The 115,343-nt window shown below is 38.0% G+C and carries 107 protein-coding genes, 4 tRNA genes and 2 pseudogenes (2 of these 113 running past the window's edge); 50 read left to right on the top strand and 63 right to left on the bottom strand.

Annotated features, from left to right (window positions below; all coding sequences use genetic code 11):
• Positions 1 to 1,389, top strand: the 3' portion of a protein-coding gene (gene metE, locus AA637_RS04700; protein ID WP_446684104.1) for a 5-methyltetrahydropteroyltriglutamate--homocysteine S-methyltransferase. The gene continues 867 nt to the left of window position 1, outside the view; 1,389 of the gene's 2,256 nt are visible here — the last part of the coding sequence; the start codon falls outside the window, past its left edge; the stop codon is at positions 1,387 to 1,389.
• Positions 1,390 to 1,475: 86 nt separating this feature from the next.
• Positions 1,476 to 2,825 carry a DUF697 domain-containing protein gene (locus tag AA637_RS04705; RefSeq protein ID WP_446684105.1) on the top strand — a complete coding sequence of 450 codons (1,350 nt, stop codon included), beginning with the start codon at positions 1,476 to 1,478 and terminating at the stop codon, positions 2,823 to 2,825.
• 109 nt (positions 2,826 to 2,934) lie between these two features.
• Here the strand turns inward: AA637_RS04705 and AA637_RS04710 are convergent, their stop codons facing one another.
• The 3 genes from AA637_RS04710 to egtD form a co-directional block, all read right to left on the bottom strand.
• A complete protein-coding gene (locus AA637_RS04710) occupies positions 2,935 to 3,030 on the bottom strand; it encodes a photosystem II reaction center protein T (protein ID WP_069790288.1) in 96 nt (31 codons plus the stop codon).
• 89 nt (positions 3,031 to 3,119) lie between these two features.
• The gene (gene psbB / locus AA637_RS04715; RefSeq protein WP_446684106.1) at positions 3,120 to 4,655 is read right to left on the bottom strand and encodes a photosystem II chlorophyll-binding protein CP47; all 1,536 of its coding nucleotides are present in this window, start codon (positions 4,653 to 4,655) and stop codon (positions 3,120 to 3,122) included.
• 389 nt (positions 4,656 to 5,044) lie between these two features.
• Positions 5,045 to 6,058 (bottom strand): L-histidine N(alpha)-methyltransferase, encoded by a 1,014-nt coding sequence (gene egtD / locus AA637_RS04720; RefSeq protein WP_446684107.1) that lies wholly within the window; start codon positions 6,056 to 6,058, stop codon positions 5,045 to 5,047.
• Positions 6,059 to 6,460: 402 nt separating this feature from the next.
• Between egtD and AA637_RS04725 the strand changes: the two genes are divergently transcribed.
• Complete coding sequence (locus AA637_RS04725; protein ID WP_446684108.1) at positions 6,461 to 8,296, top strand: DUF262 domain-containing protein; 1,836 nt, start codon at positions 6,461 to 6,463, stop codon at positions 8,294 to 8,296.
• Positions 8,297 to 8,551: 255 nt separating this feature from the next.
• On the opposite strand, the gene AA637_RS04730 is transcribed toward AA637_RS04725, so the two are convergent.
• Entirely contained in the window at positions 8,552 to 9,391 is an 840-nt protein-coding gene (locus AA637_RS04730; protein ID WP_446684109.1) for a prohibitin family protein, read from the bottom strand.
• Positions 9,392 to 9,524: 133 nt separating this feature from the next.
• A complete protein-coding gene (locus AA637_RS04735; RefSeq protein WP_418936000.1) occupies positions 9,525 to 10,586 on the bottom strand; it encodes an IS4 family transposase in 1,062 nt (353 codons plus the stop codon).
• Between the two features lie 92 nt (positions 10,587 to 10,678).
• Between AA637_RS04735 and AA637_RS04740 the strand changes: the two are divergent.
• From AA637_RS04740 to AA637_RS04750, 3 genes and pseudogenes are all read left to right on the top strand, one after another.
• A pseudogene (locus AA637_RS04740) lies at positions 10,679 to 10,948 on the top strand (transposase); the annotation flags it as partial.
• An 87-nt stretch (positions 10,949 to 11,035) separates the two neighbouring features.
• On the top strand, positions 11,036 to 11,521 hold the full coding sequence (locus tag AA637_RS04745) for a hypothetical protein (RefSeq protein WP_446684110.1): 486 nt from the start codon (positions 11,036 to 11,038) through the stop codon (positions 11,519 to 11,521).
• A 226-nt stretch (positions 11,522 to 11,747) separates the two neighbouring features.
• On the top strand, positions 11,748 to 11,870 hold the full coding sequence (locus AA637_RS04750; RefSeq protein ID WP_446684111.1) for a hypothetical protein: 123 nt from the start codon (positions 11,748 to 11,750) through the stop codon (positions 11,868 to 11,870).
• A 22-nt stretch (positions 11,871 to 11,892) separates the two neighbouring features.
• Here AA637_RS04750 and AA637_RS04755 read toward each other — a convergent pair.
• From AA637_RS04755 to AA637_RS04790, 8 genes are all read right to left on the bottom strand, one after another.
• A tRNA-Pro gene (locus AA637_RS04755) sits at positions 11,893 to 11,966 on the bottom strand.
• A 29-nt stretch (positions 11,967 to 11,995) separates the two neighbouring features.
• On the bottom strand, positions 11,996 to 12,397 hold the full coding sequence (locus AA637_RS04760; RefSeq protein WP_446684112.1) for a DUF948 domain-containing protein: 402 nt from the start codon (positions 12,395 to 12,397) through the stop codon (positions 11,996 to 11,998).
• 6 nt (positions 12,398 to 12,403) lie between these two features.
• Positions 12,404 to 12,724, bottom strand: a complete 321-nt coding sequence (locus AA637_RS04765) for a YtxH domain-containing protein (protein WP_069791579.1) — start codon at positions 12,722 to 12,724, stop codon at positions 12,404 to 12,406.
• 130 nt (positions 12,725 to 12,854) lie between these two features.
• Complete coding sequence (gene fba / locus AA637_RS04770) at positions 12,855 to 13,934, bottom strand: class II fructose-bisphosphate aldolase (protein WP_069791578.1); 1,080 nt, start codon at positions 13,932 to 13,934, stop codon at positions 12,855 to 12,857.
• Between the two features lie 245 nt (positions 13,935 to 14,179).
• The gene (locus AA637_RS04775) at positions 14,180 to 14,485 is read right to left on the bottom strand and encodes a DUF2499 domain-containing protein (RefSeq protein WP_069791583.1); all 306 of its coding nucleotides are present in this window, start codon (positions 14,483 to 14,485) and stop codon (positions 14,180 to 14,182) included.
• A 39-nt stretch (positions 14,486 to 14,524) separates the two neighbouring features.
• Positions 14,525 to 15,145 carry a serine O-acetyltransferase gene (locus tag AA637_RS04780; protein WP_446684113.1) on the bottom strand — a complete coding sequence of 207 codons (621 nt, stop codon included), beginning with the start codon at positions 15,143 to 15,145 and terminating at the stop codon, positions 14,525 to 14,527.
• Between the two features lie 127 nt (positions 15,146 to 15,272).
• Positions 15,273 to 16,889, bottom strand: a complete 1,617-nt coding sequence (locus tag AA637_RS04785) for a glucose-6-phosphate isomerase (protein ID WP_446684533.1) — start codon at positions 16,887 to 16,889, stop codon at positions 15,273 to 15,275.
• A 130-nt stretch (positions 16,890 to 17,019) separates the two neighbouring features.
• Positions 17,020 to 17,175, bottom strand: a complete 156-nt coding sequence (locus tag AA637_RS04790) for a protochlorophyllide oxidoreductase (RefSeq protein WP_446684114.1) — start codon at positions 17,173 to 17,175, stop codon at positions 17,020 to 17,022.
• Between the two features lie 407 nt (positions 17,176 to 17,582).
• Here AA637_RS04790 and AA637_RS04795 point away from each other — a divergent pair, with 407 nt between their 5' ends.
• Complete coding sequence (locus tag AA637_RS04795; protein WP_446684115.1) at positions 17,583 to 18,449, top strand: pentapeptide repeat-containing protein; 867 nt, start codon at positions 17,583 to 17,585, stop codon at positions 18,447 to 18,449.
• 84 nt (positions 18,450 to 18,533) lie between these two features.
• On the opposite strand, the gene AA637_RS04800 is transcribed toward AA637_RS04795, so the two are convergent.
• Complete coding sequence (locus AA637_RS04800; RefSeq protein ID WP_446684116.1) at positions 18,534 to 19,211, bottom strand: potassium channel family protein; 678 nt, start codon at positions 19,209 to 19,211, stop codon at positions 18,534 to 18,536.
• 109 nt (positions 19,212 to 19,320) lie between these two features.
• Here AA637_RS04800 and AA637_RS04805 point away from each other — a divergent pair, with 109 nt between their 5' ends.
• Positions 19,321 to 19,740, top strand: coding sequence for a DUF2267 domain-containing protein (locus AA637_RS04805; RefSeq protein WP_446684117.1), 420 nt, complete (start codon positions 19,321 to 19,323; stop codon positions 19,738 to 19,740).
• Positions 19,741 to 19,863: 123 nt separating this feature from the next.
• Here the strand turns inward: AA637_RS04805 and pntB are convergent, their stop codons facing one another.
• A complete protein-coding gene (gene pntB, locus AA637_RS04810; protein ID WP_446684118.1) occupies positions 19,864 to 21,291 on the bottom strand; it encodes a Re/Si-specific NAD(P)(+) transhydrogenase subunit beta in 1,428 nt (475 codons plus the stop codon).
• Positions 21,292 to 21,345: 54 nt separating this feature from the next.
• Here pntB and AA637_RS04815 point away from each other — a divergent pair, with 54 nt between their 5' ends.
• Positions 21,346 to 21,699 (top strand): four helix bundle protein, encoded by a 354-nt coding sequence (locus AA637_RS04815; protein ID WP_446684119.1) that lies wholly within the window; start codon positions 21,346 to 21,348, stop codon positions 21,697 to 21,699.
• A gap of 37 nt (positions 21,700 to 21,736) precedes the next feature.
• Here the strand turns inward: AA637_RS04815 and pntA are convergent, their stop codons facing one another.
• Positions 21,737 to 23,332: a Re/Si-specific NAD(P)(+) transhydrogenase subunit alpha gene (pntA, locus tag AA637_RS04820; protein ID WP_446684120.1), complete on the bottom strand. Its 1,596-nt coding sequence runs from the start codon at positions 23,330 to 23,332 to the stop codon at positions 21,737 to 21,739.
• A gap of 175 nt (positions 23,333 to 23,507) precedes the next feature.
• On the opposite strand from pntA, the gene AA637_RS04825 reads away from it, so the two are divergent.
• The 3 genes and pseudogenes from AA637_RS04825 to AA637_RS04835 all read left to right on the top strand — a co-directional run bounded on the left by AA637_RS04825 (position 23,508) and on the right by AA637_RS04835 (position 24,868).
• A complete protein-coding gene (locus AA637_RS04825) occupies positions 23,508 to 23,744 on the top strand; it encodes a DUF433 domain-containing protein (protein ID WP_446684121.1) in 237 nt (78 codons plus the stop codon).
• Complete coding sequence (locus AA637_RS04830) at positions 23,744 to 24,031, top strand: DUF5615 family PIN-like protein (RefSeq protein WP_446684122.1); 288 nt, start codon at positions 23,744 to 23,746, stop codon at positions 24,029 to 24,031. Before AA637_RS04825 ends, AA637_RS04830 begins: the two co-directional genes overlap by 1 nt.
• Positions 24,021 to 24,868: pseudogene (locus tag AA637_RS04835) on the top strand (IS630 family transposase). The gene AA637_RS04830 and the pseudogene AA637_RS04835 overlap by 11 nt, the downstream one beginning before the upstream one ends.
• Before the next feature lie 217 nt (positions 24,869 to 25,085).
• On the opposite strand, the gene AA637_RS04840 reads toward AA637_RS04835, so the two are convergent.
• From AA637_RS04840 to AA637_RS04910, 15 genes are all read right to left on the bottom strand, one after another.
• Complete coding sequence (locus AA637_RS04840) at positions 25,086 to 25,934, bottom strand: carbohydrate ABC transporter permease (protein WP_446684123.1); 849 nt, start codon at positions 25,932 to 25,934, stop codon at positions 25,086 to 25,088.
• 125 nt (positions 25,935 to 26,059) lie between these two features.
• Positions 26,060 to 27,031 carry a carbohydrate ABC transporter permease gene (locus AA637_RS04845; RefSeq protein WP_446684124.1) on the bottom strand — a complete coding sequence of 324 codons (972 nt, stop codon included), beginning with the start codon at positions 27,029 to 27,031 and terminating at the stop codon, positions 26,060 to 26,062.
• 416 nt (positions 27,032 to 27,447) lie between these two features.
• Positions 27,448 to 28,722 (bottom strand): ABC transporter substrate-binding protein, encoded by a 1,275-nt coding sequence (locus tag AA637_RS04850; protein WP_446684125.1) that lies wholly within the window; start codon positions 28,720 to 28,722, stop codon positions 27,448 to 27,450.
• Between the two features lie 155 nt (positions 28,723 to 28,877).
• On the bottom strand, positions 28,878 to 29,984 hold the full coding sequence (locus AA637_RS04855) for an ABC transporter ATP-binding protein (RefSeq protein WP_446684126.1): 1,107 nt from the start codon (positions 29,982 to 29,984) through the stop codon (positions 28,878 to 28,880).
• A 107-nt stretch (positions 29,985 to 30,091) separates the two neighbouring features.
• Complete coding sequence (locus tag AA637_RS04860; RefSeq protein WP_446684127.1) at positions 30,092 to 31,096, bottom strand: permease; 1,005 nt, start codon at positions 31,094 to 31,096, stop codon at positions 30,092 to 30,094.
• 187 nt (positions 31,097 to 31,283) lie between these two features.
• Complete coding sequence (locus tag AA637_RS04865; protein WP_446684128.1) at positions 31,284 to 31,517, bottom strand: thioredoxin family protein; 234 nt, start codon at positions 31,515 to 31,517, stop codon at positions 31,284 to 31,286.
• A gap of 12 nt (positions 31,518 to 31,529) precedes the next feature.
• On the bottom strand, positions 31,530 to 31,946 hold the full coding sequence (locus AA637_RS04870; protein WP_446684129.1) for a hypothetical protein: 417 nt from the start codon (positions 31,944 to 31,946) through the stop codon (positions 31,530 to 31,532).
• A gap of 102 nt (positions 31,947 to 32,048) precedes the next feature.
• Positions 32,049 to 32,438 carry a MerR family DNA-binding protein gene (locus AA637_RS04875; RefSeq protein WP_446684130.1) on the bottom strand — a complete coding sequence of 130 codons (390 nt, stop codon included), beginning with the start codon at positions 32,436 to 32,438 and terminating at the stop codon, positions 32,049 to 32,051.
• Between the two features lie 116 nt (positions 32,439 to 32,554).
• Positions 32,555 to 33,337, bottom strand: a complete 783-nt coding sequence (locus AA637_RS04880; RefSeq protein ID WP_446684131.1) for an HAD-IA family hydrolase — start codon at positions 33,335 to 33,337, stop codon at positions 32,555 to 32,557.
• A gap of 150 nt (positions 33,338 to 33,487) precedes the next feature.
• A complete protein-coding gene (glyS, locus tag AA637_RS04885) occupies positions 33,488 to 35,620 on the bottom strand; it encodes a glycine--tRNA ligase subunit beta (RefSeq protein ID WP_446684132.1) in 2,133 nt (710 codons plus the stop codon).
• Between the two features lie 300 nt (positions 35,621 to 35,920).
• The gene (locus AA637_RS04890; protein WP_446684133.1) at positions 35,921 to 36,409 is read right to left on the bottom strand and encodes a hypothetical protein; all 489 of its coding nucleotides are present in this window, start codon (positions 36,407 to 36,409) and stop codon (positions 35,921 to 35,923) included.
• A 21-nt stretch (positions 36,410 to 36,430) separates the two neighbouring features.
• Positions 36,431 to 36,748, bottom strand: a complete 318-nt coding sequence (locus AA637_RS04895) for a hypothetical protein (protein ID WP_446684134.1) — start codon at positions 36,746 to 36,748, stop codon at positions 36,431 to 36,433.
• Complete coding sequence (locus AA637_RS04900) at positions 36,745 to 37,209, bottom strand: hypothetical protein (protein WP_446684135.1); 465 nt, start codon at positions 37,207 to 37,209, stop codon at positions 36,745 to 36,747. The genes AA637_RS04895 and AA637_RS04900 overlap by 4 nt, the downstream gene beginning before the upstream one ends.
• Before the next feature lie 175 nt (positions 37,210 to 37,384).
• Entirely contained in the window at positions 37,385 to 37,834 is a 450-nt protein-coding gene (gene ndk, locus AA637_RS04905; protein WP_069791381.1) for a nucleoside-diphosphate kinase, read from the bottom strand.
• 75 nt (positions 37,835 to 37,909) lie between these two features.
• Complete coding sequence (locus tag AA637_RS04910; RefSeq protein ID WP_446684136.1) at positions 37,910 to 38,407, bottom strand: CYTH domain-containing protein; 498 nt, start codon at positions 38,405 to 38,407, stop codon at positions 37,910 to 37,912.
• Between the two features lie 57 nt (positions 38,408 to 38,464).
• Between AA637_RS04910 and AA637_RS04915 the strand changes: the two genes are divergently transcribed.
• The 3 genes from AA637_RS04915 to coaE all read left to right on the top strand — a co-directional run bounded on the left by AA637_RS04915 (position 38,465) and on the right by coaE (position 41,908).
• Positions 38,465 to 38,536: transfer RNA gene (locus AA637_RS04915), tRNA-Cys, on the top strand.
• Positions 38,537 to 38,779: 243 nt separating this feature from the next.
• Positions 38,780 to 41,188, top strand: coding sequence for an HD family phosphohydrolase (locus tag AA637_RS04920; protein ID WP_446684137.1), 2,409 nt, complete (start codon positions 38,780 to 38,782; stop codon positions 41,186 to 41,188).
• A 129-nt stretch (positions 41,189 to 41,317) separates the two neighbouring features.
• Positions 41,318 to 41,908: a dephospho-CoA kinase gene (coaE, locus tag AA637_RS04925; protein ID WP_446684534.1), complete on the top strand. Its 591-nt coding sequence runs from the start codon at positions 41,318 to 41,320 to the stop codon at positions 41,906 to 41,908.
• Here the strand turns inward: coaE and eno are convergent.
• Both eno and aroA read right to left on the bottom strand, forming a co-directional pair.
• Positions 41,894 to 43,183, bottom strand: coding sequence for a phosphopyruvate hydratase (gene eno / locus AA637_RS04930; protein ID WP_446684138.1), 1,290 nt, complete (start codon positions 43,181 to 43,183; stop codon positions 41,894 to 41,896). The two genes, coaE and eno, sit on opposite strands and share 15 nt — an antisense overlap.
• 129 nt (positions 43,184 to 43,312) lie before the next feature.
• Positions 43,313 to 44,668 (bottom strand): 3-phosphoshikimate 1-carboxyvinyltransferase, encoded by a 1,356-nt coding sequence (gene aroA, locus AA637_RS04935; protein WP_446684139.1) that lies wholly within the window; start codon positions 44,666 to 44,668, stop codon positions 43,313 to 43,315.
• Positions 44,669 to 44,839: 171 nt separating this feature from the next.
• Between aroA and gnd the strand changes: the two genes are divergently transcribed.
• Both gnd and AA637_RS04945 read left to right on the top strand, forming a co-directional pair.
• Entirely contained in the window at positions 44,840 to 46,261 is a 1,422-nt protein-coding gene (gene gnd / locus AA637_RS04940; protein WP_446684140.1) for a decarboxylating NADP(+)-dependent phosphogluconate dehydrogenase, read from the top strand.
• Positions 46,262 to 46,439: 178 nt separating this feature from the next.
• Positions 46,440 to 46,513: transfer RNA gene (locus tag AA637_RS04945), tRNA-Met, on the top strand.
• Positions 46,514 to 46,784: 271 nt separating this feature from the next.
• Here the strand turns inward: AA637_RS04945 and AA637_RS04950 are convergent.
• Both AA637_RS04950 and AA637_RS04955 read right to left on the bottom strand, forming a co-directional pair.
• Entirely contained in the window at positions 46,785 to 46,937 is a 153-nt protein-coding gene (locus tag AA637_RS04950; protein ID WP_446684535.1) for a transposase family protein, read from the bottom strand.
• Positions 46,938 to 47,057: 120 nt separating this feature from the next.
• On the bottom strand, positions 47,058 to 47,342 hold the full coding sequence (locus AA637_RS04955) for a helix-turn-helix domain-containing protein (protein ID WP_446684141.1): 285 nt from the start codon (positions 47,340 to 47,342) through the stop codon (positions 47,058 to 47,060).
• 537 nt (positions 47,343 to 47,879) lie between these two features.
• On the opposite strand from AA637_RS04955, the gene psbD reads away from it, so the two are divergent.
• Together psbD and psbC are read left to right on the top strand one after the other, a co-directional pair.
• On the top strand, positions 47,880 to 48,938 hold the full coding sequence (gene psbD / locus AA637_RS04960) for a photosystem II D2 protein (photosystem q(a) protein) (protein ID WP_069791406.1): 1,059 nt from the start codon (positions 47,880 to 47,882) through the stop codon (positions 48,936 to 48,938).
• The gene (psbC, locus tag AA637_RS04965) at positions 48,922 to 50,301 is read left to right on the top strand and encodes a photosystem II reaction center protein CP43 (protein WP_069791407.1); all 1,380 of its coding nucleotides are present in this window, start codon (positions 48,922 to 48,924) and stop codon (positions 50,299 to 50,301) included. Before psbD ends, psbC begins: the two co-directional genes overlap by 17 nt.
• Positions 50,302 to 50,376: 75 nt before the next feature.
• Here psbC and AA637_RS04970 read toward each other — a convergent pair.
• Positions 50,377 to 50,450 (bottom strand) — tRNA-Arg (locus AA637_RS04970).
• 169 nt (positions 50,451 to 50,619) lie between these two features.
• On the opposite strand from AA637_RS04970, the gene ispF reads away from it, so the two are divergent.
• Complete coding sequence (gene ispF / locus AA637_RS04975; protein WP_446684142.1) at positions 50,620 to 51,102, top strand: 2-C-methyl-D-erythritol 2,4-cyclodiphosphate synthase; 483 nt, start codon at positions 50,620 to 50,622, stop codon at positions 51,100 to 51,102.
• Entirely contained in the window at positions 51,095 to 51,739 is a 645-nt protein-coding gene (ruvA, locus tag AA637_RS04980; protein WP_446684143.1) for a Holliday junction branch migration protein RuvA, read from the top strand. Before ispF ends, ruvA begins: the two co-directional genes overlap by 8 nt.
• A 48-nt stretch (positions 51,740 to 51,787) precedes the next feature.
• Here the strand turns inward: ruvA and AA637_RS04985 are convergent, their stop codons facing one another.
• The 6 genes from AA637_RS04985 to AA637_RS05010 form a co-directional block, all read right to left on the bottom strand.
• Complete coding sequence (locus AA637_RS04985) at positions 51,788 to 53,362, bottom strand: S8 family serine peptidase (RefSeq protein WP_446684144.1); 1,575 nt, start codon at positions 53,360 to 53,362, stop codon at positions 51,788 to 51,790.
• A 181-nt stretch (positions 53,363 to 53,543) separates the two neighbouring features.
• Entirely contained in the window at positions 53,544 to 54,158 is a 615-nt protein-coding gene (gene clpP, locus AA637_RS04990) for an ATP-dependent Clp endopeptidase proteolytic subunit ClpP (RefSeq protein WP_255365556.1), read from the bottom strand.
• 70 nt (positions 54,159 to 54,228) lie between these two features.
• Positions 54,229 to 55,743: a bifunctional pantoate--beta-alanine ligase/(d)CMP kinase gene (locus AA637_RS04995; RefSeq protein WP_446684145.1), complete on the bottom strand. Its 1,515-nt coding sequence runs from the start codon at positions 55,741 to 55,743 to the stop codon at positions 54,229 to 54,231.
• Between the two features lie 175 nt (positions 55,744 to 55,918).
• A complete protein-coding gene (locus AA637_RS05000; protein WP_446684146.1) occupies positions 55,919 to 56,833 on the bottom strand; it encodes an Npun_R2821/Npun_R2822 family protein in 915 nt (304 codons plus the stop codon).
• 285 nt (positions 56,834 to 57,118) lie between these two features.
• A complete protein-coding gene (locus tag AA637_RS05005) occupies positions 57,119 to 57,385 on the bottom strand; it encodes a TM2 domain-containing protein (RefSeq protein ID WP_446684147.1) in 267 nt (88 codons plus the stop codon).
• A gap of 28 nt (positions 57,386 to 57,413) precedes the next feature.
• On the bottom strand, positions 57,414 to 57,899 hold the full coding sequence (locus AA637_RS05010) for a DUF2752 domain-containing protein (protein ID WP_446684148.1): 486 nt from the start codon (positions 57,897 to 57,899) through the stop codon (positions 57,414 to 57,416).
• Positions 57,900 to 58,342: 443 nt separating this feature from the next.
• On the opposite strand from AA637_RS05010, the gene AA637_RS05015 reads away from it, so the two are divergent.
• The 7 genes from AA637_RS05015 (at position 58,343) to AA637_RS05045 (ending at position 63,795) form a co-directional block, all read left to right on the top strand.
• Entirely contained in the window at positions 58,343 to 58,939 is a 597-nt protein-coding gene (locus AA637_RS05015; RefSeq protein WP_446684149.1) for a hypothetical protein, read from the top strand.
• Between the two features lie 188 nt (positions 58,940 to 59,127).
• Positions 59,128 to 59,514 (top strand): hypothetical protein, encoded by a 387-nt coding sequence (locus AA637_RS05020; RefSeq protein ID WP_069791417.1) that lies wholly within the window; start codon positions 59,128 to 59,130, stop codon positions 59,512 to 59,514.
• A gap of 183 nt (positions 59,515 to 59,697) precedes the next feature.
• On the top strand, positions 59,698 to 60,879 hold the full coding sequence (locus AA637_RS05025) for a response regulator (protein WP_446684150.1): 1,182 nt from the start codon (positions 59,698 to 59,700) through the stop codon (positions 60,877 to 60,879).
• Positions 60,880 to 60,982: 103 nt separating this feature from the next.
• Positions 60,983 to 61,345, top strand: coding sequence for a response regulator transcription factor (locus AA637_RS05030; RefSeq protein ID WP_069791419.1), 363 nt, complete (start codon positions 60,983 to 60,985; stop codon positions 61,343 to 61,345).
• Between the two features lie 70 nt (positions 61,346 to 61,415).
• Entirely contained in the window at positions 61,416 to 61,955 is a 540-nt protein-coding gene (locus AA637_RS05035; RefSeq protein WP_446684151.1) for a chemotaxis protein CheW, read from the top strand.
• The gene (locus AA637_RS05040) at positions 61,956 to 62,801 is read left to right on the top strand and encodes a prephenate/arogenate dehydrogenase (RefSeq protein WP_446684152.1); all 846 of its coding nucleotides are present in this window, start codon (positions 61,956 to 61,958) and stop codon (positions 62,799 to 62,801) included.
• Positions 62,802 to 63,037: 236 nt separating this feature from the next.
• Positions 63,038 to 63,795, top strand: a protein-coding gene (locus AA637_RS05045) for an IS5 family transposase (RefSeq protein ID WP_446684519.1) whose coding sequence is annotated in 2 segments (ribosomal slippage) — positions 63,038 to 63,377 and positions 63,377 to 63,795 — 759 coding nt in all. Because the reading frame shifts where the segments join, the coding sequence is not laid out codon by codon here.
• Between the two features lie 28 nt (positions 63,796 to 63,823).
• Here the strand turns inward: AA637_RS05045 and AA637_RS05050 are convergent.
• Positions 63,824 to 64,942, bottom strand: coding sequence for an ABC transporter permease (locus AA637_RS05050; RefSeq protein WP_446684153.1), 1,119 nt, complete (start codon positions 64,940 to 64,942; stop codon positions 63,824 to 63,826).
• 279 nt (positions 64,943 to 65,221) lie between these two features.
• Here AA637_RS05050 and mscL point away from each other — a divergent pair, with 279 nt between their 5' ends.
• On the top strand, positions 65,222 to 65,692 hold the full coding sequence (gene mscL, locus AA637_RS05055; protein WP_446684154.1) for a large conductance mechanosensitive channel protein MscL: 471 nt from the start codon (positions 65,222 to 65,224) through the stop codon (positions 65,690 to 65,692).
• Positions 65,693 to 65,797: 105 nt separating this feature from the next.
• Here mscL and dxs read toward each other — a convergent pair whose 3' ends face one another.
• From dxs to AA637_RS05075, 4 genes are all read right to left on the bottom strand, one after another.
• Positions 65,798 to 67,717 carry a 1-deoxy-D-xylulose-5-phosphate synthase gene (gene dxs / locus AA637_RS05060; RefSeq protein ID WP_446684155.1) on the bottom strand — a complete coding sequence of 640 codons (1,920 nt, stop codon included), beginning with the start codon at positions 67,715 to 67,717 and terminating at the stop codon, positions 65,798 to 65,800.
• A 255-nt stretch (positions 67,718 to 67,972) separates the two neighbouring features.
• Positions 67,973 to 69,691, bottom strand: a complete 1,719-nt coding sequence (locus tag AA637_RS05065; RefSeq protein WP_446684156.1) for an ABC transporter permease — start codon at positions 69,689 to 69,691, stop codon at positions 67,973 to 67,975.
• A gap of 213 nt (positions 69,692 to 69,904) precedes the next feature.
• Positions 69,905 to 70,105 carry a hypothetical protein gene (locus tag AA637_RS05070; RefSeq protein ID WP_069791811.1) on the bottom strand — a complete coding sequence of 67 codons (201 nt, stop codon included), beginning with the start codon at positions 70,103 to 70,105 and terminating at the stop codon, positions 69,905 to 69,907.
• Between the two features lie 303 nt (positions 70,106 to 70,408).
• The gene (locus AA637_RS05075; RefSeq protein ID WP_069791810.1) at positions 70,409 to 70,972 is read right to left on the bottom strand and encodes a hypothetical protein; all 564 of its coding nucleotides are present in this window, start codon (positions 70,970 to 70,972) and stop codon (positions 70,409 to 70,411) included.
• Positions 70,973 to 71,193: 221 nt separating this feature from the next.
• On the opposite strand from AA637_RS05075, the gene AA637_RS05080 reads away from it, so the two are divergent.
• Positions 71,194 to 71,951, top strand: a protein-coding gene (locus tag AA637_RS05080) for an IS5 family transposase (protein ID WP_446684519.1) whose coding sequence is annotated in 2 segments (ribosomal slippage) — positions 71,194 to 71,533 and positions 71,533 to 71,951 — 759 coding nt in all. Because the reading frame shifts where the segments join, the coding sequence is not laid out codon by codon here.
• Positions 71,952 to 72,282: 331 nt separating this feature from the next.
• Here AA637_RS05080 and AA637_RS05085 read toward each other — a convergent pair.
• Positions 72,283 to 73,647: a hemolysin family protein gene (locus AA637_RS05085; RefSeq protein ID WP_446684157.1), complete on the bottom strand. Its 1,365-nt coding sequence runs from the start codon at positions 73,645 to 73,647 to the stop codon at positions 72,283 to 72,285.
• Between the two features lie 329 nt (positions 73,648 to 73,976).
• On the opposite strand from AA637_RS05085, the gene uvrA reads away from it, so the two are divergent.
• From uvrA to ruvX, 3 genes are all read left to right on the top strand, one after another.
• Positions 73,977 to 76,760, top strand: a complete 2,784-nt coding sequence (uvrA, locus tag AA637_RS05090) for an excinuclease ABC subunit UvrA (protein ID WP_446684158.1) — start codon at positions 73,977 to 73,979, stop codon at positions 76,758 to 76,760.
• Between the two features lie 110 nt (positions 76,761 to 76,870).
• The gene (locus AA637_RS05095; RefSeq protein ID WP_446684159.1) at positions 76,871 to 81,340 is read left to right on the top strand and encodes a PAS domain S-box protein; all 4,470 of its coding nucleotides are present in this window, start codon (positions 76,871 to 76,873) and stop codon (positions 81,338 to 81,340) included.
• 88 nt (positions 81,341 to 81,428) lie between these two features.
• Positions 81,429 to 81,848 (top strand): Holliday junction resolvase RuvX, encoded by a 420-nt coding sequence (ruvX, locus tag AA637_RS05100; RefSeq protein ID WP_069791785.1) that lies wholly within the window; start codon positions 81,429 to 81,431, stop codon positions 81,846 to 81,848.
• A gap of 110 nt (positions 81,849 to 81,958) precedes the next feature.
• On the opposite strand, the gene AA637_RS05105 is transcribed toward ruvX, so the two are convergent.
• The 4 genes from AA637_RS05105 to AA637_RS05120 form a co-directional block, all read right to left on the bottom strand.
• Positions 81,959 to 82,510, bottom strand: a complete 552-nt coding sequence (locus AA637_RS05105; RefSeq protein WP_446684160.1) for a thylakoid membrane photosystem I accumulation factor — start codon at positions 82,508 to 82,510, stop codon at positions 81,959 to 81,961.
• 139 nt (positions 82,511 to 82,649) lie between these two features.
• Positions 82,650 to 85,283 (bottom strand): ATP-dependent chaperone ClpB, encoded by a 2,634-nt coding sequence (gene clpB, locus AA637_RS05110; RefSeq protein WP_446684161.1) that lies wholly within the window; start codon positions 85,281 to 85,283, stop codon positions 82,650 to 82,652.
• 175 nt (positions 85,284 to 85,458) lie between these two features.
• Positions 85,459 to 85,668, bottom strand: coding sequence for a DUF7219 family protein (locus tag AA637_RS05115; RefSeq protein WP_069791824.1), 210 nt, complete (start codon positions 85,666 to 85,668; stop codon positions 85,459 to 85,461).
• A gap of 192 nt (positions 85,669 to 85,860) precedes the next feature.
• On the bottom strand, positions 85,861 to 86,325 hold the full coding sequence (locus AA637_RS05120; protein WP_446684162.1) for a hypothetical protein: 465 nt from the start codon (positions 86,323 to 86,325) through the stop codon (positions 85,861 to 85,863).
• Positions 86,326 to 86,423: 98 nt separating this feature from the next.
• Between AA637_RS05120 and rsmH the strand changes: the two genes are divergently transcribed.
• Positions 86,424 to 87,299: a 16S rRNA (cytosine(1402)-N(4))-methyltransferase RsmH gene (gene rsmH, locus AA637_RS05125; protein WP_446684163.1), complete on the top strand. Its 876-nt coding sequence runs from the start codon at positions 86,424 to 86,426 to the stop codon at positions 87,297 to 87,299.
• A gap of 1 nt (position 87,300) precedes the next feature.
• Here rsmH and gloA read toward each other — a convergent pair whose 3' ends face one another.
• Entirely contained in the window at positions 87,301 to 87,690 is a 390-nt protein-coding gene (gene gloA, locus AA637_RS05130; RefSeq protein ID WP_446684164.1) for a lactoylglutathione lyase, read from the bottom strand.
• 524 nt (positions 87,691 to 88,214) lie between these two features.
• Between gloA and AA637_RS05135 the strand changes: the two genes are divergently transcribed.
• The 7 genes from AA637_RS05135 (at position 88,215) to AA637_RS05165 (ending at position 97,021) form a co-directional block, all read left to right on the top strand.
• Positions 88,215 to 89,813 (top strand): CTP synthase, encoded by a 1,599-nt coding sequence (locus tag AA637_RS05135; protein ID WP_446684165.1) that lies wholly within the window; start codon positions 88,215 to 88,217, stop codon positions 89,811 to 89,813.
• Between the two features lie 259 nt (positions 89,814 to 90,072).
• On the top strand, positions 90,073 to 91,017 hold the full coding sequence (locus tag AA637_RS05140) for a DMT family transporter (RefSeq protein ID WP_446684166.1): 945 nt from the start codon (positions 90,073 to 90,075) through the stop codon (positions 91,015 to 91,017).
• A gap of 141 nt (positions 91,018 to 91,158) precedes the next feature.
• The gene (locus tag AA637_RS05145; protein WP_069791791.1) at positions 91,159 to 91,506 is read left to right on the top strand and encodes a phage holin family protein; all 348 of its coding nucleotides are present in this window, start codon (positions 91,159 to 91,161) and stop codon (positions 91,504 to 91,506) included.
• 221 nt (positions 91,507 to 91,727) lie between these two features.
• Positions 91,728 to 93,428, top strand: a complete 1,701-nt coding sequence (locus AA637_RS05150) for an ABC1 kinase family protein (RefSeq protein WP_446684167.1) — start codon at positions 91,728 to 91,730, stop codon at positions 93,426 to 93,428.
• Between the two features lie 200 nt (positions 93,429 to 93,628).
• Complete coding sequence (locus AA637_RS05155) at positions 93,629 to 94,774, top strand: CO2 hydration protein (RefSeq protein WP_446684168.1); 1,146 nt, start codon at positions 93,629 to 93,631, stop codon at positions 94,772 to 94,774.
• A gap of 111 nt (positions 94,775 to 94,885) precedes the next feature.
• Positions 94,886 to 95,416, top strand: coding sequence for a 5-(carboxyamino)imidazole ribonucleotide mutase (purE, locus tag AA637_RS05160; RefSeq protein WP_446684169.1), 531 nt, complete (start codon positions 94,886 to 94,888; stop codon positions 95,414 to 95,416).
• Positions 95,417 to 95,557: 141 nt separating this feature from the next.
• Complete coding sequence (locus AA637_RS05165) at positions 95,558 to 97,021, top strand: BCD family MFS transporter (protein WP_446684170.1); 1,464 nt, start codon at positions 95,558 to 95,560, stop codon at positions 97,019 to 97,021.
• Between the two features lie 180 nt (positions 97,022 to 97,201).
• Here the strand turns inward: AA637_RS05165 and AA637_RS05170 are convergent, their stop codons facing one another.
• The 6 genes from AA637_RS05170 to AA637_RS05195 form a co-directional block, all read right to left on the bottom strand.
• The gene (locus AA637_RS05170) at positions 97,202 to 97,648 is read right to left on the bottom strand and encodes a cupredoxin domain-containing protein (protein WP_446684171.1); all 447 of its coding nucleotides are present in this window, start codon (positions 97,646 to 97,648) and stop codon (positions 97,202 to 97,204) included.
• 115 nt (positions 97,649 to 97,763) lie between these two features.
• Entirely contained in the window at positions 97,764 to 98,501 is a 738-nt protein-coding gene (locus tag AA637_RS05175; RefSeq protein WP_446684172.1) for a M56 family metallopeptidase, read from the bottom strand.
• A 138-nt stretch (positions 98,502 to 98,639) separates the two neighbouring features.
• The gene (locus tag AA637_RS05180) at positions 98,640 to 99,062 is read right to left on the bottom strand and encodes a BlaI/MecI/CopY family transcriptional regulator (protein WP_069791798.1); all 423 of its coding nucleotides are present in this window, start codon (positions 99,060 to 99,062) and stop codon (positions 98,640 to 98,642) included.
• Positions 99,063 to 99,244: 182 nt separating this feature from the next.
• Positions 99,245 to 99,937 carry a COP23 domain-containing protein gene (locus tag AA637_RS05185; protein WP_446684173.1) on the bottom strand — a complete coding sequence of 231 codons (693 nt, stop codon included), beginning with the start codon at positions 99,935 to 99,937 and terminating at the stop codon, positions 99,245 to 99,247.
• A gap of 68 nt (positions 99,938 to 100,005) precedes the next feature.
• The gene (locus AA637_RS05190) at positions 100,006 to 100,728 is read right to left on the bottom strand and encodes an FHA domain-containing protein (protein ID WP_446684174.1); all 723 of its coding nucleotides are present in this window, start codon (positions 100,726 to 100,728) and stop codon (positions 100,006 to 100,008) included.
• Positions 100,729 to 100,788: 60 nt separating this feature from the next.
• Complete coding sequence (locus AA637_RS05195) at positions 100,789 to 101,997, bottom strand: ATP-grasp domain-containing protein (RefSeq protein ID WP_446684175.1); 1,209 nt, start codon at positions 101,995 to 101,997, stop codon at positions 100,789 to 100,791.
• A 106-nt stretch (positions 101,998 to 102,103) separates the two neighbouring features.
• Between AA637_RS05195 and mazG the strand changes: the two genes are divergently transcribed.
• The 5 genes from mazG (at position 102,104) to AA637_RS05220 (ending at position 106,184) form a co-directional block, all read left to right on the top strand.
• The gene (mazG, locus tag AA637_RS05200) at positions 102,104 to 102,910 is read left to right on the top strand and encodes a nucleoside triphosphate pyrophosphohydrolase (protein ID WP_446684176.1); all 807 of its coding nucleotides are present in this window, start codon (positions 102,104 to 102,106) and stop codon (positions 102,908 to 102,910) included.
• A gap of 40 nt (positions 102,911 to 102,950) precedes the next feature.
• A complete protein-coding gene (gene rseP / locus AA637_RS05205; protein ID WP_446684177.1) occupies positions 102,951 to 104,030 on the top strand; it encodes an RIP metalloprotease RseP in 1,080 nt (359 codons plus the stop codon).
• A 107-nt stretch (positions 104,031 to 104,137) separates the two neighbouring features.
• The gene (locus tag AA637_RS05210; RefSeq protein WP_446684178.1) at positions 104,138 to 104,437 is read left to right on the top strand and encodes a hypothetical protein; all 300 of its coding nucleotides are present in this window, start codon (positions 104,138 to 104,140) and stop codon (positions 104,435 to 104,437) included.
• On the top strand, positions 104,427 to 104,858 hold the full coding sequence (locus tag AA637_RS05215) for a MerR family DNA-binding protein (RefSeq protein WP_446684179.1): 432 nt from the start codon (positions 104,427 to 104,429) through the stop codon (positions 104,856 to 104,858). Before AA637_RS05210 ends, AA637_RS05215 begins: the two co-directional genes overlap by 11 nt.
• Before the next feature lie 96 nt (positions 104,859 to 104,954).
• On the top strand, positions 104,955 to 106,184 hold the full coding sequence (locus AA637_RS05220) for a MarR family transcriptional regulator (RefSeq protein ID WP_446684180.1): 1,230 nt from the start codon (positions 104,955 to 104,957) through the stop codon (positions 106,182 to 106,184).
• Positions 106,185 to 106,213: 29 nt separating this feature from the next.
• Here the strand turns inward: AA637_RS05220 and AA637_RS05225 are convergent, their stop codons facing one another.
• A complete protein-coding gene (locus AA637_RS05225; protein WP_069791807.1) occupies positions 106,214 to 107,407 on the bottom strand; it encodes a M20 metallopeptidase family protein in 1,194 nt (397 codons plus the stop codon).
• A 301-nt stretch (positions 107,408 to 107,708) separates the two neighbouring features.
• Positions 107,709 to 109,331, bottom strand: coding sequence for an ABC transporter substrate-binding protein (locus AA637_RS05230; RefSeq protein WP_446684181.1), 1,623 nt, complete (start codon positions 109,329 to 109,331; stop codon positions 107,709 to 107,711).
• Positions 109,332 to 109,575: 244 nt separating this feature from the next.
• Between AA637_RS05230 and ahcY the strand changes: the two genes are divergently transcribed.
• Positions 109,576 to 110,853, top strand: a complete 1,278-nt coding sequence (gene ahcY, locus AA637_RS05235) for an adenosylhomocysteinase (RefSeq protein WP_446684182.1) — start codon at positions 109,576 to 109,578, stop codon at positions 110,851 to 110,853.
• A gap of 161 nt (positions 110,854 to 111,014) precedes the next feature.
• Complete coding sequence (locus tag AA637_RS05240) at positions 111,015 to 111,536, top strand: pentapeptide repeat-containing protein (RefSeq protein WP_446684183.1); 522 nt, start codon at positions 111,015 to 111,017, stop codon at positions 111,534 to 111,536.
• Between the two features lie 56 nt (positions 111,537 to 111,592).
• Here the strand turns inward: AA637_RS05240 and AA637_RS05245 are convergent, their stop codons facing one another.
• A complete protein-coding gene (locus AA637_RS05245; protein WP_446684184.1) occupies positions 111,593 to 112,957 on the bottom strand; it encodes a DUF3370 domain-containing protein in 1,365 nt (454 codons plus the stop codon).
• A 133-nt stretch (positions 112,958 to 113,090) separates the two neighbouring features.
• A protein-coding gene (locus AA637_RS05250) for an IS5 family transposase (protein ID WP_446684519.1) occupies positions 113,091 to 113,848 on the bottom strand; the annotation gives its coding sequence in 2 pieces (ribosomal slippage) (positions 113,091 to 113,509 and positions 113,509 to 113,848; 759 coding nt in all).
• A 69-nt stretch (positions 113,849 to 113,917) separates the two neighbouring features.
• On the opposite strand from AA637_RS05250, the gene AA637_RS05255 reads away from it, so the two are divergent.
• Complete coding sequence (locus tag AA637_RS05255) at positions 113,918 to 114,703, top strand: type IIL restriction-modification enzyme MmeI (RefSeq protein WP_446684185.1); 786 nt, start codon at positions 113,918 to 113,920, stop codon at positions 114,701 to 114,703.
• Positions 114,704 to 114,809: 106 nt separating this feature from the next.
• Positions 114,810 to 115,343 carry the 5' portion of a tRNA uridine-5-carboxymethylaminomethyl(34) synthesis enzyme MnmG gene (gene mnmG, locus AA637_RS05260; protein ID WP_446684186.1) on the top strand. Its footprint extends 1,371 nt past the window's final position, so 534 of the gene's 1,905 nt are visible here — the first part of the coding sequence; the start codon lies at positions 114,810 to 114,812; its stop codon lies off the right edge, out of view.

Genomic DNA, 115,343 nt, shown 5'->3' on the forward strand with positions numbered 1-115,343 from the left:
GCGCGTAATGTATGGCAGGTTAATTATGCACAGGTGCAGGATGTTTTAAAAGCAGTTAAAGCAGTTACCACTAATATTAGTATTCAACCTTCGGCTTCCTTGCAGTTTGTACCTTTGGATGTGGAAAGAGAGGTTAATTTACCAGCGCCCCTTAGAAATGTCCTTAGTTTTGCTCAACAAAAATTAATTGAGCTAAAAATGCTTTCTGGGGAAGGAAATGAACAGTTTTGGCAACAAAAGGATGAAAGGTGGACATCGTTTAAGGCTTTTGCCCCCCATCGCCCTTTGGTGCAAGAGAAGGTTGATGGTTTAACCAATAAAGATTTCGATCGCACTTTATCATATCAAGAAAGAATCAAGGAACAAATACAGTTACCGATTTTCCCCACTACTACCATTGGCTCTTTTCCTCAAACTAAGGAAGTGAGAAGGTTACGACTCAATTATAAGAAGGGAGAATTAAGTTTACAAGAATATCAAGAGGCTATTGACAAGGAAATAGCTGAGTGTATCAAGTTACAAGAGGATATTGGCTTGGATGTGTTGGTACATGGAGAATTTGAACGTACTGACATGGTAGAATTTTTTGGACAAAAGCTGTCTGGTTTTGCTTTCACTGAGTCGGGCTGGGTACAAAGTTATGGTAGTCGTTATGTACGTCCCCCCATTATTTTTGGAGATGTGGAAAGAAGTGAAGCCATGACGGTAAGAGAGTTTAAGGTGGCTCAATCCCTGACAGATAAACCCGTTAAAGGTATGTTAACCGGCCCTGTAACCATGTTAAATTGGTCTTTCCCTCGCTCAGATATTTCCCGTAAACATCAGGCTTTACAAATCGGTTTGGCACTGCAAAAAGAAGTGGCTGATTTACAAGAAGCTGGGGCGTTAATTATTCAAATGGACGAACCTGCTTTTCGAGAAGGATTACCCCTCAAAACCGCTCTTTGGGCTGATTATTTGACTTGGGCAGTGGATGCTTTTCGGTTAGCCAGTGCGATCGCCCTTCCTGTAACACAAATACATACTCATATGTGTTATTCTGAATTTGGAGACATTATCAAAGACATCGAAAAAATGGATGCCGACGTTATCTCCATCGAAAATAGCCGTAGCAATAATCGCACCCTAGAGGAAGTAACCACCGCAGGATATAACCACCAAATCGGCAATGGAGTTTATGATATTCATAGCCCCGTAGTACCTTCCACCGCACAAATGGTAAAACAGTTGGAAGAAGGGTTAAAAAATCTACCGTTACAACAAATTTGGGTAAATCCCGATTGTGGACTAAAAACCCGTCACTGGGATGAAGTTATTCCCGCCCTGAGTAATATGGTAGAAGCTACTAAAATTATTCGCCAAAAAGCTGAGGAGTTAGCTTCTAAATAAGAGATTTTAGGTTGTAGGGGACGTAGCATGTTACGTCCCTTGGGGTAGGATAAAATGATATTGGAGTAATATTTCCCCCAAATAATATGACATCGAAAACAACCCCTTCTGTATCATCAGTTATTGGTTTAGCCCGTGCCAGTTTACAACAGTCCCTTTCTTGGTATGCTAGTAGTCGCCGTCATTGGAATTATCCTCCTGATGCCAAGTTACAGGGTGCTGTCAAGGATGATTTGCGTAACCTCAAAGGGGCATTGGAAAAATTAGAGCAACAGGTAATTAAGGTATCAGCTTTTGGGTTGGTGAGTCGTGGTAAATCCACCGTAATCAATGCTCTTTTGGGGGAAGATGTTTTGGCTACGGGGGCGATAAATGGGGTGACAAAGTGGCCTAAGTCTATCCGTTGGCAACCTCCTACGGGGAAGGTGGAAATTGAGTTTATTGATACCCCGGGGTTAGATGAGATTGATGGGGAAAGCAGGGCGCAAATGGCGAGGGAAGTTAGTCGTCAGTCAGATTTAATTTTGTTTGTGGTAGCGGGGGATATTACTAGAACAGAATATTTGGCTTTGTTGGAGTTGCGTCGTTGTCAAAAGCCTTTGTTGTTGGTGTTTAATAAGGTGGATTTATACCCTGATACGGATATTAAGAGTATTTATCAGCAGTTACAGCAGTTGAGTAATGAAACTAATCAGCCGTTGCTTACCCCTGATGAGGTGGTGATGGTGGCGGCACAGCCACAGCCCATTAAGGTAAGGGTGGAATTGCCTGATGGTACTTTAAGGGAGGAGTGGGAGCATTTATCGTCTCAGGTGGATAGTTTGAAGGAAAAAATTTTGCTAATTCTTAATCGGGAGGGTAAGGCTTTGTTGGCTTTGAGTGCCCTTCATCAAGCTAGGGTTGCGCAGGAAAATATTGCCCATAAAACGGTAATGTTGCGAGAGAAGGAGGCGGAAAAGATTATCTGGCAATACGCAAAATATAAGGCTTTGATTGTGGCGGTTAATCCCATTGCCCTTGTGGATTTGGTGGTAGGGGCGATCGCCGATTTGACCATGATTAGAGCTTTGGCAAGGTTATATGGTTTACCCATTACCAGTTATGAGGCGGGGAAGTTGTGGCAAACCATTGTTAAAAGTTTACTTAGTTTGATGGTGGCAGAAGTGGTAACGATGGTAATGTTAGGTTTTGCAAAAACAGGTACGGCGATAAATAGTTTGTGGGAAAACCCTGCTAATTTTACGGCTTTTGCAGGGGCTGGGTTAGCCCAAGGTAGTATTGCGGGATATGGCTCTTATGTGGTGGGTAAAGCGGCTCAGGTGTATTTAGAAAATGGTTGCACTTGGGGAAGTTTTGGCACTTCTTCGGTGATTAAAGAAATTATTGCCCAAGTACCTGCGGAATCTATTATTGCTCGTCTAAGAATTGAAAATTAATCTTTTCCACCGTTACGAATCAACTTTTTTTTAAAATAAAAAACATCCCTAAAAACAATTTTAGAGATGCTTTAATGATGACTATTCAAAATTAGTTAAACTTCTGAACCTATTTTTGAATTTTGGGAGGTTCACGAAAAGCAACGGCAAAGAATAAGACTGAAATCATCATTGCTAATACAAGAATATATGCAACACTTTCCATAACTTTTTTTCCTCAGTTGATTAGAAAATTTACTAAAAATGAAATCAGGGAAGTATTGAATAAATAAGACCCTGACTCCATGTTAACAATTAAGCAGACTCACTGCGGGTACGAGTAGATTTGTCTCCTAATTTTTGGAATAGACCCCATTCTACCTGTTCTGGATCTAAGTCTGGGTCGATACCAGCGAATACATCACGGAATAAGGTACGGGCACCGTGCCAAATGTGACCAAAGAAGAATAATAAGGCGAAACAAGCATGACCGAAGGCAAACCAACCACGGGTGCTAGTACGGAATACACCATCGGAGTTGAGGGTTTCGGTGTCAAACTCGAAAGGTTCACCTAATTGAGCTTTACGGGCATAACGTTTTACATCTAGGGGATCTGAGAAGGTTTGACCATCTAAGTCACCACCTAAGAAGGAAACGGTAACACCAGTTTGTTCTACACTAAGGGCAGATTCTGCACGACGGAAAGGAATATCCGCACGAACTACGCCATCAGAGTCGCTTAAGACGACGGGGAAGGTTTCAAAGAAGTTGGGAAGACGACGAACGGTTAATTCTCTGCCATCTTTATCTTTGAATACAGGGTGTCCCAACCAACCTTGGGCGATACCATCACCTTTATCCATAGGACCAGTACGGAATAAACCACCTTTGGCGGGGCTGTTTCCTACATAGTCGTAGAAGGCTAATTTTTCAGGCACAGCTTCCCAAGCCTCGGAAGGAGTTGAACCCTGTGCGATCGCACTCTGTACACGACGCTGAATTTCTTGTTGGTAATAATCTTGGTCCCACTGATAACGGGTAGGTCCAAATAGTTCCACGGGGGTAGTGGCGCTACCATACCACATAGTTCCAGCTACGATGAAAGCAGCGAAGAATACGGCGGCGATACTGCTAGAAAGTACGGTTTCAATGTTACCCATACGAAGAGCTTTATAAAGTTTTTCGGGGGGACGAACACTGAGGTGGAACAATCCGGCAATAATACCTACAATACCTGCGGCGATATGGTGAGCAACTACACCACCAGGGTTAAAGGGGTTAAACCCGGCAGGTCCCCACTCTGGGGCCACAGGTTGCACATGACCAGTTAAGCCATAGGCATCGGATACCCACATTCCAGGACCCCATAAACCAGTAAGGTGGAATGCACCAAAACCGAAACATAAGATTCCTGATAAGAATAGGTGGATACCGAACATTTTAGGTAAATCCAATGCAGGTTCACCAGTACGAGAATCGGTAAATAGTTCTAAATCCCAATATACCCAGTGCCATACGGCCGCTAGGAATAATAAACCAGAGAGGACGATATGGGCGATCGCAACTCCTTCAAAAGACCAAAATCCGGGGTTAACACCAGTTTCTCCAGTGACACTCCAGCCACCCCAAGAACCAGTTACACCTAAACGAGCCATGAAAGGTAATACAAACATACCTTGTCTCCACATGGGGTTTAAAACGGCATCGCTAGGATCAAAAACTGCCAACTCATAAAGAGCCATGGATCCAGCCCAACCTGCCACCAATGCGGTGTGCATTAAGTGAACAGAGATTAGGCGACCTGGATCGTTAATTACTACTGTATGTACTCTATACCAAGGTAGTCCCATTGACTACGCGCCTCCTATTGTGTTAATCGTTTTTTTGCTTGGATATTATTAGTTTACTATATCCGTTATATTGTTTTCGGGTCTTGAATCGTTATTTTTAACAATTTTCTACCCTTATATCTTTGATTTTATTTTTAGTTACTATGGGCTAATAACTACTATTAGGAGAAATTATACCATAGGGGGTTATTAATTCTGTGGGCTTTGATGAAAAAGTGTTGGGGTTAATGGATAATGGATAATGATAAGTGTTAGGTATTTTTTGATACTCATGCTATGGTCAAACCTTTCATCATTAAAACTTTATGAGTCATCTAGCAGAGTCTAATTTACCAAATCCTTCTTAGATCAATCAAATACCTATTCGTTAACTTAAATCAACTTATCAATTATAAACTGTTCCCCATTGCCTTCCTGACTTGGGCAAGAATCAAACCAAACCATTGTTTTTCGTCTGTCCAACATTTGATGGTATTTAAACCATGGGATTTTAAAAACCCTTCCATCTTTTGTAAATCAAATTTACGAGAAATTTCTGTCAAAATAAAGTCATTATCTGCAAAATCTACGGTTAAATCCAGATTTTTTAAAGATACTTGATGCCTTTGATGACAATGTAAATACATCTCTATTTGATGTAAATGTTGGTTATAAATCGCCTTATGATGCCAGTTATTTGGGTTAAAATCACCCTCAAAAAGTTGGTTAAGGTGGGATAGCATATTTAGGTTAAATTGGGCTGTGACTCCCTGAGCATCGTTATAGGCAGCCTCTAGCACTGACACAGGTTTTTGTAAATCAATACCCAAAAGAAAATAGTCTCCTTCTTCTAGTACATCTCTTACTTCGTTGAAAAGGCGATCGCACTCTATCGTGGTAAAGTTACCTAGGGTACTACCCAAAAAAACAATCATCCTTGAGGGTAATTCCTTGGGTGGTAAATGAAACAAAGCCTGTTCATAAGTACCCACTAAACCAAAAATGGAGAGATGAGAATATTCTTTTTCTAGCTGTAAAGAGCTATTTTTGAGCATATCTCCGCTGACATCGATGGGGATATAACGCCAAGGTTTGCGCATGTTTTCATAGGCAGATAATAATAATCTTGTTTTGGTTGAACTACCGCTACCCAATTCTACTAATTCGCTAATACCCGTTAAATTCGCTATTTCTGGGGAGGCGGTTTTTAAAATTTGTGTTTCGGTGCGGGTAGGATAATATTCTGGCAAATTGCATATTTTCTCGAATAATAATGACCCAGTGCGATCGTAAAAATACTTCGGTGGTAATACTTTAGGATTACTACTTAATCCTTTAACAACATCTTCGCCATTTTCTTCGTTTCCAGAGATATTTGGTAAATATTTTATCTCTACTTTTTTCTCTTGATTAGTAAATAACATTAATACAATAATTTATAAATAATGGCTATGGCAATTTTAGCCCAAAGTAACCTCAACCTATAACTACTATTTCGAGAAAACTAATGAGCATGAAATTGCTGGAGTCTATGGCAATGATAGTACAACCTTCGTCTCTGATTATTGATACTCTGAGATAATTTTTGAAGAATGTATTAAAGTGCGATCGGCCTAAGTGTCTGCAAATTAATAGTCATAAAAGAATAGGCAAAAAGTTTTTTTTTCTCTCAATGGATTCTATTGTTACTATGGCTACCATGTCTGTACCTGAAGATAGATAACCTAAATGTTTCGTGAAAGGGGCATGGAGGTTGAACATATGATATTCACCCCCTGCGGTGTATAATTTAGATTTGATATTAAGCAAGTATAAACGTTGTAGGAATGAAAGCCAACGAAACAAAAATAATTCAATTTTTAGAGCAGTATAAAACTCAATTTGTTATCCCCGTTTATCAACGAAATTATGATTGGTCTATTCCTCAATGTGAGCAACTTTTAAATGACATCCTAGACATAGGAAATAATGACAATATTACTACCCATTTTATTGGGGGAATTGTTTTTATTCATGATGATTTACATACTGTTGCTACTGTCAGAGAGTTAACTATAATTGATGGGCAACAACGTTTAACGACTATTACTTTGGTTTATTTAGCTATTTATCATTTAGCTAAAAAGTTAGGTATTGAAGAAACGGCAAATGAGATTCTTAATACTTACATTGTTAATCAATATGTTAAACAAGATGAGCAAAAAGTAAAGTTAAAATTAACTTCAGATAATGACCGAGCTTTAAAATATTTGATTCGAGGGGATCGCACGGAAGAATTTAAAAAATATTCGAGAGTAATTGATAACTTTAACTACTTTGAAAAAAATGTTAATGAAGATAATTATAAAGTAATTTTGAAAGGTTTAGAAAAACTAATATTTGTAGAAATATCTTTGGAAAGGGGAAAAGATGATCCTCAAAGAATCTTTGAAAGCCTCAATTCTACAGGATTAGATTTGTCTCAAGCTGATTTAATTAGAAATTATATTCTAATGGATTTAAACCTTGATGAGCAACAAAGAGTTTATCAAGATTATTGGCTAATTATTGAAAACTTAGCTAGGGATGAGGTAAAAAATATTAGTAAAGTATCTGATTTTATTCGAGATTATTTAACCTTAATCCATAAAAATATTCCCAATAAGTCAAAAGTTTATGAGGAATTTAAAAATAAATATCCAGATAAAGTTAATTTAGAAGAAGTTTTAAAAACCATCAAAAGGTTTGCTAAATACTATAATAAATTAATCAACCCTAAAAATGAAAAAGATACAGACATCAGAAAAGACTTAGAGTATATAAATCGCCTTGAAATAAATGTAGCTTATCCTTTTCTAATGCAGGTTTATTTTGATTTTGAAGAAGCAATAATAGACAAACATACTTTTATTCAGATTCTTCTTGTGGTTCAATCTTTTGTGTGGAGAAGATTTATCATCGGCTTAAGTACCAATAGCTTAAATAAAATTTTTATGAATCTGTATGAAAAAATAGATACAAATAATTATTTATTTTCTCTACAAAAAGCCCTATTACAAAAAAAAGGAAGTCAAAGATTTCCCAACAACAAAGAGGTTTTAGACGCTCTCAAATTTAAAGATGTTTATAATATAAAATCTAAAAATAGGACTTATTTATTAGAAAAATTAGAATATTACCAAAACTTTGAACCCGTAATATTAGATAATAAAATTACTATAGAACATATTTTTCCTCAAAATCCAGATCCACAATGGTTAAAAGATTTAGGTAAAGAGGAATTTGATGATATTAAAAATAATTATTTACATACATTAGCAAATTTAACCTTATCTGGGGTAAATGCTCAGTTAAAAAATAAGTCTTTTCTTGAAAAAAGAGATTTAAAAGACTATGGATATAAATACAGCAATTTAAACCTTAATAAGTATTTAGAGGATCTTGATAAATGGGATAAAAGTGAGATTAAGAAACGTTTTAATGATTTGGCTAAAAACTTTTTAAAAATCTGGTGTTATCCTGATATTGATATTAACGATAAAGAAACAGAGGAAGTTAATATTTTTGATGCCGATGAGCCAAAGGGTAAAAAACTTGAGTATGCAATTTTTTGTGATGAGAAATTACAAATCAAAGAAGTAGCTAAACTATATGCAGAAGTATTTAAAAAATTATTTGAGTAAAATTCAGAAATTTTTTTTAATTCCGATTTAGGGCCAAAAATTATTTTAAAAGATGAAAAAAACAAAAATAGTTTAAGACAAAGTGTATCTATTAGTAATAACTTTTATATAGAGGGAAATTTAGATAGTAATAGTAAATTTGAAAAAATTAAATATGCCTTAAAACTGTTTGATCTCGAAGAAGAATTAATTATTAAATACACCAAATAATGTGTAGGGTGGGCAATGCCCACCTTTTTTTATCTATATATCAGATTAATTAGCTACATCATTGAGATTGAATAAGAAAGGAACACTACCTTTAGAATCCCCTCCCATAACCAATACTTTAGGCATCTGAGAACCACCGTTGCGCCACGCTTCGATAGCCTCTTTCTGTAGTACCAACTCGCCCCCTTGTGCCTTGAGGGTTTCCGCTAATAGTCTTTGAGCTTCTGCTCTACCTTTAGCTCTATTAATGTCTGCTTGAGCCTCTTGTTCGGCTTCTTTAGCTACGTAAACAGCCCTTTGAGAACGTTGTTCAGCGATTTGTTTTTCTTCTACCGCCTTAGCAAATTCTGGAGAAAAAGCAAGATCTACTACGCTAGTATCTAGCACAATAATGCCATATTTGTCAAGACGAGAAGTCAAAGCATTATCAAAGTCTTCCTTCAACTCACTCCGTTTAGTGATTGCTTCTTCTACAGTGCGTCTAGCGGCTGCAATTTTAAAAGATTCTTGGGTTTGAGGAGCAATAATTTTAGCTACAATATTTTGTAATGTACCCTGAGTTCTTCTGATGTCAACTACTTTGACTGGATCAAGACGGAAGTTGATAGCAAAACTAGCCGATAAATCTTGTAAGTCTTTGGTGGAACTTTGGGCAGGTACTTCAAATTTTTGTACTGTCACATCATAAATATCAACGGCGGAAACGATAGGAGGTTTAAAATGGATACCTTCTAATAATGGTTGATCTTGGGCTTTACCGAGGATGCTTAATACTCCTGTTTGCCCGGGGTTGATGATGATGAAAGAATTAAGTCCAATAAATACAATAAAAGCGGTTACAATGGCTGCTATTAATGAGGATATATTGGTTGATTGACGATTCAAAACTCGTTTACTCCTATTGTTTTTTTCTTATCTATACTTTTCATTGTATAGCACCAATAAGTAAACCATGGTAGTTTGGTAATTATTTATTAATTAGAAAATGAAATAATAATTGATAATGAATATTTAATTGCTAAGTACAGGACAAAAAATTTAAACATCTTATAAATTCATTCTGTTTTAGATCGATGTCAAGAAAGATCATTCTTAGATGGTCGAGTCCATAACGAAAAATACTTTTTACTCGCCGACCATGTTTTTTGATTTTTAATGGTATCTGTTCATGTAACCATTCTCCTATTAAAATTGCCCAACACAGAGCTAAACTCATTAATGTGAACAATTTACTTAGTCTTTCTGGCTGATTAAAATGAGTAGATTCTAAATGAAATCCTCTGGTTTTAAACATCCCGAATAGTGTTTCAATGCCCCATCGATGAGCGTAATCAGCAATTGCACTCTTCCCAGAGTCATTGCTAATTACAATTAGTAACTCCCCATCTTCTAAACGTAAAGCAGACACATAAACTTGTCTTCCCCAAACCCAACGTTTACCTGAAAGAGTTTGAGATTCCCCCATTCGAAGATGAGCAAAAAGAATTGATGAGGCCAGACTTTTTTGCCCATCACCAATCTTATGATCTGCTTTAATCCTCAAACGAAAAGGAATTTGAGGTTCAATCATTAGATAAGTCAACCATTCCTTACCGATAAACTCTCTATCACCACAAATATAGGATACTTGAGCTGTGGGAAAAATCTCCCAGAATTGATCCAATAAATCCATTCTTTCACAACTGTTAGAATTACCTTTCTTTTCTAACATTGTCCAAGTGATGGGAAAAGCAACACCCTTATGAACAATACCCAAAACAAAAATATTAAAACAAGTAGAGCCAAAACACCATTGTGTTCGGTCAATACTTAAAACCCATGGTTGAGGTATATTCATCAAGGAAACTATGGTTTTAGCAATCAGACTCAAATCAAGGTTAAAATTAGCAAAAAATCGTTGAAGTCTCTTATAGCTCGATTCTGGTTTAGCACAGGTACGAAAAGCTAAGGAAAGACTTGTTAAATCAACGGTTCGCACACGAATCAATGCCATCAAAAATAATGCTAGAAAATTTAGTCTTGCACCGTGCCATGGTAAATGTTTTTTCAAACTATCACGAAGTAAGTTAACCTGATTCATAGGAGGATTTGTTTGATTTTTTGTTAATTTCTATCAAACCTCCTACCTTCTAATATTGCAACCCCTCTTTTTATTTTTTTGTCCTGTACTGAGAATATTTACACTTAGGATTAATTTCTGATATTAAAAGAAAATCTCTTCCTGAAATTTCTCGCATCGTTAATGTTTCTTCTCAAAGTTTACATCATTTTCTCACTTGTGCTGATTGGAATTTATGGGAATTAGAAAAAACTCGTTTGCACTCAATCTTAAATGTTTTTATTAATATTCCTATTACAATTATTATTGATGAAACAGGAGACCGTAAAAAGCGGTGCGACCCCGCGTCGGCGAAAGACGCAAGGGAACGCGCACCAAGATAAGGAAATACTACGGATTATATATCTCGACAATATCATGGTCAAAGAAAAGAAATAACTTATTGGGAACTGACGACAGACCCAGAAACGATGCCAAAAAATAGTACAAGTTTTGTGATGACAAATATTAAAGGAAGTAGAAATGAACAAAAAAAAACTATAGGAAATTTATATGGTGAGCGTACATGGGTGGAGTATGGATTTCGCCAGTGTAAACAAGAACTAGGTTGGACAGATTATCGTTTAACGAAAGGAAAAGACATTTTAAAATGGTGGGAAATAATTAATAGTGTTTATTGGATGATTAGCGTAAAAACTAAGCCAGTTAAACAATTAATAAATCAGAAAAACAGAGAGGGGAACAAGGAAGAAAAAAGAATAAATAATCAAGACTGGCGTAATTTTAATAGTTGGAAAAATACATTAGTAAATTACAGAATCATGGTTCAACCAATATTAATATTTGGAGCAGTATTGCCATGGTTAAGAATGATGAAAAATGATGTCATTTGGATAGGTTTTAATAATTTGCTCGAGTATAGTAATAATTGTATGAATTATTTTTTGAGCGGATAAATTTATCCTTTTAAGATTCATTATCTCGGAAAGTGACAAAAGAGGGATAAGTAGAAAAACTTAGGTCCATAAAATTAAAAACAGTGGGGTTTAAAAGTAAGGAATCTATCTCGTCGTCCTCCTCTTTAAACAAAGAATCAAATACGATATAATCATGTAAGGATAGATTGAAAGGCGCACTTCGTTCGGGATAATGTTAAATATTGCAACTAATGATATTAATAGAATGAATATTGATTTCCAGAAGAAAGACGACAATAATTTGTCACTGGCAGTTCAACGACAAGAATTAGTCATCACTACACCTAATGTGGCATCACGACAAGAATCTGTCACCGATGACAAATAATTTGGCACTGTGCACATCAACATCGGGATGACAGGATTTGAACCTGCGGCCCCTTCGTCCCGAACGAAGTGCGCTACCAAGCTGCGCCACATCCCGTTAACCATAAGATATGATAACATTTTTCGTTATTCTTGGCTAGAGTCTTGGTCTTGGGGTAAGGAGGAATAATTTTTCCATGTGTTAAATCCGACTTTTAACCCTGTCCAAAAACTTCGGCTTTTGAGTTGTACATTTTTAGCTTGTTTTTTTGCTTGGGTAAGATTATTATCTATTTGCTTTGTGACGGATGAAACACTTTTTACCCCTTGTTTTACTTCCCCTGTTAATTCTGTGATTTCGTAGTTGGTAGCTTTAAGGGATTCGAGGGTATCGGGAAATTCTTTGTTGATGGTATCTAGCAGTTTTTCAGCACTACGGGCGGTATTACTTAATTGTTGAGCGAGGGGAATAAGGGCAACCAAAACGCCACAGAGGCTAATGGCTACTAGGGCAAAGGATAATCCTAACCAGATGATGGGATTATTCATAGATGTTTATTTTTCTTCTTCTTTTTCTGTTTCGTTGGGATTAGTTTCTTCCTCACTGGCTTCTAGTCCTGCGGCGATCGCAACTTTTAACCGAGTGAGAGTATTTTCCCAACCATCGAGGGCAGAGGCAGACAGACGACTACTATTAATTTTGAGGGTAGAGGATAAATCTTCGGCCATTTCGGGTAGGGCTTGGGCAGTTTTTTTTAAAATTTGACGATTTTCTTTACCACTTCTAGGAGCTAAAAAAATAGATGCGATCGCACCTATACTTCCCCCCAATAACAAACCACCAATAAAAGCCGTCTTATTCTTCTCTTCACTCATTACGTAATTAATAAATAACAATAAACCTCTATCTTTTAGTTTAACTGAGATCGTCAAGTGTCAAACAGTGAAACACAAAAAAAAGGAGCGAAATGAATCGCTCCCCATAGACTATACTACAGAGTTAAAACTATACAGCTACGGTTTTCTTGGTAGTAGCACTTAATTCACCCTTGGCATATTTAGCAGCAAACTCATCTAAGCCAATTTGCTTGATTTTACTTGCATTACCAGCAGTCCAGAATTGCTCATAACGATCCAAACATACTTGTTTCATGTACTTCATAGAAGGTTTCAAGAAGTGACGAGGATCGAAGTTAGAAGGATCTTTAGCCGCAGCCTCACGGATAGCAGCAGTAATAGCTAAACGGTTGTCAGTGTCAATATTTACCTTACGAACACCACTCTTAATACCTTTTTGGATTTCCTCTACAGGTACACCATAGGTTTCAGGAATTTTACCACCGTATTCGTTAATCATATCTAACCACTCTTGGGGTACAGAAGAAGAACCGTGCATTACTAAGTGGGTGTTAGGTAACTTAGCGTGGATTTCTTCAATACGGCTGATAGCTAGGATTTCACCAGTAGGCTTACGGGTAAATTTGTAAGCACCGTGGCTGGTACCAATGGCAACTGCTAAAGCGTCAACCTGGGTGCGCTCTACGAATTCCACAGCCTCTTCAGGATCGGTTAGTAATTGAGAATGATCTAATTTTCCTTCAAAACCATGACCATCTTCTGCTTCACCCATACCAGTTTCGAGAGAACCTAAACAACCTAATTCTCCTTCTACACTAGCACCTACAGAGTGAGCAACTTTTACAACTTCTGCAGTTACATTAACGTTATACTCAAAAGTCGCAGGGCTTTTAGCATCTTCTTGTAAAGAACCGTCCATCATAACGCTGGTAAACCCATTACGGATAGCAGAATAACAAGTTGCAGGGCTGTTACCATGGTCTTGGTGCATAGCAACAGGAATATGAGGGTAGGTTTCTACCGCTGCTAAAATTAGGTGACGAAGGAAGTTTTCTCCAGCGTATTTACGAGCGCCACGGGAAGCCTGTAAAATTACAGGACTATCAGCTTCATGAGCTGCTTCCATGATAGAAAGAATTTGCTCTAGGTTGTTAACGTTGAATGCGGGGATGCCGTAGCCATTTTCTGCTGCATGGTCGAGCAGAAGTCTCATAGGAACTAAAGCCATAAATTGCCTCCGTTAAAATTTTTTTATAGTAATTTAAGATTTTCTATGTTAAGGATCTTAACTCATTATGGTTGGATCTTCAGATATTTTTCAGATTTTTCTGTGATCTCTGTTATTATTTTGTCTAAGTTATCGATTGCTCTTTCGAGGCTATTTTTTTACAGGAAATCTCAAAATAGAAAATGTAATGGTCTGATTTGTTTTAAGGGGCGCTGGGGTCAACAAATTTCTGCACAGATTGTCTATTATTCCTCGGTAGTACGGGCGAAACTCCAAATTTTCCAAGCACCTAAGCAAAGGGTACAGTTGCCGATAACGGTGGTTAAGGCTTGAATAGTAACCAACCATTCTAAACTAGGAAGATTGTCGTAAAAATGCCAAGTACAAGCACACATGGCGCTAATTAATGCGGGTAACATACCCCATGCCAACCAACGCCAACTATCTTCCCCTGTCACTTCGGCATAACGCCAGATAAACCAAATAGCGACAATCCATTCAATGACACTGGAAACATGGACTATCCAAGTGGGAATTGATAATGCGTGCATAATTTCTGTTTCAAAATAGTTACTCATGGCTGATTATTTTTATACTAACTCTTGTCTTACTCTTTCCCCATCTTTTTTGATAATATAAGCTGGTATTCCTACCACTACACAGTTAGGGGGTACATTTTTAGTCACTACGGCATTGGCACCGATTACTACGTTATCACCGATGTCGATATTACCGAATACTTTTGCCCCAGCGGTAATTCTGACGTTATTACCAATATTTGGTCGGCCTGTTTTATCTTTGTAGCCGATGGTTACTTGTTGGTTTATCCAGCAGTTTTCTCCTATGTCTGCCATGATAATGGTACTAAATCCATGTTGAATGAATAATCCCCCACCAATATTACAGGATTGGTCTAGGAAAAAATAGCCACAGGGGCGATAAATTATCTTCAAAATATACATAGATATTTTGGCGGATAAGTTCCCTTTTGATAAACGAAAGTAATATAAGTTACGATATTCTGGAGAGTTTTGAAGTATGTGGATTAGTTGAATATTTGAGCTATTTGCTTCTATGGATAAGCATTCAATCCACTTTGTTATATCCTTTTTTATTAATTCTTTTTCTGTGGTCAAATAATAAGGAATTAATAGGGGAGAAAAAATGATAAATTTAATATAAAACCATATTGTTTTGATGATATTTTTCATCTATTTTTTTACATAAATAATTTATTTCTAGTTTATTTATTTTTCGATATTAGATCCCATTATAAAAAACTTGAACAACAAATTTCCCTCGTCAAGTCCCCATAATAGGGAACTTTAATGGTTATATTTACTGATGATAATTTACTGTTAATTGGCTAGGTATAGTGAGTCCTGCGGAGCCGCTCCCTTTGCGATCGCCCTTAAGAATTATTCCTCTATTATTAGCTTCTAAATGGCGTAAAATTTTATAAATAGCTTCTACTTCTTGAGGATCAACTTTATTAGCGATATCAGCAATTTTCAAAGAATTATTAGAGCTTTTAACTACTTCTAAAACTCTCCTTTGTAAATCTAAAATAGAAGCAGCCGCCTTTTTACCAGCCTCAACCCCAGGTTGATGATAGGCATTCACATTAATTAGATAAGCGTAAATACTTACAGCCCTTTCATAGAGTGCAATTAAAGCACCTACCATTTTTGGCGTAACTTCATTAATAGTCACAGTAATGGAGTCTCTACCATTGTCATAGAGAGCTTTTCTAGTACCCTGTAACAAGCCCGAAAGATAATCACCACTGGTGATGTTAGGCTCTAATTCCAAGGAATTTTCAGCCCTATCTTTTAATACCTCAATAAAAGTAACAAAGAAATTAGCAACCCCTTCCCTCAACTGTTGTACGTAAGCGTGTTGATCCGTTGAACCTTTGTTACCATATACAGCAATACCCTGATAAACTTTATTGCCGTCCAAGTCTTCTTCTTTACCCAAAGACTCCATTACCAACTGTTGTAGATAACGGCTAAACAACAATAAACTATCCTTGTAGGGTAAGATTACCATGTCTTTCTCCCCTTTACCATTCCCTGCATAATACCAACCAAGGGCAAGGAGGGCCGCAGGATTCTTTTTCACATCAGGGATGCGGGTAGCCATATCCATTTCCCTCGCCCCGTCTAGCATGGCTTGAATATCTATGCCTTCAAGGGCAGCAGGTAATAATCCTACGGCGGATAATTCTGAGGTACGCCCCCCTACCCAATCAAACATGGCGAAACAATTAAGCCATTTTTCTTCTTGAACAACTTTATATAGTTTACTGCTATCATCCATCATGGTAATGGCTACGGCATAGTCAGGGAAATTTAAGTCCTTATTTTCATAGGCTTTTTTGGCTTCCAACATTCCGTTACGGGTTTCGGGAGTGCCTCCTGATTTACTAATTACTAGCACAAGGGTAGTTTTTAGCTTGTCTCCGATTTGGGCTAAGGTGCGATCGATTCCTGCGGGATCTGTGTTATCAATGAAATGAATCTTTAAAGGAGGATGGGTGTCTGTCAGGGCAGAAGATACAAATTGAGGACCTAAAGCTGAACCTCCAATACCAATAGATAGTAAATCAGTAAATTTTTCTCCGTTAGGGGTGGTAATCTTGCCTGAGTGAATATCTGTGGTAAATGCTTTTATTTTTGCTAAACTATCGTTAATTTCTTTTTTGATTTCTTGATTAGGTGCTATGTCTGCATTGCGTAACCAATAATGCCCTACCATTCTTTTTTCGTCGGGATTGGCGATCGCCCCTTGTTCTAATTTTTCTACCGCATCAAAGGCATCAACAAATTTGGGTTGCAGATTGTTGTAAAAATCATCATCAAAACCCATGCGACTTATATCAACATAAAGCTCTAAACCTTCATGATAATAAAGCCAGTCTTGATAACGTTGCCACAATTGTAAATTATCCATCATCTTTTATTTAATCTGATTCTGTCCATATTATGATCGACAATCAATAAAAAACAACCCCGTTGTGGATTTCTATGTATCGAGAATTGATTGTTATTAATTTACGACCATACCAACCCTTAATCACAGCCTAATTAAACTTAGCTTTTGCCCGTTGATAAACTTCTACCGTAATAGTTGCTTCTCCGTTTTCTTGGGCAAACTTTTCAATTTTTTTCCTCGCTGCAGGGCGCACAAAAAAAGGTATTTCTTTCAACTTTGCTTCAGCTTCTGAGGTCCATTCCATAAGATTTCTTTTTATTACTGATTACTTTTGTAAGGCAATTGTACCTTGAAAAATATACAACATGAAAGTTATGGTTGTTACTTTTTTCTGTTTTACTTGTAAAACTATTATTTAATTGTAGTAATTTTAAATGATTTATCAAAAAATAATCTTCCACAATGGAAATGTAATAGATTCATTTTATTTATTTAAAAATAGACCTATTTTTTTATTACTGTTTATTTTTTTATGAAACTGATGCACATACTTTTACAATACATATTACGTAGTATTTGTACTAACCTCGCACTTTTATTGTATTACATCAAAGTTATTTTATAATTTTTTCCTAAAATGTATTGACTATTACAACAAAACCAATAAATATCTTTTAATATGTAGCTAAATCTTAAGAAAATATTAAAAGTATGAATACTCCAACAAGTCTAATCCTTTCTAACAGTATCTTTGAATGGAATCAATGGAGAAAAGAAAATCCCGATGTTATCCCAAATTTAAGCGGAGTTGATCTAACAAAACAAGATTTAAGGAATATTAATTTGAGTTCGACAATTTTATTACGAGCAAATTTAACTGGTGTTAATTTGAGTAATGCTAATTGTCGTAATGCTAATTTTGAAGGGGCAAATTTAACAGAAGCAATTGTTGATGATAGTAATTTTAGTAAGGCTAATATGGCTGGTATAAATTTAGCAAAAAGTCATATTAATAATACAGATTTTAGCGGTGTGGATTTAAGCCATAGTAATCTCACGAAGGCTGAGTTGATAGAATGTTATTTGATTAAGGCAAATTTAAAATTAGCGATTTTGCAGGAAACTAACTTAAATAACTCTTATCTCACTCAGGCTAATTTAATGGATGCAAAGTTAGTCCAGAGTAATTTAACTAATGTAGATTTAAGTAATGCTAATGTTGTGGGTGCAAATTTTGCAAAAGCAGATTTAACGGGAGTAACTATTGAGGATTGGATGATTGATAGAACAACAAAACTTGATCAAGTTTATTGTAATTATTTTTATTGTCAATCAAGACAGAAAATAATTAACGATAACGGTAACTTGGTTAATTTTGAAGTCTTAATCAGTAAGGTAAATCAAGAGAATGTAATACAAGTAGAGAATAATGTACCTGATTATAGGTATACCCCCGCCCTACTTAATAAAAACATTCCTTATAACCAGAAAAATAATAAGCAGTTTAACCCAAAAAAAGAATATCTTGACTCATCTATTCAAAGACTACAAAGTAGATGGAAAAATCATCAAAATTAGTCTTTTGCTTAAACAATGAATAATCTTACACAAGGGATTTTTACCCCTTATTTTTTCTTGTATTTTTGTCACAAAAGACGAATATTAAGCACACATTGAGATAAAGTCAATTACTTTTCTGACTAAGTCTGGTTTTGTTACCGCAAGGATAGTTGATCCTTTTTCAAGAATAGTATTACCATTCGGTATCATTAAATCTTCGTGGGGATGAGCTTGATAACCGATAATGAGAGTACCTGCTGGAAAACGAGGGTCCTGCGCTAGTTCGGCAAGACTACGACCTACAATATAACACTGATCTGGAATAGAAAGTTTTACAACCTCTACTTGTCCTTGTTCAAAATGCATCATGGCATCTACTTGAGGATATTCGATCGCATTTATCATTCGATTAATAGCCAATTGGGTGGTGCTAATGATATGGGTAGCACCTGCTAAAAGGTAAGGCTCATAAAAATCACTATCATTCATCCTCACTACAATTTGGGGTACTCCATAATGTTTAGAGAGAGTTACCATGGCTAAATTTAAGGCATCTTCCCGCAGGGCAGCAATGACAGAAGTTGCTTTACTGATACCTGCTTCCATTAGTAGGGTGGTATTTACGGCACTACCTTCAAAAGCCATTACCCCAATTTTTTCTCTGGCATATTGACAAGCAAGAGGATCAGCGTCTATAACTGCTACAGTATGATTTATGGCTAGTAGGGCTTTTGCCAATTCTAAGCCCGTCATTCCTGCACCACCAATTAAAATGTACATTATTTCCTCTTTTTCTCGACACTGTCAGTTATGATAGCTTATGTTTTTACCGTAAATGAGAGAATATTATTGGTGAGTTTAAAAATTGTTGAGTTAAGTTAAACGTAATATGCCTGTACCAGCAGAATATCAACGAGCTTCTGACCAATTTTACGACTATCTTGTGGATGCACGGGATACGGCAGGTTTTTGGAGTACCCATGTAACATATACTATGACTCAGGGGGTTTTTCAAGTATTTCGTCGTCGGCTTTCCACGAAAGATGCGATCGCATTTGCCAATATTTTACCCATTTGTCTAAGGGCTTTATTTGTGAGTGATTGGGATGTCGATGAGGAAAAGAAGCTATTTACCAGTCTTGAGGAAATGACAGAGGAAGTAAAGTTGCTGCGAAAAGATCATAATTTTTCTACGGAAACAGCAATTAAAGATGTTGCCAAAGCATTGAGAAGACAGGTAGATGAGGAAGCCTTTGATAATTTACTAGCACAATTACCTGAAGGGGCGATGGAATTTTGGCAATCATGATTGAGACAGGAGGAGCTAAATAAGAAGCTGGAAGTATTGAGGGTGAGGGTTATGGATGATTGAAAATAGATAACCTACCTTCTACCTCTTGCCCCCCTCACTAAAAAACTTTTTTATTAATCCCTATCTAGAGACTAAAACCTTACCTTTTCTAGCAGTTTTTTCCCGTAGGGCAACCAAAAGAGAATCGACGTTAACTTTAGCATCCCCAAAGAGCATTTTAGTATTTTCTTTATAGAATAAAGGATTATCTACCCCCGCATAACCTGTGGCTAAACTCCGTTTCATGACTACGCAATTTTGAGCTTTCCATACTTCTAAGACGGGCATACCTGAGATCGCACTTTGAGGGTCTTCTAATGCGCTAGGATTAACAGTATCATTAGCCCCAATCACTAACACCAAATCAGTTTCAGGGAAATCCTCATTAATTTCATCCATTTCCAAAACGATGTCATAGGATACATTCGCCTCCGCTAATAATACATTCATATGCCCCGGTAAACGTCCTGCCACGGGATGAATACCAAAACGCACATTTACCTTACGACTTTTAAGAATTTTAGTAATTTCCGAAACCCCATGCTGGGCTTGGGCTACTGCCATGCCATAACCAGGGGTAATAATTACGCTTTTGGCTTCTACTAACATATCTGCCACCTCATCGATGTTAGTTGCCACCGCTTCTCCTACCTCTTGTTTTTCCCCAGAGGCAGTTTTTTTGTTACCTTCCCCAAAACCACCCAGAATCACACTGATAAACGAACGATTCATGGCTTTACACATAATGAAACTAAGGATGGCACCACTACTACCTACCAAAGCCCCTGTGATAATTAATAAGTCATTATTGAGCATAAAACCTGCGGCGGCGGCGGCCCATCCAGAATAACTGTTGAGCATGGAAATAACTACGGGCATATCAGCGCCCCCAATTCCTGCCACAAGATGAATACCCAATAAACAAGCAATCCCTGTCATGATGAGGAGGGGTTGTAATCCTGTTTCGGTATTCAGGAAATTATAACCAAGGTAAATCGTAGCCCCTAACATACCCAAATTGAGAAAGTGTCGGGCTGGTAACATGAGAGGTTTTGAGCTAATGATAGCGCGTAATTTTCCAAAGGCGATAATTGAGCCTGTGAAGGTGACGGCACCGATAAATACCCCTACATAAATTTCGATTTGATGGATAAATTCTTCGGCAGGGAGTAACCCTGTTTCTGGTTGTAGATAGTTACCCACTCCCACTAATACGGCAGCTAAACCCACAAAACTATGGAGGATAGCTACTAATTCGGGCATGGATGTCATGGCTACCCGTGAGGCAAGGATTGCACCAATAATGACGGCGGGGATAATCGCCCCTATTAATAAGCTATAGTTGCCTACTTGAGAACTAAATGCGGTGGCTATAAATGCGATCGCCATTCCTGCGATGCCATATATATTAGCTTTTCTAGCGGTTTCTTGTTGGGATAATCCTGCTAGGCTGAGGATAAATAAGGCGCTGGCGCCAATATAGGCGACGGTGATTAAATTGGAGTTCATATTGTTAATAATTGATAATTGATAGTTGATAATGATTGATTTCAGATTACAACCATGAAAAGTAATGCAATTCAAGAAAAGTCATTTAAGTTTGCGATTAGAGCCGTAAATTTTTATAAATATCTCACTTTGGAAAAAAAAGAGTATGTTTTATCAAAGCAAGTATTGAGAAGCGGTACTGCTATTGGTGCATTAGTTAGAGAAGCTCAACAAGGGGAAAGTAGGGCTGATTTTATTCATAAAATGGCGATCGCACTGAAAGAAGCTAAAGAAACTGAATATTGGATTCTTTTACTTAATGAAACCGACTATATGGACAAAATAGCATTTAATTCCATGTTTAAAGATATAGAAGAATTAATTAAACTACTTACAAGTATTATTAATACTGCAAAAAAGAATAGATAACAAGTAACAAAAAATGAAACTAATTATCCATTATCAATTATCCATTATCAGTTCTTCTAAACATTTTGAGCATTCTTTGAGTTACTAAAAATCCCCCACAGATATTAATCGTACCCACCAAAATTGCGATCGCCCCTAGAATAGTAGTAGGGGAAGAAATATCTCCAGAAATCTGTAACATACCACCAATGATAATGATGCCACTAATGGCATTTGTAACACTCATCAAAGGAGTATGCAAAGCAGGGGCAACATTCCAAATCACCTGCCAACCAACAAAACAAGCCAAAATAAACACCGTGAAATGGGATAGGAAAGACGTTGGCGCCCCGATACCAATACCCACTAAAGCCAAGATTGCTAAAATCGCCCATAACAAACCACCTTTACCAGACTTACTTGTTTTATCTTCTGAGGTGACAATTTTTGCCTCAGATTTAACTGGAGTGGCAGGGGAAGGTTGAGCAATTTTGGGTGGTGGAAAAGTAACATCCCCTTGATGGGCAACTAACGCACCTCGAATTACTTCATCCTCAAGGTTGACGGTAAATTTATCATTGCCCCCCATATCCTTAAGCAGATGCCATAAATTAGTACCATACAACTGACTAGATTGACTCGCCATGCGACTGGGTAAATCCGTTAAACCGACAATGGTTACCCCATGATATTGATAGATTTCATTAGGTTTTGTCACCTCACAATTTCCCCCCTGCCCGGCTGCCAAATCCACAATTACCGAACCTTGGCGCATGGTTTTCACCATTTCCTCGGTAATCAACTTGGGAGCAGGTTTTCCCGGGATAAGGGCAGTGGTGATAATTATATCTACTTCCTCCGCTTGTTCAGCAAATAAAGCCATTTCGGCATCAATAAATTCTTTGCTCATGGTTTTGGCATAACCCCCTTCCCCAGAGCCATCTTCCGCAAATTCTAATTCTAAAAATTCACCCCCAAGGCTCTCGATTTGCTCTTTTACCACTAAACGAGTATCAAAAGCCCTAACTATCGCCCCAAGGCTTTTGGCAGCCCCAATGGCGGCTAATCCTGCTACCCCTGCCCCAATTACCAAGACTTTGGCGGGGGGGACTTTTCCTGCGGCGGTAATTTGCCCAGTGAAAAATCTACCAAAATTGTTAGCGGCTTCGATGACGGCACGATAACCAGCGATGTTTGCCATACTAGAAAGAGCGTCTAATTTTTGAGCCCTACTAATACGAGGCACTGCATCCATGGCGAATACCGTGGCTTTTTTTTCGGCTAGTTGTGCCAATAAGTCAGGATTTTGAGCCGGATATATAAAGCTGATAAGGGTTTTATCTTCTGTTAATAATTCTATTTCTTCTGGTTCGGGAGGACGTACTTTGAGAATTATGTTTCCTTCTTGCCACAATTTTTCTCTATTTTCAACTATTTTACATCCTGCGGAGGTATAAAGGCGATCGTCAAAATTTGCTCTTTCCCCTGCCCCTGTTTCTACTAACACTTCAAAACCGAGTTTTTGCAATTTTTGGACGGTGTCGGGGGTGGCAGAAACTCGACATTCATTCGGATAAATTTCTCTGAGAATTGCTATTTTTAAAGATGTTTTTTTCGCATCAACTTCTTGATCATCTATTAATGTTGCTGTCATGTTTGCTCCCAAATAAGTCGTTAATTTGCATCTTATGGCAGTTTTTTGATTTTGGGGGCGAATTTAAACTTATCTTAGGAATCGAGGGTGATTAGGTTAAGTTTTTTGAAGTTTTATTATTAAAGTCTGATTGGTAAAATGGAAACATAAAATCATACCCTATAAATAAAACGATATGACTTTATACCAACTATTAGAAAGTCAAAAAATTATACATTCAGATCCTGAAATCATGAGTGGTACAACAGTTTTTATTGGTACTCGTGTACCTTTGCAAACATTATTTGACTATATGCAAGAGGAGGGGGAATTAATAGAATTCCTAGATGATTTTCCATACTTAAAAACTCAAACCATGAAAGTTTTGGAATGTATCACTAGGTTAATGATTGAAAAAGAACTTTGTTTTTAATGATTATACAATTGGACGAAAATCTTTTAAGTAAAAAATTAAAGCATCTATTTCTGAATCAAGGTTATGAAGTTTATAACGTCAATGATATGGGATGGCGTGGCTTAAAAGATAAGGAGATCATTGATTTAGCAGAAAATCACCCTTTCGATGTTTTTATCACCGCTGATAAAAATTTACCGTATCAGCAAAATTTAAGTATAGTCACTTTACTTAAGTATGAACCAATCAAGGGTAAAATAATGGATGAAGTAATTATTTTTATATTTAAGTATAATGCCCCATGATATAGAATTAAGACAAAAAGTAATTGACTATGTAGAAAATAGAGGTAACGTAACAAAAGCATCGAGAATATTTGGAATATCAAGAGCATCAATATATAGATGGTTGAATAGAAAAGATTTAAGACCAACAGTGGTCAAAACTCGTCAAAGAAAATTAGATAAATCAGCACTATATGAAGATGTAGTGAAAAATCCAGATGATAAATTAATAGATAGAGCGAAAAAATTTGGAGTAACAATGTCAGCAATATCTCATGCATTCAAAAAAATGAACATAACAAGAAAAAAAAACAGTTACGTTATAGAGAAAGAAATAGAAAACAAAGAATAGAATACTTACAAAAATTAAGAGAATTAGTCAAAAAATACGGAAGTAAGAGTATGGTATTTATTGATGAGTCAGGATTTGAGGAAATAAGTACTTGCATTTATGGGTGGTCAAAAAAAGGAAAAAAAATTTATGATGAGAAACAAGGAAAACGAGGAAAAAGAGAAAATTTAGTAGCAGGAAGAAGAAAGAAAGAAAAAGATTTTATTGCTCCAATGATCTTTACAGGAAGTTTAAATGCAGAAAGTGTTGAATCATGGCTAAAAATGTATTTATTACCATCACTAAAACAATTTTCAATACTAATAATGGATAATGCACCAATGCACCGAAAAAATATGATAAAAGAATTAGTAGAAGAAGCAGGTCATCTAGTAATGTTTTTACCAACTTATTCACCAGATTTAAATGATATTGAACACGATTTTAGTGCTTTAAAAAGAGCAAAAATGTATAGCGATAGTACAATAACTTTAGATGAAATAATTTATAATTATTGTACTAGCTAAATGTCTCAGTCTTATTTTGATTGACTATAATAGCTCTTTGAAAGTGATTGTTTTAAACACAGGTAGCACTAACCCTAACTATATATTACCTCTAATACAAAAAGTTAGTGGATTAATTAATGATCTTCCTTTGGAAGTAGTTTTGATTGATGATACAGGAAATATAACTAAATTTTAATTTCAGTAGGGGGAAAAGTACCTCACAATAAAATACTATTTACGATTTGACTGAACCTGCTAACAAACCTCTAACAAAGTATTTTTGTAGGGCAAAGAATACCAGTAAAGGAATAATCATACTGATAAATGCCCCAGCGGTGAGAATGTGCCAATCTTGACCACGAGAACCTATCATATTGCTTAGTTGAATGGTAACGGGGGCGACATCAGGAGTACCTCCTAGATAGACAAGGGCGACTAATAAATCATTCCATACCCAGAGAAATTGGAATACGGCAAAAGAAGCGATCGCAGGGGTTGAAAGGGGTACAATAATCTTGGTAAAGATTTTAAGATGGGATGCACCATCTACTGCCGCCGCTTCGATTAAATCTTTGGGTAATGCTCCAATATAGTTGCGTAAAAGATAAATACCCAAGGGCATTCCATAGGCTGTGTGGGCTAACCATACCCCTAGGAATGAGCCTGAAATTCCCAACACTCGATAGCCGTTAAGAATAGGAATTAGAGTCATTTGTAAGGGTACAACCAACAGGGCAACCACGATGATAAATAGTAATTGTCGCCCAGGAAATTTCATCCAGGCAAAGGCGTAGGCGGCAAAACAGGCGATCGCAATGGGGATGATAGTAGCAGGGATAGAGATAGTTAAACTATTTAAAAAAGCGTCTCCCATACCCTCGGCGGTTAATACGGTGATATAGTTACCCAAATGATATTGAGTAAAATCGAAGGGATGTTGGAATACTGTCCACCAACCAGTCCTCAATAGGTCATCTTGATAGCGAAAAGAGCTAATTAATAAACCAATACTAGGTAATGTCCAAATGAGGGAAATTATTACAAGGGTAATATGAACGGGAGTTTTTTCCCAAAATTTTTGCATTTTACTTTTTTTCTTTCTTCTTTTCATAATAGCTAATATTTAGGTGTTCTTAGGGAAGGCAATAGGGAATAGGCAATGGGCAATGGTGTTTCATTATCAATTATCAATTATCAATTTTCTATTAATTACCTGAGCCTTTCTTGTTCTTTAAATCGTTTAATATTCGTTACCATCACGGGAATAATGGCGAGTAAAAGGATAACGGCGATCGCACTGCCAACCCCTATATTTCGATAGTTATAGGTTTCCTTGATCATCCGACTAGCGATTACCTCCGTGCCTTGGTTGCCCCCGGTCATCACAAAAACGATGTCGAACACCTTCAGAACCAAAATCACCACCGTAGTAGCCACCACCGTAATAGTAGAACTAATCATTGGTACAGTTATTTTCCAAAAAATCTGCCACTCATTAGCCCCATCCATACGGGCAGCTTCGATGACATCATTGGGAATACCTTTCACTGCCGCCGATAAGATTACTAAGGCAAACCCCGTTTGTAACCAAATCATAATGGCAATCAGGGCAAAATTATTAACACTTTGTTCCACTAGCCACCCCACAGGCTCAAATCCTAGGGAGGTAATGATGGCATTCAATAAACCAATTTGAGGCTCATCAGCAGGACGATAGGCATAGATAAAACGCCAAATCACACTCGCACCCACAAAGGAAATTGCCATGGGTAAAAAGATTAAAGCCTTAGTCCATTTTTCATACTTGACTTTGTCCATTAATACCGCCAACACCAAGCCTAAACCAACACTAACCCCTGTTACCAATACCAACCAAAGAATATTATTGCGAAAGGCAATTAACATTGTTCTATCAGTAAAGGAAAAGATGTAGTTATCTAAGAAGACGAAATTTTCTGACCTTCTATCGAAAAAACTGAGGTAAAGAGTGTTGATGGTCGGTATAACTAAAAAACCTCCCAATACGAAAATAGCAGGGGCTAAATAGACCCATGGCAGTACGGGCGGTCGCCACTTTTGCGGTAGTAAATTGACCGCATAATTAAGGGCATAGAATATGGCAATAACCCCCCCACAACCGAGGAGGATTGCAACAATAACAGTGAATAATCGTTGTAACATAGGTAGTTAAAATGAATAAAATTTTTAGTAAAGGTTGGGAATAGGGAATTTATGGTGTCAGAATATGATCCCCCCTAACCCCCCTTAATAAGGGGGGAAAAGTATATAAAAAGCTCTAACTATGACATAGAAATAATTTATAAAAGTAATTAAACCAATTTAGATTTACTGTAACCATAAGACTTTTTATAATGTAAATGCGATTGTTTACAAGAGAAACTTTTAATAATTAAAATTGCATTATTTTCTTTTTGTAAAATTACTAATTTTATTGCTTAACCTGAGTTGGGATTAGTCTTTTTTGATTAAGGAGGGTAACAATTGACAATTATGATCTCTTGCCTCTTGCCTTTGGATCCGAAACTGAGATTACTTACTAAATTTCTCCCCCCTTATTAAGGGGGGCAGGGGGGGATCTAAATCTCTGGAAAACTATTCTCGATGTAGTCCAACACCTCCTCTAAATCAGCACCGCCGAGATAGTCCACCATACCAGTCCAAAAAGTACCAGTACCCACCGCCCCCGGCATCATGTCAGAACCATCAAAACGCACCACATCAGCAGATTGCAAAATCTCCGCCACCTGACGGGTAAGCTCATCAGGATAGACATCCAAGCTCACCTCTTGATGAGGACTAATAAAACCCCCTAAACTCGCCCACACCTCATGGGGAACTTTAGATGCTAAATATTCCATCAACTGCCTAGCTTCGGGGGTATCATTGAACATGGCAAAAGCATCCCCTGCTACAAGAATGGGTTGCCCCTGTTCGGGATTAATGGGGGGTAAAGGAAAGATTGCCACGTCTTCCCCTAATGTCACATCACTAGGGAAAAAGGAAGCGATAAAGTTTGCCTGACGGTGAAGATAACAACGGGGTGGGTCTTCAAACATAGGGTTAACGGAATCACCAAAGGGGGTACTTAATACCCCAACTCTACCCCCTCTCACATACTCATCATGGAGGGCTATTTCGCTGAATTTTTCAAAGGCTTCTTTTACCCTAGCATCATTAAATGGTATTTCGTTATCTACCCATTGATCATACTTTTCGGCACCGATACTGCGTAATAAAATGTCTTCTACCCAATCAGTGCCAACCCAGCCTGTAGCATCACCGCTTTCAATACCTAAACACCATGGTCTTTTTCCCTCGGCAACAATTTGATCGGAGAGGGCGATCATTTCATCCCATGTTTCGGGGATGGAGTAACCATGTTCGGCGAAACTAGCGGGGGGATACCATACCAAACTTTTCACCGAAGCACGATACCACAAACCATATACATTACCATCAACTTCCCCCAAACTCACCCAATCTTCCCCATAGGCTTCGATTAAATTATCTAAGGACATGAAAGTTTGAAGGGGTATCAATTCTCCTTCTCTGGCAAAGTCCCTCATTAAACCGGGTTGGGGAAACATGGCTATATCAGGGGGATTACCACCATCTACACGGATGGGAAGGAGGGTTGCAAAGGCATCGGTACCTTCATAGACTACGTTAATACCTGTTTCCTGCTCAAAGGGTTCGAGGGCTTTTTGTAGTCGTTCTTGTTGTTCACCGATGATTACTCCCATTAGTCGTACCTCTGGGGGTCGATCATCTCCGTTGATTGTACAGGCAACGGTTAGGCAGATTAAACTTAGAAAAATGATTATTTTCTGAGTTATTTTCGAGATTTTCATAACATTTTTTTGTCATTGTATAGTGTTTAGATCCCCCCTAGCCCCCCCTTAATAAGGGGGGAAATTAGTTTAGAGTTTTTATAAAATAATTTTTGAAAGAATATATTACGGATTGTGTAATATCGACTGTTCTCCGTTCCCCATTCCCCGTTCCCTCAAAGGGTAATATTAACCTCAGTTTCGATGTCAAATAAATGAATATGAGTCATATCAAAAGTGAGATTAACTTTGTCTCCTGCTTTTAGGAGCGATCGCGGATCAACCCTTGCCACAAATTCTTCACCGCCTATGGTATTGACATAGAGAATAATTTCATTACCCATCATTTCCCTTAGTGTAACCTCAGCTTGGACGGGAATGGGCATAATGTCGGCCACTTCATATTGAGGATCGTGGATACTTTCGGGACGAATTCCAAAAATATATTCTTTTTGGGGAAACTGCTCATATTTTGCCGTTAAAGACTCGGGAATAGGCAGGAAAAAATCTTCATTTTCTAAAAATAATTGAGCCTCTTTTCTAATCAAATTTACCCTAAAAAAATTCATTGCTGGACTACCAATAAATCCAGCGACAAATACATTTTGAGGATGATTATAAAGATTTTCTGGGCTATCAATTTGTTGAAGAATACCATGATTCATCACCGCAATTCTCGTTCCCATGGTCATGGCTTCCACCTGATCGTGGGTTACATAAACAAAGGTTGTTTGCAGTTTTGCATGGAGTTTACAGATTTCTGTCCTTGCTTGAACTCTCAATTTTGCGTCAAGGTTCGATAGGGGTTCATCCATTAAAAATACCGATGGCTCACGGACGATGGCCCTTCCCACTGCTACCCTCTGCCTTTGTCCGCCAGAAAGCTCTTTGGGCTTACGTTCTAGCAAATGGGCAATCCCTAATTGATCGGCGGCCGTTTCTACCCTTCTTTGAATGGCGCTTTTACTTTTTCCCTGCAGTTGCAGACTAAAAGCCATGTTTTCATATACACTCAGGTGAGGATAGAGGGCGTAGGATTGAAACACCATGGCGATGTTACGCTCTTTTGGTGGTAATTTGTTTACGATGCGATCGTCTAAATATAGATGACCTGATGTAATGGTTTCTAACCCTGCCAAAAGGCGCAGGGATGTTGTTTTCCCACACCCAGAAGGACCCACAAAGACCAAAAATTCACCGTCATCGATGCTTAAATTTAAGTTTTTAACCGCAGTAAAATCATCAAATTGTTTACTGACATTTTCAAAAGTTATACTGGCCATTTTGATTGTAGATTACTACTTGCTATTTCTACCATAGCTTGATTTTCTATTCTATGCAAATGTTTAATTAATCCGTAATATCTTTTTTTTCTCGTTTTAGTTAATGGTTAAACTACTAAAAAGCTGTTGAATAAATAACCCACTAAAATGATTCCGAGGGTAGTTATACCAATAAAAATACCTAATAATTTTGGGCGTAAAACTTTCCTTAAAATAATCATTTGAGGTAAGGAAAGCGCTGTTACTGCCATGGTAAAAGCCAACACTGTACCAATGGGCATCCCTTTATCCACTAACACGGAAGCGATGGGTAACACCCCTGCCACGTTGGTATAAAGAGGTACACCGAATATCACCGCCAAAAGTACCGCAAAAGGATTATTTTCCCCAATCCATTGGCTAATAAATTCTGTGGGTAAATAACCGTGAATGGCTGCTCCAATGCCAATACCCACCACTACATACAGCCACACTGATTTAATGATTTCACTAGCTTGAAACCAACCTATTTTGGTGCGATCGCCCCAGGTCATGTTACTATCATTATCATGGCTCACATCATCCATAGAATCATCATTTTCATGGGACTTTTGTAAATCCCAAATGAAAGATTCTACCCATTTTTCCAACTTCAAAGCACCGATAATATAACCAGCAATAATAGCTAAAGTAATTCCAAAAATTACATAAACTAAAGTTACCCTTAAACCAAATAATGCCAACAACAAGAATACCGCCACCGCATCCACCATGGGAGCAGAAATTAGATAAGAAAAAGTAATGCCCAAAGGAATTCCAGCCTTTAAAAAACCGATAAACAAAGGCACCGCAGAACAGGAACAAAAAGGAGTAACAGCCCCCAACATCGCCGCCAAAATGTTACCACTTAACTTTCTTTTTCCTTCTAAATATTCCCTAACTTTTTCTGCTTCTAAAAAACTTTGTAAAGTACCAACTACAAAGCTAATTACTAATAATAAAGTTAATACTTTAGGAACATCATAAAAGAAAAAATGAAGGCTAGAACCAAGGGGAGAATCAACAGACAAACCAAATAATTTAGTAACTATTTGAGTTGATAACCAATCAAAAGGATAAAATAAATCAAACATTTAAAATTCTCTTTTTATATTTTAATAGTTATTAAATATATTGTTTTTTATAACAGATTTAACAAAATAAAAGCTATACAGTTAACTGTAGCAATTTGCTTTTAAAAAAAAATTAGATAGGGGCTTAAAATCCCCTATTATTCATTAGATAAGATCAATTAGTTAAGACTAAATAAGCAAAAATAATTTATAAAAATTTCTCCACCTCCTGCGCACTCAATACCTTACCTTTACTAACAATTTTTCCATTAACAGCCAAAGCAGGAGTCGTTATCACTCCGTGGGTAGCAATCTCAACACTATCTGTGATGTGGCAAATTTCTGCCTCAAGGTTTAATTTATTAATGGCTGTTTTAACATTGGCTTCTAATTGGTGACATTTTTTGCAACCAGTACCAAGTATTTCTAATTTTAAAGACATAGTTTTTTCTCCTTATTTTTGAAAGTAATTATGGGCAAAATCCATAATGATTTGTTTTTTGGGTAAGTCTAATTTTGCAAACTCTTCCAAATATTTTTCCTCTGTCCAATTCTCTTTATTTGCTAAAGTTAAAAGAGTAAAAACTCCTGCCCTTAATCCTGATGCACAACGAATATAACTAGGTTGAGGTAAATTATCTAATTTTTCCATAAAAAAATTAAGGGTATCTTGATTTAAGGTTTGAGGGGTAACGGGGATATTTGCATGATGAAAGCCAATGTCGGTGATTGTTTGACTATCTAATTGATTTCCTTCCCCCGATGAGCATAAATCAATGACGGTGTTATACCCCTGCTGTTTTACTTCTTGTAGTTGTTCAGTTTCTGTAATCGAACCAATAGCAAGGTTTTCAGTAATTTTATTGAACATATTTTCCTAAGTTTGACTTATATTTTGCTTTAACTATCTTTAGCTTAAAGTCTATACCTAGGTATAATGTCAAGGGGTAATTAATTGATAATTGATAATTGTTTACAGGACTTCACACTGATGATTAGGGTTAGTGGTATCAATTTTGGTTTGGCATTCCTGTAATAAGGGGATTAATTCTTGTTTGATGGACTCTAATTGATTAATCTTTTTGTTAATTGTGTCTATTTTCTGTTTTAAATGATTATATACTGCTTGGCAGGTGAGCGATCGCCCTTGTTTTAGTTCTAATAATTGTTTAATTTCTTCTAAGGTTAAACCAAGGGATTTTACTTTAAGAATAAACTTTAATATTTCTATATCTTCGGAGTGGAAAACACGATAACCTGATTGATTTCTTTGTAAACTAGGTATTAAACCAATACGCTCATAATAGTAAATAGTTTGACTATTAATATTTAATTGTTTACAAACTTCTCCTACTAGAAGCATATTTTTTATCTTGTAGTAAAATAATATATTTATTTTTTATATAATTAAGATTATTTTTTATGAAATAAAAAACAAAATTTGTACAATTTATTCTCCACAAAAAGCCACATTAGCAACTACCTTGATAATATATCATCAATCAAATCAATAGTTAAACATTTTTTATCTAATTGAGGAATTAAAGACGATATTTCATCTTGATATTGAATAACATTACAAGGATTTTTTTCATCTCCTAAACTATTCAAAACTACCATGGCAGAGTCAAAATTTTCATCTTTGGTATAGTCATTAATAGTAATAATTGCTTTTATATTTGCTTTGGTGGCTGCTACTAAGCCTTGGTTAGTATCTTCGATGGTTACACATTCATGGGGAGAAAGATTTAGTTTTTTGAGGGCTAATTGGTATATATCGGGGGCGGGTTTTTTGTTTTCTACCATATCCCCTGCCGCAATTACTTCTATCCACGAAATCATTTTTGGATCACAGGTACCATCTAATAAGGCTTTTACGTTTTTAACTGCTGAGGTAGAGGCGATCGCAAGGCGCACATTTTTTTCATGGGCTTCCGTCATCAATCTTGCGACTCCCGTACGCAATTTAATGGTTTTATCTTGCACTAATTGGGCGTAATATTGATTCTTTATTTTATGAACATTTAAGACAAATTCATCGAGAGAAGCAGGTAATTTAAAATCCTGTTGATAATTATTTACATAGTAGGTAAAACGTTCTTTTCCTCCTCCAATTTTGAGTAATTTGCCATAAAAATCTACATCCCATTGCCAAGGCAAATTAAGTTCATCAAAGGCAAGATTAAATGCTACTCTATGACCATCTCTTTCGGTTTCGGCAACGGTGCCATCGACATCGAATATAAGTGCTTTAAGCTTCATTTTTTCTTGCATTGGTAAATTTAACTATGATTTTTAGTTTAGTTAGGAAATAGGAAATGGACAATAGTGAAAATATTCTTAGGAGGTTCAATGATTGAAAATTAAGTTAAACTTCCCCCTTATTAAGGGGAGTTAGGGGGGATCATATAATTATTTAACGATCGCGCCGAAATCAGCTAAAATACGACTGTGGTTGCGTAATAAACCTAAAAGATTGAGACGATTTTCTTTAACACTCTCATCTTCTGCCATTACCAAAACACTGTTATCCCCATCAAAAAAGTTACTGATAGTAGGAGCAATTTCCACTAAAGCATTGGTTAACAAATGATAATCACTATTAGCTTTTGCTTTTTGGGAAATAGGTAATAATTTTTCAAGAGCTTTATATAATTCTTCCTCGGAATTAGACTCAAATAATATGGAATTAACTACATTTTCGGGAACTAATTCTGTAGTATTTAAACCTCCTTTTTTAGACAACTTTGTAGAACGATTTACAGTTTCGTAAATATTGCCCAAAGTACCATTATTCCTAATTTCTTGTAAAAATAAAGCGCGATTACGTACATCTAAAACACTGCTTAAAGCCCTTTGTTTATATTCTTCGTCCCCTTCTCCCAAAACTGCATTAACTAAATCATAGTCAATATTTAACTCATCTTGGAGTAAAGTTTGAATCCGTTGTAAGAAAAAGTCGGTGACAGTTTGTAGAGGAGATTCTTGATTATGTCCTGCTAAGAAATCGTTACAGGCTTGTTCTATTAATTGAGTTAAATTAATGGGTAAATTACCGTGCCATGCAATATTAATAATACCATTTGCTGATCTTCTGAGGGCAAATGGATCACTAGAGCCCGATGGTATCATACCCAATCCAATTATACTAACAATGGTGTCGAGGCGATCGCTAATACCCACTACTTGACCATTGAGGGTATGGGGCATAATATCATCAGCATTACGGGGTAAATAATGTTCAAAAATTCCCTTGGCTACCGCCGCCGACTCTCCACTGACGAGCGCATATTTTTCCCCCATCACCCCTTGCAATTCGGGAAACTCATATACCATCTGGGTAACTAAATCGGCTTTACAAAGAGAAGCAGTGCTTTCAATTTCCGCTTTTTGAATCTCATCGAGGTTTAATTGTTCGCTAATTTGTTGGCTAATGGCAAGGATGCGGTTAACCTTGTCATACATGGTGCCTAAATCTTCTTGGAAAGTTACGTTTTCAAGTTGGGGTAAATAAGTTTCTAAATGCTCATCACAATCAGCTTGGTAGAAAAATTGAGCATCGGCAAGTCTTGCCCTAATTACTTTGGCGTTACCTGTGGCGATGATGTCAGACTTTTGGGGATCTCCATTACCGATGGTGATAAAGTAGGGTAATAATGCTCCTTTTTCATCTTTGATGGGGAAGTAACGTTGGTGTGTCACCATGACGGTGGTGATTACTTCGGGGGGAAGTTGCAAAAATTCCGCCTCAAAACTACCTAGAATGGCGGTGGGATATTCCACAAGGTTAGTTACCTCGGCGAGTAAGTCGGGATAAATTTCTGCTTTACCTCCTACTTTTTGGGCAATTTCTTGGATTTGTTTTTTGATAGATTCATGTCTTTCATTGACATCTACTTGTACAAAGGCTTTTTCTAAAGATGTTTTATAGTCTTTGGCATTCTCTATGGTTATTTCTTCGGGATGTAAAATTCTGTGTCCAGTAGAAAAGCGATCGCCCTTCATGGTTGTGTTACCGTTAGGTAATTGGAGGGGTAATATATCCTTATCCCAAAGTGCCACTAAATGACGAATGGGGCGAGGAAAACGCAAATCCCCATCAGCCCAACGCATAAATCTTCTTCCCTCTAATCCCGTTATCCACTGAGGGATTAATTGTTGTAATATTTCTGGAGTATTTTGACCAACAAACTTTTTATTAACAAAGATAAAGTCTCCTTTGGGGGTAGTTTTTACCTCCACCTCATCCATACTTACCCCTTGTTTGCGGGTAAAACCTTCTAGGGCTTTGGTGGGTTGCCCATCCTTGTAGGCGGCACTAACAGGGGGACCTTTTATTTCTTCTTCTCTGTCGGGTTGTTTATCGGCGATGCCCTCTATTAGTACGGCTAAACGTCTAGGAGTGCCATATATATTGATTTTTTCGGGTTGTAGATATTCTGATTTTAAATGATTTTTTATTTTTTCTTGCCACTGTGAGATCGCGCTATCCACAAAACTAGCGGGTAATTCTTCTGTTCCAATTTCTAAGAGAAAATCAGGCATCTTATAACAATTTACTCATAATATTATCGATTATCTAATTATATAGGGAATGGGGAATGAGCCATAGGGAATGAAGAATGAGTGATAGATAATGGGTAATAGGTAATTAATTATTAATTAAATATATTATTTGATGAGGGTTTTAAATTTCTACAATAAATGATATAGCGTTTTTTATAATTATGAGATACATTTATGATTTTCAAGTCCCCCTTATCAAGGGGGATTTAGGGGGATCATTTTGTATCCCGTAACCATGATAATTGCTATATATAGATTAACCAACACCATATTTTAAGTTTATAAATATTTACTTTTAATATCCTGTAACCTATTAGATAACATCTCCAATCTTTGCACCCCCTCATGCAAAAAATCATCACCTTTTTTTTGGTTATTTTCTCGGTTCATGGGCTTCCAATTGGTACAATCAAAAGTTAATGCAGGAAACCATTTTTTCGGTAATTGATGATCAATTGTCATGTCTGTATGCTTATATTTCCAGTGTTTATAGGTGGGGTATTCTATATCACTAATTTCCAGATAACCACAGGCATATAAAGAATACAATACCGAAGCCCTGCCATAGTCAGTGCCACTATTATTATCATCATCAATAAAATTATCTAAATCTTGCTTTCTAGCAAAACTCATTTGATGAATTTTATAACGTTTTTGCTTTTGCCCTTTAAAGTTTAAGCCATATTCCACGAATTCAAAGTCAAAACAAAATAATTCCGATAATTCCTGCAATATTACTTCGTAACTTTCATACAAATCAATAAGCATAGGTTTTCAGATAAATATTATTTATTGATACTTCATTTTTAAAGCACTAATTACTTTTTTTCCTGATTTTAAGACTTCTATCAAATCATCACCTTCATTTGCTTTTTCATAATTTTCTTCAGCTTTTTGAATAGCAAAATCAACAAAGTCAATGGGTTTATTTACCATGTTGACTTGTAATAATTTCCAAGATTTAATAACATTTTCCCAACCCACATTATGATAACCTTTTTCTCTTACTATTTTTTGTTCAGATTTTTGAAGGTTATTAAAATGCTCGGAGTTTCTTTTTTGAGCTTGTCTATAGTTTAAATTATCGAAGCTATTTTGTTTTTTCATGCAATATCTTTGTTTCTTGAATCTCCGTATTTTTTTCTATATGCTTCCGCAATTTTGAGAGCATCATCAACAACTTTTTCAGCTTTTTCTAAATCTTCTTTTACTGTTTCTGTGGATACTGCACCAATTTCTTTGAGAAGGGTATCATCTTCCTTTTTAACCTTTCCAAAAATATTTTTAAATTGTAAGACAATCTCACTTTTTGACCAATCAGTCATATTTTTAGTAATAGATTTAACCTTTGCCCTTAGCCCAAAGTTATCATTATTGAGTTTTTTATTTATATCTGCTCTCTCATTTCTTTCTGCTAAAATTCTTAGTAAACTTTCCCTAGAAATAATAAATTGATCATTTTCTAAAAAGTTTTTAAGCTCTTGTTTTTTGAGATTTTTTAAATTAATTAATCGAAGTTCATTATGTCTTTCAAGAATCTGAGCCTCTAATTCTTCTCTTTTAATCATTTTTCTCGTGAATCAACTTGATTTAATATTTTACTAAATTTTCACTAAATTAATAAACTATGCTGATATTTTGACAGCAAACTTTACTAATCAATATAGTTTCATATATATTTATTCTTCCCAAAAAATAAAAAATCCCCTCACCTTTAAGTAAAGAGAGAGGGAAAATGATATATTATTCAGAAAGCCAAGGTTTCATGGTGTTTTGCCAAGAGCAAAGTTCTTCTTCTTTAAACCAAAGGCTGATTTCTCTTTGGGCAGTTTCAATGGCATCTGAGCCATGGATGAGGTTTCTACCGATATTAACGCCATAATCTCCTCTAATGGTACCTGGTTCAGCACTTAAAGGATCAGTGGCACCGATAATTTTACGGGCAGAAGCCACTACTCCTTCTCCTTCCCATACCATGGCAACCACGGGGGAAGAAATGATAAATTCGACTAAACTACCAAAGAAGGGGCGCTCTTTATGGACATCGTAATGTTTTTCGGCTAATTCTTGAGATACGGCCATTAGTTTTAAGCCAACCAGGGTAAATCCTTTATTTTCTAAACGTTTGATTACTTCTCCTACGAGGTTGCGTTGTACTCCGTCGGGTTTAATCATTAAAAAAGTGCGTTCCATGGTATTCTCCTAACAATAATTTATTTTTATTTCCCTAAAAAAGATTACCTTAGATGTTGCACCTTTTCACAAGTTTTACGGATTATTTTGCTCGGGGTGTGTAGTCCATTGACCGTTGCTGTAAGGATTTTTGACAAGGTTAGAATTATAGTAGCGTAAATCCTCGGTTACTTCCTTATCTATCCATGGGGGTAAGGAGATGGTTTGATTTTCTGAGGTTAGTTCTACTTCTGCTAATAGTAAGCCTTGATTATCACCAAAAAATTCGTCTATTTCCCAGATTAGTTCTTCGATTTTGATTTTATAACGTTTTTTTTGTATTAAAGGGCGATCGCACATAATTTGTAACATTTCCTGGGCATCAACCAAGGGAATAGGGTATTCAAACTCAGGGCGAGTCATTCCTTTTGTTTTACCCTTGAGGGTAAGAAAACCAAGATTACCAGCAATGCGCACCCTCACGGTGCTACCATTTTGGGTATAAATATAACCCTGTTGATAAACCACCCCATCATCAGGGGGTTGCCAAAGCTCTTTATTAACTAAAAACTTCCGTTCAATTTCCATAGACATAATTTTTCCTTGCACATTATACTTATTTTAAGTTAATATAATGAATGGCTAAAAAATGGCGGCATAGCCAAGTGGTAAGGCAAGGGTCTGCAAAACCTTCATCCCCCAGTTCGAATCTGGGTGCCGCCTTAATAAGTTTTTAAAATTAGTTGAAAATTAAACTCTATCATGGGGGATATTCCTACCTCTGTTGATGGGGTTTTTTATTAATAATCAATTATGATTAAATATATTCATTTCAAAAGTAAATTCAAGCATAAATCCTTTTCGATAAGATAGGAAAAATAATTCACTAAAATAGATAAAGAAAAAAAACTAAAGAATCAAAGGATAATTGCCTTCATCTTCTTAGCCTTTCACAAACTTTTATATATGAAAACTTTACAGTCTATTAGCCAGACTTTGAAAAGATGGCAACAAACTTATAATAATCAAAGCCATCAGGAGTACCCCCAACAATCATACTCTGATACCGATCAAAATATGGGTACTAAGCCAAAATGGTTCAAATTTATCTGTAAAGTTCACCCCCCCGTCATGATTCTCCTTTCCGTCACTACCATTACAGGAGTAATCAGTTATCGTTATTATAATCAGCCAGAATTAGCCGCAGGTACCATTGCCCCTAATACCATCATCGCACCCGAAGATGGCTCTTTTATAGACTATCAAACCACAGAAGAACTTCGCCGCAATACAAGAAATGGTTTATTACCCACCCTCAAACAAGATTCAAGCAGTACAGATGCCATTAAAGGTGTCATTAGGGAGAGACTAGAAAAAATCCAACAGGCAAGGGAGATTTTATTAGCAAATCCTGAGATTGATAGTGGTATTCTTTCCTTAGAAATTCAACAGTATTTAAGGGCAACCAATGAAACACAGTGGCGCAATATTGTTGAAAACACAGATAATTTGGCTACTTTATCAGAGGCAAATTCTTTGTTTGGACAAGCCATAGAGCAGTTAATCGCTTATCAACAAGGGGTTGATGAAGGACAGTTTGATAATTTAATTAACCAAATAGCTATCCACAGAAGTAATTATCAGGTTGCCCAAAGTTTACTGACGGATTTTTCGGAGATAACAGATACTAATAAACGTGAATTTCTCGATTTGAGTGAGCAACAATGGAGGGAAGTTCGAGATTTAGTCAATAGAGTTACTAATCGTATTCTTACCCAAGGAATTCCCATCGGTTTGCCCGAGGCTATACGCATTGAAGCGGTACAAACTCATTTATCTAATCGTAGTCTTTCCCCATCCCTAGAAGAGGCATTGGTAAGTTTGATTAGCTCTAATTTGCGTACTAATTTAATTACCGATGAGGAAGCCACAAGGGTTAGGGCGGAAAGGGCAGCAGAAGAAATTGAGACCATTGTTGTAACTATTCAAGCCAATGAAACCATTGTTAATGAGGGACAACAAATTACCCAAGCTGATTTTGTTTTATTAGACAATTTCGGGCTGAGTCGCCGTAGTGTTAATTGGGGAGGAGTGTTGACATCTGGGGCTTTGACAGGGGGGGCTTTGGTGGTATTTATGGCGATCGCCACTAAGCGCACCCAAAGAAGATTAAGAAGAAGAGACCAATTTTTATGGTGGTTACTAAGCATATCTGTCCCCGTAATCAGTTTATTTGATGTGGGGTACAACTCCTTACCCGCCGTAGGCTTCTTGATGAGCAGTTTTTATGGCCCCGTGGTGGCCGTTGCCCATGTCAGTCTCACCGCTGGATTAACCCTATTTCAAACAGGCACTTTGGGATGGCAATATCTAGCCTCCTCCTACGCTTCCTCTATCTTAGCCGCCATCATCGCCTCCCGTTTACGCTCTCGGGAAGAATTAGCCTTTTTGGGGGGTGGGGTAGGTTTCACCCAAGGGACTGTGTATTTTGTCGTTACCGTCGCCTCCAATGCCGCCATCGGTAGTCTTTGGTATGCCATCATACCAGGAACCCTTTGGCATGGTGCTGTGGGCTTAACCTATGGAGTAATTGCCCTTGGTATTTCCCCTTACCTAGAGAGATTTTTCGATCTTATTACCCCCATTCGTCTTGCGGAATTATCTAACCCCAATCGCCCCCTTTTAAAACGATTGGCTACCGAAGCCCCTGGCACTTTCCAACATACGATGTTTGTATCATCCCTTGCGGAGGCGGCGGCACGGAAATTGAATTGTAATGTGGAGTTAGTAAGGGCTGGTACTTTATATCATGATATTGGCAAAATGCACGATCCCCTCGGATTTATTGAGAATCAGATGGGTGGCAAAAATAAACATGATCAAATAAATGATCCTTGGGAAAGTGCTGACATTATCAAAAAACACGTTAGCGAAGGGATTTTGATGGCAAAAAGACATGGTTTACCCCAAGCCATTCGTAACTTTATCCCCGAACATCAAGGCACTTTATTAATCTCCTATTTCTATTACCAAGCCAAAACCCAAGCCGAAGACAATCCAGACATCGCTATTGACGAGACTAATTTTCGTTATGATGGCCCTATTCCTCAATCCCGTGAGACGGGTATTGTAATGTTAGCAGATGGTTGTGAGGCGGCATTGCGATCGCTCAATGATGCGACTCCAGAACAAGCAATGGCAATGGTTAACAAGATTTTTAAAGCTCGTTGGCGAGATCATCAATTGGATGATTGTGGTTTGCGTTATGATGAGTTACCCATCATTGCGGAGGTGTTTATTAATGTGTGGCAACAGTTTAACCATAAACGTATTGTTTATCCCAAGGGTGCTTTGGAAATGAAAACTTCAAAGTAGATGAAATAAAGCTATTTGCAATTCATAAAAAATTACTATGAGGAGAAAACTATTGAAATATAGGACTTTTAACCATTCCCTATTGCCCATTGCCTATTCCCTACCTCAACCAAAGCACTTTTTTGGCAAATTCTAATGATGATTATTGGTTTGACGGGGGGTATTGCCACGGGCAAAAGTACGGTATCAGATTATTTACAAAATAAGTACCAAATCCCTGTAGTGGATGCAGATATTTTGGCTAGGGAGGCGGTGAAGGTTTATTCTCCTATCTATAAAAGGATTGTGAAGCGATATGGTAGTGAAATATTGTTGGCTGATGTGAGTATCAATCGGGCTAGGTTAGGGGAGATTATTTTTAATGATGAGTCGGAAAAGTTGTGGCTAGAAGGGCAAATTCATCCTTACGTTAGGCAAGAAATGGAGAGAGAAGTTAAAGAGTCTCAAGCACCAATAATGGTGTTGTCTATTCCTCTTTTGTTTGAAGCACAAATGACTGATTTAGTGGATGAAGTCTGGGTAGTCTATGCGGATTTTGATACCCAAGTGGCTCGGTTACAAAGGCGTAATGGTTTATCAAAAGAAAGTGCGATCGCCCGTATTACCAGTCAAATGCCCCTAAGAGAAAAACTCAAAAGGGCAGATGTAGTTATTGATAACTCTGGAAATATAAAAGACCTATATCAGATCACAGATCAAGAAATCCTAACAAGGACCTAAGCCAATTTTAGGAGCATATACTGCCCTATCTCCTAACTGATGCTCGATGCGTAATAAACGATTATACTTCGCAACCCTTTCACTACGACAAAGAGAACCAGTTTTAATTTGCCCCGCACGGGTAGCTACCGCCAAATCAGCAATGGTAGTATCTTCGGTTTCCCCAGAGCGGTGACTGATTACAGAACGATAACCCTTACGAGTAGCCAAATGAATGGTTTCTAAGGTTTCGCTGAGAGTACCAATTTGATTTAACTTGATCAAAATTGCATTGGCAATACCCAAATCAATACCCTTTTGTAAACGGGTGGCATTGGTTACAAATAAATCATCCCCTACCAACTGAATTTTAGAACCCAATCTATCAGTCAAAACTTTCCAAGTATCCCAGTCATCTTCCTGTAGGGCATCCTCGATGGAAATAATTGGATATTTACCTACCAAATCCTCTAAATAATCGATAAACTCTTCGGAGGAATGCGCAGAGCCATCATAAACATATTGACCGTCTTTGTAAAACTCACTAGCTGCCACATCCATCGCCAAAGCAACCTGTTGCCCCGGTTTATAACCTGCTACCTCGATCGCCTGTAGAAGCAAGTCCAGAGCCTCTTGGTTGGAGCCTAAATTGGGAGCGTATCCCCCCTCATCACCTACCCCAGAGAGCAACCCTTTTTCCTTTAAGACCTTGCTCAAGGAAGCAAAAATTTCTGCACCCCAACGCAGAGCCTCGGAGAAAGTTTCCGCACCCACGGGCATAATCATAAACTCTTGGAAGTCCACATTATTATCGGCATGGGAACCACCATTTAAAACATTCATCATGGGTACAGGCAAAACATTGGCCAAGGGGCCACCCAAGTAACGGTATAGAGGTATTTGTAACTCAAGGGCGGCAGCTTTCGCATTGGCAAGAGAGACAGCGAGGATGGCATTAGCACCCAAATTTTTCTTGTTGGGGGAACCATCACGGTTAATCATAGCCGTATCGATGCCCACTTGATCAAAAGCATCAATATCAAGTAATTCAGGGGCAATTTTTTCTCTGATGTTGCGTACGGCTTTTAAAACCCCATTACCACCGTAGCGATTAGGATCTCCATCTCTCAATTCGTGGGCTTCAAAGCTACCAGTAGAGGCTCCACTAGGCACTTGCGCCATACCGACGACACCACTTTCTAAACGTACTTCCGCTTCAACGGTGGGGCGCCCACGGGAGTCTAATATCTCCCTAGCTTCGATTTCTTCAATCAACATGGAATCTTGTTCTAGCATTTATTTATATACCTTCTCGATGACCTTGTCTATTATTAAATAAAACTAACTTTTACGATAGTCAGTTAGGTAAAAATTATCTAACTTAGTCTTAATGTAATTCATATATTTGATCGTGATGAACAAAATTTATTTTGTTGTTAACTCCAATAAGGTATCTACAAAGGTAGGGTAAGAGATAGAAGCGGCTTCGGCTCGATGGATGGTGGTTTGTCCTTTTGCCATCAAAGCGGCGATCGCCAAGCTCATAGCGATACGATGATCGGTAAAACTATCTACGTCGGCACCATTGAGGGGGTTTCCCCCTGTGATTTCTAAACCGTCAGGAAATTCAGTAATTTTTGCCCCCATCTTGCCTAATTCTAACGCCATTACCGCAAGGCGATCGCTCTCTTTTACCCTCAATTCCTCTGCATCTTTAATTTTTGTCGTTCCTTCTGCAAAACAGGCCGCCACGGCTAAAATAGGTACTTCATCAATGAGACGGGGAATTATAGCTCCCTCGATGGTACAACCCTTTAACTGACTAGACTTCACCCGTAAATCTGCCACGGGTTCCCCCGCTGCTTCCCTTTGGTTTTCTAGGGTAATATCCGCCCCCATCATCTGTAAAGCCTCCAAGATGCCCACACGGGTAGGGTTTACCCCCACATTTTCGATCAATAAATCTGAATTAGGTGCGATCGCCCCTGCCACCAACCAAAAGGCCGCCGAGCTTATATCCCCCGGTACGATTACCTTTTGCCCCATAAGGGGGGTTTTACCTTCAATGGTAACGCTGTTAGTATCTGGATCGATGTCCAATTTTGCCCCAAAAGCCCGTAACATCCTTTCGCTATGATCCCGTGATAGAGCAGGTTCGGTAACGGTTGTTTTCCCTTCACTCATCAACCCTGCCAACAAAATACAGGATTTTACTTGTGCGCTGGCAATGGGGGAATGGTAATGGATGGGTTTTAAATTTTGTCCGATTACCGCTAGGGGGGCGTTTTGATTATCTTTTCTACCGTAGATTAATGCTCCCATCTGTTGTAAAGGTTTTACTACCCGAGACATAGGGCGAGAGCGTAAAGAGTTATCCCCTGTGACGGTGAAAAATTTGCCTGGTTGAGATGCCAATAAACCTAACATTAGGCGCATGGTAGTGCCTGAATTACCTGCATCCAAGATGTCTATGGGTTCTTGTAATCCTTTATCGCCAATGCCTTCGACGATTACTTTTTCTGTGTTTAAATCTGATATGGTTGCCCCCATGGCCTGAAAACATTTTGCCGTACTACGGGGATCTTCCCCTAACAATAACCCTTCGATGGTAGTTTGTCCAGAGGCGATCGCCCCTAACATCAAAGCACGGTGGGAAATGGACTTATCCCCCGGGATAGAAATATTACCCCTCAAACCATCACTATTATGCTCAATTACCAATTGGTCTTCTTGGGGGGTTTTAATCAGTTTAATCACAGTAAAATCAACATCTCCGAACATTAACTAAGATTCAAATTTTACCAGAATCGGTGAGCTATGGCTTAGGAATTATCCATTATTAACTATCCACTCTTAATTCCGTGAAAACTAATTTTAACAATATCTTCGGAAACAAAACCAAAATATCAAGCTAACCTAAAAGTGTAATAAGTACAAAACATAAACATTTTTATGACTAAAAGAACCTTTGGAGTCATTGGACTAGCTGTAATGGGCGAAAACCTAGCTCTTAACGTAGAAAGTAGGGGCTTTCCTATCGCCGTTTATAACCGTAGCCCTGACAAAACAGAAAACTTTATGGCCACTAGGGCAAAAGATAAAGACGTAAAAGCGGCCTATTCCTTAGAAGAATTCGTAAAAACCCTCAAACGTCCTCGCAAAATCTTGGTAATGGTAAAAGCAGGAGGCCCCGTAGATGCCGTCATTCAACAGCTAAAACCCCTCCTCGAAGAAGGAGATATGATTATTGATGGTGGTAACTCCCTCTATGAAGACACCGAAAGACGTACCAAAGAATTAGAAGCCACAGGGTTAGGCTTTATGGGTATGGGTGTAAGTGGTGGTGAAGAAGGCGCCCTTAATGGCCCTTCTCTCATGCCTGGGGGTACCGAATCCGCCTATCAAGATTTAGAGCCTATCCTTACCAAAATTGCTGCCCAAGTGGATGATGGCCCTTGTGTTACTTATATTGGGCCTGGAGGCGCTGGGCATTATGTGAAAATGGTACATAATGGCATCGAATATGGCGATATGCAGTTGATTGCTGAAGCCTATGATTTACTTAAAAATGGCTTAGGTTTGAGGAATGAAAGACTCCATGAAGTATTTAGTGAATGGAATAAAACCGAGGAATTAGATTCTTTCTTGATTGATATTACCGCCAATATTTTCCCGAAAAAAGATCCCGAAACTGGCAAACATCTCATTGATTTAATCATGGATGCAGCGGGGCAAAAGGGTACGGGGCGCTGGACTGTGGTAAGCTCTTTGGAGTTGGCTGTACCTATTCCCACCATCTATGCAGCGGTCAATGCTAGGGTAATTTCAGGTTTTAAAGATGAACGAGTCAAAGCCTCTCAAGAATTGAAAGGAGTTACTTCTGAGTTTACAGGGGATGTAGAGAGTTTTATTCCCAAGGTTAGGGATGCTCTGTATTGTTCCAAAATGTGTTCCTATGCCCAGGGTATGGCTTTGATTGCTAAGGCTTCCGAGGAATTTGGTTTTAATATTAATTTGCCCGAAGTTGCCCGAATTTGGAAGGGTGGTTGTATCATCAAGGCTGGATTTTTAGGTAAAATTAATAAGGCTTTTTCTGATAACCCTGATTTACCTAATTTACTCCTTGCCCCTGAGTTTAAACATAGTATGTTAGACCGTCAACAGGCATGGCGAGATGTGTTGATGATGGCTACTTCCATGGGTATTCCAGCCCCTGCGTTTAATGCTTCCCTCGATTATTTTGATAGTTATCGCAGTGAAAGATTACCTCAGAATTTGACCCAAGCCCAAAGGGATTATTTTGGAGCCCATACCTACGAGCGCACCGATAAACCCCGTGGAGAATTTTTCCACACAGAATGGATGGATGGTTAATATATAGGGTGTTGGGTATTAGGTGTTAGGTTGAGGTTTTTTTGATTTAAAAGTTTAACTATGTTATTAATTTAGTAGTATTTTTATTCAAGATTTACCTTCAATGGGAAAAATATTTTTTATTTTTCCTTGAACTATCTATGACAGTTCGTTATAATAGTTAACCGTTATAAGATAAGGCTCGGTAGCTCAGTAGGTTAGAGCAGGGGACTCATAAGCCCAAGGTCGGCAGTTCAAATCTGCCTCGAGCCATCCTCAAGGGGTCATTTAATCCCATTCTCAGGGTTGGTTAATTCTCTTTAAAAGACAATAAATCAATAGATTGACTGTTATTTGTTTTCAAATTGTTATCAGTCAATCCTCAACGATTTTATAGGTGTTTCAAAATAGGGCGTTGCTGATTTTAGGTATGAAAAAGACTAAAAGTACATCTTGCTAAGGGACAAAAAGGTATTAGAGTTGTTGCGAAATAGTAGGGGATAGCTTTAATGTTGAATATTAAATAAAGTTAATGGGATCTTTCTTAACAGGTGGGTGTTAACTGTAATATCTTTTTTTCTGGGCTTACTACCGCTAGATTTTTACGGGTGTGTCTTTTCTTTTTTCCTGAGTAATTTTCTCTTTGTTTTTCCTTGTCTTGTAGTCGATTAATCGGTCTTTCCACCCCGTCAATCATCACTCTTTCCACATCTGAAAAATATTCCCTGAACCCTTGAATTATGCTAATTTTCCTTTTTGGCAATACCTTTTTTTCACTTAATGTTTTTTCTAAAACCTCTTGTAGTTTATGACTCCATCAATAGGCTTGACTTCGGTCACAATCAAAGAGAATAGCGGCTAAATCAAATGTTGGATAACATTTTAAATAAAATAGAATATAGAAAAGTTTCTGTTCAATTGTTTTGAGATGAGATTTTCGACCCCCGCCAAAGCGTTTTTGACGAGGAGAGTCACTTTTTTGTGATAGTGAAAGATAAACCGACTCAAAACTGACTAATAAATCATCAAATGCCTTGCGATTCAATCCTGTGGTAGCTCTGAGGAGTCGATCTTGATTAAGTATTTTGTCAATATTTAACATTTTACTTCTTTCTACTTAGTCAGTTTTCTCTATTATCTCCTACTTCACAACAACTCTATTAACAATCCCAAAGAGGCAATACCAACACTGGCTAATAAACTAAAAGGCTTACAAATTTTATTTTTGTAGGGGGATAGAAATATCGGCGTTGTTTTGATTTACTTTCATTGCGTGTAATATATTGGAGTACAAGTTTACAAACTGACCATACCCGTAAAGTAGCAAAGTACAACTACAATTTGTCAACATTTCAGTATAAAGAAACACTACTCCACCTTCACAACAATTTGACCGCTCGTATAATAATTTTCCTGAGAAACCTGTGACATTTTGTAAATTTTTTGTTAACAATGGTAAATAGCAGTTCAAAAAAAAAGGGATTTATTTGTAAAAACCATTAAGATATATCCTTGAATCATGCTATATTAAGAAAAGTTAATGGTGTACTGGCTATATTGCTCAGTACGGAATCAGTTTTCTCTCATAAAACAGAGAAAGCATAAAAGTAAAACTTAAAAAGTTAAGAAAAGAAACATTATGACTATCGCAGTCGGACGCGCGCCAGCGCAAAGAGGCTGGTTCGAGGCCCTCGACGACTGGCTCAAAAGAGACAGATTCGTATTCGTAGGCTGGTCTGGAATCCTTCTTTTTCCTTGTGCCTATATGGCATTGGGTGGTTGGTTAACAGGCACTACTTTTGTAACCTCTTGGTACACTCACGGTTTAGCTAGTTCCTATTTAGAAGGTGCTAACTTCCTAACCGTTGCTGTATCTAGTCCTGCTGATGCTTTTGGTCATTCCATATTATTTTTGTGGGGGCCTGAAGCTCAGGGCGATTTTACCCGCTGGTGTCAAATCGGTGGTTTATGGTCTTTCGTAGCACTACACGGAGCCTTTGGTTTAATTGGCTTCATGCTACGTCAGTTTGAAATTGCTCGTCTTGTGGGTATTCGTCCTTACAATGCGATCGCCTTTTCTGGCCCTATTGCCGTATTTGTCAGCGTATTTTTAATGTATCCTCTAGGACAGTCTAGCTGGTTCTTTGCCCCTTCCTTCGGAGTAGCAGGAATCTTTCGCTTTATCTTGTTCCTACAAGGATTCCATAACTGGACTCTTAACCCATTCCACATGATGGGTGTAGCTGGTATTCTTGGGGGTGCGCTACTATGTGCCATTCACGGTGCAACCGTAGAAAATACCCTATTCCAAGACGGTGAACAAGCAAACACCTTCCGTGCATTTGAACCTACCCAGGCAGAAGAAACCTACTCCATGGTTACTGCTAACCGTTATTGGTCTCAAATCTTCGGTATTGCTTTCTCCAACAAACGTTGGTTACACTTCTTCATGTTGTTTGTACCCGTAACAGGCTTGTGGATGAGTTCTATTGGTATCGTCGGTTTAGCATTTAACCTTCGTGCTTATGACTTCGTATCTCAAGAGTTAAGAGCAGCAGAAGATCCAGAATTTGAAACATTTTATACCAAAAACATCCTATTAAACGAAGGGTTGCGCGCATGGATGGCGCCCCAAGATCAACCCCATCAAAAATTTGAATTTCCTGAGGAGGTACTTCCCCGTGGTAACGCTCTCTAATAGCTCCATAGGCGGTCGTGACCTACAATCTACTGGATTTGCTTGGTGGTCTGGTAATGCTAGACTTATCAACCTATCTGGAAAATTGTTAGGTGCTCACGTAGCCCACGCTGGTCTCATTGTATTTTGGGCCGGTGCTATGACTTTATTTGAAACGGCACACTTCATTCCTGAAAAACCAATGTATGAACAAGGTTTAATCCTTCTTCCTCACATTGCGACTTTAGGTTGGGGTGTCGGTGCTGGTGGTGAAATCACCGATACATTTCCTTTCTTCGTAGCTGGTGTATTACACATCATCTCTTCCGCCGTATTAGGTTTAGGTGGACTCTACCACGCTTTACGTGGTCCTGAAACCTTAGAAGAATACTCTAGCTTCTTTGGCTACGACTGGAAAGATAAAAACCAAATGACCAACATCATTGGCTATCACCTAATCCTTTTAGGTTTGGGTGCATTCTTACTCGTATTCAAAGCCATGTTCTTTGGTGGTGTATATGACACTTGGGCCCCTGGTGGTGGAGATGTTCGTATTATCACCAATCCTACCTTGGATCCTGGAACCATTTTTGGTTACTTGCTCAAAGCCCCCTTCGGTGGTGAAGGTTGGATCATGAGTGTGAACAACATGGAAGACATCATCGGTGGTCACATCTGGGTAGGTTTCATCTGTATCGGCGGTGGTATTTGGCACATCCTAACCAAGCCTTTTGGTTGGGCTCGTCGCGCCCTCGTTTGGTCTGGTGAAGCTTATTTGGCTTACAGCTTAGGTGCTTTATCCTTAATGGGATTCATCGCATCCGTTATGGTATGGTACAACAACACCGCTTATCCTAGCGAATTCTATGGTCCTACTGGTGCAGAAGCATCTCAGGCTCAAGCATTAACTTATTTAATCCGTGACCAACGCTTAGGTGCAAACGTGGGCTCTGCTCAAGGTCCTACTGGTCTAGGTAAATACTTGATGCGTTCTCCTACTGGTGAAATTATCTTCGGTGGTGAAACCATGCGTTTCTGGGACTTCCGTGGTCCTTGGTTAGAGCCTCTTCGTGGTCCTAACGGTTTAGATTTAGACAAAATCAGAAATGATATTCAACCTTGGCAGGTCCGTCGTGCGGCCGAATACATGACCCATGCGCCTTTAGGTTCTCTAAACTCCGTTGGTGGTGTAATCACTGACGTTAACTCTTTCAACTATGTATCTCCCCGTGCATGGTTAGCAACTTCTCACTTTGTATTAGCTTTCTTCTTCTTAATCGGTCACTTGTGGCACGCAGGACGTTCTCGTGCGGCTGCTGGTGGTTTCGAGAAAGGTATTGATCGTAAGAATGAGCCTACCTTATCCATGCCTGATCTTGACTAATATCTTTAGTCTGGTCTAGGACATAGTTAAAAAGGGTGCTGTAATACAGCACCCTTTTTTTGTTTTATTATGATACGGGACTGGGCGGAATCGAACCACCGGCCCAGTGCTTAGGAGGCACTTGCTCTATCCTACTGAGCTACAGCCCCAACTCTTAACATATTTTAACATAATATAAACCTGAAATCTATACCGCTATCCATTTCACACTCATTTATTGTGTTTTTTCCTGCAACCAAAGCTCTTTTTCATTACGCCTTGCACATTACTTTTATAATAGGAGGGGTAAAAAAATAAAGGGAAACCATAGAAATATAAATGATTAGAATTGGTAACGGCTATGATTTACATCGTTTAGTAGAGGGAAGAAAATTAATTCTTGGGGGAGTAAAAATTGAGCATTCTGTAGGACTTTTGGGCCATAGTGATGCGGACGTTTTAACCCATTCTATTATGGATGCTTTGTTGGGGGCTTTGAGTTTGGGTGATATTGGTCATTATTTTCCTCCTACTGATCCTCAGTGGGCTGGGGCAGATAGTATTAAGTTGTTGAAGGAAGTTTATAAGTTAGTAGGCGATCGGGGATGGTATGTGGTTAATATGGATAATGTTATTGTGGCGGAACGTCCTAAGTTAAAGCCCCATTTACCTGCTATGATTGACAGTTTAGCACGGGCTATGGACATTAACCCTGACCAAATTAGTATTAAGGCAACCACTAATGAGAAGTTGGACGCCATTGGTAGGGAGGAAGCTATATGTGCTTATACGGTTGTTTTATTAGAGTCTGTTAATGATTAATTATCTTCGGGGTGATGTAGTTTATATCCTCAGAACCCATAATAAGCGCATTATGTTGGTGTTGGAGCTTAATAATATTGGTTATGAAATTCAAATTTTTTCCCGATTTGCTCGGGAGATTGAGGAGAATGAGAATAAGAGGTTACAGGTTTTTACTCATTTGCAGATTCGGGATGATCAACAAATTTTGTATGGTTTTATGTCGGCGGCGCAACGGGATTTATTTCGCCAGTTGATTGGGGTTTCTGGTATTGGGGTTCAAAGCGCGATCGCCCTTATTGATACTTTAGGTTTAGAAGATTTGGTTCAAGCCATCGTTACGGGAAATGTCCGTATGTTATCCAAAACTCCGGGGGTAGGACAAAAAACAGCGGAAAGAATCGCCCTTGAGTTGAAAACAAAACTTTCTCAGTGGCGCATTGAAGCGGGAATTAACGTCAATCAAGAAAGGGTTTCTCCTCCTTCTGACATTTTGGCAGATTTAGAAATGACTCTCCTTGCCCTGGGTTATACCAAGGATGAAATTCAACAGGCAATCTCCGTCATTAGTCAGGATACCATTTTGCTTAAAAACCCCATGGTTGAGGAATGGATTAGAAGTGCGATCGCCTATTTATCCGCAGATATTAGTAATTAGGGGCTACTAACAAAGTGGAATTAATTGAGAGGGTAGGACATCGGAAAACTATTCTCCGACAGTGTGCCAAGCGAGGGCATAATCTTGGCTTGGTTGGTTAACCTGATTTTTGAAATGTACTTTAATTTGATATTGATCAGTTTTGGGAATGGGGCAGAAGATATGTTCTACACTGTCAACTTGGCTAACAGAGGAACAAATTACCTGATCATTTTCTGATACCAAATATAAATTTAAATCATTTAACCCCTTATCTATAAACACTTCTCCCATATCGTATATTTGATTATTGTTATAATCTCTCAATTGTACAAGGCGATTCCATGTGAGGGTTATAGCCACAAAACTCCCTGCCCTCAAAGGTTTTTCGAGATTATAATGATGATGATGGTTTACCTTTATGGAACTATAGCTCCAACCCATGGCGGGTACTGATTCTTCAGGCTTCCATTGCCCCGCTATTAATTGTTGATAAGCCCGATAAACGTTTAAATGCCCTGTACCCATTTCCATACTCATGGGAATAGCTGGATTTTGGTAGGCACTGGTTTGTAACCATGTTTGATTCTTTTGAGTTAAAACGGTGCGAGACATTCCCAAAAAATCACCGTTGCCATAGTCCTCTATCTTATCGGCGGAGTTGAGCAAAATTGCTTTCATCACTTCTTGGCGACGATAATCTAAGCTCCAATTATCAAAATTTCGGCCATAAATGCGATCGCCTCCTTCCTGTAAAAGTGCGATCGCCCCTGTGATATGAGGGGCGGCAAAACTCGTCCCCTGAATGTTTTGTAATTGACCTTCAATGTTGTAGGCTTGAATATTATTCCCCGGCGCCAGTAAAGAAACCCCTCTCCTACCTCCCACATTAACTTCTCTCTTTATCAATTCGCTCCCCATCTCATCACTACTAGATACACTGAGATTAGCAAAATCAACTTTACGAAAAACCCCATCTAATTTCATGGTGTAAGCTGTAGTAATACCATTGTAATGATCTGTGGGAATAGGGATGCCCCCTTTGCCCTGATTTCCTGCCACCACATATAAAACATTATGAACCCTTGCAGACCAATCCAAACATTGGGTAAATAATGCGTTACCATCTAATTGGGGTAATGGGCGATCGTCTCTCAATAACGACTCTCCAAAGCTTAAATTAATAGCTCTAACATCATGATTATTTTGCAAAGCAATATGTTGAGTTGTTAAACATTCCTCTGGTTGTGCATTTCTTCGTACAAAACCAATAGCCCCAGAATAAAGATGGGCAGACGGTGCCACCCCAGAAAAAGCCTTTTCGTTACCCACCATAATAGATGCCACCATGGCCGCATGATCATCAATGTATTGATTAGGCATCGCAACCATATTACGATAAAACAAACGAACAAGGGGTAAATTACGGTGAAAAGGGGGTAATTTATCAAGTCCAAATTGCATGGGGCGTCCAATTTCTACCTGCCCGATAGCGATTTTTCTTCCCCTCAAGTCGTAGGGTGGTTGATGAAGTCTTGTAGCGTTAATACCTACCTCTGATAAGGATTGATGTAATGCCCTAACAGGAAAACAAAACAAAGGGGGAACAATTCCCCATATCAAGGCTATCAGGATTCGCTTCATTAAGTTTTTAAAGGGTTAATAAGAAAAATTTGACAAAATACATTCCATCAAAGATTGATTGTAATGGTTATTTTTAAGAATGTCTATACTATCAGAGCGACTAAGAAAATAAAGAATAAATATTATTACAGGGACGCGTATTACGTCCCTGACTTTATACTAAAAAAAGCAATTTTATAAATTACGCTTGTTTGGGTACACGGGTAACAACTCTATCAATGAGTCCATAATTTACTGCTTCCTCGGCGGACATGAAGAAGTCTCTTTCGGTATCTTCTTCCATTTTTTCGAGGGGCTGTCCTGTATGGTTAGCCATATAATGGTTAAGTTGTTTTTTTAGATATAAAATCTCTTTGGCTTGAATTTCAATGTCCGTAGCCTGTCCTTGAGCGCCCCCTAGGGGTTGGTGAATCATGATACGAGAATTGGGCAAACTCATTCTTTTTCCTTTTGCCCCTGCACTGAGGAGAAAAGCCCCCATACTGGCGGCTAAACCCACACAGATGGTACATACATCGGGCTTAACTTGGTTCATGGTATCAAAAATACCTAATCCTGCGGATACTGAGCCACCAGGGGAATTAATATATAGATAGATGTCTTTTTCTGGATCTTCTGCTTCTAATAGTAGTAGTTGTGCAACGAGGGAGTTTGCTAGTTCGTCGGTTACTTGTTGTCCTAAAAATACGATTCTTTCTCTCAATAGACGAGAATAAATATCAAAGGCGCGTTCTCCTCTACCGGAGGTTTCTATTACGGTTGGTACCATGGAGTTTTCTTTTTTGTTTTTGTGTATTCTTGTTATTTCTGATTGTGACACAGATGTTAGCAATTGATAATTGGCAATGGATAATTGATAATGAAAATTAGGGAGAAATGAGTTGTTTTATTTGTTCGGTTACTTCGGGAATGGTAAGGTTATCGGTATTAATGACGATCGCATCGGGCGCTTGTTGTAAGGGGGCTAGTTCACGGGTACTATCTAATAAATCCCTTTGGGCGATGTCTTTTTCTAGTTGTGGAAGATCGATATTTTTTTCCCCCTGTTGTTGGAGATCGTGCGATCGCCTGATCGCCCTCGCCCTCACCGAAGCGGTGAGAAATATTTTTAAATCCGCATGGGGAAATACATTTGTTCCGATGTCTCTTCCTTCCGCAACGATGCCCCCCTGTTGTCCATAGGCTTGTTGCAGTTTCACTAATTTATCTCTCACGGCTTTTTGGGAGGCAATTTGAGAGACATTTTTCGTCACGGCAGGGGTACGGATGGCGGTAGTAACGTCCTGCTGATTAACTTTTACCACAACAGGTAGTTTTAAATCATCATGGGGAAATAACTCTATGTTTGCTTTTGCCACCTCAAGGGCGATCGCCTCTGTGTCCTCCAGGGCTATTTTCTTGTCCATTATCAGCCATGTAATGGCACGATACATGGCCCCCGTGTCGAGGTACAATAAGCCCAACTCTTGGGCTATTTTTCGGCTAATGGTGGACTTTCCAGCCCCCGCAGGACCATCAATGGCAATAATAGGTTTTTTTACTTTTAACATTAAATTATCAATTAAACGGGTAGTACCACAATAAGCGGCGATCGCCATTAATCCTTTGTCCTCAATAGTTTCCAAAGGCTCAAGATTAACAGGATCAACAATTTCCAAATATTGTACCTTGATTGTCGGAACTTGTTCCAACTCCCTCATCGCCTTACTAATTAACCCCTTAACTTGTCTTTCCCCCGCCAAAAAAGCCACATTAGCAGTCTTTAAACTGCCATATAACACCTTCGCTTTATCCTTTTCTTTAGGAGTTAAATATTGATTTCTTGAACTCATGGCCAACCCCGAATCCTCCCTAATGATAGGGCAAGATTCTATTTTTACAGGGATAAATAAATCATTAACCATACGCCGAATTATCGCCACTTGTTGCGCATCCTTTCGCCCAAAAAATGCCACATCAGGCTGCACCAAATTAATTAACTTAGTGACAATGGTAGCTACTCCCTGAAAATGTCCCTCTCTATATCTCCCACACAATCTCGACATCATGAACACAGGAGGATTAACAAAAGTGGTATTTCTTTCTAGGGTTTTCATATCCACTTCAGAAGGAATAAATAAAACATCAACCCCCAAATAGCGACATATTTGCTCATCTTTTGCCAACTGTCGAGGATACTTATCTAAATCTTCATTTACCCCAAACTGCAAAGGATTGACAAAAATACTTACCACCACAAAATCAGTAGATAGTCTTGCCCGTTTAATCAAACTTTCATGACCATTATGTAATGCTCCCATGGTTGGCACAAAGCCGACTTTTTTTTGATTAACCGCCGCTAATATTTTTCTTAATTCTGGTATATCACAAACTATATACATGAAATATATTTTTTATTATTAAAACTGTAGCTTAAGTAAGTAGGCATAATTAAATCTATTTAGGCAAGGGGTTTAAAACTCTTGTTCATAAGAGTCTTAATAAATGTTTTTCTTTATAAGAAACTCCATTAATTCACAAAATTTAGCTAATATTTTAATCACTCTTATGATATGGTCAAGGGCGATCGCCCTTAAGGATACTTTTTGCTTTATTTTTTAATCCCTGCCAATAATCTTTTTTCCGAGTTTCCACAGAAACAGGTGTTTCTTCCCCTAAATAACGATAGTGTTTCCATAACTCATAATATGGGCCTCCAGACTTTAAAGGAACCCCCGCCCAGTGAACATATTTCAAGGGTTTTTCCCCGTCATAGAGTATCTTATCTTTCTGCTCAAAATGAGGAGAACCAGCCCAATTTCCAGGCTCATTATCACTTAGTTTAACCAAATTCAACCTTTTTTTAGTGCTTTTTAAAATTAAGTAATTTAAAATAGGTTGGTCTGTAGTTTTTTGAGAAAAATCAAAATATTCTCGGTGATTAGAACATTCTGTCAGTAGTTCATACAACTTATCTTCCGTAAAAATTCCTTTTTTAGAAGCCCAAAAGCCACTATTAAATACATCTTCTAATTGTTGAGATGAAAAGATATTCTTTTCGAGTACTGTAGAGGAAAATATATCATCTAATTTTCTACCTTTAAAATGATAGTCACAGTTTAAAAAATCATACTCTTGTAAATACTTTAAATTATCAATAATTTTTTCAAAAACAATAATATCAGTATCAATATATAAAAATTCATCTAAAGGACCAAACCACTGCACAAGTTTACGCATCTTATTTGGCAATGCCAGAAAATCTCGATCAAAAATATTGGCAATTTTGTCAGTAAAGTTATTGATAAAATCTAAATCTGGAAATAATTTAACTCCATGTTTTTCTGATAAGCATTTAGCTACTTCTTGGTAATTATCATCAAAAGGAATCAAAAAAATATTAGTTTCTTCGTCATATAATCTAATACTATTAAGTAAAGCTATACTATTATCAATTACCTTGTCGTTAGCTACAATATAAATTCCTTTCATATAAACCTACACAAATTATTAGAATACTTAATAATGGATTAATTCTATTATTAATTTTCCCATGAAAAAAAGACCCCAGTAATTAGCTGAGGTAGATTTTTACTTATTTTTATTCTTCAATAGAAAATATAAAACTAAGCATATTTGGACGGGTAAAAGCACAATATAAGACTTAATAAAAGGATAGGAAATATCTAAACTAGAAAAAAATATTAGATAACTACCGCCACTAATAAAAAGAAAAAGTTTTGCGCTAATGTTATTAATTTTTAAACTTTTCATGAATTAAAACCAAGGTTGTTTACCGTTGAGGTACATGTTATAAAATTCTTTGTCAGTCTTCATTAAATAAATTACCCCCTCCACAATGCCGATAATTCCTGTTATGGCAGCACCAAAACCACAGGTAAGAACACTGACTAAGAGTAGGATTATTCCCTCTTGATTATAGCCAAGGATAAATTTGTGTATTCCAAAAGAACCAAGCAGAATACCACAAATACCTGCTGCCATTTTTTTACTTTGAGCTTCTGAAGCATTAAATTCAGTCATTTTTTTGATTCCTAATACTGATGAGATTCTAGTATGATTTGTAAAGAAGATTTGCTAGAGGAGATGAAAAAAAACTTTCTGTTAATTCTCCTGTACTGTAAAGAAAGATAAGTTTACTCAAATAATAAACCAAAATTAAAGACAAAATCAAGTATTGTAACTTTTTATTTTGTACTAATTTTATATACTGTGCTTTAATTTGTTTTTTTCTTAAAATTTCTAATAGTAAGTGAACTGAAGAAATAATAAAAATAATAAATAATAAAGGTCCAAATAAATGATAATAGAATGATTCACCAATCCTACCGTGAGCCATGGCTAAAAAAGATCTTGTCAATCCACATCCGGGGCAAGGAATACCTGTAAAGGCTAAAATAATACAAGAAAACGGAGATTGTTGTTCTGTAACTTTGAGGAAATATGAGGCAATAATAGGAGAACTTAATATTAAGATACTGAGAGATCGCCCATAAAGACCATACTTAGAAATTGGAATTGTAGTAAAACGAAACATTAAAATTAATTGAAAATTATTTACGGCATTTATATTTTAAGTTCTAGGCAACATTTTAACGACTCAATGATTAAGTAATGATTAAAAATTAATAAAAGATTTTACCCCATCAAAGTAACAACAATTTATTACTTAAAAGCTCAATAATACCTGAAGCCGTGAACACAAGATCTCTTTTTGCATATTCTAAAGATTTTGAGAGGTACTGAATTAGGATATAGCTTAGGATGGAAAAAGTGTTAGAGAAAACGAATTTATTTTAAATCAATAGGAAATCTGAACATCTTTAAATAAATATTAGATAGTTGATTCATGATTGAATCGAACACGTAAGTATTTCTAGTCATAATGAACCTTTAACATGTTTTCTTTGTCTGTAGGGGTGATGCTACTAAAGATAATAAAGAAATTGTTGGTAGCAGTGTTGTAAGTAAAAATTGAGAATGTATAAACTAAATATCAATAACAAAGGAAAAATGGCGATCGCCCTTGTGTCTTTAACAGGATTAGCCTTCGTCAGTAACAATGCTGTATCTCAGCATTTAGCCAGAGTTTTCGATAATGTAGCAATTTCCTCCGCTCAAGCCCAGACATCCCCATCTCCTACACCCCAAGAACAACCTGATATTGTTCCTCTCGATCTACTTTTGCAACAATCTGGAGCGAATAGTATTGTAATTGAAGATAATAGAGCTGTTGGTGTCTTTGATGATGGCAGAGAAATTCCCCTTGCTGATGGCACTTATAGAGGTGAAGGAATCATGTTCACCGTAGAAAATATGACCGTCACCAGTTGTGAAGGTTGCGAAGAAGAAGGACAATCCTTATCTGCTGAGTATTGTGTGGGCGGTAGTTGTGACAACCAAACAGAAACAGAGGTAAGACCTCAAGGAGATATTTTTAGTCCCACTTCACCCACTCAAAGCCCCACTAACTCTGCTCCTGTACCTCCTGCCAGTGAGCAACAGAGTCCTATGGATGAACCAGGAATTTCTCCCTCTGTAGAACCTATTAACCCTAACCCTAGCAATCCTTATTAAGGAGATCATAAAAAGTTGTTAGCTTAATCAAATTCTATTCTTTACTTTAAAAACTAGCTCCCTACATTATGGGGAGCTTTTTTATTAGAATAATTTATTCTGCTAACATTTCTTCCTCTTGACAAATCAGGTGATTATTAAATAACATGGGCGAAAAATACTTTTTATAAAAATTAAAATTTTCTGTGATGAATGCTAATCAAATTTTCAAAACATTAGTTCTCTCAACTCCCCTTGTTATTGCATCTATTTTCGTAAGTTTTGGGGAGTCTAGCTCCTCTGTTAAAGCTCAAGAAATCAGATTTAGGAGTAGTGTCGAAAGAAGTGTATTCACCACGCAGGAAAATGCTCCAGTAGAATATCCCAATTTAGAGAAAAACGAATTTGGAGACTACATCATGAATTTTACCGATGAAGAAAGCGATGAAGCGGTAAGGTTATTTGGTTGTGATTGTGTTTCTTCTATCAATGCTGTTAGGAAAATGAGAGGTATGACGACCACCGCCGAAGGCACTCCCCTAAATCCTGATACTAGAATTGCCGCTTGTCCTCATCGACAATTTTTTGGAGTTTAATGGTTGGTTTTAAAGGGAAATTTTATTTAGGCTTGGTAAAATGGTATCCAGTGCCTTTTTTTATTTTAATCAAGGGTTAACAGATAGGGGAGAAGTCCCAGCATTGTGATACCCTAGAAGGTGTGACGAAATAATAAAACCATTATCAAATTCACCTAGAAAGCAACGACTGCCCCAGAGAATATGTCTAACCCAATACCTTTTCGAGAGTTTACGGCTTTAAAACAAGCGGGATTTTTTGAAAATTTAAAACAGCCTCGTTTCAGCGGCCAACTATTATTAACCGGAACTCGTAATAAATGGGTATTTTATCTCTATTTAGGTCGTATTGTCTATGCCACGGGGGGACATCATCCCAATAGAAGATGGCGCCGTAATTTGGTGGCAAATCTACCCCATATTCCTTCTCACATGGGAGCTATTCAAAATGACATTAATCAGTTACAGTTGGATGAGCAGAATAATTGTTGGGAGTATGAGCTTTTATGCTTTTGGGTAGATCAACAAAGGATTACCTTAGAACAGGCGGCGAAAATGATTCGTCAAAATATTATTGAGGTTTTATTTGATGTCACCCAAGCGATGCAGGTTACTTGTGAGCTAAAACCCGATCGCACTTTACCCTTTTCATCTCGTTTGGTGTTAATAGATGCTGAACAGGTTATCACAGAGGCTCAGAAGGCGTGGCACGCATGGCAGTCCGCCAAAATTGCCGATCGCTCCCCAGACATGGCCCCTGTTATCACCCAACCCCAAGAGTTGGAGCAACAAACCAATCCCCAGGTATATCAAACCCTCACTCAATTATTAGATGGACAACAAACTTTGCGGGATTTGTCCGTACGTATGAAACGGGATGTTTTGACGGTGACTCGCTCTTTGTTACCCTACGTACAAAGGGGTTTGGTCAGACTCATCGAAATTGGAGATATTCCAGCCCCTTCTCTGCCTATCCAAAATGATGGAGATGATGATTTATCCGCCAACAGCAACATTACCATTGCTTGTGTGGATGACAGTCCTTTGATTTGTCAAACCATGGAAAAAATTATCACGGGGGCTGGTTATTCCTTTATCGGTATCAATGATGCCCTAAGGGCGATCGCCATTTTACTAGCCAAAAAACCAGACCTCATATTTTTAGACTTGATAATGCCCAACGCTAACGGCTACGAAATCTGTAGTCAACTAAGAAAATTAACCTTCTTCAAACATACCCCTATCGTAATTTTGACAGGAAATGATGGCTTAGTAGATAGAGTGAGGGCGAAAATGGTCGGCTCATCAGATTTTATCGGTAAACCCGTAGATAGAGCCTTAGTATTAGAAACTATTAAAAAACATCTAAAAATCGGGGTATCCTAAGAGAGAGATAGTAATTAGACTATGGAAAAGGAAAAGATTGCTATATCATTGTTATGGTTTGAAGATAAATATTATGATTAATTTATAGAGGTTAATAAGCAATATGGCAAATGTATTAATAGTTGATGACTCGTCCACCGAGAGAAAGATATTAGTAAGTTATTTACAAGAAATTGGCGTTTCTATTACCACCGCAGAAAGTGGAGAAGAAGCCCTCACTAAAATCTCTCAAATTAACCCAGACTTAATCATACTTGATGTGGTTTTACCAGGTAAGAGTGGCTTTGAAATTTGTAGGGAAATAAAATCTAACGATAACACCAACAAAATCCCCATTATTATTTGTTCCACGAAAGGTAGTGAAATGGATAAGTTTTGGGGTATGAAACAGGGGGCAGATGCCTATTTACCCAAACCTGTAAATAAAGACGAATTATTTAGCACTGTAAAAAAATTGACGGCATAAAATATTTTTTTGAGGGAATATGGTGAGAAATTAATTCTCAGCTACCCTCTATATAATTATGGAATCAACCATGGACAATCAATCAAACCTATCCTTTTCTATTAATAAAGACACTACCTCCTCTCAAGCGTCCCAATTTTTAAGATTTGTATTACTACCCGACACTAACTTGATGGTTAGTTTGTCACAAATTGCTGCCGTACTCAAAATTCCCTTTGGAAAAATTGTTCCCGTGCCTGATATGCCTAGTTGGGTGATGGGGGTATATAACTGGCGGGGGGAAATCGTCTGGATGATTGACTTAGGGCAATTATTGGGGTTTACCCCTTGGTATGAGCAATCGGTGACGGCTTCTAATCATAAAGCGGTGGTAATTCACCCTAGTAACCAAAACCTGAAAACTTTAAGCACAGGGGAGTTAGTGGGTTTGGTGGTAAGTGATGTTCAAGATATTGAAATGTGCCATACTGATAACTTACATTCTCCCCCAGCTTCTGCTATCACCCCAGAATTAGCTCCTTTTTTACGGGGATATTGGATTAAGGATAACGGTGAAATTATCGTCACGGTGGATGGAGATTCTATTTTTGCGGCTATGCCTAGGGAGTAAATGAGGGTAGGAATCATCGGTTTAGGTTTGATTGGTGGCTCTTTGGGGCTAGATTTGACGGCGAAAGGGTACGAGGTGATAGGAGTCTCAAGAAACCCTGAAACCTGCTCCAAGGCTCTGAGAAAGGGGGTAGCCAGTACATCGGGAGTAGATTTTAGTTTGCTCAAAGGTTGTGATATGGTAGTCATTGCCACCCCCATAGAGTATATTCTTCCCACCCTTAAAAATTTAGTTCCTTATTTGTCGCCCCATACGGTGGTAACGGATGTAGGCTCGGTAAAGGAGTCTATTGTGGCTTCTGCTCAAGAAATATGGTCAAATTTTGTCGGTAGTCATCCCATGGCGGGTACTGCTAATAGTGGCATTGATGCGGTGGAAAAGGATTTGTTTAAAGATGCGCCCTGTGTTATTACTCCTAATGATAATACCAGTGTAAGGGCGATCGCCCTTGTGGAAAAAATGTGGCTCTCGGTGGGATGCAAAATATTAACCACAACTCCCACCATTCACGATCAAGCGGTGGCTTGGATTTCCCATCTACCTGTGATAATCAGTGCCAATTTGATTTACAGTTGTCTAGGAGAAAAAGACGAAAAAGTAAGAATATTTGCCGAAAAAATAGCTAGTTCAGGTTTTAGAGATACCAGCCGAGTAGGAGGAGGAAACCCAGAATTAGGCTTAATGATGGCAAAAAATAATCAAAAAAATGTCCTTAATAGTCTTAAAGAATATCAAAACAAATTAGATACTATTATTAATAATATAGAATCTAATAACTGGTCAGAAATTGAACAATTGTTAAAGACTACTCAGACGAAAAGAAATGATTTTTTGATTGATAACTAATACTTAACCTCAGTTCGAGATAATAGTTGTAAGTATTATTAGGTTTAAAGTGACTGGTTGTAGGTTTAGAATACAACAAGCCTTTATTAGGCTATCAAGGAACTAAATACCAGATACCTGTCACCTTTACAAGACTATAAATTTTATCCTGAACTAGGGCGTGTCATCAAATAGAAGAGAATAACAGATAAAATAAGGATGATAGTAATTGTGACAAAAGTGAGGATATGGTAGAGATGCGCAGGTATGGTTTGAGAGACGATCAATGGGAAAAAATTAAAGATTTATTACCGGGTCGATTTGGTACAGTGGGAGTCACCGCCAAAGATAATCGACTTTTTGTCGAAGCGGTATTGTACAGGTATCGAGCTGGTATTCCTTGGCGAGATTTACCTAGTCGATTTGGTGATTTTCGAGTGGTTCATACTCGTTTTAGTCGTTGGAATAAAAAAGGTGTCTGGGAAAAGGTTTTTCAAATTTTGGCAGGAGATAGTGACGATGAATATGCCATGATTGATTCAACCATAGTAAGAGCACACCAGCATAGTGCTGGTGCAAAAGGGGGGATAAAAACGAGGAAGCAATAGGTCGAAGTAAAGGAGGTTTAAGTACAAAAATTCATACTACGGTTGACGCATTAGGTAATCCTACAGGTTTTTTCCTCACCGGAGGACAAAAATGTGATTTGGACGGTGCAGATGTTTTACTAAAAGAAATAAAGGCAGATATTTTGTTAGGGGACAAAGGTTATGATGCGGATGAAAGAGTTCTGGAAAAGCTAAAGAAGCAGGATAAAATAGCGGTTATTCCACCAAAAAGAAATAGAAAAGAACAACGAGAATATGATAAGTATTTATATCAAGCAAGACATTTGATTGAGAACTTTTTTGCCCGATTAAAACAATATAGAGCCATAGCCACTAGGTATGATAAACGAAAAATAAATTTTCTTGGTGCTATTTATCTAGCCGCAGTCGTTATATGGCTTAATTGATGACACGCCCTAGAGTTACTCACATTCATTATGATTTATTAATACTACGAGGATCAAGGGCATCCCGTAAACCATCCCCAAGGAGATTAAAAGATAAAACCGTCAAAATAATTAACACCGCAGGGGGAATAATTAACCATGGTTGTAAGACGATGATAGAGGCATTAGACGCAAGGGAAAGTAAGTTACCCCAGCTGGGATCTGGTTGTTGAATCCCTAAGCCAATGAGGCTTAATACCGACTCCGCAACGATAAAGCTAGGAATGGATAGGGTGGCAGAGATGACGATGTAGGTGGCAGTTTGGGGCAGTATATGACGAATGATAATATAAAATGGACCCGCCCCGATCGCCTTTGCTGATTGCACAAATTCCTGCTCTTTAATAGATAATACCTGACCCCTGATTACCCTTGCTAAACCAGACCATCCGATAAAAGAAGTAATCAAAACAATTAATAAAAACCGTTGCGCACTACTCAGGCTTGGGGGTAATACCGCCGCGAGAGCAACTAATAAGTAGATACCTGGTATGGTCATCAAAACCTCTACCAATCGCATCAAAACACTGTCTATCCAGCCACCAAAATAACCCGCAATACCCCCAACAAACATCCCTAAAGGGAAAGAAATAGCAATACCAATTAAGCCAATAAAGAGGCTTATTCTACCCCCAAAAAGGATACGACTGAATTGATCTCTTCCTTGTTCATCGGTGCCTAAAATATTAATTTTACCTTCTCCAATTGTCCCAAATAAACGACGGGTAAAGGTAAATCCTCCAAAAATTTCTCTTTCTTCAAAAGTAGGAGGAAGGGGCAATTTTATTTGTAAAAATTGATAGGGTGTACCCTTGATAAAAAAGCGAATGGGTGATGGGTTTTCCCAATCTACTTCTAAGAGGCGATCGCCAGTATTCAAATCCGTAGGGCCTTGGGTAGTAGGATAAACGTGGGGTGCAACTAATTCCCCTTGCTGATTGCGTAAATAAATTTTGGTGGGAGGTAATAAAGAGCCATCATTTTGCGATGTATAGGGACTATAGGGAGCAATAAAATCTGCAAAAATAACTGCTACATAGAAGATTATTAAAACAACTGCCCCAATTTTTGCCAAAGGATTCTTTTTAAGTTTACGCCACCAATTCATATTTTTTTGTATTATTAAATATTTGTAATTATAAGTTTTTTTACTGTTATGCTGGATAATATTTTTATGTTTTAGGAGTTTTTTAATAAAGCAAGAAAAATATTCTTATATATCGTAAAAACTAATTATTTTAAACAAAAGCAAACATAAAGTTTTTTAGAGCTATGGGTATATTTAATCATAAAAATAAAAATCTTAACAATAATTTTTGCTAAATTGACTCAAAAGTGTTTTATCCTATGGACATAAAAAACATGATAACAAATAGAAAAAATACCCATGACAACAAATAATAAAAAAGGCGCCCTAGGAAAGTTTGTGGCAGATTTTCGTACATTTATCATACGAGGAAATGTCATTGATTTAGCCGTGGCCGTGGTTATCGGTGCAGCCTTTGGACGTATTGTTAATTCTTTGGTGGAAGATGTTATTACCCCCCTAATTCTCAATCCTGCCATTCAAGCGGCAGGGGTAGATAGACTAGAAGAATTAAGTTATGGTGCGGTGAGATATGGACTATTTATTTCTGCGGTGATTAACTTCTTAGTCATTGCTTTTTGTTTATTTCTATTAATTCGCTCTTTTGAATCTCTAAAAAGAAAATTGGAACGGAAACAACAAATTGCAGAAGCGGAAGCAGAGGCAGTGGCAGAAGAAGAAATTAACGCTGAAATTGTAGCTCAAGAAAATCTCATTAAAGCTATTGAGAAATTAACAGACACCATGAATCAAAAAATAAATAATGGGTAATATTTTTGTTTTATGGAAATGAGCAAAGTAAATTAAAGTTTATCTGGTTTGCTTTACTTTAAATGTTGTGGTGGGTATTAATTATCACCCACCATCTAAAACTAACTATTTATTGACAGCCATTTCGGGTTTATCACTAAAAAAAGTATCTAAAACTCTTTCAGCAATTTGAGGACTGGTTAAACCTAAATCCGCAAAAGACTGTGCTGGGGTGGCATGATCTACTAAAATATCAGGTACACCGATACGCTTAACAGGTACATTAATATTATGTTCCATTAATGCTTCGAGTACCGCAGAGCCAAAACCGCCCATTATACAACCTTCTTCGAGGGTGACTACCTTACCAATCTTTTCGGCTAAAGGTATGATTAATTCAGTGTCAAGGGGTTTAACAAAACGGGCATTAATTACCGTTGCTTCTACTCCATGCTCACTTAAAATTTCAGCAGTTTGCATGGCGTTATTAACCATTGAACCATAACCGAGCAACAAAACATCATCCCCATGACGTAAAATTTCCCCTTTGCCGATGGGAATTTCTTCCCAACCTTCTTCGGCTAGAGGTACACCTAAACCATTACCACGGGGGTAACGCATGGCGATCGCACTTTCCTTGTATTTAATACCAGTAACAGTCATTCTCTGTAACTCCGCCTCATCCTTGGGTGCCATAATCACCAAATTAGGAATACAACGGAGATAAGCAATATCATACATTCCTTGGTGAGTAGGACCATCAGCCCCCACAATTCCAGCCCTGTCTAAACAGAAAAACACAGGAATTTTTTGGATACAAACATCATGGATAATCTGATCATAAGCCCTTTGGAGGAAAGTAGAATAAATTACCGCCACAGGAGTCATGTTTTCACAAGCTAAACCAGCGGCCAAGGTGACGGCGTGTTGTTCCGCAATACCCACATCGATATACTGTTTAGGTAACTTCTGCTGTAACTTATCCAAACCCGTACCCGTAGCCATGGCTGCGGTAATACCAATAATTTTAGGATCATTTTCTGCCAAGGTGGTGAGGGTGTGGGCAAAAACCTTAGAATAACTAGGAGGCTTGGGTTTATTAGAAGGAATAGGCTTACCTGTGGTAAGATTAAAAGGACTTTGGGCATGATAACCCACTTGGTCTTTTTCTGCCATAGAATAACCTTTACCCTTGACAGTGACAACGTGGACAAACACAGGGCCTTTTACCTTATGGGCTTTATGGAAAGTATTGAGCAACTCTGTAATATTATGACCATCCACAGGACCAAAATAGGTAAACCCTAATTCCTCAATTACCGCCCCTACCTTGGGCATAGCAAGGCGTTTCATGGCTTCCTTTAGGTTTTTCATTTCAGGAGAAAGATTTTCACCATCGCCAAAGAATGGGAAATGTTTAAATTGCTCCTCAATATTACCAGTTAAAAATTGAATGGGATCTGATAAACGTACCTTGTTAAGATAACGAGAAATAGCCCCCACATTGGGAGAAATCGACATCTCATTATCATTCAACACCACCATTAAATTAGTGTTGGGTAAATGTCCAGCATGGTTAATGGCTTCTAGTGCCATCCCCCCTGTCAAAGCACCATCACCGATGATGGATACAACTTTAAAATTTTCCCCTTTAGCATCCCTCGCCAAAGCCATTCCTAACCCTGCGGAGATACTCGTGGATGCGTGTCCAGCACCGAAATGATCAAATTTGTTCTCCGAACGTTTTAGATACCCTGCAATGCCATTTTTTTGACGGAGGGTATGAAAATCATGGTAGCGTCCTGTTAACATTTTGTGGGGGTAGGCTTGGTGTCCTACATCCCAGATTACTTTATCTTGTTCTAAATCTAGGCTATTGTAAAGAGCGATGGTAAGTTCTACAACTCCAAGTCCAGGGCCTAAATGTCCTCCTGTAGCGGCAATGGTTTCTAAATGCTTCTCTCGTATTTGTTGGGCAATATCTTCTAATTGACGTATGGATAAACCATGTAATTGATTTGGGTGAGTAAGTTCGCTTATATGCATTATATTTTGATTCCCCTATTTTTTCTATCTGCCTTTACTATCTCAGATTAATAGTCCTTTTCTTTATTTTGTCTTAATTTTTGTAATTCTGCTTAAAAATAGACGATTAACAATGTAGTAGAACTTACTCATTTACAAAGAAAGAGTAATATGCATTCTTGATTGGTTGACAATGATATTAGTTTTTGACCATAGTTGAAAAGTTTTAGATGAGCAATCATGAATTTATCAGTGAAGCTCATCTTTTTTGTACTATTAGTTATCCGTCATCATCAAACGCTTGGTTTCGGACATCCCCGCAAGAGCCAAGATTTTCGTCATTTTCAAGTTAAAACCAATAATGGTGACTATTTGAAGGCTTAGAGAAATGGCGATCGCACTTAAACTTTGAGCGGTATTAAGGGTAATAGGTAAAGGACTAAGGTTAGCCAAAATTCCTTGCAAAAGTAAAGGATTATCGAGATTTTGATTCGATACATTAAAAAGCAAAAGTCCAAATAATGGAGATATATTCAGCACCACCACTGTAAGACTTGTTATTAATCCTCTTTTTGCAGTTTTTAATGTCATTAGTAATTGGGCAACAGAAACATAGATTAGGATAGAAAAAGCTCCTAACATTAACCCAAATATCAACTCCATTACATTTCCATTGGATAAGAAAAACAAAGAGGGTATGATATACAGATTAACTAATAATAAGTTAAGGGCGATCGCCAATACAGCAGGACTTTTTTCACTAAAAGCCAAATCTCTCCATAAAACCCTATTTTCACGGGAATTTTCATGACGAAATCTTGCCCAATCTGTCAAACTCTGACGAGAAGGAGTCAACCCAGCAATCAACAACAAAAATAAAATCAAGTTCAAAACCTGTATAACCTGAATAGTTACCGGAAAATCCCTGTATCCATCCAAACTCTGTAAAGCAAAACCCAAATTAGTAACAATAAAACAAAAAGAAAGAGCATAACTCTGAGACTTCGTAATCACCGTTGCCAAAGGATTAGCAAAACGACGTTTCAAACCCTGATATAACCAAAAAGTCCATATTCCATAGTTCAATAAAATTAAAAATCCCCCAGAAAAACCATTTTCCCACCAACCTTGTCCATACCAACTTACATTAGTAAGAGCATCCGCCGATAAATATCCCAAAGTAGTTTGAGATAGAAAAGTAGAATCCACAAGGTAAGCCAAAAATGTACCAGGATAAAACAACAAAAACCAATCAAGAGAAGTTTCCGTATAAGCTGGAGCATTAGACTCCAAAGTAACTCCCATTACAGAAAATAAGAAAAAGAAAATGAAAATAGCACCTAAAGGCGCTTGAAAATTTCCCCATCCTTCCGTCACCAAACTAAAAACTAAACTAGCACCATAAAAAAATAAACAACTAGCTCCCAAAATCAGATAAAACATTATCATCAAAGGAAAACTAACATTAGCAGATAAACCCGACCAAATATGTAAAGGAACAGCTAGAATACCAAATAAATATAAAAGGATAGGTACACCCAAAATTTTCCCGAGAAAAATATCACTTGCTGACTGAGGACTAAGACGAATAAAATTAAAAGTACCCTTTCTCTCCTCCTTGGTTAAATCAGCAATTAACATATAACTGCCACCCAACAAAAGAATAAAAATACCCATAATACTCATGGTGACAAACATATCTAGCCACCATACTTCCTTAATAGTCTGGATATTGCCCAACATATCTGCAATGCACAGTTGAGATCCCCTAGAATAAGTATCATAACCTTCCCCTGTACAATAGCGGTTATAAACCCCTTCATGGAAAGGTAAAAGCCCTTCAAAATAAATAAATAATAATATCTGTCCCACAATAGACAAAGCAGACACAACCATTACATTACGTAACTGTAATCTGCCTTTTATTTCCCTAAATAACTGGGGATTAAACTCCCCAACACGGTTGATTAAGCGGGGGTACACTTGAGCAAACATATCAACTCATCTCCTCATTGATTGATTATCAACAAAATTGATTATTTTATCTGATGTTAGTCTAGCAGTCTCAGTGGCTAGTTTGTTGTTTGTTGTTAACTATTTGTTATCCGAAAACATGAAGAGATAACGATAACTTAAGTTTTAAAAAGAATATAAAAGGTTTTAACCCAAACCAAAAGTGTAAAAGAAAACGTCTATATAATTTCTTCTTTAGCTTAAAGTCACTGGTTGACTTAGATAAGTAATGCAGTTATTAGCAAGGAAATAAACCACTAACATAGCAGCAGCCGATAGTGCCACGAGACTACCCGCCAACATAAGAGAAAATTCCCGTTCGTTGAATGCTTGTTGCATCAAATGTAGTGACCATGCCACCAATGCAACGTCAAAAATGAGAATAGGTATTAACATTCCTTAATAATGTAATGTTTTATATATTCTAATACATTTTTTTGAGAAATATTAATTTTCGTTAAGTTTCTTAAGTATATTTTAACATTAGCCCGGAAGTTCATCCGAGCCGTTAATAACCGCAAAAGCCTTTATTCTATTGATTTAGAAGGGGATCAAATATTCCTCCCCGAAAGTGTGTCCTAGCTGCTGCTAGATACAAAAAGAGGAGATAAATTCTGTTTTATAAACTCCATCTATTTGCCATAAAGAAGGGTTGAATTTGATTCAACCCATTACACTCATTTCCTTAAACAAAAAAAATTAACGACGACGACCTTCAAAAGGAGTTTGTACAAAGCCGATTTCGTATAACTGTTGATAAGATTTTTGTCCTAACTCACTGGTGGGATTTTGAGAGCGGATAATCTGAATTAATAAAGGTACAGATAATTCAGGTTTATTTTGAGCTCGATGAACTAAAGCCAACTGATAAGTAGCTTCATCTCTCAAACTTGCAGTACGTAAAGCCCCAGATCTTTGGGAACTGGTAATATCATTATCAATACCAGAAAAGCTATCAGCTAATTGTACATAAAAATTAGATAACTGATTAAAAACTCTACGGGCTTGTTGTAAATTGGTTTCGGCAAGATCATAATTACCTTGATTAATAGCTTGTTCAGCTTCTCTCATCAACCTTTCTCCCCCCTCAAGACTCAAAAGAGTATTTGTCTGACTGATAGGAGCGATAATGTTATCTCCGCCCTCGGTTTCTGCCTCTAAATTATTCTGAGCAAAAACGGCATTAGAAGATGTCAACCAAAAGGCAGAACAAGCTAAGATAAAGAATTTACAAGCCTTTGTAGTTAAGGATTTTTTAGACATAAAGGTAACTATAAACTGAGTTTTAGATAATTTTACAAATAGAACTTAAATTGTAAAGTATCTTAGCACTTTCTTCTCCTTATGGTGCCTTCCCATCAGAATATCAAAGTGTTGAATTACCTAGCACAATTTATTAACCTAGGGCGTGTCATCAAATAGAAGAGAATAACAGATAAAATAAGGATGATAGTAATTGTGACAAAAGTGAGGATATGGTAGAGATGCGCAGGTATGGTTTGAGAGACGATCAATGGGAAAAAATTAAAGATTTATTACCGGGTCGATTTGGTACAGTGGGAGTCACCGCCAAAGATAATCGACTTTTTGTCGAAGCGGTATTGTACAGGTATCGAGCTGGTATTCCTTGGCGAGATTTACCTAGTCGATTTGGTGATTTTCGAGTGGTTCATACTCGTTTTAGTCGTTGGAATAAAAAAGGTGTCTGGGAAAAGGTTTTTCAAATTTTGGCAGGAGATAGTGACGATGAATATGCCATGATTGATTCAACCATAGTAAGAGCACACCAGCATAGTGCTGGTGCAAAAGGGGGGATAAAAACGAGGAAGCAATAGGTCGAAGTAAAGGAGGTTTAAGTACAAAAATTCATACTACGGTTGACGCATTAGGTAATCCTACAGGTTTTTTCCTCACCGGAGGACAAAAATGTGATTTGGACGGTGCAGATGTTTTACTAAAAGAAATAAAGGCAGATATTTTGTTAGGGGACAAAGGTTATGATGCGGATGAAAGAGTTCTGGAAAAGCTAAAGAAGCAGGATAAAATAGCGGTTATTCCACCAAAAAGAAATAGAAAAGAACAACGAGAATATGATAAGTATTTATATCAAGCAAGACATTTGATTGAGAACTTTTTTGCCCGATTAAAACAATATAGAGCCATAGCCACTAGGTATGATAAACGAAAAATAAATTTTCTTGGTGCTATTTATCTAGCCGCAGTCGTTATATGGCTTAATTGATGACACGCCCTAGGTTTTCTTGATGATTATTTGTCATGGAAGAGCAGAAGACTTTTGAATAAGTTTATTTGTATTAATATACTACTGAAAATCTCTGGGAATCAGCTCTATGTTTATTTTTGTTAATATCAAGTTCGCTTGATCGCTTATAAATCAGGAATATCAATATCTTAGTTCAATAAATTGAACTAACTACCATTAGCCGTGTAATTCATTACACGGTGGGGCAACTGCAAAGATACAATTCATTTATAACGAATTTTCCGAACTTGATATAACAAGGGGCTTAAGCCTCTTGCCTATTGCCCATTGCCCGTTGCCCATTCCCTATCTACTCCTTAATGGTAATTTTAATTTTATTAATCCGAGGGCCATCCATATCAGCAATGGTAAAAATAAGATTATCAAAACCATATATTTCCTCGATGGAAGGAATTTTTTGCCACTGATAAATTAAAAATCCCCCTAAAGTTGTATATTCTTCCGTGAGAGGTAAATTAAAATCGAGTAAATCATTCAATTCTTCAAGGTTGATTTGGGCTGAAACCAAGAAATTTTGCTCATCTATGACAGTTACTTCTGACTCTTCATTGGTGGTACTTTTTTCTTCATGGCCCAAAATTTCGTTGATTAAATTTTGCATAGACACTAATCCAGCGGTGCCTCCATATTCATCTACGATAATGACCATTTTTAACCGTGATTTTTGCATCACGTTGAGTAATTCACTCAGGGGAGTAAATTCTGATAAAAATTTGACGGGGCGAATTAAGTCTTTTATGGATTGTCCTAATTTACTTTCTGATAGCTTGGGATGTGGATTTTCTGCTGACTCTTCTCCATTTTTTCCCAAGAAAGAAACACAGTCTTTTAGGTTGATAATACCCCGAATGTCGTCTAAAGATTCTCCAATGACAGGATAACGGGAATGTCCTGTTTTGGCTACTTCTTCGATTAAATCTTGATAGGTAGAATCGAAGGATAAATAATCAATATTTACTCGGGGTGTCATGATTTCTAAGGCTTCCACATCCCCAAATTCAAACACATTACTGAGTAACTCCCTTTCGTCGGCTTCTAACCCTGATGACTCTCTTTCTGTGCGGATGATAAGTTGTAATTCTTCAGGGGTAACTTGTTTATACCATCCTTGCCCTGTATATTCTGCCCCAAATAAACGCAATATAAATTTGGTGGATTGGTTGAGAATATCGATAAAGGGTTTAAAGATGGTGCCGATTACTCGAATGGGGGGGGCAAGAAGTCGGGCTAAATTTTCGGCATAGAGAAGGGAAAATGATTTTGGGCATAATTCTCCTAATACTATTTGTAGATATACTAACAGCACGAAGGAAAGGGGAATAGATACAGAATGGATTAATATTTCGCTGACATTGGGGGGTAGGGGTAAAGCGATGATGACTGACTGTAAGATTTGTGCCATGGTACTTTCCCCAATCCAACCGAGGGCAAGACTAGAAAGGGTTATCCCTAGTTGGGTGGTAGAAAGAAGTCTGTCTAAACTTTTTTGTAAAGATTGGACAGTTTGGGAGGGTATATCTCCTTCTAATACTAGATGGTTAATGCGCGATCGCCTCACGGAAACTATGGCAAATTCCCCCGTAACAAAAAAAGCGTTAATGGCAATCAGGGAAAATATGGCGAGTAGTCTAAATCCTATGTCGGGCAAACTCATTTAGTAATGAATAGTAATTAATTTTATTAGTGTTATTTTCGGTTTCAACTCAAAGTTTTTTTTCTTGGAGTGCCTCTTGATGTGGGATACAAGTTAGGTTTGAGATACGGTATCATAGATACAAATCAACAATCAACCGTTAGGGGCTTGGATTTTCCTAAGTCCCTATACTCATGGTTATTCCACAGTAGAACTATTTTACCTGAAACCCACCCTATATTTTCCTCAAGGTAATTAGGTAATTAGTAGTAATTGGTTTCCCATTCAAAAAATTAGTTACACAGAAGACAAGGCAAATCCAAATTTTATTATCAATCATCTATTAACTAATGATTCGTATTCGTGGCGCAAGACAACATAACCTCAAAAATATCGATTTAGAACTACCCCGCAATCAGTTAATCGTCTTTACGGGGGTATCGGGTAGCGGAAAATCCTCCCTTGCTTTTGATACCATCTTTGCGGAGGGGCAAAGGCGTTATGTGGAGTCGTTGAGTGCCTATGCCCGACAATTTTTAGGGCAACTAGATAAACCCGATGTAGATAGCATTGAGGGGTTATCCCCTGCTATTTCTATTGATCAAAAATCCACCTCCCATAATCCTCGCTCAACGGTAGGCACGGTTACAGAAATTTACGACTATTTGCGATTACTTTATGGTAGGGCAGGAGAACCCCATTGTCCTATTTGTGGTCAATCCATCGCACCCCAAACCATCGATGAAATGTGCGATCGCATTTTAGCTTTACCTGAAAAAAGTAAACTACATTTACTTGCCCCTGTGGTACGAGGGAAAAAGGGTAACCACCATCAACTACTTTCTAGTTTAAGCTCTCAAGGATTTGTGAGGGTAAAAATAAACGGAGAAATCAGGGAATTAGGGGATAATATTGAGCTAAAATCCCAGAAAAAACATGATATAAGTGTACTGGTCGATCGCCTCGTGGTCAAGGGCAACATTCAAGAAAGGTTAGCCGACTCCCTAGCCACCTGTTTAAAAATTGCCGAAGGGGTAGCCATGGTGGAAATTGTGGGTAAAGAGGAAGAAACTATCATTTTCTCAGAAAATTTTGCTTGTCCAACCCATGGCGCAGTAATGGAGGAGTTATCACCCCGTTTATTCTCTTTCAATTCTCCCTATGGTGCCTGTGGACATTGTCATGGTTTGGGTAGTCTAAAGCAGTTTTCCCCTGATTTGATTGTACCAGATCCTGATGCCATGGTTCTAAGGGCGATCGCCCCTTGGGCAGACAAAGAAAACCCTTATTACACATCTCTCCTCGAATATGTCGCCACAGAATACGGCTTTAAACTAAGCGATAAATGGCATACCCTCACTGAAAAACAACAACATATCATCCTGCACGGAGACAAAGAAATTCAACAAATCCAGTACGGTTACTATCGGGGCGTAATTCCCATGCTCGAAAAAACCTATCAAGAAAGTAACTCCGAAGTAATTAAACAAAAACTCGAACAGTACATCGAACATCAAACCTGTGAAGTGTGCCACGGTAAAAGACTAAAGCCCGAGGCGCTCGCTGTTAAACTAGGACAATACAACATCCACGACTTAACCAGCGTCTCCATCGGAGAATGCCTAAATCGAGTAAATAACATCAACCTCACCCCCAAACAAGCCCAGATAGGAGAATTAGCCCTCAAAGAAATCAAAGCAAGACTAGAATTTTTACTAAATGTCGGCTTAGACTATCTTACCCTAGACCGTACCGCCATGACCCTTTCAGGGGGAGAAGCCCAACGCATTCGCCTTGCCACCCAAATCGGCTCAGGATTAACAGGGGTATTATACGTATTAGACGAGCCAAGTATCGGTTTACATCAACGAGATAACGATCGCCTCTTAGAAACCCTCAGAAAATTACGAGATCTCGACAATACTTTAATCATTGTAGAGCATGACGAAGACACAATCAAGAGTGCGGACTATATAGTTGACATTGGCCCCAAGGCAGGAGTCCACGGCGGGGAAATTGTCTATCAAGGGAACTACAAAAACTTCCTCAAATCAAAAGAATCCCTCACCAGCGCCTACCTATCAGGGAGAAAAAAAATTGACATCCCCGAAACCAGAAGGGAAGGAAACGGCAACTTTTTAACCCTCAAAAACTGTCACCGTAACAACCTCAGAAATATAGATGTCCAAATTCCTCTCGGAAAATTCGTCAGTATCACAGGGGTTTCAGGCTCAGGAAAATCCACCCTCATCAATGAATTACTCTATCCAGCCCTCAAACATCACCTCCAACGTAACACCCCCTTCCCCAAACAACTAGACAGCCTAGAAGGCATAGAAGCCGTTGATAAAGTCATTGTAATCGATCAATCCCCCATCGGACGCACTCCCCGCTCCAATCCCGCCACCTATACAGGGGTATTTGATGTAATTAGGGAAATGTTTGCCCAAACCACCGAAGCCAAGGCAAGGGGTTACAAAGCAGGGCGTTTTTCCTTCAATGTCAAAGGAGGCAGATGCGAAGCCTGTGGAGGGCAGGGGGTAAACGTCATCTCCATGAATTTTTTACCTGATGTATATGTACAGTGTGATATATGCAAAGGGGCAAGGTATAACAGGGAAACTTTGCAAGTGAAATATAAGGGTTATTCCATCGCCGATGTGTTAGATATGACGGTAGAAGAAGCCCTGAAGGTATTTGAAAATATCCCCCGTGCCGTAAATCGTTTACAAACCCTCGTGGATGTGGGTTTAACCTATGTCAAACTAGGACAATCAGCGCCTACTCTGTCGGGGGGAGAAGCCCAACGGGTAAAACTTGCCACAGAATTATCTCGCCGTGCCACGGGCAAAACGGTATATTTAATTGATGAACCTACCACGGGATTGTCTTTTTATGATGTTCACCATCTTCTAAATGTGTTGCAAAAATTAGCAGATAAGGGCAACTCCATCATCGTCATTGAGCATAATTTGGATGTGATAAGGTGCGCTGATTGGATTATTGATTTAGGTTTGGAAGGGGGAAACAAGGGCGGAGAATTAGTTGCCATCGGCACTCCTGAAGATATTGCCAAATCAAAAAAGTCTCATTTAGCTAAGTATCTGAAAAATATTACAAAATGCGAAAGATAAAATGAATAGTCAAAAAAAATTTCAAGGTACATTCTTCCCAAAAACACGCGAATAGAATGAAAGTACAAGTAAAATAGTTTAAGCAGGATTAAGATAAAATCGAAAAACTAATGAATGTCGAGGAATCAGGCCGCAATAAGAATTTGCAAAATATAGGGCAACACAATTTAGATCAGTTTTTTTCCTTGGCGTTAGATTTATTATGTGTAACGGATTTAGAGGGTTATTTTTTACAACTAAATCCTTCTTGGGAAGAAATCTTCGGCTACTCTATAGAAGAGTTACAGGGATGTAACTTTGCTGATTTTGTTCACCCCGATGATTTAGAAGGTAGTCTCGCTGTTTTTAGAAAACTTCAAAGCCAAGAATCTATTAACTATTTTGAAAATAGATGTCGTCATAAAAATGGCACATATATTTATCTGGAATGGAAAGCTCAAATCCATGGGGGCTTAATTTATGGTTTGGCAAGGGATGTTACAGAAAGAAAACAGAGAGAAGAAAAGGTACAAAGAGAAAAACAATTTTCTAACTCAGTTATTACCAATCTTCCTGATGGTTTTATGGTGTTATCTCCTGAAGGGAAAACTTTGGAAGTAAACCGTGCTTTTTGTGAGATGACGGGATTTAGTCGGGATGAGTTGATGGGTAAATATCCTCCTTTTGTTTATTGGAAGGATGAAGAGGTTAATTTTTATGAAAGTATTTTTTGTAATACTATTTCTAGCATAAATAATAAAAATATTGAAATAGATTTTAAACATAAAAATGGTCATTATTTTCCTGTTTTAGCTAGTAACTATACTATTAATGATAATGAAGGTAATGTTATATTTTTGTGCGCTACTATCAAGAATATAAGTCTTCTTAAAAAGACTGAATTTGATCTTAATTTAACTAAAGAATTTTTAGAACAAACTAGCCGTTTGGCAAGGGTTGGTGGTTGGGAAGTTAATTTAGAAGAAGATACTGTGCAATGGACTGATATGACGAAGATTATCCATGAATTGCCTTTAGATTTCCAACCTACTTTGGATGATGCTATTAATTTTTATCGAGAAGGGGAAAGTCGAAATACTGTCACAAAGGCGGTGGAGGGAGCTATTATGAATGGTACGTCTTCTTCCTTTGAGGTGCAGCTAGTAACGGCAACGGGGAAAGACATTTGGGTAAAGGCGATCATTGAATCGGATTTCCAAGATGGAAAATGTCGTCGTCTTTATGGTTCTTTTCAGGATATTGATGAAGATAAGAAAAATCAAATTGCTCTGGCAAAAAAAACAAAGGAATTTGATCAGTTAGTGTCTTTTATACCTATGGGTATTTTCAAATTGACACAAGATTTTAGATTTAGTTATGTTAGTTCTGTATGGAGTAATTTAAATGGTTTGAAAGCGGAGGATGTGTTGAAAAATCCTCAATTAGCCATTGATAAAATTCATCCTGATGATCGAGATTTATTCATGACTAAGAACTATGAAGCGGGGATTTGTCGCTCTCCTTTTGACCAAATAGTCCGATTTATTGGTGATGGTGAGGTGCGCTGGATGCAGATAAAATCTCAACCTCAACAGGATGAGCATGGAAACTGGTTTTGGTTTGGTACCCAAACTGATGTTACTGAAAATCAAATCGCCCAACAAGAGTTATTAACAACAAAACAACAGCTACAGAGTATTTTGGGTTCTCTTAATGAGGTGGTATGGTCAGTTACTTATCCTAAACAAGAAACACTATATGTTACTCCCTCTGTAGAGGAATTATATGGCATTTCTATGGAGGAATGGATTAAAGATAGTTCCCTTTGGCAAAGGGTAATTCATCCAGATGATCAATATCAAATTCCCATTATTCTGGAAAATTTGGAAACACAAGGGTATCATAATACCGAATTCCGAGTTGTTACCGCCACAGGGCAAGTTAAATGGGTTTCTAACAAGGTGAAGTATATTCGGGATGATGAAGGGGAAATTGTTAGAATAGATGGTATTACTGCGGATATTACTGAGAATCAATTGACAAAAATTGCTTTGGCAGAGAGTGAGAATCAGATCAAAAATCTCATTGCTAATCTTTCAGGAGTGGCTTATCAGTGTCTCAATGATAATAGTTATACAACTTTATTTATTAGCGATGAAATTAAACGATTAACGGGTTATCAACCTCAAGATTTTATAGATAACCGCATTAATTTGTATGACATAATCCATCCTAAATATAGAAAAAAAGTTTGCGAGAAGGTCAATAAAGCTGTCTTAAGCAAAACCAGTTACGAGGTAGAATATGCTATGGTAACTACTGATAATAGCGTAGTATGGGTTTCTGACAAGGGTAGGGGGGTTTATAATCAACGGGAAGAACTCCTTTATTTAGAGGGGGTTATATTTGATATTACTCGTCAAAAATTAACTAAAAATAAAATTCAAAAAGCTAATAAAAATTTACAACTAAAGGAAAAAATGCTCTCGGCTATTTCCTTGGCTACAAAGGAGTTGTTGGTTAACGATGATGTACAAAGTGCGATCGCCCTTACCCTTAAAATTCTATGCGATGCCCTTGGCACAGATCAAGCGTATTACTTTACCGTAGAAAAGGGAGAACATGAACCTATCTGTAATCATCAATATGAATATTATGCCGACGGAAGACCCATGGTCATAAAAAATCCCCAATTAATTAATATTCCCATCTCCATGTATCCCCTAGCAGGAGAAGTACTATTGGCTGGGAAACCCTTTCAAACATTCACCGATGACATAGAAGATAATTTAGTTTTTAAATCGTTAATAGAAGAACAGAATATAAAATCTTTTATCTATATCCCTATATTCTATCAAGGACAACTCGTCGGTATTATTGGGTTTGATGATTGTCAGAAAAGAAGAAAATGGACAGAAGGGGAAACTGCTTTGTTACAGAGTTTTGCCGATAGTATTGCCAGTGCGATGGAAAGAAAAAGTCTTGAAGAAAATTTGAACCTGGCAAAACAACAAGCGGAATTGGCAAATCGGGCAAAGTCAGAATTTTTAGCGAATATGAGCCATGAAATTCGTACTCCCCTAAATGGTGTCATTGGTTTTTCTGAATTGCTGTTAGAAACTAATCTCGATAATACTCAAAAAAAATATCTCAACCTAGTAAATCAATCTGGTAATATTCTGCTGGATTTGATTAATGACATTCTCGACTTTTCCAAAATAGAAGCAGGAAGACTAGAACTTTCCTATCATAAAACAGATCTTTGGAATCTTGCTTCCGAGGTAATTGATATAATTCGCCTCAAGGTAGCCAATAAAGATATTGAAATTCTATTAAATATTTCTCCAGATTTACCCCGTTTTGCTTGGTTAGATGAAATTAGAGTAAAACAAATTTTGATTAATCTCCTCGGAAATGCGGTTAAATTTACAGAAAAAGGAGAAATAGAACTAAAAATAACCATTGCCCAGAGTATTGAAATACCTTTTTCAGAAGTATTACAGCCTTTAGAAAATGATAATTTAGTTTTCAATCTACAGTTTTCTGTGAGAGATACTGGCACAGGAATTACCCCACAAAAGCAAGAGAATATCTTTCAAGCCTTTGCGCAAGAGGATAATTCCATAACTCGTAAATACGGAGGCACAGGGTTAGGTTTAACTATCTCTAATAAGTTATTGGCGTTGATGGGTAGTGAATTGCACTTAGAAAGTGAGCTTAATAAAGGTAGTTGTTTCTATTTTACTTTACAACTAAAAACTAATATGGGAGAGGAGATTGAGTATGAGGGTTTGGGTAGTATTAAACGTTTATTGATTGTGGATGATAATGTTAATAACTGCGATATTCTCAGGCAGATGCTATTACGTAAAAATATTGTTTGTGATGTTGTATATGATTGTGCTTCAGCTCAAAATATTTTAAATAAGAATCCAGATATTTATGAGGGGGCGATAATTGATTATAGTTTGCCTGATAGTAATGGTTTAGATTTAATTAGAATTATCCGTCAATCCTTTGACTCTAATCATTTACCCATTGTTTTATTACATAGTGTAGCCAATGATCGAGACATTAATTTAGCTTGTGAAGAGTTAAGTATTCAAAGTCAGCATAATAAACCCATTAGCATTGATAAGTTGTATTCTACTTTAGCTCATCTGAGAGTCACAAAGTCTGATTCTCTGGTACAAGACATAAGGGATGGTGTTGGCAATGAAAAAGAGTTGACTGTTGATAATGTTACGATTTTGATCGCTGAAGATAATCGAGTTAATTTAACTTTAACTAAAATTTTGGTAAAAAAGGCGATCGCCCACAGCACCATTGTCACCGCTAAAAATGGACAAGAAGCCGTAGAAAAATTTAAAAAGCATAACCCCGATTTAATCTTAATGGACATTCAAATGCCCATCATGAGTGGCTATGAAGCAACCACTGCCATCAGAGAAATAGAAACTCACCATACCCCTATTATCGCTCTCACTGCAGGAACAATCAAAGGAGAAAAAGAGCGTTGCCTACAGGCAGGAATGGATGATTATTTAAGTAAACCCATTGTACTAGAACAATTTAACCAAATTATCAGTCAATATTTGTAACTGTTCGGTTATTTGATAAACTTAACCTTGAAAATTACTGATAAAACAGTGACTTCCATTTGATGGTGTGATTAAACAAAGTGACAACATGAAAAAATTATCTGCCCTCGGTTTAGATATAGGGCTAAGAAGAATTGGTGTGGCAGGATGTGATGGTTTAGGTATAATAGCCACAGAATTAACTACCGTTGAACGTGGTTCTTTTGATGATGACATTCTCAAGTTTCAAGAAATCATCAAAGAAAGAGAAGCAACTATTTTAGTCGTCGGTTTACCGTACAACAAAGAAGGGGAAATTGGCTTTCAGGCTAAACAAGTTATGAAATATGCCCAAAGGTTAGCCCATAGCCTCCAATTAGCCTTAGAATTTGTAGATGAAAGATTTACTTCCGTAGAAGCAGAAGAGCAACTCAGGAGTAGTAAAAAATATTCTCGGCAAAATAAAGGTTTAATTGATAAACGGGCCGCAGCTATAATTCTACAACTCTGGCTAGATAGTAGAAGTTAATAGTTAGCATAAAAAACCTCTCACAAAATATTAGATTGATTTAACAAAATTAACCTTAATGTAATAACAACTTATTTTTTAGTAAGTAAGGGGTTAAACCCCTCATAAAATTACTTATCTTCAGGCACTAACTCACTATTAAACTCATTGAAAGTTTTTCTTTTTAATTGCACAGATTCCGAGCGAGGTAAAAGATTAAATAAATCTCTTAAAACATCGTCCACTTCTTCAAATTCGATGATACCTTTGCCGTTATAAATCTCTTTTTTATTCTGGTCTAAAATTACTGTCTGAGGGATAGTTCCTTCATAGTAGTAACCCACCTCATCGGGGGTATAATTTTTTTTCATAGGAATAGTATCGACATTGACAGGGATAATACTAGCAGCCCGTCCATAAAATTCCTGAAAACGAGAAACAATAAAAGCAAACTCCTTAGAATCGCTATTGTCATCCAAATAATAAACTAAGATGGCAGGTAATTCTCTTTCAAAAGATTGTTTGAGAGTAAGACGAGGGGGGACTAAGGATCCATTTCCAGCATATACCACAAAAATATTACCATCGTAGCGATCGCTATCTATCTCTGCCATACTACTGAGGGGATAACTAGCCCACAAACAAAGACAAGACAAGAAAACTAAAATAACTCTTTTTAACATCAGAATAATCAAAAAATTAATAACTATATTTTTCTCAACAAACAATTATCTTATCACTCTCGCCCTATTTAGGAATTTATGAAAAAGTGCTTGAGATAGGCAATGGGGAATGGTTAACATTGCCATAATTAGTTATTAGTTACTCTGCCTTAGCAAAAACTAACTTCTCATCCTCATATTTCACCAACACCGTATCCCCTTCGGAGAAAGTGAGATCAAGAATTTTGGTGGCGAGGGGATTTTCCAATTCCTTTTGAATTGCTCGTTTGAGAGGACGAGCGCCATAATTAGGGTCATAACCCACATTTACAATATAGTCCTGTGCCTCTGGGGTTAGCTCAATTTTAATTTGTTGCTCACCCAAAAGACTTTGTAAACGGGCTAATTGTAGAGTCACAATGTGGCGTAACTCCTCTTTCTTGAGACTGTGGAAGATAGTTAAATCATCAATACGGTTCAAAAATTCAGGGCGGAAATGTTTACGCAAGGAAGTCAAAACTTTCGATCGCATTTGCTCATAATCAGTATCATTTTCCCCTAAGTTCAAAATATACTCACTGCCGATATTAGAAGTCATGACAATGATAGTGTTACGAAAATCCACCAATCGCCCTTGACTGTCGGTAATTCTACCATCATCCAATACCTGTAAAAGAATATTAAAAACATCTCGGTGAGCCTTCTCCACCTCATCCAATAGCACCACAGAATAGGGACGACGACGAATGGCCTCAGAAAGTTGTCCTCCTTCCTCATATCCTACATACCCCGGGGGCGCTCCCAAAAGCCTAGATACGGAATGTTTTTCCATATATTCCGACATATCAATTCTTACCATGGCATCTTCCGAATCAAAGAGGAAAGCAGCTAAAGCCCTTGCTAATTCGGTTTTTCCGACCCCTGTGGGTCCCATGAAAAGGAATGAACCGATGGGACGACTAGGATCTTTCATCCCCGCCCTGGCCCTTCTGATGGCCGCAGAAACGATCGCCACGGCTTCCCCTTGCCCCACCACTCTTTCTTGAAGATGGGATTCTAGTTCGAGTAATTTTTGGCGCTCAGTTTCTAGTAGGCGATTCATGGGAATCCCTGTCCAACCCGCCACAATTTCGGCAATGTCTGCATCGGTAACATTTTCCCGTAACATGGCGTTTTCTTGGGACTGAATTTTGAGTAATTCCGTCTCCTTAGTCTCGATGTCATGTTGGAGGGTTTCTAGTTTGCCGTACTTAATTTGAGCCGCTTTTTCATGGTCATAGGCTCTTTCCGCCTTATCCAATTCTAGGCGCACTTGCTCTTCTTCGGTTTTTAGGGTTTTAATTTCATCTAAAAATTCCTTTTCTATCTGCCATTGAGAAGACAATCCCTTTTGTTTATCCTGCAACTCATCAATTTCTGCTTTGATGCGCTCGAGATTTTCTTGGGCAGATTTATCATTTTTTCCTTCCCCTTGTAGGGATAATTCCTCCATTTGCAACTGTAACAAACGACGATCTAAAGCCTCTAATTCTAAAGGTTTGGAGGTGATTTCCATTTTTAACCTTGCAGCGGCTTCGTCCACCAAATCGATGGCCTTATCAGGGAGAAAACGATCTGTAATATATCTGTGAGATAGAGTAGCAGCGGCGATGAGGGCAGAATCGGTAATTTTGACCCCATGATGGACTTCGTAACGCTCTTTTAAACCCCGTAAAATGGAAATGGTATCTTCCACGGTGGGCTGTTTGATATATACCTGCTGAAAACGGCGCTCTAGGGCGGGATCTTTTTCAATATGCTTACGGTATTCATCGAGGGTGGTAGCCCCGATACAACGCAATTCTCCCCTTGCTAACATGGGCTTGAGGAGGTTTCCTGCATCCATGGCACCCCCTTCCCGTGAACCTGCACCAACTACGGTATGGAGTTCATCGATAAAGAGAATTATTTGTCCATCGGATTCGATTACTTCTTTTAATACTGAGCGCAATCTTTCTTCAAATTGTCCTCTATATTTTGCCCCTGCAATGAGGCTTCCCATGTCGAGGGAAATTAGTTGTCTATCTTTGAGGGACTCTGGTACATCTCCATTGACGATTCTTTGGGCTAAACCCTCGGCGATCGCAGTTTTGCCCACCCCAGGCTCACCAATCAGCACGGGATTATTTTTGGTACGACGGGATAGCACTTGAATTACTCGCCTAATCTCATCATCCCTACCGATTACAGGGTCAAGTTTTCCAGCTTTTGCCTGCTCTGTCAAATCTCTACCATACTTGTCCAGGGGAGCTCCTTCTTTTTCTTCTCCTTCCTGATTTTCTTGCTCTTGAGTAGTTTCCTCTGCTTGTTCGATGCTTGTTTTAAAAGATTTTATCTGTAACTGAAAATCTTGGGCATCGAGGTTAAAAGCTCTTAGGGTGCGTTTACCAATGCGCTCATCCTCAGAAAAAGCAGTCAAAATGTGGGATACCCCAACGATGTCATCTTGCCAACTTTCTCGACAGGCTTCCGCCCTATCCAGCAGTAAGTCTAAACCCCGCCCTAAGTACAGTTGATTGACACTGAACATTTTTGGCTGACGAGTGGCAAAGGTGCGTAATTGTTTTTCGAGGGTAGGTAAATCTATCTTGGCTTGGGTGAATATTTGCCCGGCGATGGTGTTTTCTTCCAACAGTGCCAAAATGATATGTTCTACTTCTAAATTTTGATTTTTGAAATTACGACATACTTCTTGCGATCGCACAATGGCATCCCAAGCACTCTCAGTAAATTTATTCGGATCAGTTGGCTGCATTATCTATCAGTTATGGGTGACTTGTATTAATTATTAACTTTTTTTAACCAATTGTCACCTATTACCATACTTCCTAACCTCTCCTAATGCTGGTGGGAGTAAAGGAAGGAAGTTTAGAAGAGTTTTAAATTCCCATTGATGATAATTTTTGATAGTAGCCATAACCAAAAACTATTTATTCTTCTAAATTTAAATTTTTCATACTGCTTTTAAGCTCTTTCCATAATCCTCTTATCTGTTGATAAGCCTGATTTGAGCTTACTTTTCCGTTGGTTTCTAAATTACAAATATAGCTTACTTTTTGGGCGAACTCTTGTAAATTAGCATTGAATACTAAATTTTCTGGGGTAAAATCTCCACGATAAGGACTACGGGGATAGAGCATATTTTCTTTATCAGCTTTATTATTATCCACGACTTAGAATTATTTTTTATTACATAGTTATCAACAGTTTAGCTTAAAAAATAAATCTTGAGGAATAGAGCTTAAATTTAGCTTCACAAGGCTAATAATTACTATTTTTTTATACTAAGTATTTTATTTTTTTTGAAATATTTAAGTAATCTTAAAAACTCACTATTCCCCTGTACCACTGTAAGGAATACCATAATCAAAAACATTTACATGGGAGGAAGAATTACCTGTATTACCATTGTTCGAAGATGGTAAATCATATTCATAAATATCTTGATTAACAGCATTTATGTCAGATTGTTCCCGAAATTCAACCATGGTAGAATACATTAGCCGATCTCGAATTTTAATTTGTTCACTCCTTGGCAATTGATGAAAATTAGGGGGTAACTCATCATAAAACATTTGCCGTCTTTCTTCGGTATTGGTGGGACGTTTTATCTTGTCTTTTCTTTCATTTTCAATGACACTAAAAATATCGGTAGGTATCTCATCTCCCGAGGAATTTTGTGGAGCATAAAAAGTTTGTTGTTGACTAGCTAGGGAGTTTTGGTCAACATTCTCCAAGGGGAAACAACCGCTAACAAATATTGTGACGACGATAGAGTAAACAACGGCTTTAGTCATAACTTTATAAAGTTTCCTGCTCTTTCATGTTAACAATTAACTGTTGACAAATAATAACAAAAATCTAACAATATAATTAATATTTACTATCATATTCTATGACTTCGTCCCCTGCCGATTTTTTCCATGTTTCTGTTTTTGCTCAAGAATTGGTAGATAGCCTTAATCCCAAGCCCAATGGACACTATCTTGATGCTACTTTGGGGGGGGGAGGACATACAGAAATTTTGTTAGGTCATGATGATAGTATAACAATGACGGTGATTGATCGAGATGAAAATGCGATCGCCTCTGTCCGTGATAGATTACCCTCTTCTTATTTAGAAAGAATTACTTTTTGGCATGGCAATTTTGCCGATTTTCAAGGTAAAGCGAATCAATTTGATGGCATTATGGCTGATTTGGGGGTTAGTTCTCCTCAATTTGACCATGGTTCGCGTGGTTTTAGCTTCCGTCATGAAGGGGAGTTGGATATGCGAATGGATCAAAATCAATCTCTGACGGCTCAAAAAATTGTGAACCATTGGCAAGAAAAAGAAATTGCTGACTTGATTTATCAGTATGGGGAGGAAAGACTGTCTCGCCGTATTGCTCGGAAAATCGTGGAAAAACGCCCCTTTACCACCACCACGGAGTTAGCCAGTGCGATCGCCCTTTGTTACCCCCCCAAAGCCCGTTATGGTAGGATACACCCCGCCACAAGGACTTTCCAAGCCCTACGCATTGCCGTAAATCAAGAATTAGACTCCCTTACCTCTTTTCTGGGCAACGCCCCGCTATGGCTCAAACCAGAAGGCAGAATTGCCATTATTAGTTTTCACAGTCTCGAAGATAGGATTGTAAAGTATCAATTTCGGGATAGTGACATCTTAAAAATAATCACCAAAAAACCCCTTACTCCCACAGAAGAAGAGCAAAAGGTTAATGGGCGATCGCGCTCTGCTAAACTGAGAATAGCAGAGAAAAAATCATAACCTACTTATCTTTGGTTTGAATCAATTCCACCTTATACCCCGTAGGATCTTCCACAAAAGCAATTACTGTAGTACCATGTTTCATAGGTCCTGGCTCTCTGATTACCTTACCCCCAAGAGATTTAATTTTATCGCAGGTAGTGTAAATATCATCCACCCCAAGGGCAATATGTCCGTAACCGTCCCCAATGTCATAACCATCCTTACCCCAATTGTAAGTTAACTCAATGACAGAATGATCAGACTCATCCCCATAACCCACAAAAGCAAGGGTAAACTCTCCTCCCGGATAGTCTTTTTGTCTTAACAACTTCATACCCAACACATCGCAATAAAACTTGATAGACTCTTCCAAATTGCCTACCCTGAGCATGGTATGTAAAAGACGCATAAATATAACTCCTGAATAACTTATCTACGCTTATTGTGCCACGAAATTTTCATTAATAAATATCGTTTCCCATTGGTTTATAAGTGATTAACCTCATAAATACAAAGGACTTAAACCATTACAAATATAAGAGTACAGTATCCTTAGAGAAGAGTAAAATGTGTTGATATTATCCATTTACCCCCATAAACCATTGCCCATTCCCTACCCTATCAAAAAAATTGATTATGAATAATCCTCGCCCTATTAGCGATTGACAAGAAACGATCAAGGGTTAACAATGGATGGGTGACTTTTATGATGTTACTGAAAAACAAGTGTCTTAATATAATCCTTCTTTTGACTTGAGCCATGGGAAAGGAAGATAACAAGCTATATAATATCCTTGCCCTCAAAAGGGTTTAAAATTCTGAGGGGAGAAGGGTTTTTTTTGATGATTCTCACCATGGGCTTGATTTAATTTTCAGTAACTTTATTTTTATCGCTAACTATTATTTTAAATTCTCAACAAATTTCTATTAGAAATGACTAAATTTGTATTTGTCACGGGTGGGGTTGTGTCTAGTATTGGAAAAGGTATTGTGGGGGCGAGTTTGGGGCGTTTGCTCAAATCCCGTAACTATTCTGTATCTATCCTTAAGTTAGATCCCTATATTAACGTAGATCCTGGTACCATGAGTCCCTATCAACATGGGGAGGTTTTTGTTACCGATGATGGGGCAGAAACGGATTTAGATTTGGGACATTATGAACGCTTTACAGATACTTCTAGTTCGAGGTTAAATAGTGTTACCACGGGTTCTATTTACCAATCGGTAATCAATAAGGAAAGAAGGGGTGATTATCAAGGGGCAACGGTGCAGGTAATTCCTCATATTACCAATGAAATTAAGCATCGCATCCATCGAGTAGCTAAAAATAATAGTCCTGATGTGGTAATTACAGAAATTGGTGGCACGGTAGGGGATATTGAGTCTTTACCTTTTCTTGAGGCGATTCGTCAATTTAGAAAAGATGTGGGGCGCGATAATGTTTTATATATGCACGTTACCCTCATTCCTTGGATTACGGCGGCAGGGGAGTTGAAAACTAAACCGACTCAACATTCTGTGAAGGAGTTGCGCTCGTTGGGGATTCAGCCTGATGTGTTGGTTTGTCGGTGCGATCGCACTATCCCCAGTAATATAAAGGATAAAATAGCCGAATTTTGTGACGTTTTTCCTGAAGCGGTGATCACCTCCTCCGATGCTAGTAGCATTTATGAAGTGCCTTTAATCCTTGAGAAAGAAGGCTTAGCGGAGCAAGTATTACAAAGATTGCGTCTGGAAAATCGTACCCCTGATCTCGAAAAATGGGAGAATTTGGTGCAAAAAATGCAGTCTCCTAATCATAAGTTAAAAGTTGCGATCGTGGGTAAATATATTCAACTAAGTGACGCTTATTTATCCGTAGTTGAAGCCCTTATCCATGCAGGAATCCATGAAGAAAGCGAGATTGAGTTATGTTGGGTAGATGCGGAAGACATCGAAACCAATGGTGCAGATAAATATCTTAGCCATGTTCAAGGAATTTTAGTCCCGGGGGGATTTGGTAATCGGGGGGTAGATGGCAAAGTCAAAGCCATTGAATATGCGAGAGAAAATCGTATTCCCTTCCTCGGTTTGTGTCTGGGAATGCAGTGTAGCGTCATTGAATGGGGTAGAAATATCGCCCACCTAGAAGGGGCAAACAGTGCCGAATTTGACGAAAAAAGCCCCAATCCCGTTATTAATCTTTTACCCGAACAACAGGACGTCATCGACTTAGGTGGTACCATGCGATTAGGGTTGTATCCTTGCCGTCTTGCCTCTGATACCCTTGCTTATTCTTTGTACAAAGAGGAGGTAATTTATGAGCGTCATCGTCATCGTTATGAGTTTAACAATGGTTATCGCACTAAATTCTTGGAAACTGGTTACAAAATTAGTGGTACATCCCCCGATGGTCGTTTGGTAGAAATTGTTGAGTTGCCTAACCATCCTTTCTTCATTGCTACCCAATTTCATCCTGAGTTTAAGTCTCGCCCCAATCAACCCCATCCGCTATTTTCTGGGTTTGTACAAGCCTGTATAAATAATCTTTAATGGGGTGGTGCTAGAGGACGTAAAAACCTATGTCGGTAAAGGTTTAGGTTGAAATACATTAAAGGTTTAATTATCCATAGAAAGTCCTCCTTTTACTTTTGTGGCAGAAAAATACCTACAGGTAAGGGAGGATATGATACTAAATCCGAATGGTAGAGTATATCACCCCTGCCTTGCAATGAATTACAAGGCTAACAGTTTATCGTTCAATGAATTGAACTAAGGTATATTTTTATTTACGGATTTGGTATGAGGCGTAATGCTATCAAAAATCAAACAGTTACCTAATCTTTGGCAAGTCCGAATTATTTTAACTGTCGGAGTTTTTGCTGTTTCCATGGCGGCAATTTTTGTGCGACTTTGTCAGCAGGAAGCAGGAGTCAATAATGTTGGTTTTAGTTTGTTTATGGCTTCTTCTCGTTTACTCATCACTGCCATTATTTTTACTCCTACCTACGGCAATTTAAGACACATCAAAACCGATTTTCGTACCATTTTTATGGCTATGGGGGCGGGGGTGTGTCTGGCTTTTCATTTTGCCACTTGGATAACTTCCCTTAGTTTTACTTCGGTGGCAGCTTCGGTAACCATTGTGACGACGAATCCTCTTTGGGTAGGGTTATTGTCTTGGTGGTTGTGGGGGGTTAAGTTAAAGTTTCGTAATTGGTTAGGAATTGCGATCGCCCTTGGGGGTAGTATCATAATAGCCTTGGGTGGTAATGGTGAGGATACAGTGGGTAGTAATCCTTTATTGGGGGCATTCCTTGCGCTTTTGGGTAGCTGGTTTGCCAGTGGTTATATACTTTTGGGCAATCAGGCACAACAACGAGGTTTAAAAATAGGAGAATATGTGGCGATCGCATATTTGACATCCGCTTTATGTTTACTACCCTTACCCATCATTTTTGGCACGGGATATGTAGGTTATTCACCCCAAGTATATGTTTATCTAGTGCTAATGGCGATCGTTTCTCAAGTCATAGGACATACCAGTTTTAATTGGTCATTGCGTCATCTTAGCCCTACTACCGTATCATTAGTTATTTTATTAGAGCCTGTGGGTTCTACTTTTTTAGCCTTTTTACTATTCAAAGAGATTCCCCCTATGGCTGTTTTTTTAGGGGCAATGATCCTCTTAATAGGGGTAATTATATCTGAATTTAAAAGCTCTACATCTAAGGCAAAAAAAAATTATAACGAATAGATTTTTAATCATTAACTAATTAATACAATGTAAAATATGCCACAACAAATGAACTAAAATTTAACAATACTTAATTTATTCTCTATTATTTTTCCATTCTCATATTAAAATAAAGAAAAATCATAATAAACATTAAATATTATGCCACAGTTTATAATTACCCTCGTCGTCACAGCAGTATCCATGCTAGTTGCCGAGATACTTTTACCAGGAATATCCATTGATACAACCCTAGCTGCTTTAATCGGTGCTTTTGTTTTTGGTATTATCAATGCCATTATTCGTCCAATCCTAGTGCTTTTTACCCTACCTTTTACCATTCTTACCCTAGGGCTATTTTTATTGATTATTAATGCCATTTGCTTTTCCCTCGTCGGTTATTTTACCCCGGGGTTTGCCGTAGATGGTTTTTTTGATGCTTTATTTGGTTCAATTATTGTATCTTTTGTTAGTGGATTTTTAGATCAGTTTTTCAAAAAAGACGACTAAAAATATATTTTTATAACTGTTCTAATAAATTATATTAGGCTTCAATTAATAGTATTTAAAAAACAATTAATATTGTTATGTTTTCCCCTGAATCAAAATAATTTAGGGAATAAGTTATAAATATTTTCCATTACCCTAAATGCAACACTTTTTCAGCACCGCCTGATTAGTCTGTATAATAGATAACAAGTATAAAAAAATTAATAAAAACATCAGCACCTGTGACATATTCATCATTTATAGCCTCACAACGGGGGCAGGAATCTGATTCTATCCTAAAATATGATCCAAGGGCGATCGCACGTTATTACAATAATCGTCCTTGGTTAGGGTTATTCCGTAGCCTAAAAATAGTTACCCTATTTAGCGTTTTTGTCATTCAATTATATTTAGACAAAATTTTTAATCAAGAAGAAAAAAATAAACTAAAAAGAGCCGAAAGACTCAGGAAAATTCTCACCTCCTTGGGCGCCGCCTTCATAAAAGTTGGTCAAGCCCTGTCCACTCGACCAGACTTAATCAAACCAGACTTTCTCGAAGAATTAATCAAACTACAAGACCAACTTCCTCCCTTTGATAACGAAACCGCCTTTGATATAATGGAAAGAGAGCTTGATATGCCCGTGAATCAAGCCTACAAAGAAATTTCCCCCAATCCAGTGGCAGCAGCTAGTTTAGGGCAAGTATATCGAGCCACCCTGCACACAGGGGAAGCCGTCGCAGTCAAAGTACAGCGACCAAAACTGCTACCCGTTATCACCCTCGATTTATATTTACTCAGACTAGGTTCAAAATGGATAGCCCCCTTTTTACCCTTAAATCTAGGTCACGATTTAACCCTCATAGTGGATGAATTTGGAATCAAACTATTTGAAGAAATCGACTACGTCAACGAAGGCAGAAACGCCGAAAAATTTGCCGCTAACTTCAGAGATGACGATGATGTAAAAGTTCCCCATATCTACTGGCGTTATACTAGTCACAAAGTATTAACCCTCGAATGGATAAACGGTTGTAAACTAAACGACTTTGATAGCATTCGAGCCGCAGGATTAGACCCTAGTGATATTATCAAAGTAGGCGTTACTTCAGGTTTAAGGCAATTATTAGAACATGGATTTTTCCATGCTGACCCCCATCCAGGTAATCTTTTTGCCATGGCAGATGGTAGAATGGCGTACATAGACTTTGGCATGATGGATCAACTAGATGAACATACCAAGGAAACCATCGCTTCATCCATTGTACAGTTGATTAACGGTGACTATGAAGCCCTTGCTAGAGACTTTGTGGATTTAGGCTTTTTAACCGCTGATACTGATATTACCCCCATTATTCCCGCCCTCGAAAAAGTATTGGGCAACGCCGTGGGGCAAAGTGTGGCTGACTTCAACTTTAAAACCATCACCGACGATTTTTCTGAGTTGATGTATGAGTATCCTTTCCGTGTACCAGCGAAATTTGCTCTGATTATTCGCTCTCTTGTTACCCAAGAGGGGTTAGCCCTCAGCCTCAATCCTGACTTTAAAATTGTTGAGGTATCTTTCCCTTATATTTCCCGTCGTTTATTAACCGAAGAATCCCCCGCCATGCGTCGCCGACTTTTGGAGGTATTATTTAAGGATGATAAATTCCAATGGGAAAGATTAGAGAATATGATTCAAATTGCTAAATCTGACCATAAATTTGACCTTTTGCCCACCGCAGGTTTAGGGTTTCAGTATCTAGTATCGGATGAAGGAGACTATTTACGCCGTCAAATTATTTCTGCTTTGGTAGAAGATGATAGGTTACACACCGAAGAGGTAAGAAGGTTGTGGCAACTGGTACAAGGGGATTTGAAGCCCCGTAAGTTGTTTGATGTCGCTGTAAATGCGGTCAAAAACTTTTCCCTTGATTTAGTTCAAACGGGTTCTAATTAATCCTCTTTTTTATCAAAACAAGGGGTTACAACCCCTTGCCACGAGTTGATATAGAATGTGACACTGACTTTAACTATTATTGTAAATGCATGGGGCAAAGTAGATCCCTTCGGGATTGCTCTTACGACAAAAGAGAATCCTAACGGATAACCCCTGATGGTGGTAAAATAAAAATCGTTTATAGTTGCGCATAATAGCCTATGGTCACTACTCCTATTCAACCATCACAACATCCTTTAGCTGAATATATCTACAAATTTGAGCAAGGAGATGCCCTTTTAAAAGATAATCCTAATAATCTTCTGGAAGTGGTGGGGATTCTTAAATCCTATGGTGTAGTATTAGATAAATATTCTAATAATCTCAACTATATTGCTAAATATCAGTTTTTGGTGCTATTCCCATTTTTTAAATATTTTAACGGGGATGTTTCTTTCTCCAAGTTACTCAAACATTGGTGGCACGATCGCATTAATTACGAATATGCAGAATATTGTATGCGAGGAATGCTCTGGCATGGAGGAGGAAAGTTAGATGAGTATGTAGATAGTAAAGAGTTTAAGGTTAATTGCGATCGCGCCATAAAAGCAAAATTAAAAAGTAATCCCTTCATCCTCGGATTAAACAAGATTTTTCCCAATTTTTTACTAGAACAAGCTAAGATGTCGGCATATTACGCCGCCCTAGGACAATTTTGGCGAGTAATGAGTGATATGTTCCTCAGTTTATCAGATCGTTATGATGCAGGGGAAATCAACTCTATTCCCGATGTGGTACAACACATTTTAGATGGCTTGGTTGCCGATGCCTCTCGCCCCATTACCTTTGAGGTGGACATAAAAGGGGAAATATATACCATCATTCCCGAAGAAGCAGGATTAACTTTTTTGATGGAAACAGCTGTGCCTTACGTAGAGGCGGTTTTCTTTCGTGGATTTCCTTTCTTAGGTACAGTTTCCTACAATGCCCAAGCCAATCAAGTACCCCATGGGCAGGAGGATTTTACCTATGGGGCTTTATATGCTGATCCTTTACCTGTAGGCAGTGCAGGGGTTCCACCCACTTTGTTAATGCAGGATATGCGTCACTATATCCCTGATTATCTCCATAGTTTATATAAAAATTCCTTGCGAGGGGAAGATGACTTGTTAGTTAAAATATGTATTAGTTTCCAAAAGTCTATGTATTGTGTAACCACCGCGGCCTTACAAGGTTTAGCACCCCATCCTTTAGGTACCAAGGATGAGCAAGAAATGTTGGCTAATCGCAAATTTTTGGAGGGTTGGATGAATCGTTTTGTTTCTTCCTGTCTCGTTAATGTTAATACCGATGTTTTAAAACTCTAATATGGATAAACCTTGGATGGGATGAAAGAAACTGGTCTTGATTTTCTGAAGGTTTCCCCTTATTCTGTGCAATAAATTTTAACCCGTAAATTGTCTTAATTGAATTTAAATATGAAACAAGAAACAGCCCAAGTAGGAATCATTATGGGTAGTGATTCTGATTTGCCTACCATGGTAAGTGCGATCGCCATTTGTGAACAATTTGAAGTACCCTGTGAAGTGGAAATAGTATCGGCCCATCGTACTCCCACAAAAATGGTAGAATACGCCCAGAGCGCCCATAAAAGAGGCATCAAAGTAATAATTGCAGGGGCAGGAGGTGCCGCCCATTTACCAGGTATGGTAGCCTCCCTAACTCCTTTACCCGTCATTGGAGTACCCGTACAAACTAGACAACTTAAAGGTTTAGACTCCCTTTACTCCATAGTGCAAATGCCCAGAGGGATTCCTGTGGCCACCGTTGCCATTGGCAACGCCCAAAATGCTGGTTTACTAGCCATCAGAATTTTAGCCTCAGAACAACCCGCATTATTGGAAAAAGTCCAAGCATATAGTGAGCAGTTAAAGGAAATGGTTGACGGTAAACAAGAGGAGTTGGACAAAATAGGTTATCAAAATTATCTACAAAAGTATTACAAATAATTTAGGCATTGATAGGTTAGGCCATAAATAGCTAGGGTGCGCTAAATAACCATACTCCATTGCTGTTTATTAGCTTGACACTTATTAATCAAACCCTAAGTAATAATAGATAAGAATAATACTTATATATATTTTTCGAAAATGACCACAAATAATTATCAACCCACCGACATCGATGATGCCATATCAGTGCCACCAGATTTAAGCATATTTACTATCCTACGACTAGGTTTATTTAATTTGGGGGTAGGCTTAATGGCTGTCTTAACCCTAGCAGTATTAAATCGGGTGATGATTACAGAACTCGCTATCCCGGCAAGTATAGCCGCTGGAACTCTTGCCCTATCTCAGCTTGTTGCCCCCATTCGAGTGTGGCTAGGACAACTATCTGACGGCAAAAAACTGTTTGGATTTCATCGCACGGGATATATTCGCACAGGAATCGTCATGGCTGGGGTGACAATCCTGATAGCGGTGCAATTGGTTTGGATACTCGGCACAAACATCGAAGTTAATAATGGTTGGCAATGGAATCCTGTTACCATTGGCACTTCTGTGGGTTTGGGTATCATGTTTATTTTACATGGCATTGCCCTTGGTGCTAGTTCAACCCCTTTTACTGCCCTATTAGTGGATATTTCCGAAGAAGAAAGTCGCTCTAAAATTGTTGCGACCATTTGGTCAATGTTAATGGTGGGTATTGTCATTGGAGGTATTACAGGTAATGTATTTTTGGGAAGCCTAGCGGTGGGAGAAATGGAAGAAAATCCCTTAATTTCTGTGGCAGATTTACAAACTCCCATTAATATGCTTTTTCTTTTAGTTGCTGGGGTGGTAGTGATTCTCGCCTTTGTTGGTACTTGGAATATTGAGAAAAAGTATTCTCGCTTTCATCTACGCGCCAGTAATGAAGCCAGAGAACAAAATATAGGTTTACGTCAAGCTCTGAGGGTACTAACTTCTTCCCGTCAAACAGCTATCTTTTTCTTTTTCTTGATGATGGTGACCACTAGTCTATTTATGCAGGAGTCTGTGTTGGAACCCTATGGGGGAGATGTGTTTGGTATGGGCATCGGGGAAACTACTTTGCTCAACTCTTTTTGGGGAGTGGGAATTTTATTGGGTTATAGTGCCACTGGATTTTTGGTAATACCTCGTATTGGTAAGAAAAATGCCACTAGAATTGGTTGTTTATTGGTGGCTATCTGTTTTGTCTTAATCATTTTTGCTGGATTAACTCAGAATGAATCTATCCTCAAAGGTACTATGGTATTATTTGGTATCGCAGCGGGGATTACCACCATTGGCTCTCTAAGTCTTATGTTGGATTTGACCATAGCTGAAACTGCTGGAACTTTTGTGGGGGCTTGGGGTTTATCTCAGGCTATGGCACGGGGCATTGCGATCGCCCTTGGGGGATGGGTTTTAGATATTGGTAAATTTATATTTGGCTCAAACCTTTGGCTGGCATACAGTAGCGTCTTTTTCTGTGAAGCCTTGGTGGCGCTTGGGGCGATCGTACTCCTCAATAAAGTAAATATTAAGGAATTTAAAGAATCTACCCGCAAAGCCACAGAATTAGTTATGGAAGGAGATTTAGATTAATTAACCTGAGTTCGGGATAAGCTGAAAGTATTATTTTCTCGTAGTCTGAAAATCCTATAAATTTCCAGAAAAATAAATATAGCTTTAACCCGAATTGAAGTTAACTAGGTTGGGGCTGAACAAACCTAATAAAAACCTACCCATAACAGACTAAAGATTGAGTGATAGGTGTTAAGTGAATTATTCTACGATCAAAACTCCCACCATTCCTTCTTCTCTGTGGTTGCCCACACTACAATAATACTCAAATTCTCCCACTTGATCGGCGGTAAATTCCACTGTACTACACTCATCACCGTCACTAACTTGTTCTGTGGCAACATTTAACTCGTCTACAACCCAGTCATGGGTTCCCCCAGTGCTACAGAAAGTAACCTCTACCATAGAGCCTTGAGGTACAGATAAAGTAGGGTTTGCTTCTTCATCTCCATCAAGAGAAAACTCTCTACCCTCAGCATTCATGGCAACGGAAATAGTAGGCTGAGTATCCAGCATCACATTTTCATCCACAGTGCCATCTCCTGAGACAGCATCATTGGGAACTTCTAATTCAGTCTGACAAGCTGCTAAACCAGTAAGAGCGACAACTGCTAGTAATGATTTTACGATAGTTTTTGCTCTAACCATAGGATTAATTATCCTCCAAAAAAAATATTAAGTTGCGTTTGTATTCTAACGCACACTTTTAAAAGTTGTTTTTCTGAAGATGTAGAGTAATTTTTTTGATGGTTAATCCAAATTTTTAATGATGAAAAGGAATAGTAAAAAAGGGAGCAAATACGAGTAGCATCCAACTTAGTTGATACCAGCGGAAATTACGAAAGCTATCATCATCATTTATTAATGCATCTATTCTCTCATTGAGTCGGAAATTAATAAATGGGCATACCATACTATTATCAAGGGGACTTTTTTCTTTCATGGCTGTTTGAGTAACTATTAATAAAGACTCTGCCAATAATAAGAAATCGACGGATTTTGAAGCGGTATTATCTGCTCTCAACTCTCTCAATAGTACTAAGTCTTGCCAAAGAATATCGTTATTTGGCAACCAAAAAGTAATTCTTTTACAATAGGATAAACAGAAAAATATTAAAGGGTCATTGTGTAGTTGATGGGCATTTTCGTGAGCCATTACTGCTTGTAGGTGCTCTTTTGATAATAATTGGATTAACCCTTTACTTAAGACTAGATAGGATTTATTCAAAGATTGTAAAAAGCCTTTTTCCTGGGTTGAAAAACCCATTAATCCAGCATAGGGAAAAGATGTTTCTAGAATTTTAACCTTTTGCCCTAATACTTCTTTTTCTTTAAATTTATCTATTTTTTGAGAAACAAACTTGATTTCTATGGCATAAATTAGTAAGTTAATAATGGCAAATCCTAAACATAGCCACGCTAATATATAACTAATAATGGTTGCCTGAAATCCCCACATTTGTCCTTTATAACCCATGGTGACAATGGCGATACTACTCATTAAAATTAGTAATACAGGGGCAATAAAAAAGAATAATGAATAACTCCAATTTCTCTTGTTTTTAAAAAAGGAAATCTGGCTAATATAACGGATTATATAAGCACATATAATGGCAAGAAAAATTACAAGAAAGTGCATTTAATCCTCCTGTTTCCTTTGTTTGCGAATTTGTTCTAGGCGAGAGGCGATCGCACTTATTTGCTCTACACTGGCTGTATCAAGACTATCTGCAAAGGAAGCTACCAAGTCAGGATTACTGACGGCCAAAAAGCTCTGTAACTGCTCATAGGACTGAATAGCTTGGGCTTGAGAGCGAGAAATTAAGGGAGTCCAACAAAAAGCTCGTCCTTGTTTATGATATTTTAACCAGCCTTTTTTCGTTAAACGATGTAAAACCGTGGTGACAGAAGCATAAGCCAATTCACGATCTGGATCTGCTAAAATGCGATCGTGAATTTCTTTCACTGTCGCTGTTCCTAAATCCCACAAAATCTCTAAAATTTCCTCTTCCAAAAATCCTAGAGAGAGTTTTTGGGGTCGATATTTTGGTAGAAAAGACATGACAAATTAGACTATGAGCAATTAACTTTGACTCCATGGTATCAGTAAACGGAGTAAGCGTTGCGGAAAAAGAGAAGTCGTGAGGGCGAGAAGATGGAGTAATCAAAATTAATTTTTTACACTCCTGTTTTGTGCCTTCATTTTGATTTACTCAGCGCACCCGAACTACTTTATCTCATTACCTAATCAAGGTCTTCATGTTTTTCCATAGGTTGTAAATCTGATTGTTCAGGGGAACAAGGTGCGGGAGTTACCACGGGCTGGTTATCTTCTTCCAATTCTTCCTCATCGATTAAATCAGAAATCTCGTCAATATCTTTATCGGTAATATCAATAACTTCTACATCTTCGTCATCCTCAGTAATCTCAACCTCCGCTAAAAAACGATTAACCGCTAAGATATTTCCCCCCTCAATACTTCTGGTGATAGGATTAGAGCCTCTTACCCTCGCAGAAATATCAAATAGTTGTTCCATAACCTGTTGAGGATTATCATTAGGTTGTAAAGTTAGCAATAATCCATCATTACGGCAACTAATGCCTCTTCCAGGACGGTTTTCTGCCACACAGATAACCTGTTGATTATTCAAGCGTCCGCTAGTGACATAACGTAATGCGCCACGGTCAGAAAATGCTTGAAATCTTTTAGTAATCTCTTGACATCTTCTCACGGGGGACCATCCACGGGGAATTTCTGTTTTCCAGACAATCAAATCAATGCGTCCTCTGGGGGTATCTACCACAGTGGTGGGTGCATCGTTTTTCATTACACAACGATAAAGATTACGATTTTGGGCGATCGCAGGGGAATTTTGTGTTAAAGTGCCGAAACTTAACCCTGATAATATGGTCAAAACTACTAATTTGTTTTTCATTTTTTTATTCTCTTTTTATATTTTAAAAATTAAACATAATTATCTTTTTTTCATCATACCTCAGCTATTTATTCAGAAGGAGAATAAACGACATTTTCAATTTCTTGAAAGAGAAGTTTTAATTGAGAGGTTTTACCTAACCGAATTTCATCTCCAATATTAATTTTTTGACGATGAATATGACCACTTTTTACCTGTTTTCCATTTAAAAAGGTACCGTTAGAACTTCCTGCATCCTCTATATAACAACTATCTGAGTCAATGTGAAAGATGAAATGAACCCTAGAGACAATATCACTGTGAGGAAGTCCAGAAAAGTCCATATCTACAGAAAAATCTTCGTTATATCTCCCACAATAAAATATTTTTTTGTCTTCAGAAAAAATAAATTGTTTATTAGTATCAGGATTAATTAAAGCAAGACTTTTTTTATTAACTGAGTTAGCAACCCGAACATCAATAACTGTCCGAGGACTGGAGTTATCGTCATCAATGGTAGTGTCTAATTCTGTAGGAATGTTCCAGTTAGCAATAGTGGGTATATCATCTTCACTATCATCAGGTGTTTGGGATAAATTATTTTTTACCTGTATGAGAAAATTATCGCCCGTGTTAATTTCTGTGATACTTTCATCTTCTAAAGATTGAACTATTTGCTCTTCATTAACTATTGAGTCAAAATTGACTTTAAAATTTTGTACAGGGAATTCCATGTGATGACCACAAAAAGTACAAAATTTACTATCATCTTGATTACTATATCCACATTTTGGACAAATAATGGGTGTCATGAACTATTGCCTTAGAATTAAGGAGGATGGGGAAATACAATTGGTTTTGGTATTTTTATTTTAAGAAATTTTGTCTCCTATTATGTTAATTATTGTTATGGGTAAGTTACTAAATTGATTATTTAGTTTGTCTCCTTTTGTTTTTATTATCCAGTCTATTTTTCGGAGGGCAAAGGAGGATTTGTTTTGGTTAGACTGTATATTTTGAAATCTTGTTCCTGTGGGGCGATCGCCCCTTTCCTCATTTTTGTTTGACCAGTGAGAAAAATCTGAGGGATAATGTTTTGAAATAACTTGTATTAAACGATAATTAAATTGATGTTCGAGGGGTAAATCAACTAATACTTTTGTTATGTTATTACGCTTAATTATTTGATAAAATATTTTGTTAATTTGCTCTGAAGTTATTTTATTATAAGCATCTTCAATTATAAAGCAAGAATTTACGTCATCTTTTTTTATAATTTTTGAAGTATTGTTAATAGTAAAAATAGCTTTGTCTATACTTGCAGAAATAAGAGCTGTATTACCATCATTATTAACATTAATTTGAGAATAAAATGACTTATCTAGGGAAGAATAAATATCCTGATAAGTTTCAGAACTTTGAATAGGTTTAATTAAATCTAATAATTCTGGGTGACGGGGTAAACCATAATCATTAACCCTGATTTTACCATCAAGGGCCATCACCGCCCCATCTTGGTTAATGCCGAGGGGGTTTATCTCAATCATATCCAAATCTTGTTCGATAAATAGCTGATACATTTTATCGATAATATTACTCACCGCATTGATAGTTTTGCCTTTGAGTCCCATGGTTTTGGCTAAACGACGACCATAAAAGGGGGAATATTCATCTTCTACGGGGCAACACACAAGGCTAGTGAGCAATTCTTCGATGTTGATTCCTCCTTGGGCGGAGCCAAAAATGACGGGTTTTTTGAGTTTATAATCGAGCATAATTGCCAAAAATACTTCCTTTTGGGTGTTGTAACGACTCTCGGCTAACACTACTTTGGGATATTCTTTTTCGATGGCAAGGCTAAAGATAGATTGACAAGCGGCGATCGCATCTATCGTATTACTAACAAATTTGACTCCTCCTAGTTTCGCCCTACCACTGGCCATCACCTGAGATTTTAGTACCACAGGATAAGGAATTTGGAGACTTTTTAATTCACTGGCGCTTGATAATGGTTGGGAAGGTAATACAGGGATACCTACTCTTTGAAATAATTTTTTGGCTTGATATTCTAATAAATCCATTGATGCTGACTTGCAATGACCCAACTACTAATATAATCGAGATTTTAGGTAACGAGGGAATCAATCCCATAAATATTAATAATTTTTTTACTCCCAATCAAAAACTATGGATGCTTTTCAGACTAATCAAAAAATCCTCATCGCCCTTGACAAATTAATTCAAGTGGTGGCTAAATTGCGATCGCCCCAGGGGGGTTGTCCGTGGGATTTAGCCCAAACCCAAAAATCTCTCATTCCCTACATCATAGAGGAGGCTTATGAAGCGGTAGATGCCATCGAATCAGGCAACCAAGAAGCCATTGCTGACGAGTTAGGAGACTTGTTATTACAGGTAGTATTACAAGCCCAAGTAGCCCAAGATAACGGTGATTTTGACCTCGAAAAAGTAGCCCAAAATATTACCGAAAAATTAATCCGTCGTCATCCCCATGTATTCGCTGATGTACAAGTAAACAGCACCGCAGAAGTTCACGAAAATTGGGAAAAAATCAAAGAACAAGAAAAGCCAGAATCCGCTCTTTTGAGCCAAAAATTGACCAATTATCACCGTAGCTTACCTCCTCTCATGGCCAGTGAAAAAATATCCAAGAAAGCCGCCAAGGCAGGGTTTGAGTGGGAAAATGTGGAGGGGGTATGGGATAAGTTTGATGAGGAGTTGGCAGAGTTTCAAGAAGCCATAGAAGAGGAAGACATGAATCATGCCCAAGAGGAGTTAGGGGATTTACTTTTTACCATTGTTAATATCGCTCGGTGGTATAAACTAGATGTTTCTAGGGCATTGCAGGGTACAAATAAGAGATTTATTAAACGATTGCAGTTGATGGAAAAATATGCCGATAAATCCTTATCAGAATACCCCATTAATGAGCTAGAAGCGCTGTGGCAAAAAGCAAAAAAGCAACTGAACAGCTAAACTAGAAAAGAATGTCAATATAGATAATCGTATAATTAATATGTCAGTACTAGCGGCGATCGCAGTTTTAGCACTTTTAATCGTAGTCCACGAACTGGGACACTTTGGGGCGGCAAGATTACAGGGAATTCGAGTCAGTAAATTTTCCATCGGTTTTGGCCCCGTATTAGCAAAATATGACGGTAAAGAAACCGAATACGCCATCAGAGCTTTTCCCCTTGGTGGTTACGTGGGTTTTCCCGATGATGATCCCGAAAGCGATATACCCCTAGATGATCCCGATTTGTTGCGTAATCGTCCTGTGTTAGACCGTGCGATCGTCATTAGTGCAGGTGTTATAGCCAATCTTATCTTCGCATACTTTCTTTTAGTGGGTCAATCCCTTAGTGTCGGTATTCAAGACGTTAATTTTCAACCAGGGGTATTGATTCCCGAAATCCTTGAAGAAGTAGAATCCCCAGCCCAAAGAGCAGGACTACAAAGCGGAGATGTGATTTTAAAAATCGAAAATCTTACCCTTCCCACCTCCGAAGAAGCCATTTCAATCCTGAGAGATAGAATCCAAGACTCCCCCAACCAAAGTTTAGAATTTACTATCCAAAGAAATGAAGAAACTTTCAACATCCCCATCACCCCCGAAGTAGGGGACAATGGGAAAGGAAAAATCGGGGTTATGTTATCCCCCAACGGAGAATTTAGCCGCCGTAAACCAGACAATATTATTGAGGCCTTCACCTTCGGTGCTAAACAATTTCAACGGTACACCACACTAACCGTCCAAGGATTTGGTCAACTGATTACCAATTTCCAAGAAAATGCCAACCAAGTAGCCGGCCCTGTGGCGATCGTTGCAGTAGGGGCCCAATTAGCCAAAAGCGACTTAGGCAACCTATTCCAGTTTGGAGCGTTAATCAGCATAAACCTTGCCGTTATCAACATTTTACCCCTTCCCGCCCTAGACGGTGGACAACTAGCATTTTTGCTCGTAGAAGGCATTTCTGGTAAACCACTCCCCAACAAACTACAAGAAGGCATAATGCAAACAGGGCTAGTCTTACTCTTAGGTTTAGGTATCTTCCTAATTCTCCGAGATACTCTTAACCTCGCCTTTCTTAATTAACTGAATTTAAAAACTGATTTTGTGGAGGCGTACTACCTTTTTTCTTTGATAACTTCAGGGGGAAAATGATTATCATATAATGGATGTATATGCTTTAATGTATCTTTATGAAATCTAAATTTCCCAAATCATTAAAATCTGTTTATCGTCAAGAGCCTATTTCAGCTTTTATTTTCACCTTCGGAGCGATAGAGTTAGCCATGGGAGGATTTAGTGAACATTGGAGTCTTATGTCTTTTGGACTTTTATTTGTGATAACGGGGTTGATGATGCGTTGGTTGCAAACTCAAAAACCCCAGAAAAAAATTCCTCGCAATACTCCCCGTCGTTATTTGCCTGAGAGTGAGCACACCTTTGCCGAACCTTTACCTGTATTACGTAGAAAACAAGATTATCGTGAATACTGATAGTAAAAATCAACCAAATCTTTTAAAAATTGGTGAAGTTGCTTCTGTGAGTGGTATTCCCATCAAAACTATCCGCTACTATGATGATCTCGGTTTATTGACTCCTGATATTAGTCGTAATAAAGTAGGTTATCGCTTATTTTATCAATCTATTTTTAATCGTCTTAGTTTTATTCGGCGATCGCAATCTCTCGGTTTAAGTTTAAAAGAAATTGATAATATTTTAAAGATTTATGATAAGGGTGAAATTCCTTGCGGTGTCGCCAAAGAAGTTTTATTGGAGAAATTAGATAATATTGAGCAACAAATTGAGCAATTACAGATTTTGCAAAGTGAATTAAAAGCGATTTTATCAGGGTGGCAATTTGCCGAAAAATTAGAAGGTAATATCTGCCCGAATATTCAACAAACCCATGGATAAGTTCCCATAACTTTGTTTGAAATAATAATGTTTTTTTAGCTTATTCTTTGCTAATGTTATTTTGATTGACTGTAAATGAAATTGCGAGAAGGGTTGATGGCGAAATCTTGGTTAACGAATATCAACAATAAAATAAAATCTTTATTCATAAAAACTCAAACCATTAATCAAGATAAAGATCATTTATTAGAACTTCCTCCATTTTTAAAAACAGACATCAAAGAATATGTTGAATCCCTTGATTGCCCTACAACCTATCAAGATAGCGTCCAATATGCGATCGCCCCTATACTAAAAAAATGGTTAGAAAATCCAAAAGCTGAAAATAGTATTGTAATTTTGGGAAATCCCATCGAAAATCTTTCTAAAATAATAGACAATAGTATTGAAAATTGGAAGGGCGATCGACCCACCCTCGAAATTATTACCCCCCTACCCTTTTCCCATCGCCCCCGCAACTTCTTAACCATTACCGAACAAATCAAACAAAGTTTTGAACTTCACCCCCAAGTTGAAATAGAAAACCTCAACGATATAGACACCATACCCGACGAAGAATCCCTCGAAGAAAGAACAACTATCATCGTCATACCTAACCTCGAACAACTCTTCTTGCGTGATATAGAAGGGTGGAACAGTGTCATCTTCCTAAGAGAGATAATCATTCATAACCCTAATTGTTTTTGGATTATTGGCTGTAACCATCTAGCATGGGATTTTCTTAATTATGTATGTCAAATTAAAGCCTACTTTAATAGCATTCATGCCTTACCAACCTTGGACGGAGAGATGTTAAAAAATTGGTTAGATCCTGTAGTAAAAACCGTTGTGAGTAATAAATTTACTAAAAATCAGCAACTAATCAATGATACCTCAGAAGATAATCGTGACGAAAGTTATTGGACTTATTTAGCCGAAGAATCATCAGGAATCCCCAGTATTGCCTTAAACCTATGGATAAATAGCCTAAGATTAGGCAAAGAAAATGTAGAAGAAGATAAACTAGCTCAAATTACCTTCGAGGACATTTTAGACCAAGAATCCCGGTACACTTTACAACAAATTACCCCTAGGCTACCAGATTTAGCATCCCTGACCATTGATGATCGTTATTTAGTTCATTCTGTTTTAATACACAATCATATTAATCGCACCCATTTAGCCCTTAGTTTAGGGGAGCCAGAAAGTCAAATAGAAGCCCGAATACAAAGACTTTTAAGAGAATCTATTCTCATAAGAGAAAATGGAGCTTTATCCATTGCCCCCCCATATTATAAAAAGCTCAAACAAGAGTTAATTAATAATAATTTTTTTGTGGGCGAATAGTTATGATTAGGGTGCGCTAAAAAAATGATTTAATCATTGATTTTTTGCACACAACGGGCAAAGACTTCTACCCCAAGACTTAGGGCAGTTTCATCAAAATCAAAACGGGGATGATGGTGGGGAAAATTTAAACCCTTGTCTGCATTAGCCGAACCCAAAAAGAAGTAACATCCTGGTATTTGTTGTAAGAAAAAGGACATATCTTCTCCCCCCATGGTTTGACACTCTGGCACTACTCCTAAAGGAGTTTCTACCACATCAAGGGCAACACTTCTTACTAATTCAGTAATACGAGCATTGTTAATAACGGGAGGATATAGTTGCCAATAATCAAGGTCGTATTTTGCCCCGTGGCTCTCACAGATACCTTTTATGATGGCTTCGATTCTTTCACCGATAAAGTTTTCATATTTTGGGTTAAAGTAGCGTACCGTACCACTCATTTTTACCGTGTCGGCAATGACATTTAAAGCAGTACCTCCTTCAAAAGTTCCCACAGTTACCACCGCTGAATCTGTGGGTTTAATATTTCGACTAACGATGGTTTGTAAGCTATTAACGATTTGAGCACCTACCATAATAGAATCAACGGTTTGATCAGGCATCGCCCCATGACCACCTTTGCCAAAAATTTGACATTTAAAACACTCCACCGCCGCCATTAATGCCCCTTCCCTCACTCCCACCGTACCCAGAGGAAGGTTATTCCACAAATGTAAGCCGATGATGGCATCTACATCAGGATTTTTTAAAACCCCTTCTTCGATCATGGGTTTAGCGCCCCCGGGCCCTTCTTCGGCGGGTTGAAAGATAATTTTGACAGTACCCCTAAATTTATCTTTGTTATGGGCTAAATAATGGGCTATGCCAAGGGCGATCGCACTATGCCCATCATGACCACAAGCGTGCATAACCCCCTCATGACGAGACTTGTAAGGAACTTCGTTTAACTCAAATACAGGTAAAGCATCCATATCCGCCCGAATAGCTAACACCTTACCCTCAAAGTTGCTCTTAATGGTGGCGACAATGCCAGTTTTCGCAACACCCCTTTGATGCTCAATGCCCCATTCCTGGAGTTTATAACCAATAAAATCAGCGGTCAAATTTTCCCTAAAACCTAACTCTGGATATTGGTGCATTCTCCTGCGCCACTCCACCAATTGAGGTTGTAAATCAAGGATTTCTGGACGAATTTGGGAGCTTTTGAGGATCGTTTTCATCAATTTAATGTAAAAATTTTCATATTTACTTACAATTCTAACCTCTAGTTTTTTCGCCTTAATAACTTAAATCAAAGTAGTTCATTTATCTATTTCCATCTAGTAATACCAAATCCGATTAGTAAAGTTTACTATTGTTCCCCGTGTAACAAATGACAGTAAACAATTACTATCTGTTGCCTGTTCCCCGCCCTAATTAATATATTATTGAAACAAGATTTAGTGTAATGTGTATCTTGATGGGATAGTTGTAGGTTGGGTTAAAAAATTAAACCCAACACTGAAGCCATATAAACAATACTTATTTACTAATAGTCCAAAAAGGAAAAGTTTGACTAGGATTTATCGCCACTCCTTCAACACCATTTTGGGCAAAGGCATACTCTTTGGTTTGCCAGATGGGGATATAGGGAACTTCTTGCCCTAATATTTCTTGAATTTCTCGAAAATCTTGCTCCCGTTGATTAGGATCATTTGTTCTTCTCGCATCATTAATCAACTCATTAACGCGCTCATTGTAGAAAAATGAACCTTGATTCTGAGCTCCTCCTTCAATACAACCTTCTTCGTCATTACCATTGGGGCAACTCAAGAAAGGATGAACATAGTTATCAGGATCTAAAAAGTCGGGGTACCAATCTCCCAAAAAAGTTTGATAAGTCCCTTGGCTTAGATTACTAAAAGCTGTGGCACTTTCTACTCCTTGGGGTTGAAACTCAATCATACCATCCAACTGCTGCTCGGCGATCGCCCTTAAGGTATTGGCTACAGCGGTACGGGGACGCGAGGTGGAGGGATACCATATTTCAATTTGAGCAGGATTCTCCGCCGAAAAACCAGCCTCTGATAACAATTCCTTGGCTAACTCGGCATTATCATCGGGATACACTTGCTCAAATACAGGTTGATAAACATCAAACGCACTGGGAATCATGGAGTAAAGAGGCTCTGATAACCCCTGAGTCACTCTTTCCACCATTAACCCTCTATTCATTATAAGGGCGATCGCCTGACGCACCTCCAATTGATCCAAAGGAGGCTGATTACGATTCAAAGACATATAGGAAATTACGGTACCTTGTCCTTCTAAGGCTTGAAAACTTCCACCTTCGGCATCTTCCAATAAACTTACCGTTTGCTCTGGGGCAAAAGACTGATAACCTACATCCAACGCCCCTGTGATAAAGCTGTTGTAAAGATTCGCCGAATTATCAGCAAAAATTTGTATATCTAAACCCTCATTACTCGGTATCTCTCCCCAATAGTCTTCAAAAACGTCTAATTTTGCCGAATCACTGTCAAAAGAAACTAACTTATAAGGGCCAGTGGCCACCAACTCATTGGGTTGAAACTCCCCCTGTCCGATGGTGTAGTTATCAGGAGATACCGCACAAGCCCCAGGAAAAGCCAACAAAGCAGGAAAAGCCGAAAAAGGTTGTTTTAAAGTAATTTGCAACTCATTCTCTGCCGTGGGTGTCACCTCCTCAATAATATCTGTTAACAAGAAAGAAGGTTTACCCCCATTTTCCATAAATCTATCTAGGGAAAATTTCATCGCTTCGGCATTGAAATCTGTTCCATCATGGAACTTAACCCCTTCGCGCAAAGGTATAGTATAAATTAGTCCGTCATCACTGATGGTAGGCATATCCGTGGCTAAAAGTGGTACTAATTCGGTGGTACCTACATTGTAAGTATAAAGACTTTCCCCAATGTTATAAATGAGATTCATTCCTGCTAAATCATAGCTGTCTGCAGGGTCTAAAGTTCTCGCTCTGAGGGTAGTACCAAAACTAATACGTCCATTACTTTCTGTGGTGTTGGTAGTATTATCTACTGTCGCAGTATTATTACAAGCAACGATTAAACCACAACAAAGAATCCCAAGAATAAAGTACTGGAATTTTTTTATTATCTGTTTCATGTTATTTTTTATCAAAAGTTAAAATCAGTGTATATTGAATTACATTATTTTGAAAAAATGTCTAAACATCCTTAAAAAATCCTCTCAAAAATGTATATGGTCAATCAATAAATCCTACTAATCAAAAATTTTTTGGGCACATATTTTGGATAGTCAAGATTCACCCTAAAATATTCCATTGGTTTGTTAATTATTCGTAGTTGGCTATATGATGGATAATGTAAAGTTTTATTGAGTAAAATTAATGGTTGTAGCCGCACCAAAACTAAATTACGATATTAAAGATATTAATCTAGCAGACTTAGGTCATCAGAGAATCGAGTGGGCCGGAAGAGAAATGCCCGTACTAAAACAAATTAGAGACCGTTTTGCCAAGGAGAAACCCTTCGCAGGTATTCGCATCGTTGCTTGTTGTCACGTTACCACCGAAACAGCCCACTTGGCGATCGCCCTTAAAGCAGGGGGAGCAGACGCTCTCCTTATCGCTAGTAACCCCCTTTCTACCCAAGACGACGTAGCTGCCTGTTTAGTAAGAGATTACGAAATTCCTGTGTTCGCCCTCAAAGGGGAAGATAACGACACCTACCATCGTCACGTCCAAACCGCCCTTGATCATCGTCCTAATATTATCATCGATGACGGCTCCGACGTAGTCGCCACCATGGTAAAAGAAAGACAAGAACAACTTAGCGACTTATTAGGTACCACCGAAGAAACCACCACAGGTATCGTGCGTTTAGAAGCCATGTTCAAAGATGGGGTTTTAACCTTCCCCGCCATGAATGTAAACGATGCAGACACCAAACACTTCTTCGATAACCGCTATGGTACAGGACAATCTACCCTTGACGGCATTTTCCGTGCTACTAACGTATTACTCGCAGGTAAAAACCTTGTGGTAGCAGGTTATGGCTGGTGTGGAAAAGGAGTCGCTATGCGCGCCCGTGGTTTAGGTGCTAACGTAATCGTCACCGAAATCGATCCTATCAAAGCCATCGAAGCGGCTATGGATGGTTTCAGAGTAATGCCCATGGATGAAGCCGCCAAAGTTGGCGATATATTTGTAACCGTAACGGGTAACAAGCATATTATTCGTAAAGAGCATTTCGCTTCCATGAAAGATGGAGCTATGGTATGTAATGCAGGACATTTCGACATCGAAATTGACCTCAAATCCCTCGGTGACATGGCAAAAGAAATAAAAGAAGTTCGTAACTTTACCCAACAATATATCCTTGAAAACGGTAAATCCGTGGTGGTATTAGGAGAAGGACGTTTAGTTAACTTAGCAGCCGCAGAAGGACATCCTAGCGCCGTTATGGACATGAGTTTTGCTAACCAAGCCCTCGCCTGTGAGCATTTAGTCAAAAACAAAGGTTCTTTAGAACCAGGATTACACTCTATTCCTGCGGAAGTGGATAAAGAAATCGCTCGTCTCAAACTTCAAGCTATGGGTATCACCATCGATTCTTTAACCCCCGAACAGGTTGAATACATGAACTCTTGGACTGTGGGAACCTAATTTTCAATTCTCAGCAAGGGGTTCAAACCCCTTGTTAAATCATTTCCCATCTTTTGATTTTTTTCATAAAAAAGAGCAATTATTATTGCAGTTTACTAAAAATAAATATTACATTAGACGTTTTTTTCAGCTAATTCCTAATACCTAACTAAAAATTAATTATGCGTAAGTTTTCTGGTTTGTTTTGTGCAATCATTTTACTATTATCGTTGATTGTATTACCCCAAAGTGCGATCGCGCAGCGCGACTTCATGATCGCTGCTAGTTCTAGTTTCGTCACCTCCACCTTTGAAAGTAAAAGCCTAAAAGGAGAAGACTTCACAGGGCAAAACCTACAACAAGCAGAATTTACCAAAGTAAATTTACAAGAAGCAAAATTTAATGATAGCGACCTTCGGGGAGCCGTATTCAACGGAGTTAACGCTGAAAATGCTAGTTTTGTAGGAGTAGATATGAGTGATGGTTTAGTTTACGTCACCAGCTTTAACAACGCAGACTTAAGCAACGGCATTTTTAGAGATGCCATCATGCTTCGCACCACCTTCAAAAACGCCAACGTAGAGGGTGCTGACTTCACCTTTACCGTCCTAGACTCTCAACAAGTTAACCTACTATGCGAAAACGCATCAGGTATCAATCCTGTAACCAATGCCAGTACCAGACAATCATTAGGTTGCCCATAAAAAACCCACATAACACAATGTTTTGGGGACGTAATATATTACGTCCCCGTAATACGCTAATCAGTCATCACCGTCAAAATCTGAGGAGGTGTAGCATCAGGAGGATAGAGAAAATCCACTGATACCAAACGATTACTGTTAGGCGGTAAAGTAACCCTTAACAAATCTTGTCCTTCTTCTCCCCTTTTTTGTACTAAGTGAAAATAACGCCATCGGGGTAAACCCTGATCATCAGTATATTTTACCTGTACTAATCCCCTAAAAAATACCTGCGGCCCTGGCTCATCCAAGAACTCTAATTCTCCCACATCTCTTTTAATGGGAGTAGAAATTTTTACCCTCACAGTTTGCTCTTCATCACTAGGATTATACAAAGGTAAGGTTAAACTATACTGCACTCCATAATTACCATGAGCCTCAAGGGCAGTATCCGAATATCTTACCGCCAAAGGAGCAGTCTGGTTCTGTTCAGAGCCTAATCTTCCCCTCACAAGGGTACTCAATCCATAGGAAAAAGCCTCCCCAGACTCAGGAATATTTAATACTTGGCTATCATCATCCACCAAATCAGCCTTCCACATATTTCCCATAGCAACCCCAGCCACTCTTCCATATCTGAAAGTACCTTCCGCATTAAGAGCCGTGGGGGCTAAATCCCTAGGGGTAGATAAATCTGCATTAGTTAACATTTCCTGCCATTCTGAAATTTCAGGGGCATCATCTTCATCATCTCGATACATCGCCAAACTAGCCATATAAACTTCCCCATCACTCCTTAACCTAGCGTAAGTAGAGCGTCCATTAAGAGGAGGAGTTAAACTATGGATGGGAATAGGTACATTTAATAACATACGACTTTCCCCCGCCCGAATAGTAATACTTTCTGGGAAGATGTCCTGTCTTTTATTTTGCAAAATATCCCCCATAACCCGACTTCCAGGCCCAGCGTAAACATTACGCCCTGAGACTTGAGAAGGAAGGGAAATAAAGGGGGCATCAGGTTGACTGAGATAACTAGCACCTTGTAAAACATCTATATTTACATCGGTATCCGTAGGATTATGCACCAAAATCCCAATATATAAAGTTCTCATGTCACCTTCTTCGGGGGGGCGAGAAACATGGTGGGCAAATACATCAAATTCTCCATTAAAAGCAAAATCTAAATGGGCATTAGGGTTAGTTTTGTTTTCTTTAGGGAAAGTTGAAAGTAATATACCCTCTCCCAAAACCAACTCAGGGCTATTACTATTAAATACGGGAACTTGATTTAATTCTCCATTTAAAGGGCGAATAATATTAGGGATGTTTTCTTGTTCATTTTCTTCTGTCTGCGATGCTTGAGCAACATATACGGGGGTTGCTTCATTAACCAAAGAAGGCATATTAATAGGAAGTATGAGGGGGAGTAGTTCTAACATAAAAAAAAGTGGATAAAAAATATTAAATGATTCCAGAATTAGATTTTAAACGCAATACTGAAATTTGACGAAATGATTCGCTTAAATGTGTCTTAATTTTGGAATATTGCAATTAAAAGCCTAGGGCGTGTCATCAATTAAGCCATATAACGACTGCGGCTAGATAAATAGCACCAAGAAAATTTATTTTTCGTTTATCATACCTAGTGGCTATGGCTCTATATTGTTTTAATCGGGCAAAAAAGTTCTCAATCAAATGTCTTGCTTGATATAAATACTTATCATATTCTCGTTGTTCTTTTCTATTTCTTTTTGGTGGAATAACCGCTATTTTATCCTGCTTCTTTAGCTTTTCCAGAACTCTTTCATCTGCATCATAACCTTTGTCCCCTAACAAAATATCTGCCTTTATTTCTTTTAGTAAAACATCTGCACCGTCCAAATCACATTTTTGTCCTCCGGTGAGGAAAAAACCTGTAGGATTACCTAATGCGTCAACCGTAGTATGAATTTTTGTACTTAAACCTCCTTTACTTCGACCTATTGCTTCCTCGTTTTTATCCCCCCTTTTGCACCAGCACTATGCTGGTGTGCTCTTACTATGGTTGAATCAATCATGGCATATTCATCGTCACTATCTCCTGCCAAAATTTGAAAAACCTTTTCCCAGACACCTTTTTTATTCCAACGACTAAAACGAGTATGAACCACTCGAAAATCACCAAATCGACTAGGTAAATCTCGCCAAGGAATACCAGCTCGATACCTGTACAATACCGCTTCGACAAAAAGTCGATTATCTTTGGCGGTGACTCCCACTGTACCAAATCGACCCGGTAATAAATCTTTAATTTTTTCCCATTGATCGTCTCTCAAACCATACCTGCGCATCTCTACCATATCCTCACTTTTGTCACAATTACTATCATCCTTATTTTATCTGTTATTCTCTTCTATTTGATGACACGCCCTAGTATCGTTAATTCGTGTAAACAAAAGCCCGATCAATTATTTTTAGATGACAAGTTAGTTAAAATTATTAATTCATCTTTAAAAAATGAAATTTCTGTCACTTCTGCTAAAAGATTAAAATGTAATAAAAATCGCTCTTTTCAAGCGTGTGAATTATCTGGAAAAGGTTTTATTATTACCGAGGAAGAAGCTAAGGAATGGATAAAAAAAGATTCTAAAAATCAAGAAGTTTTAAAACCTATGATTGATGGAAAAGGTTTAATTCATCCTTGGGAAAAGTTAGATTGGGTAATTGATTTTAATGATATGTCCATTGAAGAAGCGTCAAATTATAAATTACCTTTTGAAAGAGTTAAGGAAAAAGTTAAACCAGAAAGAGATAAAAGCCGAGAAAAAATAAGACGTCAAAGATGGTGGCAATTTGGAAGAAGTCGCTCTATTATGCGAAACCAATTAAAAGATTTAAGTTGTTATTTTGCTATTCCTAAAGTTGTTAAATATGTCATTTTTTCCCCTGTAGATATATCCATATTGCCCTGTGAAGCAAATATGGTTGTTGCTTCTGATGACTTTTATGTTTTAGGCATTTTAACTTCAAAAATACATCGTTTATGGGTAAAGGCTCAAAGCTCAACTTTAGAAGATAGAACAAAATATACGAATACTACCTGTTTTGAAACATTCCCTTTTCCCTCACCCCTAGCCCCTCTCCCCAAGGGCGAAGGGAGTAAGATAAAAGAAGAAAAAGTCCCCCTTGATAAGGGGGGAACTTAAATAGGATTCGGTGAAATCTGTAACCTCCCCACACCCGATAACTATTACTCCGAACTGAGGTAGAATTAGATTAAGCACCTCAGTTTTGCAGATAGATAAAGGAAAAATGACCATTAAAACCCCCGTAGAATTTCAAGATGAATTTGACGTAATAATCATTGGTGGTGGACATTCTGGCTGTGAATCAGCCCTTGCCAGTGCGAGGTTAGGATGTCGCACCCTGATGCTAACCCTTAACCTTGACAAAATTGGGTGGCAACCTTGTAATCCTGCGGTGGGTGGCCCTGCAAAATCTCAACTTACCCACGAAATCGACGCATTGGGGGGCGAGATTGGCAAAATGGCGGATAGGACATATTTACAAAAAAGGGTATTGAATAATTCCCGTGGCCCTGCGGTATGGGCATTGAGGGCGCAGACTGACAAGCGCGAGTATGCGACGGTGATGAAAAATATTGTGGAAAATGAGCCAAATTTGTCTATCCGTGAAGGGATGGTAACGGATTTGGTATTAGGAAAAAATGATGAGGTGATAGGGGTACAAACCTATTTCGGCACCTGTTTTAAGACTAAGGCGGTGGTATTAACTACAGGTACTTTTTTGGATGGTAAAATCTGGATTGGTGGTAAATCCATGGCG

The organism is Cyanobacterium sp. HL-69, from assembly GCA_002813895.1.
Taxonomy (GTDB): domain Bacteria; phylum Cyanobacteriota; class Cyanobacteriia; order Cyanobacteriales; family Cyanobacteriaceae; genus Cyanobacterium.

Coding starts and splice junctions, on each gene's coding strand:
- AA637_RS04855 (WP_446684126.1), bottom strand. CDS start 29,984: ATGGCCAGTATAACTTTTGAAAATGTCAGTAAACAATTTGATGATTTT.
- AA637_RS05070 (WP_069791811.1), bottom strand. CDS start 70,105: ATGTTAATACCTATTCTCATTTTTGACGTTGCATTGGTGGCATGGTCA.
- AA637_RS04800 (WP_446684116.1), bottom strand. CDS start 19,211: ATGTACATTTTAATTGGTGGTGCAGGAATGACGGGCTTAGAATTGGCA.
- AA637_RS05155 (WP_446684168.1), top strand. CDS start 93,629: ATGGTCACTACTCCTATTCAACCATCACAACATCCTTTAGCTGAATAT.
- mscL (WP_446684154.1), top strand. CDS start 65,222: ATGACAACAAATAATAAAAAAGGCGCCCTAGGAAAGTTTGTGGCAGAT.
- AA637_RS05120 (WP_446684162.1), bottom strand. CDS start 86,325: ATGACTAAAGCCGTTGTTTACTCTATCGTCGTCACAATATTTGTTAGC.
- AA637_RS05165 (WP_446684170.1), top strand. CDS start 95,558: ATGACCACAAATAATTATCAACCCACCGACATCGATGATGCCATATCA.
- AA637_RS04705 (WP_446684105.1), top strand. CDS start 1,476: ATGACATCGAAAACAACCCCTTCTGTATCATCAGTTATTGGTTTAGCC.
- ahcY (WP_446684182.1), top strand. CDS start 109,576: ATGGTTGTAGCCGCACCAAAACTAAATTACGATATTAAAGATATTAAT.
- AA637_RS04780 (WP_446684113.1), bottom strand. CDS start 15,145: ATGAAAAATATCATCAAAACAATATGGTTTTATATTAAATTTATCATT.
- AA637_RS04900 (WP_446684135.1), bottom strand. CDS start 37,209: ATGATTAAAAGAGAAGAATTAGAGGCTCAGATTCTTGAAAGACATAAT.
- AA637_RS05105 (WP_446684160.1), bottom strand. CDS start 82,510: ATGTTAAAAAGAGTTATTTTAGTTTTCTTGTCTTGTCTTTGTTTGTGG.
- AA637_RS04725 (WP_446684108.1), top strand. CDS start 6,461: ATGAAAGCCAACGAAACAAAAATAATTCAATTTTTAGAGCAGTATAAA.
- eno (WP_446684138.1), bottom strand. CDS start 43,183: ATGCTAGAACAAGATTCCATGTTGATTGAAGAAATCGAAGCTAGGGAG.
- ndk (WP_069791381.1), bottom strand. CDS start 37,834: ATGGAACGCACTTTTTTAATGATTAAACCCGACGGAGTACAACGCAAC.
- pntB (WP_446684118.1), bottom strand. CDS start 21,291: ATGAACTCCAATTTAATCACCGTCGCCTATATTGGCGCCAGCGCCTTA.
- AA637_RS04840 (WP_446684123.1), bottom strand. CDS start 25,934: ATGCAAAAATTTTGGGAAAAAACTCCCGTTCATATTACCCTTGTAATA.
- AA637_RS04890 (WP_446684133.1), bottom strand. CDS start 36,409: ATGCTTATTGATTTGTATGAAAGTTACGAAGTAATATTGCAGGAATTA.
- AA637_RS05240 (WP_446684183.1), top strand. CDS start 111,015: ATGCGTAAGTTTTCTGGTTTGTTTTGTGCAATCATTTTACTATTATCG.
- AA637_RS04950 (WP_446684535.1), bottom strand. CDS start 46,937: ATGATTGACGGGGTGGAAAGACCGATTAATCGACTACAAGACAAGGAA.
- uvrA (WP_446684158.1), top strand. CDS start 73,977: ATGATTCGTATTCGTGGCGCAAGACAACATAACCTCAAAAATATCGAT.
- AA637_RS05145 (WP_069791791.1), top strand. CDS start 91,159: ATGCCACAGTTTATAATTACCCTCGTCGTCACAGCAGTATCCATGCTA.
- AA637_RS05115 (WP_069791824.1), bottom strand. CDS start 85,668: ATGCTCTATCCCCGTAGTCCTTATCGTGGAGATTTTACCCCAGAAAAT.
- AA637_RS04850 (WP_446684125.1), bottom strand. CDS start 28,722: ATGAAAATCTCGAAAATAACTCAGAAAATAATCATTTTTCTAAGTTTA.
- psbB (WP_446684106.1), bottom strand. CDS start 4,655: ATGGGACTACCTTGGTATAGAGTACATACAGTAGTAATTAACGATCCA.
- AA637_RS04985 (WP_446684144.1), bottom strand. CDS start 53,362: ATGAAGCGAATCCTGATAGCCTTGATATGGGGAATTGTTCCCCCTTTG.
- AA637_RS05040 (WP_446684152.1), top strand. CDS start 61,956: ATGAGGGTAGGAATCATCGGTTTAGGTTTGATTGGTGGCTCTTTGGGG.
- AA637_RS04955 (WP_446684141.1), bottom strand. CDS start 47,342: ATGTTAAATATTGACAAAATACTTAATCAAGATCGACTCCTCAGAGCT.
- AA637_RS04710 (WP_069790288.1), bottom strand. CDS start 3,030: ATGGAAAGTGTTGCATATATTCTTGTATTAGCAATGATGATTTCAGTC.
- AA637_RS04920 (WP_446684137.1), top strand. CDS start 38,780: ATGAAAACTTTACAGTCTATTAGCCAGACTTTGAAAAGATGGCAACAA.
- AA637_RS04815 (WP_446684119.1), top strand. CDS start 21,346: ATGAAAAGTAATGCAATTCAAGAAAAGTCATTTAAGTTTGCGATTAGA.
- AA637_RS05175 (WP_446684172.1), bottom strand. CDS start 98,501: ATGAGTAGTATCGCCATTGTCACCATGGGTTATAAAGGACAAATGTGG.
- rsmH (WP_446684163.1), top strand. CDS start 86,424: ATGACTTCGTCCCCTGCCGATTTTTTCCATGTTTCTGTTTTTGCTCAA.
- AA637_RS05225 (WP_069791807.1), bottom strand. CDS start 107,407: ATGAAAACGATCCTCAAAAGCTCCCAAATTCGTCCAGAAATCCTTGAT.
- glyS (WP_446684132.1), bottom strand. CDS start 35,620: ATGCCTGATTTTCTCTTAGAAATTGGAACAGAAGAATTACCCGCTAGT.
- AA637_RS04845 (WP_446684124.1), bottom strand. CDS start 27,031: ATGTTACAACGATTATTCACTGTTATTGTTGCAATCCTCCTCGGTTGT.
- AA637_RS05245 (WP_446684184.1), bottom strand. CDS start 112,957: ATGTTAGAACTACTCCCCCTCATACTTCCTATTAATATGCCTTCTTTG.
- AA637_RS04910 (WP_446684136.1), bottom strand. CDS start 38,407: ATGTCTATGGAAATTGAACGGAAGTTTTTAGTTAATAAAGAGCTTTGG.
- AA637_RS05025 (WP_446684150.1), top strand. CDS start 59,698: ATGTCTAACCCAATACCTTTTCGAGAGTTTACGGCTTTAAAACAAGCG.
- AA637_RS05010 (WP_446684148.1), bottom strand. CDS start 57,899: ATGTTTCGTTTTACTACAATTCCAATTTCTAAGTATGGTCTTTATGGG.
- aroA (WP_446684139.1), bottom strand. CDS start 44,668: ATGTTCGGAGATGTTGATTTTACTGTGATTAAACTGATTAAAACCCCC.
- AA637_RS04745 (WP_446684110.1), top strand. CDS start 11,036: ATGCCAAAAAATAGTACAAGTTTTGTGATGACAAATATTAAAGGAAGT.
- AA637_RS05210 (WP_446684178.1), top strand. CDS start 104,138: ATGAAATCTAAATTTCCCAAATCATTAAAATCTGTTTATCGTCAAGAG.
- AA637_RS05065 (WP_446684156.1), bottom strand. CDS start 69,691: ATGTTTGCTCAAGTGTACCCCCGCTTAATCAACCGTGTTGGGGAGTTT.
- AA637_RS04895 (WP_446684134.1), bottom strand. CDS start 36,748: ATGAAAAAACAAAATAGCTTCGATAATTTAAACTATAGACAAGCTCAA.
- AA637_RS04865 (WP_446684128.1), bottom strand. CDS start 31,517: ATGTCTTTAAAATTAGAAATACTTGGTACTGGTTGCAAAAAATGTCAC.
- AA637_RS05000 (WP_446684146.1), bottom strand. CDS start 56,833: ATGAAAGGAATTTATATTGTAGCTAACGACAAGGTAATTGATAATAGT.
- mazG (WP_446684176.1), top strand. CDS start 102,104: ATGGATGCTTTTCAGACTAATCAAAAAATCCTCATCGCCCTTGACAAA.
- AA637_RS05170 (WP_446684171.1), bottom strand. CDS start 97,648: ATGGTTAGAGCAAAAACTATCGTAAAATCATTACTAGCAGTTGTCGCT.
- AA637_RS05020 (WP_069791417.1), top strand. CDS start 59,128: ATGAATGCTAATCAAATTTTCAAAACATTAGTTCTCTCAACTCCCCTT.
- ruvX (WP_069791785.1), top strand. CDS start 81,429: ATGAAAAAATTATCTGCCCTCGGTTTAGATATAGGGCTAAGAAGAATT.
- AA637_RS05190 (WP_446684174.1), bottom strand. CDS start 100,728: ATGACACCCATTATTTGTCCAAAATGTGGATATAGTAATCAAGATGAT.
- AA637_RS04870 (WP_446684129.1), bottom strand. CDS start 31,946: ATGTTCAATAAAATTACTGAAAACCTTGCTATTGGTTCGATTACAGAA.
- AA637_RS05135 (WP_446684165.1), top strand. CDS start 88,215: ATGACTAAATTTGTATTTGTCACGGGTGGGGTTGTGTCTAGTATTGGA.
- AA637_RS04735 (WP_418936000.1), bottom strand. CDS start 10,586: ATGAATCAGGTTAACTTACTTCGTGATAGTTTGAAAAAACATTTACCA.
- AA637_RS04750 (WP_446684111.1), top strand. CDS start 11,748: ATGAATATTGATTTCCAGAAGAAAGACGACAATAATTTGTCACTGGCA.
- AA637_RS05195 (WP_446684175.1), bottom strand. CDS start 101,997: ATGGATTTATTAGAATATCAAGCCAAAAAATTATTTCAAAGAGTAGGT.
- AA637_RS05220 (WP_446684180.1), top strand. CDS start 104,955: ATGGCGAAATCTTGGTTAACGAATATCAACAATAAAATAAAATCTTTA.
- ispF (WP_446684142.1), top strand. CDS start 50,620: ATGATTAGAATTGGTAACGGCTATGATTTACATCGTTTAGTAGAGGGA.
- gnd (WP_446684140.1), top strand. CDS start 44,840: ATGACTAAAAGAACCTTTGGAGTCATTGGACTAGCTGTAATGGGCGAA.
- gloA (WP_446684164.1), bottom strand. CDS start 87,690: ATGCGTCTTTTACATACCATGCTCAGGGTAGGCAATTTGGAAGAGTCT.
- AA637_RS04775 (WP_069791583.1), bottom strand. CDS start 14,485: ATGCACGCATTATCAATTCCCACTTGGATAGTCCATGTTTCCAGTGTC.
- AA637_RS05085 (WP_446684157.1), bottom strand. CDS start 73,647: ATGAGTTTGCCCGACATAGGATTTAGACTACTCGCCATATTTTCCCTG.
- AA637_RS04760 (WP_446684112.1), bottom strand. CDS start 12,397: ATGAATAATCCCATCATCTGGTTAGGATTATCCTTTGCCCTAGTAGCC.
- AA637_RS04995 (WP_446684145.1), bottom strand. CDS start 55,743: ATGTATATAGTTTGTGATATACCAGAATTAAGAAAAATATTAGCGGCG.
- AA637_RS04790 (WP_446684114.1), bottom strand. CDS start 17,175: ATGGAATGGACCTCAGAAGCTGAAGCAAAGTTGAAAGAAATACCTTTT.
- ruvA (WP_446684143.1), top strand. CDS start 51,095: ATGATTAATTATCTTCGGGGTGATGTAGTTTATATCCTCAGAACCCAT.
- AA637_RS05050 (WP_446684153.1), bottom strand. CDS start 64,942: ATGAATTGGTGGCGTAAACTTAAAAAGAATCCTTTGGCAAAAATTGGG.
- AA637_RS04830 (WP_446684122.1), top strand. CDS start 23,744: ATGATTATACAATTGGACGAAAATCTTTTAAGTAAAAAATTAAAGCAT.
- egtD (WP_446684107.1), bottom strand. CDS start 6,058: ATGTTATTTACTAATCAAGAGAAAAAAGTAGAGATAAAATATTTACCA.
- AA637_RS04825 (WP_446684121.1), top strand. CDS start 23,508: ATGACTTTATACCAACTATTAGAAAGTCAAAAAATTATACATTCAGAT.
- AA637_RS05075 (WP_069791810.1), bottom strand. CDS start 70,972: ATGTCTAAAAAATCCTTAACTACAAAGGCTTGTAAATTCTTTATCTTA.
- psbD (WP_069791406.1), top strand. CDS start 47,880: ATGACTATCGCAGTCGGACGCGCGCCAGCGCAAAGAGGCTGGTTCGAG.
- AA637_RS05185 (WP_446684173.1), bottom strand. CDS start 99,937: ATGAAAAACAAATTAGTAGTTTTGACCATATTATCAGGGTTAAGTTTC.
- rseP (WP_446684177.1), top strand. CDS start 102,951: ATGTCAGTACTAGCGGCGATCGCAGTTTTAGCACTTTTAATCGTAGTC.
- AA637_RS05255 (WP_446684185.1), top strand. CDS start 113,918: ATGACACGCCCTAGTATCGTTAATTCGTGTAAACAAAAGCCCGATCAA.
- clpB (WP_446684161.1), bottom strand. CDS start 85,283: ATGCAGCCAACTGATCCGAATAAATTTACTGAGAGTGCTTGGGATGCC.
- AA637_RS04785 (WP_446684533.1), bottom strand. CDS start 16,889: ATGGATAATTTACAATTGTGGCAACGTTATCAAGACTGGCTTTATTAT.
- purE (WP_446684169.1), top strand. CDS start 94,886: ATGAAACAAGAAACAGCCCAAGTAGGAATCATTATGGGTAGTGATTCT.
- AA637_RS05230 (WP_446684181.1), bottom strand. CDS start 109,331: ATGAAACAGATAATAAAAAAATTCCAGTACTTTATTCTTGGGATTCTT.
- AA637_RS05180 (WP_069791798.1), bottom strand. CDS start 99,062: ATGTCTTTTCTACCAAAATATCGACCCCAAAAACTCTCTCTAGGATTT.
- AA637_RS05140 (WP_446684166.1), top strand. CDS start 90,073: ATGCTATCAAAAATCAAACAGTTACCTAATCTTTGGCAAGTCCGAATT.
- fba (WP_069791578.1), bottom strand. CDS start 13,934: ATGGCTTTAGTTCCTATGAGACTTCTGCTCGACCATGCAGCAGAAAAT.
- AA637_RS04860 (WP_446684127.1), bottom strand. CDS start 31,096: ATGTTTGATTTATTTTATCCTTTTGATTGGTTATCAACTCAAATAGTT.
- AA637_RS05095 (WP_446684159.1), top strand. CDS start 76,871: ATGAATGTCGAGGAATCAGGCCGCAATAAGAATTTGCAAAATATAGGG.
- AA637_RS05015 (WP_446684149.1), top strand. CDS start 58,343: ATGTATAAACTAAATATCAATAACAAAGGAAAAATGGCGATCGCCCTT.
- AA637_RS04765 (WP_069791579.1), bottom strand. CDS start 12,724: ATGAGTGAAGAGAAGAATAAGACGGCTTTTATTGGTGGTTTGTTATTG.
- AA637_RS05005 (WP_446684147.1), bottom strand. CDS start 57,385: ATGACTGAATTTAATGCTTCAGAAGCTCAAAGTAAAAAAATGGCAGCA.
- AA637_RS04880 (WP_446684131.1), bottom strand. CDS start 33,337: ATGAAGCTTAAAGCACTTATATTCGATGTCGATGGCACCGTTGCCGAA.
- AA637_RS04875 (WP_446684130.1), bottom strand. CDS start 32,438: ATGCTTCTAGTAGGAGAAGTTTGTAAACAATTAAATATTAATAGTCAA.
- AA637_RS05035 (WP_446684151.1), top strand. CDS start 61,416: ATGGACAATCAATCAAACCTATCCTTTTCTATTAATAAAGACACTACC.
- AA637_RS04805 (WP_446684117.1), top strand. CDS start 19,321: ATGCCTGTACCAGCAGAATATCAACGAGCTTCTGACCAATTTTACGAC.
- AA637_RS05030 (WP_069791419.1), top strand. CDS start 60,983: ATGGCAAATGTATTAATAGTTGATGACTCGTCCACCGAGAGAAAGATA.
- pntA (WP_446684120.1), bottom strand. CDS start 23,332: ATGACAGCAACATTAATAGATGATCAAGAAGTTGATGCGAAAAAAACA.
- dxs (WP_446684155.1), bottom strand. CDS start 67,717: ATGCATATAAGCGAACTTACTCACCCAAATCAATTACATGGTTTATCC.
- AA637_RS04795 (WP_446684115.1), top strand. CDS start 17,583: ATGAATACTCCAACAAGTCTAATCCTTTCTAACAGTATCTTTGAATGG.